This window comes from Enterobacter cloacae complex sp. ECL411 (assembly GCF_021869665.1).
Lineage (GTDB): Bacteria > Pseudomonadota > Gammaproteobacteria > Enterobacterales > Enterobacteriaceae > Enterobacter > Enterobacter intestinihominis.
In genome coordinates this window covers 1-113,902 of sequence record NZ_CP091486.1, presented here as the reverse complement: position 1 = coordinate 113,902, position 113,902 = coordinate 1, and the positions used below count along the sequence as shown (strand labels likewise).

The window sequence follows — 113,902 nt, the reverse complement described above, 5'->3', positions numbered from 1 at the left end:
TTGCGCAAGCACACCGACCAGTTTTGCGCATCTCCCGCGCAGGTAAAGGTCACGACGTCGCCCTGACGTGACGCCTTCAGCGTAAACACCACAGAACCGTCCGCCGCAGGCACTTCGCTCACCGCCGTTGCGCCATCGCTCAGGTTGAAGAGCTGGAAGGCCGTCCCCTCGTGCCACGCATAGTCTGGCTTCTGGTTATTGTTACCCAGCGCCAGCAGCGTGTTGTCGCGCACATAGACCGGCAGGCTCATGAAATCGTGCTGCTGCTTATGCCAGCGGCTACCCTCGATTTCATCGTTGTGCCACAGGTGCGTCCAGCGCCCTTCCGGCAGCCAGAACTGCACATCGCCCGCCTCGGAGAACACCGGCGCCACCATCATCGAATCCCCCAGCATGTACTGGCGGTCGAGGTAATCGCACGCCGGGTCGTCCGGGAACTCCAGCATCATCGCCCGCAGCATCGGCGTGCCGAACTCGCGGGCCAGCGCAGCCTGACGATACAGGTACGGCATCAGCTGGCATTTCAGCTGGGTGAAGTGGCGCACCACGTCGCAGGACTCGTCATCGTACGCCCACGGCACACGGTAGGATTTGCTGCCGTGCAGGCGGCTGTGGCTGGAGAACAGCCCGAAAGCGCACCAGCGCTTATAGACGTGCGCCGGAGCGGTGTTTTCAAACCCGCCGATATCGTGGCTCCAGAATCCGAAGCCGGACAGGCCAATCGACAGCCCGCCGCGCAGGCTTTCCGCCATCGATTCATAGTTGGCGTAGCAGTCGCCGCCCCAGTGCACCGGGAACTGTTGCGCTCCCACGGAGGCAGAACGGGCAAACAGCACCGCCTCTTCTTCTCCCACCGTCTCTTTCAGCACGTTCCACACCAGTTCGTTGTAGATGTAGGCGTAATGGTTGTGCATCTTTTGCGGATCGGAACCGTCAAACCACTGGACGTCCGTCGGGATACGCTCGCCGAAGTCGGTCTTGAAGCAGTCGACGCCGATCTCCACCAGGCCTTTCAGCTTGTCGGCGTACCACCGGCACGCGTCCGGGTTGGTGAAGTCGTAGATCGCCAGCCCCGGCTGCCATTTGTCCCACTGCCACAGGGAGCCGTCCGGGCGCTTGAGCAGGTAGCCCTTCTCTTTCAGCTCACGGAAGATCGGCGATTTCTGGCCGATGTACGGGTTGATCCACACGCAGACCTTCAGCCCTTTCTCTTTCAGGCGGCGGATCATCCCTTCCGGGTCGGGGAAGGTCACCGGGTCCCACTCAAAATCGCACCACTGGAAGGCTTTCATCCAGAAGCAGTCGAAGTGGAACACGTGCAGCGGCAGGTCGCGCTCGGCCATGCCGTCGATAAAGCTGTTGACCGTCGCTTCGTCGTAGTTAGTGGTGAAGGAGGTGGTCAGCCACAGGCCGAACGACCACGCAGGCGGCAGCGCCGGACGGCCGGTGAAGCGGGTATAGCGGTTCAGCACTTCTTTCGGCGTCGGGCCGTCGATCACGAAGTACTCCAGATACTCCCCTTCCACGCTGAACTGCACTTTGGAGACTTTTTCGGAGCCGACTTCAAACGAGACATTTTCCGGGTGATTCACCAGCACGCCATAACCACGGTTGGTCAGGTAGAACGGGATGTTTTTGTAGGACTGCTCGGTGCTGGTGCCGCCGTCGCGGTTCCAGGTTTCGACCGTCTGACCGTTGCGCACCAGGGCGGTGAAGCGCTCGCCCAGGCCATACACAGTTTCCCCCACGCCCAGATCCAGACGTTCAAACACATAGTTGCGATCGGTGTTGGTATCCTGCACGTAGCCGTTGTTTTTCAGCTGGCTGCCGGTAATGCGCTGGCCGTTGCGCAGGAAATCCAGCGCCCAGAACTCGCCTTTGGTGACGCGCACGCTGGCGCTGCCGCTTTTCAGCTCGGCAAATTCGGCGTTGTTTTCAATCTCAACTTTTACATCCTTCAGAACGTTCAGCGGATAGTGCGGGCCGTTGTTCAGCGCGCCCTGGAAATGCTCGATGCGCACCCCGATAATCCCTTCCTGCGGAGCAAACAGGCGCACCGTGAACATCAACGTGTCGAGCTGCCAGGTGCGTTCGCGCACGTCACGCGGCGCCACATACACCACCAGGTCATTGCCCTGCTGCTCCACGTCGAACACCTGTACCGGATACGTCACGTTAAGGCCCGGTTGGATAAGCCAGTTTCCATCACTGATTTTCATGCTTACGTCCTCTTAGTTCTGCAATTCTTTGCTGACCGGCAGGTTTTCAAACTCCTCCTGATTGCGGCGCGCGCCCTGCGCCAGCTCGCGCAGGATTTTGGTCAGGAAGGGGGTTTTCAGCGTGTAGTAGCGTCTGGCGATAATGGCGCTCAGCACGTAGCAGATCGCCGGAGCCAGCGTAAACAGACCGATAATGATGCTGATGGTCGCGCTGTTCTGGGTCTTGGCTGCCGCGTCGTAGCCGCCGCCTGCCAGCATCCAGCCGATCATCGCCCCGCCCAGCGCCAGGCCGAGTTTCAGCACGAACAGCGTGCCCGCAAAGCTGATGCCGGTCAGACGTTTGCCGTTAGTCCATTCGCCGTAGTCGACGGTATCGGACATCATGACCCACTGAATCGGCGTCACCAGTTGGTGCAGCACGCCGATAACGAAGATGAAGCCGAACATCAGCACGGTGGCATGCATCGGCACGAAGAACATCGCCACGCTGACCACCGCCAGCGCGGCGTTGGTCCACCAGAAGATGCTGACCTTGCACTTCCAGTCGGTGAGCGGTTTCGCCAGCGCCGAGCCAATCAGGTTGCCGACGCAGTAGGTGGTCAGGAACGCGACGAACACCTCCGGCGAGCCCATGATCCAGGTGCAGTAGTACATCATCGCGCCGCCGCGCACGCAGACGGCGAGAATGTTGAGGATGGTCAGCACGCCGACGATGCGCCACTGGTCGTTTTGCCAGATATCACGCAGATCTTCACGCATGGAGGTAGTACTCGGCGGCACCTGGATGCGCTCTTTGGTGGTGAAGAAGCAGAACGCCAGCATCAGGAACGCGACCACCGACAGCACGGCGATCCCGCCCTGGAAGCCGAAGGCTTTGTCATCCCCGCCAATCAGGTTCACCAGCGGCATCATCAGCACCGTGGAGAGCATGCCGCCCGCCGTCGCCAGCACGAAGCGCCAGGACTGGAGGGAGATACGCTGCGTCGGGTCGTTGGTGATCACGCCGCCCAGCGCGCAGTACGGGATATTGACCACGGTATAGAGCAGGGTCAGCAGCGTGTAGGTGATGGCGGCATAAACCATTTTGCCGTTAAGGCTGAGGTCCGGCGTGGTATACGCCAGCACGCAGACGATGCCGAACGGGATCGCGCCGAACAAAATCCACGGGCGGAACTTGCCCCAGCGGCTGCGGGTGCGGTCGGCAATCAGCCCCATGCACGGGTCGGAGATCGCATCCAGCGCGCGGGCCAGCAGGAACATGGTGCCGACAAACCCGGCGGGAATACCAAAAATATCGGTGTAGAAAAACATCATGTAAAGCATGACGTTATCAAAAATGATATGGCTGGCGGCGTCTCCCATGCCGTAGCCAATCTTCTCTTTTACTGACAATACTTCGCTCATATTTTTATCCTTCACGCTGTAGGGGGCGCTGAGACCGGTTGCATTGGTTTTAAACCATTGTTTCAGGAGCGGGTATTGCGTTTTCTGGTTAGCAGATTACGTTTCTTGTTTTTTGTGATCGGGATAAAGGTTGGTGAGCACAAAATGCTAACCTGAGGATTTTCTTAAGAATTAGCTGAAACAGGGGGATTCAGGTCAAAAGAGAGGTGAAAAAAGTGGTGTGGGGTATGTGGTAAATGCCTGAAAGTAGCTATAATGCGCCCCGCCTCCATGTAGCAATCGAGGCGCGGAAGATCGTCATCTCCGGTGAGGTGGCTGGACTTCAAATCCAGTTGGGGGCGCCAGCGTTCCCGGGCAGGTTCGACTCCTGTGATCTTCCGCCAATTAGCTTCTACTGATCTCCACTGTCTCAAGTAAATCCCCTATAATACCCGCAATTAAAGCTGATTATGTTCTCCCGAGGTCTACTGTCTCTACCAGAATCAAGTGCATTCTGGGGGCATAATGGGGGGCATGATTTATAGCCCTATTTTGAGATGCCCCCAATGAAGCTAACAGTCAGACAAATTGATACAGCCAAACCCAAAGAGAAGCCGTATAAGCTATCTGATGGTGGCGGCCTCTACCTTGAAGTAACTACCAACGGCTCACGTTACTGGCGTTTAAAGTATCGCTACGCAGGTAAAGAAAAGCGTCTTGCTTTCGGCGTTTATCCCGAGATTTCTCTCGCTCAAGCACGCGAAAAGCGTGATGCTGCGAAAAAGCTGCTGTCTGCCGGAAGCGATCCCGGTGAAGTAAAGAAAGCAGAGAAAATTGCCCAAAAGCTTAACTATGAAAATACCTTCGAAGCTATTGCCCGTGAATGGCATCAGTTGAGAGCGGATCGTTGGTCATTACGCTATCGCGATGAAATTATTGATACCTTTGAAAAGGATATTTTCCCCTACATCGGTAAGCGCCCTATAGCTGAAATTAAGCCCATGGAATTGCTGGAAACCCTTCGTCGTATGGAAAAGCGTGGTGCATTAGAAAAGATGCGCAAAGTCAGACAGCGCTGCGGTGAAGTATTCCGTCATGCGATTGTGACCGGACGCGCTGAATACAATCCAGCACCCGATCTCGCCACAGCCCTCGCAACACCAAAGAAAACACATTTTCCATTCCTGACAGCCGAAGAACTCCCTCACTTTCTTAGGGATCTTGCCGGTTACACCGGTAGCGTTATTACCAAGACTGCGACTCAAATCATCATGCTTACAGGGGTACGAACTCAGGAATTACGTTTTGCCCGCTGGGAGGATATCAATTTTGAAAAGCGGCTTTGGGAGATCCCTGCTGAAGTGATGAAGATGAAACGACCACACATCGTTCCAATGTCGGATCAGGTTGTCGAGCTCTTTGAGTCACTTAAACCTATTACCGGGCTATACCCACTGGTATTCGTCGGACGTAACGATCGAACGAAGCCGATCTCAAAGGAAAGCGTTAATCAGGTTATTGAGTTATTGGGATATAAAGGAAGGCTGACAGGACATGGTTTCCGCCACACGATGAGTACCATCCTCCATGAAGAAGGTTTTAACTCAGCGTGGATAGAAACGCAGCTAGCACATGTGGATAAGAACGCGATACGTGGGACTTACAACCATGCGCAGTATTTGGAGGGGCGGAGAGAAATGATGCAGAAGTATGCAGATTATGTAGAAAGTTTAGTCTCTCGAGGTGTGTGAAAATTCAGCAGTATAAAGATTCTCACCCCCTATTAGCATTCTTATAATAGAGATTGAGAATCTTTTTTTTCCCTCTCGCTTAAAAGCTAAATACTTTATATTTAACTTACCCGAGCCCTGGAGCGCTCCTGCTCACGAATTCGTGCCTCAATTTCGGCATAAAGATTAGCTTCAGCATTTTCTCTGTCCGTTGCAGTAACAACTAATGCATAAGGTTCATGTTGGCTATTAAGTGGGGTGCCCCACTCACGATCATTTCTAGTTACAACCACAAACCACTTTTCATCTGGAGACCTTTGCTTAAAAGTCCAACTAGAGGATTGTACTGTACCATGATCACGTTGTTGTGCAGTAATAGAACGATTGCTTACCGCATCGTCATTCCTAGAATCAGTACCATCTTGTATATCATGATTAAAGTATTGCTGAACATCTTGCAACGAAGAACCTTTAACAAGCCTGTAAGATATTTGTGTTGCTGTATAATCTAATCGCGTTGTCCTGACTGCTGGTGAATACGCTAAAGTAATGTGCAGTTCTCTTACTGCTCGCTGAGTTCTTAAAAAAGATGTAGGTAATGGAAGCTCAAAGAATTGATGAGTGTCATCAGAGATTTGCTCTTCACACATCATAACAACTACTTCCTCGGACGAGCGATATAAACCATCTTCCTCAACAACTCCATATCCAACGACATCTCGAATAACACTACGATTTCGGGTTGAAGGTTCAGATTTATAATGTTCTGTAACCTCTTCTGAGAATGTATTCTCCATCTGCGGTGTCAGCGCAGCGTGATTGACAAGCATAGCTCGCAACATATTGGCAGACATATCTGGATATTCATTGAGTAAACGTGCAGCGAGGTGCGTGATATAAGGTGCAGAAAAACTAGTTCCACTTTGTTCAGAGAAAAGTGTACTTCCTTGGAATTGATGGTGGCAGCTTAGCACACCAAGTCCTCTGGCATGTTGTCGCCATTGACCTCCAGCATTACGCATAGGTGCCGCAAAGTTTCCACCGTGCGCAACTATTTCTGGTTTAAATGCACCTTTCACAGAAGGTCCATGCCGCGTGAATGGTGAAGGTTGATATTCACCTGCAGGGCTTAAATGGCTAATTTCATCAGCACGACGTTGAGCGTCAAATGTTGCATTATGCCTTGCATAACTTCCTGCCGTTAGAACATTGAGTGCGGGCGCTGGATCAATAATAACTGAGCTATCGTGGATTAAATAGCTGGGATACTCTGCCCGCCAACTTTCTACTGGAACATCAGGGTCACTGCTACCATTAAAATTACCTGCGGAAACTACGAAAAGAATATTGTGACGCCTCGCCAGCACATCAAGCACATAAGCAATACCTCGGATGTGCTTTCCATCGTAAGGCGCATTTGCATTGCCAAGTGATAAGTTAAAAATACGACATCCTAGACCAACGAAATATTCTACTGCTTCGGTCAAAGTTGTTTCAATCGTAGCAGTATCAAATTCCCCTTGGGCATTAAGAATTTTGCCGTTATATAACCACATTGACGGTTGCCAGAAATTGCTAGCATCGCAAGCCTCAACATCACCATATAGGGCAATACCTGCAACAGCAGTACCATGTCCAAAATGGTCAGATTCATCTTCATTATCCACGAAGCAGGCACTCTCAGCTATTGCACTACGCAATAATGGATGTGCGGTATTAATTCCACTATCAAGGATGCAAACTTTTACGGCATTAGGTAATGGAGATGGGATATATTCGGGGATAAAATTGATATCTTTGTTCAGTTTCTCATACGAGATTCCACTGACAGGAAGACGGTCCACCATTCGAACATCACGGTGCTCAAGCAGTTTTTCAGCTTGCTCTAAATTTACTCTTACCCGGTACATCAGCAAACTATCAAGATTAATTCTATCCAAGCGATGAATCATATTTTCGCGGAGCCAGTTTTCAAATTCTCCGCAGATCCGAGCTCGAGAAGGATGTTGTGTCGTTTCTACCGGCCACAGCTCAACATCTAGACCGAAGGAATCTGAATCAGGAAACCCATACTGTTTCACTGACCAGCTTTTGCGATCCTCATTAGTCCAAACATCAACGCTATCCAATGCGGTTAAAATTTGCTGGTAGGTTATATGAGCGTGACCAAGCTGTGAAAGGTGTTCCTCAAAAAGAGCGATTCCTCGTTCATCAGCAAAGGCAATACATATTGTTTTATCTTCTTGACTGACGAACTCTATTCCATGCCTATCCATATGAGCAATATCTAACATCCCGGTATACTGTAACTTCAGCATATACCGACCATCATTATCCTTTCCTGGAATTTGTGGATTAGCTAATTGTGTAATACTTCGTAATTGCTCAGACAAAATGCGTCCATGTAAGCGCAAGTCAGCACGCTGTGTTCTCGGAATTTTGAACTGGCGTGTGCGTCTAGGGTTCTGAAGAGATTCTTTAGCAATACTAAGATGTTGATATTGTTCCGTCATTTATTATCCCTGACGAGTTTTGTTTATATTTTCCCGTAAAAGTGCATTCTTAAGATCTTTGAGAGTCAAAAACTCTTGGCTACGTAAAATCATTCTCTTGATTGCACGTCTTACAATCCGTTCTAAATCAGCACCACTTTTTCCAATGAATAGTGAGAGAACCTCATCGTCTTCAAGCTCAAACTGGCGGCGAATACCACGAAGTTTGAGTTTCATCAATTCTGACAACTGATGTTTATCGGGTAGTGGAAACTCAATAGCATCGTCAAAACGCCTCCAAATAGCACTATCCAGGATATGTTCATGGTTTGTTGCTGCAAGAATTAAGCTTTTTCCTTGGTATGCATCCATCATTTGTAAAACAGCATTTACAACTCGTCTTAACTCACCATGATCCCCACTATCCCCACGTTCTTTACCTATAGCATCAAACTCATCGAAGAGTACAACCATTGGGTATTGAGAGATAAAATCAAATATTTGGCGTAGGTTAGCAGCAGTTTCACCAAGATATGAAGAAACCAGAGTATCAAGCCTGACGATGGCCAACGGCATATCCAATTCACAAGCCACTACTTCTGCAGCAAGAGTTTTACCGCACCCAGGAGGACCAAAAAAAATAACTTTACTGATAGCTTTCATTCCGTAAGTGCGTAACACATCAGCCCTACGATTTTCTTCAAGTATCTCTTCGACAGCATCTGAACTTGATTCAGGTAGTACGATTTCATCTAAAGAACGACTTGGCTGTCTAATATCTAGCAAGGGCAAGCCTCGCTCTTTGTCCACTGGCACTGGAGGTGCAGCGGGCACTCGAGAGGTTTGTATCGCATGATCACCATAAAGAATATGTTCAAGGTCATTGGCAAGAAGATGATGTTGTTTTTGTCGTTCTTCTTCAATGATCACTTCCGAAACACGACGGAAGGCCGCGACATCACCTGTCGCTCCAGCTTTTATAAGCTGTCTTAGAACCTTACCGTTAGCCATCTTTTTCCCCTGAGCATACCCATACAAATAAAACCTTTAGTTCAGTTTAGCATCGGCGTAACGCCATAAGAAGTTCGTTCTATCAACATTTCTTGAATCCCTGAAGATTTTATTTGCATATCAGAATGGGGGTTACATCCTTTAGGGAATTTTATAAAAATATGAATATCAATAAGTTAAGCAACTTACTGATATCATGATAAAAAAATCCCACAACAAAAGTTATATATGATTTTTCGAATATATTGTTGCGATCTTAGACTTACAGAGTATCCTGTTATTAAACTAACCGGAGGACAGATGCTACTAACATCCTTACAACTCTTCAAAAATCTCTCCGATGAAACCCGCCTGGGCATCGTGCTGCTGCTCAGGGAGATGGGAGAGCTGTGCGTGTGCGATCTTTGCACGGCGTTGGAGCAGTCGCAGCCCAAGATCTCCCGTCATCTTGCAATGCTCCGGGAAAGTGGTCTATTGCTGGACCGTAAACAGGGCAAGTGGGTTCACTACCGCTTATCCCCGCATATTCCTTCCTGGGCCGCTCAGGTGATTGAGCAGGCCTGGTTAAGCCAACAGGACGACGTACAGGCCATCGCCCGTAAGCTGGCATCGGCAAACTGCTCTGGTAGCGGTAAGGCTGTTTGCATCTAAAAAATTTGCCTGAACATATATGATTTTACGAATGTGAGGTATTTAGAATGAAGACGTTAACGGTGTTTGACCCGGCAATGTGCTGCAGTACCGGCGTATGTGGCTCAGATGTCGATCAGGTTCTGGTTGATTTTTCTGCTGATGTGCAGTGGCTGAAAGGACGTGGCGTACAGGTTGAGCGTTACAACCTGGCGCAGCAGCCCATGAGCTTTGTTCAGAATGAGAAAGCGAAAGCATTCCTCGAAGTATCTGGAGCAGAAGGGCTTCCGCTACTGCTGTTGGACGGTGAAACTGTGATGGCAGGGCGATACCCAAAACGTGCTGAGCTGGCTCGCTGGTTCGGTATTACGCTGGAGAAGGTAGGGTTAGCTCCCACCAGCTGCTGTGGTGGTAATACTTCCTGTTGCTGAATATGTCAGGAGGACATATGAAATTCTTACAGAATATCCCGCCTTACCTGTTTTTTACTGGCAAGGGAGGCGTAGGAAAAACTTCCATTTCCTGCGCGACGGCTATCCGCCTTGCCGAACAGGGCAAGCAGGTTTTGCTGGTCAGTACCGATCCTGCCTCGAATGTCGGCCAGGTATTCGACCAAGCTATCGGTAACAACATTCGCCCTGTGACAGCAGTTCCTGGGCTTTCTGCTCTGGAGATTGACCCGCAGGAAGCCGCCCAGCAATACCGCGCCAGAATTGTTGATCCTATCAAAGGTCTTCTGCCAGATGACGTTGTTAACAGTATCAGCGAGCAGCTTTCAGGAGCCTGTACCACTGAGATTGCGGCGTTTGACGAGTTCACCGGCTTATTGACAGACGCTACCCTGCTGACCCGCTTCGATCACATCATTTTTGATACAGCGCCGACGGGCCACACGATTCGCCTTCTCCAGCTTCCCGGTGCCTGGAGTAGCTTCATTGAAAGTAATCCAGATGGTGCTTCCTGTCTTGGCCCAATGGCCGGGCTGGAAAAGCAGCGTGAGCAGTATGCTCATGCAGTAGAGGCGTTATCCGATCCTGAACGTACCCGCCTGGTTCTGGTTGCACGACTGCAAAAATCGACGCTGCAGGAAGTCGCCCGCACCCATGAAGAACTGGCTGCAATTGGCCTGAAAAACCAATACCTGGTGATTAATGGTGTGCTGCCTAAAGCCGAAGCTGAACATGACGCCCTGGCCGCTGCGATATGGCAACGTGAGCAGGAGGCACTGGCAAATCTTCCTGCCGGTTTATCTGAGCTACCGACAGATACCCTATTACTACAGCCAGTCAATATGGTTGGTGTGTCCGCATTGAAGGGACTGCTGGATATCCATTCTGAGGCGTTACCGCTCCCGGCAACGAACGCTCTGTACATGCCTGAAAACTTATCGCTCTCTGGCCTGGTCGAGGATATCGCTCGCAGTGAACACGGCCTGATTATGCTGATGGGCAAAGGTGGCGTAGGGAAAACCACGATGGCTGCGGCTATAGCCGTCAGGCTGGCAGACATGGGATTTGACGTGCATCTCACGACCTCTGATCCTGCTGCGCACCTGAGTACAACGCTGAACGGCAACCTCAAAAACCTGCAGGTCAGCCGCATCAACCCTCGCGATGAAACCGAACGCTATCGTCAGCATGTTCTTGAGACGAAGGGAAGAGATCTGGACGAAGCAGGGAAACGGCTACTGGAAGAGGATTTACGCTCTCCCTGTACAGAAGAAATTGCCGTGTTTCAGGCCTTTTCCAGGGTGATTCGTGAAGCGGGTAAACGGTTTGTTGTCATGGATACCGCCCCTACGGGACATACGCTATTGCTGCTGGATGCGACCGGGGCTTACCACCGAGAGATTGCCAAAAAAATGGGTAGTAAAGGTCATTTTACTACCCCAATGATGCAACTTCAGGATCCGGATAGAACCAAAGTTCTGCTTGTTACGCTTCCTGAAACCACACCAGTGCTGGAAGCGGCAAACCTGCAGGCTGACCTTGAAAGAGCGGAGATTCATCCGTGGGGCTGGATTATCAATAACAGCCTTTCCATTGCGGATACGCGTTCTCCGTTGCTTTGCCAGCGTGCTCATCAGGAACTGCCTCAGATTGAGGCTGTTAAGAATCAGCATGCTGACCGTATAGCGCTTGTTCCGGTGCTGGCGTCAGAGCCCACCGGTATTGAAAAGCTCAGAGAGTTGATGAGTTAATTTTTTGGCATATACAGGGCGACAAAGTCGCCCTGTCAGGAGGTTTTATGTTACTGGCAGGCGCTATTTTTGTCCTGACCATTGTTTTGGTTATCTGGCAACCAAAGGGATTAGGGATCGGCTGGAGTGCAATGCTGGGCGCGGGACTGGCTCTGATATCTGGCGTTGTGCATGTGGGCGATATTCCGGTGGTGTGGAATATCGTCTGGAACGCGACGGCGACCTTTATTGCCGTGATTATTATCAGCCTGCTGCTTGATGAATCAGGCTTTTTCGAATGGGCGGCATTGCATGTTTCTCGCTGGGGTAACGGTCGTGGCCGTTTGCTCTTTACGTATATCGTTCTGCTAGGTGCAGCGGTAGCGGCACTGTTTGCCAACGATGGTGCGGCACTTATTCTGACGCCGATAGTCATCGCCATGCTACTGGCATTAGGGTTCAGCAAAGGCACGACACTGGCATTCGTCATGGCTGCTGGGTTTATTGCCGATACAGCCAGCCTGCCGCTTATCGTATCCAACCTGGTAAACATCGTTTCTGCAGACTTCTTTGGACTGGGCTTCACCGAGTATGCGTCGGTAATGGTGCCGGTTGATATTGCAGCCATTGTTGCCACGCTGGTTATGCTACATCTGTTCTTCCGCAATGATATTCCACCGACTTACGACCTGGCTCTCCTGAAAGCACCGGCAAAGGCGATTAAAGATCTGGCAACCTTCAGAACTGGCTGGATAGTGTTGATCCTTCTTCTGGTTGGCTTTTTCGTCCTTGAGCCGTCGGGTATCCCGGTCAGCGCGATTGCTGCTGTAGGCGCTGTCATTCTATTTGCGGTGGCGAAACGAGGCCATGCCATTAACACCGGTAAAGTGCTGCGCGGTGCGCCATGGCAGATCGTCATCTTCTCATTGGGGATGTATCTGGTGGTCTACGGTCTGCGCAACGCCGGGCTGACCGAATACCTTTCAGGTGTGCTGAACGTACTGGCGGATAAAGGACTCTGGGCTGCGACGCTGGGTACTGGCTTCCTGACGGCTTTCCTGTCTTCCATCATGAACAACATGCCTACCGTGCTGGTTGGCGCTCTTTCTATCGATGGAAGCACCGCAACAGGCGTTATCAAAGAAGCGATGATCTACGCCAACGTGATTGGCTGCGATCTGGGCCCGAAAATTACACCTATTGGTAGCCTGGCAACGCTGCTCTGGCTGCATGTACTTTCACAGAAGAATATGACCATCACCTGGGGATACTATTTCCGCACAGGGATCGTCATGACTCTGCCTGTGCTGTTTGTAACGCTGGCCGCGCTGGCGCTACGTCTCTCTTTCACTTTGTAATGAGATACTGATATGAGCAACATCACCATCTATCACAACCCGGCCTGCGGCACGTCGCGTAATACGCTGGAGATGATCCGCAACAGCGGTAATGAACCGACCGTAATTCTTTACCTTGAGACTCCACCTTCACGCGATGAGTTGGTCAAACTTATCGCAGATATGGGGATTACAGTACGGGCGCTGCTGCGTAAAAATGTCGAGCCTTATGAAGAACTGGGGCTTGCCGAAGATAAGTTTACTGACGATCAGTTAATCGATTTTATGCTTCAGCATCCGATCCTGATTAACCGCCCGATTGTGGTGACACCGTTGGGAACGCGCCTTTGCCGCCCTTCCGAAGTGGTACTGGATATTCTTCCGGATGCGCAAAAAGGCGCATTTGCTAAGGAAGACGGCGAGAAAGTCGTTGATGAAACAGGTAAGCGATTGAAATAAACATAAAGGGGGCAGACGCCCCCTTATTCTTGCCTCAAGGCATAAGACCTGAACCTTCTGGCAGAGTACTATTCCCTTCACCAAGTTTCATTTGCAGCAAAACCGTGTCAAGCCAGCGGCCATGTTTGAAACCAATGTCCTTTAATGTGCCTATTTCAGTAAATCCTGCGCGGATATGCAGCGCAACAGAAGCAACGTTAGCGCTGTCACCCACAACAGCAATCATCTGACGATATCCCTGAGATTCGGCCCATTTTAATGCATGATCGAGCAGTGCTTTTCCGACGCCCTGGCGCTGATAAGCCGGATCAATATATATCGAATTTTCAACCGTGAACCGATAAGCATGGCGTTCGCGGTAACGGGAAATATAACAGTAGCCAATGATCGTATCGCCCTGCAGGGCGACATACCATGGGAATCCCCGAGACTGAATGCTCCTCAGTCGGTTAAGCATTTCCTGCATATCCGGAGGTTCGGTTTCGAAGCTACCTGTACCATGCAGAACATGGTGAGCATAGATATTGCGTATCGCGGTAATGTGCTGTTCTTCAGCTTTGATAATGTGCATCGAATTGCTCCAGTAATGGTGTTTTACAAACTACCGGAATTCGCGACAGCAGGTTAAGCACTTAAACTTATAATCTGTATAAGCAAAAGTTTGGCTACAGAAGATGGGGCCGCAGCCCCATCTATTAGCCTGCCATTTTTGCCAGCAGAGCTGCACCCACTGGTTCTTCGTTCTGCAGTGGTGTTAATGCAATACGCTTTGCAAACTGCTCTGTAACGTCATTTATCAGCGGCAGTTCGCGACTGGCTCGGGTTACCAGGAACGGTGAGGACGGTTTCGCAGCAGCCAGACTGCTATTGATTACCCATGCCCATGGTTCAATTTCAGCCCGACGCAAATCCTGTTGCAGGTTTGCTGCTTCCAGTACAGGTGTCGTTTCGGCAAGCGTCACGATAATCACCTTCGTCTTCTCCGGGTCCTGCAATTGCATCATTGGCGTCAACACATTGTCATGCGTTTGCCCCATCTGACGCACCATTTCCCGGTGATAGGCTCCTGTTGCATCCAGTAGCAGAAGCGTGTGACCTGTTGGCGCTGTGTCCATAATGACAAAATGTTCGTCTGTAGATTCAATCTGTCAATGCAACACCCCTTTCAATTATCTCTTTCGGTGTTTTGAACTTCAGTGTCTTTCTCGGTCTGTTGTTTAGCTGAGCAGCAACCAGATCTAGTTCATGTTGAGTATATTGGGCAAGACATGTCTGAATCGCCACGGATAATCTAGACACTTCCTAGCCGTTGATAATACTGGTTTTCATATTCTGTCGGTGACATCTGATCGCTGGAACCATGCCGACGCTTACTGTTATAAAACATTTCGATGTAATCAAAAATATCGCTGCGGGCTTCTTCCCGCGTTCCGTAGCTCTTTTTCTTTATCCGTTCGCGTTTCAACAACTGGAAAAAGCTTTCTGCAACCGCATTATCATGGCAGTTACCGCGACGGCTCATGCTGCCCTCCAGGCCGTGTGATTTCAGGAACGACTGCCACTCATGGCTTGTGTACTGACTGCCCTGATCCGAATGAACCAGCACCTGTTTTTGGGGATTACGGCGCCATACAGCCATCAGCAGTGCGTTCAGGACAATGTCCTTTGTCATCCGGGATTGCATGGACCAGCCGATAATTTTGCGTGAGAACAGATCAACAACCACGGCAAGATACAGCCAGCCTTCGTGGGTCCTGATGTAGGTTATGTCCGTTACCCAACGCTTATCCGGAGCATCCGGATTGAACTGTCGCTGGAGCCTGTTGGGCGACACGATACTGGCCTCGCCTTTACGTGCCCGCGGGCTCCGGTATCCGACCTGAGCCTTTATCCCGACACGTTTCATCAGTCGCCAGACTCTGTTCACTCCGCACTGTTGCCCGCTGTCCCGCAGATCCAGATGGATTTTGCGATAACCATAGACGCATCCCGATTCCAGCCAGAACTGTTTAATCTGTCCTGTCAGTCTCAGGTCTGCCTGATGGCGTTGTGAATGCGGCTGCTGAAGCCAGGCGTAAAAACCACTGGGATGAACATCCAGCACCCGACAGAGCAGGCGAACAGGCCAGCAACAGGTGTTGTCACGGATAAAGGCGTACCTCAGTCGGACAGCTTTGCGAAGTACGCCGCGGCTTTTTTTAATATGTCCCGTTCGTCGGTAACCCGCTTCAGCTCTTTCTGGAGACGGCGGATCTCGGCCTGAGCATCTGACTGTTCTTTATTAGCGGAAGAATCCGGACCGTACTTCTTTATCCAGGCGTAAAGGCTGTGGGTGGTGATATCGAGACGTGTTGCAACGCTGGCAACAGAATAACCGCGATCAACAACCTGTTTGACTGCTTCAGTTTTAAACTCTTCGGGATAACGCTTACCGCTCATGGGCACCTCTCTTTAAGCCATCTTAAATGACTCTGAGGTGTCTGTTAAACCCGTGGCGATTCAATAAGCGTAATGACAAAACCTTTTATGAAAAACTGATTCGCATTGCAGATGCCGAATTCACCCATCATCTGACAAGCCTGGAGGCAGCCAAGTGAAAACCTTAAATGAAGTGATTGCGTCACGCTCACCGGAAAGCCAACAGCGCATTCAGGAGATGGCAGAGGAAATGTTCCTCGAAACCGGTCTGCAACTTCTGCGTGAAGAGCTCCAGCTTTCGCAAAAACATGTCGCCGCTCTTATGGGCGTAAGTCAACCTGCGGTAACACAGCTGGAGCAGCGTGGAAACGATCTGAAGATTGCTACGCTTAAGCGTTACATCGAAGCGATGGGCGGAAAACTTAGCATTAACGTGGAACTACCCACTGGCAAGCAGGTTGCGTTTCATCTCTAGCGCGATTGTATCTGTAGTTGATGGCGCAACTATATAAGCCGCATTTTACATCCACCTCAGAAAATTAATTCTGCGACGTGCGCCACACCCCAGGCGTACAACCATACTCCGTCTGAAAATGACGAATAAAGTGCGCGCAGTCGCTGAACCCCATCCGCTGCGCAATATCCGTCACGCTTTGCTGCGAGTTCTTCAGCAGCCAGCAAGCATAGCGCAGTCTGGCGCTGCGGATAAATTCGCGGGCCGTTTTGCCGAATTCTGCGTGGAACAGACGGTTGAGCTGGCGTTCACTCAATGCCACTTCTCGCGCAAGCCCGGCGGTAGTGAGCGGCCGGGTCAGGAACTGTTCAATCAGCATGACGGCGCGGCGCAACCGCGAGTCAGGGATAAGCGCAAGATTCGCCGGACGTGGGGTGGCAATTTCATGCGGAACGAGCGACAAACGCTGACAGGTGGTGCTGGCGATATCATCCCCGGCATGGGCGCGGATAAGCTCAGTTGCCAGCGTCAGGGTGGAAATACCGCCCGGGCAGGTCAGCACATCGCCATCGTCGATGAAATCATACCCTTGCTCAGCATAAACCAGCGGGAAAGCCTGCCGAAATGCATCAAGGTGGAAAGGATGGATGGACGCTCGTCGTTCATTCAGCAATCCTTCCTGTGCGAGGACAAAACTGCCGGTGCCAATGCCAATGAGCGGAACCCCGGCATGGTGGGCATGTGCCAGATACGCTTTATCCCCCTGATACCCTAAGTCCAGATACTGCAATTCACCGCCGATAACAGCAAGGTAGTTAAAACTGTCCGGCGGCCCATGGGGAGAATCCGGCCTCATGATAATCCCCGCATTGCTGATAATCGGGATATCAGGAAATTCACTTATCAGGCTGATTTTAAATGCTAATTTATCCTGAGCTTTCGCTGCATAACGCAGCGCTTCCAGCAATCCAGATACCGCCAGAAGTGAATAACGGGGCCATAATATCAACCCAATATGCAGACACTTTTCCGGTACTGATTTCCCCCCATCGGAGGAGTAAAATACACTTTTCATTTACTTGCCAAATTTAAAATTAATTACATTATCGCAACATGATCTGTCGCACTTTATATTTCTAAGATAATCCTGATATTTTAAATCAAGCATAAATGAGACGGGAGGAAAATATAATGCTTTTCTCGTTTACATCATTCTTTTTTTGAACCACGACACACATATGTCGGTAATGTTCCTAAGGTAAAGATATAGTTACCATTATGTTGTTCATTGATACGCATATAAATACTCTTGCCCGGATAGACAAAAAATTGCGGTTCATATTTTTCCAGCCAGCTGTCTTCGACATTATCGTCCGGGAAAGTCATATTTTTTTCTGACGTCAGCAAATAGAGGCGATCTTTTCTCTCCACCCGAAAGGAAATTTTCCTGTCGATGGTTTTACCCGGATCGCTCTTTGCCCGGCCATTCATGCTCAGGGTGCCGAATTTCCCGTCGAAGGTGTAATTCAGCCAGACCGTCAGCGTCTCATCCGGATGGTGCTGTACCAGATTAGCCTGGCATGAAAAAGGCTGAACGTAAGATCGGTGCCACAGGTAATAGCCCGTCAGCACGCCTGCCGTGACGAGGCCCGTCACGATGACATACAGCATCTGCCGAAAACGAGTCATGCTAGCTATCCTTCAGGAAATAATCAGATATACAGCGGTTCGGTTCTTTCATTGGCCGGTCGCAGCGAATAACCGACGCACGAGGAAGCAGGGCGTACCAGCTGATGTAAACCCAGGGATATTGCGCGCATTCAGCCTTGAATTGTTCTACATAGGTCAGCGCGGAAGCGCGTTCAGCGTGAGTCTGAATGTCGTTCGCAAGATAAACGCGACAGGCCCCGACGGATGCCGCAAAACGGTAATCCTCAACAAAACGGTTTTCCCTGGCGCTCATATATCCCGTCACGCCTGCCCCGGCCAGGATGACCAATAGCCCCATGACGACAGCCAGCCAGCGCGTGGGCTTCCTGGCAACGGGCGCTGCTGGCTCGGAGGATGCAGAGACCTCCTCGATCGCTGGCGCCTCCACACATTGTCCCTCTGCGGGTTGAGGCGCGACAGGCGAAGACTCTCTGACGGTTATTTGCGTGTCGCTTGCCAGCGTCAGCCCAATACGGGGAATGGTAACGATAGGGTCAATTTCAAAACCAATCTTTTTGAGCCCTTTGCGCAGGATGGAGATGTTCTGGTAATAGGTATTGGAGGAGACAAGCATGCCGCGGCTTTGCCAGACAATATCAAGGAACTCTTGCTGAGTGACAATCGACCCCGCTCTGTCGATTAATAACAACAGGCATCGGCCTGCTGGCGAATTTAACACAACCACACGGTCAGGATTGTTGATATCACGTAACGTGCTGGCCGCAGGATGAAATTCGACGATATTATTTATAATGTAATGCTTATGCATAGGGGCAGTATGAATTCTCCGGTTAACAGATGTTGAACCTGAGTCACCGCATGTATGTGATGACATTCGCGTCGGGATTAATGTGACTGATTAACGGCATGCTGTATATCTTCGCCATTGGCGAAAAATCTTAATTTATATTTCATCCCTTAAGCTTCACTGAACCTGCATAAGAACTCAAGCCTTGTAGAATGGGGCTTGCAGAGCCGCTTCATCCGTGACCATCCTCATTATGATGTTTTGTGAAGTGAATTTCCGCTCCACAGAAGTATCTGACTATCGACAGCATCTCTTTTATCAGAGCCTCTCCTTTTGGCGCACTCCTCGCCTCTTGACATTGACAAATATCTACATAAAAAAACATTGTACGCCACGGACATGCGTGTCTGAAATATTCAGTACTCTTAAGCCTTAAGTTTTCTCAACCTGACAAATATCAATAAGTTACATGGTTTTTGTATGCTTTTCACCCACCTCTCTATCAGTTTTTATCGATGATAACATTCGTAAATTGTTATTCCCCGTCAGCAACTTCACACCCGCACTGACACCAGACGACAAACTCCTTACAAAACATTTATCAAAGCTAAATTTTCATTAAAAATAGCGGCTATCATAATTTACAGAAAGCGAAGCGGAATAAGACCAATCAGAGGGAAGCGTCGTAACCGGTCTCGATCTCAGTAATTAATACAATTTTAGATTAATTCAGATTACCTCTTTATTGGCCGACGTATAGTAGGCCTACACTATGCAATACGTCATTGCTTCGAGAATACTGGCGATACCCTTATAAATAATTCGCCTGATTACTATTATAATTCGAGGAATAACATGACGAACAATAACCAAATAACACAGCATATTACTGTTGCATTGATGGGCGGCGATCATTATGCAAGAAACGGCATTAAAACGTTATTACGCAGCATCCGCGACGACCTTCACATCATTATCATCGAAGGAGGTTATCAGGAACTGGATAAGGCGCTGTCGTCGATTCGTATCGATATCTTATTTATATCCGGCGCAGAGAAATACCATACAGGGTATGGCGCACTGAAACATTTAAAAAAAATCAAAGCCACGCATCCAGAGGTGATTATCTGCCTGTACTCAACCTCTGCCCATTCCCTGTTATGGGCCAGGGAAGATATTGATGCCTATATCTCGCTACAGAACACGGTTTATCAGTGGCGGATAAAGCTAGCAAAAATGGTCGATAGCCATTATCGGCCCCAAAAGCAGCCAGCGGCGTTATCGCTGACGCCTGGAGAAAGGAGGGTATTAAAGGAACTCAGGAACGGACTGGATATACGTTACATCGCAGAACTGGAGAAACTTTCTTATCGCCGCGTGAGCGCCTTAAAAAGCTCAGCGATAAGGAAACTCGGGCTCAGGAATAAGACAGATTTGCTGGTCTTTTTAACCAGTTAGACCTGCCGCTTTCAGAGCAAATCTCGTAATAAAAAAACCAAGGAACCATGAAATGAAAGCACGCCTTACTTGCCATTCTCTGCTGGCATTAAGCATTGCCGCCCTGCTGCCAGCGGGCTCAGCACTGGCCACCACCACCAGCGGCGGCACGGTTAACTTTAGCGGTAAAGTGGTGACCTCCGCCTGTGCCATCAGCGCCGGTAGCGCGAATATCGACGTCGACATGGGTGAAGTGCGTACCGCCACGCTGGCTGCCGCAGGCAGTGAAGCCAGTACCGCAAAAGCCTTCTCCATCACGCTGGAAGATTGCGAAATCGCCGATACCTCCGCGTCCACGGAAGATAACCCCATTGCCGCAACGACTGTGGCTATCACCTTCACCGGTACGCCGGACAGTGCCGATGTGAATAGCCTGGCTGCGGGAGTAAACGGCGGCGCGGGCTCGGCGCAGCATGTCGCTATCCGTCTTTATGATGAACAGGGCAACGTCGTCAGGCTGGGTGAGCCGGCAGCAGCGATCCCCCTGCGTGCGGGGGCGAACACCCTGAACTTCAGCGCGAAATATTACTCCCCGCTGGGCAACGCCACGGCGGGTGATGCCAGCGCGGTCGCAACCTACACCGTGACCTATTCGTAATCTTCAGGCCCGGTCTGCTGGCCGGGTCTGACTCAGCTTTCAGGAGACGCACAATGCGCGTAAACACATGGATTTGTCTGGCTGGCACGTTATGTTCATCCGCCGTGTATGCAGGCGGCGTGGGGTTGGGTGCAACGCGGCTGGTCTACGCAGGCGCGACGACGCAGACGATGATGCAGGTAAGAAATACCCACCCTGATGCCACGTTCCTGATCCAGTCATGGATGGAAGACGAGAAAGGGAGCCGTACCAACGACTTCGTCATCACGCCGCCGCTGTACGTCATGAAGCCCGCCAGCGAAAGCGCGGTGAAAATCATGTTCAGCGGCAACGCACTGCCAGCCGATCGCGAAACGCTGTACTGGATGACGGTCAAAGCTATCCCACAGCAGGTTAAAAACGGTTCCGGCAATTCGCTGCAATTCGCCTCTGCCAACCGCATCAAGGTCTTTTATCGCCCTGAGTCGCTTCGGGAAGGCGCAGGAGAGGCATGGAAAAACCTTGCAGGCGCCTACCGCGCGGGCAAGGTCACGCTGACCAACCCAACGCCGTATTACCTCACCACCATTAACCTGAAAATTGATGGCAGGCCGGTGTCGCCCGTCATGGTGCCGCCGAAAGCCAGCGTGACGCTGGCAGACACCTTCAGCCATGCGAGCAGCATGAGCTACCAGACGATTAACGATTATGGGGCCTGGACGCCCGTTACCCGCACGTCATTGTCCCAATAATAAAAACAGTAAGGCGTGACCACATGAAAATTAAAATCCTGTGCGCCACGGCGATCGCCCTGGTGATTCGGCAAGCCGTGGCTGCCGAAAGCGAGCTGCACTTTAATCCTGCGTTTCTTAACGGCGAACAGGCAAACAGCGCCGACCTCGCCTGGGTCAACGCCGGGAGCGCGTTGCCGCCGGGCGAGTACAATCTTAACGTGTATATCAACACCCAGTTCGCGTTCACAGGTAACGTCACGTTTCGCGTCGCTGAAAACACCGCCGGTGAAGCCCTGCCGTGCCTTACACCTGCGCAATTCGCCGCACTTGGCATCGACAGCCGTCAGGCGAAAGGGGGTGAGCTGTCGCCTGCGCAGCGCTGCATTTTTTTAACCCAGTCATTCGCCGATACCCGGTTTGATTTTGACCAGAGGACGCTTACCCTCAACTTCACCGTACCGCAAAGCGCGATGCGCGCTCTGCCGCGCGGGTACGTCAGCCCGGAGAGCTGGGAATCCGGCATCCCTGCCGCGTGGCTGAACTATGTGGTCAATGGCGCGAATAATGACTACCGGGGCGAGACGCGCACGCGGGAACAACAGCTGTTTGTGAGCCTGAACAGCGGCGCCAACCTGGGCGCATGGCGGCTGCGTGATTTCACCACGTGGACCAAAGAGAGTAACGAGCTCACCCACGTCCAGACCTGGCTACAGCGGGATATCCGCGCCCTGCGTGCCCAAGTTTATGCCGGTGAAACGTTCACCTCATCGCAGGTGTTTGACGCCGTTGGCCTGCGTGGGATTGCCCTGAAGACCGATGACAATATGTTGCCCGCCAGCCTGAGCGGTTACGCGCCTGAAGTGCGCGGCATTGCGCGCAGCAATGCCACGGTGACGGTTCGCCAGAACGGTAACGTTATCTATCAAACCTCGGTTCCGCCGGGGGCGTTTGTGCTGAAAGATCTCTATCCGACCTCTTCCGGCGGCGATCTCGCGGTCACCATTCAGGAGAGCGACGGCAGCCAGACGCAATACACCCTGCCCTTTGCCAGCGTGCCGAATCTGGTGCGTAACGGTCAGGTCAAATATGCTCTGGGGGCCGGGAAATACCGCCCTGCGGGCAATCAGATTTCGCCCTCCTTCGCGCAGGGCGAGCTGTTCCTGGGCTGGCGATACGGTCTCACGTTTTATGGCGGGGCGCAGTTTTCCGATCGCTACAACGGCCTGGCCTTAGGTATAGGGCAGAATCTCGGCCGCTTTGGCGCCTACTCCCTCGACCTCACCCATGCCCGCAGCCAGCTGGCTGATAATCAGCACTACACCGGGGATTCGGTGCGCCTGCGGTACAGCAAGCTGCTGAACGATATCGGTACGCGGGTCAATTTCTTCTCGCTGCGTTACTCAACGGCAGGGTTTTATACCCTCAGCGATACCACTTACAAAGGCATGGCGGGCGGAGCGCCAGAACAGACCGTAGAAGACGATGGCACCGTCACCACCCGCTACGACACGGTTTACAACCTGCATATGTCGCGTAAGGCAAAAAATCAGCTGCTGTTGTCGCAGCCGATGGGCGAATACGGCGCGCTGTCGCTGTCCTGGGATCAACAAACCTACTGGAATACGTCAAAAACCACACAAAGTTTGCAGTTCGCGTGGAACGCAACGTTTCGTAATCTGTCGCTTGGCATCAGCGCCCAGCGTAGCTCTAGCCTGTACGACAACAAGAAAGACAATATCCTTGCGTTGTCCCTGTCGGTGCCGCTGGGTAACCCGGCGCTGTCGACCCGCCTCCGTTTTACCGCTACCCATGCGGATCCCACTGGCACCACCGCCAGTACCGGTGTCAGTGGTTATCTGCCGGGACAGGAGAATCTTTTCTATAGCGTCAACCAGCGCTACAGCGCGCAGCAGCACTACGGCGGCGATGCCGCGCTGCAATACGAGGGCGCGTGGGGAGACTATAACCTGGGCTACAGCTACGCCAGTAACTCCCGCAACCTCAGCTACGGGATGAGCGGCGGTGCGGTGCTGCATGAGGATGGCCTGACGCTGAGCCAGCCGCTCGGGAACACCAATATCCTGGTGAAAGCCCCGGGCGCCAGCCATGTCGCCGTGCTCAACCACAAGGGCATCAAAACCGACAGCCGGGGCTATGCGGTGATCCCGTACGCCACGCCGTATCGCGTTAATCAGGTTGCGCTGGATGTCACCACCGTGGGCAATGACGTGGAGCTTGAGAACGCCATCGCCAATAAAGTCCCCACCGACGGGGCACTGGTTCGCGCCACCCTCACCACGCGTCAGGGGGCAAAAGCGATGTTTATCGTGCGTCACGCTAAAGACGTGCTCCCCTTCGGCACGCTGGTCTCGTCAGAGGATGACAACGCCAGCGGTATTGTCGGCGATGGCGGCAGCGTGTATCTGACCGGCCTGTCAGCGAAGGGAACATTGCATGCCGTATGGGGACGCGACAGCGCCCAGCGCTGCACGATCCGCTATGCGTTGAACCCGAAAAATTATCAGGCCCGCACCGGGCTGTATTCCCAGGAGGTCATATGTCAGTAACCGTCCGGTTTCTCCCCCTGATCCTGCTGATGTTCATCACCGTCCCCGTACGCGGCTATGACGTGCTGGTTTCCGTGACCGGCAACGTGATCGGCAATACCTGTATTGTCTCGGAAGATTCGAAGGAGCAAAACGTGCCGCTGGGCACCCTCGGCGTGAAGCAATTTAGCGAGGCGGGGGCAGTCAGCAATATCAAAACGCCCTTCACGCTCACCCTTGAAGCGTGCGGCCCTACCTTTGCTGGCGTGAAAATCCGCTTCAGCGGTACGCCGGATGACGAGAACCCGCAGCTTCTGAAAGTCGCTGACGGCGGCGCGACCGGCGTGGCGGTGCAGATTCTGGATAAAGACAGCGTACTTATCCCGCTGGACACCCAAACCACTGCTTACGGCGCGGCGGGGGATGACAGCGTAAAAATGACCTTCTATGCGCGACTGGCCGCCACGGGTGCGCCGGTCAATGCCGGAGACGTTTCGGCAGTGGCGACCTGGACGACGGAGTATCAATAATGCGTTTACTGTTTTTAGGCCTGTTTTTCATGACGTCTCAGGCACTTGCCCTCTCCTGGACATCGGATATCACACTTTCACCCACGCCCATGTCCTGGTCCGGCCCGGCAGATTCCATCGTGCCCGGAAAGACGATCGGCTCTGAATGGAGCGCCACTGCGAGCGTCTCGGAAGTGTTCTGGTGCGGCCTGGTATTTACCTGCTCCAAAGGGACGCTGGAGCCGAGCAGCAGCGTAACGGCCACCGGCATCACGGTTATTCTTGATGGCGCCAGTTACATGGTATTTGAAACGGGCGTGCCCGGCATCGGCTTCATTCTTGGGCTTAAAGATTATAACGGCACCACCTATGTCCCGATGCAGACGGGCATTACGCAGAGTTATCCGGCCGACGGGACTAACGGTTACGCCTCCACACTGGGCTGGTCGGCAAAAGTGACGTTTATCAAGACCGGCGTTCCGCTGAAATCCGGCGTATACCAGACCCCCACCATTAATGCGGCGATCCTGACGGCCTATAACAACGAAGTGAAAACCGCACAGGTGATCATCAACCCGACCACCATCACGGTGACGGCAAGCGGCTGCACGGTAGGCACGAAAAGCGCCAACGTCGACCTGGGCACCATTGATGTTCACACGCTACCCAGCGTAGGCAGTACCTCGCCATCGGAGGCGTTTAACGTCAGCCTGACCTGCGATGAGAACGTGGCGGTTAACGCAGTAATGACCGATCAGACCACGCCGTCAAATACCTCGTCGGTCGTGACGCTGACCGGGGACTCCACGGCCTCCGGCATTGGCGTGCAGTTTTTCTATAACGGTACCGGGCCGCTGATGATGGGGCCAGACAGCTCTGCCGCAGGCACGACGGGACAGTTTTTCATCCAGACCACCAGCGCAGCACAAACGCTGTCGCTGCCGTTCCAGGCGCAGTACATCCGAACCGGAGAGCTGGTCCCCGGCTCGGCTAACGCCCTGGCGAGCATTACGTTTTCGTATCAGTAGGTCAGTGTTTAACCCACACCAGCTGATCGACCCGGAAGCCCAGATCGCGTGCGGTGTTCAGGTAGTCCTGTTTTACCGCATCCGGAATGGTCGGGGTGCGCGATAAAATCCACAGGTAGTCGCGGTTCGGGCCGCTGACCAGCGCGTACTGGTACTTATCGTCCAGCTTGATCACGTTATAGCCGCCGTAGAACGGGCCGAAGAACGATACCTTCAGCGCAGCCGTAGTCGGTTCGCCGGTAAAGTACGCCTTTCCTTCGCTCTCATTCCACTTGTTCTTCACCGGATCATAGCCACGATTCAGTACGCTGATACCGCCATCGCTGCGCTTGCCGTACGTCGCGGTCACCTGTTCCAGACCGCGCTCGAAGCGATTTTCCAGTCGGGCGACTTCATACCATTTGCCGAGATAGCGGCTGGCATCAAAGCCGGTAATGGGCTGCACGCCTTTCGGCGGCGTGGGAGATTTACAGGCAACCAGCGTCAGCGCAATGGCGACACCGGTAACGACAGGCCATAGCCTCATGAGAACTCCTTTCAATTACGCGGTTGGACGTTAAGTGTAGCGCACCCGTGCGGCGCTTCATCCCGTCGGGGAATATTCGTAGTATATTGAGACTACTCCTTCTCTTCGGATGCAGACATGGCTTACTCCATCGGCGAATTCGCCAGACTCAGCGGCATCACCGCCACCACGCTGCGGGCGTGGCAGCGACGCTATGGATTACTCAAACCCGAGCGTACGGACGGCGGTCACCGCCTGTACAGCGATGAGGACGTTCAGCAGGCGCTGAAAATCCTCGACTGGGTTAAAAAAGGCGTACCCATCGGCCAGGTAAAATCACTGCTGGAACGCCCTGTGCCGCGCCGCGCCAATAACTGGCAAACCCTGCAACAGGCCATGCTGCAAAAGTTGCAGGAGGGGAAAATTGAATCCCTGCGTCAGATGATTTACGACGCCGGACGCGAATACCCAAGGCCAGAGCTGGTCACTAACGTGCTGCGTCCGTTGCGCAGCCAGATATCGGCTAACGTCGCCGCCGCTATGACGCTGCGTGAGATCCTCGACGGCATCCTCATCGCCTATACCTCGTTTTGCCTTGAGGGCGATAAAAAAGCGCCGGGCGATAACATCCTCATCAGCGGCTGGCATCTGAACGACCCGTGTGAGATCTGGCTTGAAGCCCTGACGCGCACCGGCCAGGGCCACCGCATCGACATACTGCCGGTTCCCCCTGCCGCGCTGGCCCCGGAAATTTTCCCGGATCGCAAATGGCTGCTGGTTACCAGCGGTAAACTTACCGCCGCGCGGAAAAAGCAGGTTGCGCAGTGGCAGCAGCAGGTTTCCCTTGAGGTAATTATCCTCTGATTATTTTCTGCTGTGGCAAACTTCACGAAAAGTTGAATATTTTTTCGCGCAGCGAGTGCTAACGTTTTCCTGTCACCGACAACTCAACAGGAAAACACGATGAAAAAGACACTCCCTCTGATGATGCTGGCTACAATGGCTTTCGCCCCTGCCGCATTCAGCGCCCCGGCAGGCACCCTGAGCGTCCACGTTCTGGACCAGCAAACCGGTATGCCGCCAGCGGATGTGGCCGTCACGCTGGAAAAGCAGGAGCAGGACAAGTGGACCCCGATTGCCAGCGGTAAAACCGACCACGACGGGCGCATCAAATCGCTCTATCCGCAGGATCAGGATATGGCGCCAGGCGTGTATAAAGTGACCTTCAAAACCGCAGATTACTTCCACGGCAAAAAGCTGGACTCCTTCTTCCCGGAAGTGCCGGTGCTGTTCACCGTCACCCGCACCAATGAAAAACTGCACATCCCGCTTCTGCTCAGCCAGTACGGTTACTCAACCTACAAGGGCAGCTGATTGCCCTTGATTTTAAAGACGATTAAAAAATAATCCCGTCAATACTTGGACAAATACGCATTGTTGTGTAACTTTTAGATATGAGATCGGGAGGTGCACATCATGACAACAAAACCTGTGCTGGGTATTAGCGGATGTTTGACCGGTTCCGCCGTTCGCTTTGACGGCGGACATAAGCGTATGGGCTTTGTGATGGATGAGCTGGCGCAGTGGGTCGCTTTCCGCCCGGTATGCCCTGAAATGGCTATCGGCCTGCCCACGCCTCGTCCGGCGCTGCGCCTGGTGATGACCACTGGCGGCGAGACAGAAATGCGGTTCAGCAAAGCGCCGCACGATGACGTCACGCAGAAGATGGCCGCATTTACGGCAGATTATCTGCCGAAAATCGGCGATCTGTCAGGGTTTATCGTCTGTGCAAAATCCCCTAGCTGCGGCATGGAGCGCGTGCGGCTGTACGACGAAAACGGCAACCGGGGCCGCAAGGAGGGTGTCGGGCTGTTCACCGCCGCCCTCCTTGAAACTTTCCCCTGGCTGCCCGTCGAAGAAGACGGCCGCCTGCACGATCCGGTACTGCGGGAAAACTTTGTTGAGCGCGTTTTTGCTCTCCACGAACTGAACGTAATGCGTAAAAATGGCCTGACGCGCCGTGCCCTGCTGGACTTTCACAGCCGCTATAAGCTTCAGCTTCTGGCGCACCATCAGGCAGGCTACCGTGAAATTGGTCCGTTTGTGGCATCACTGCATGAGTGGGACGATCTGGACGCGTTTTTCGTGGCTTATCGCGACAAACTGATGACCATCCTGAAAAAACCTGCTTCGCGGAAGAATCACACTAACGTGCTGATGCACATTCAGGGCTATTTCCGTAACCAGCTGAACAGCCGCCAGCGTGGAGAACTGCGTGATGTGATCCTGCATTACCGGGACGGGCTGCTGCCGATCCTCGCGCCGCTGACGCTGCTTAAGCATTATCTGGCTGAATACCCTGACCGGTATCTGATGACGCAAAACTACTTTGATCCCTATCCTGATGATTTGGGTCTGCGTCTGGCCGTTACCTGATAAGAAAGAAGCGAAGGCCCATTGACCCACAGAGGCCCAAAGCTGTACCCCGTTTAGACGACACCCTCACTGTCGTCTTTTTTTTGCGCTCAGCGTAAAATACTGTAATTCTGTACAGGTTAAGCATGCACAGCGGAGTACCCCGATGATCAAAAATCTGCATATTCAGAACTACCGCTCAATTCGCGATATGTCGCTTGAGCTGGAACAGCTCAACATCGTATTCGGCCCCAACGGCACCGGAAAATCCAATATTTATAAAGCGATTTACCTGATGCACAGCGCGGCGCAGGGGCAATTCTCCCAGGCGCTGGCAAACGAGGGGGGGATTTTGAAAGTGTTCTGGGCGGGCAAAACCCGCAGCGACCAGCTGCGGCGCATGAACCTGGCGGTGGAAACGGAAACCTATGAATATGAGCTTCAGGTCGGGTTCGTGGAAAAGCTGCCCTATCCCTCACAGTTTCAGCTCGATCCGGTGATCAAAGAGGAAGCTATCTGGCTGAGCGGCCAGCACCGTCGTCCGTCGTCACAGCTGATGAAGCGTAAGAATCAGGCGGTTTTCCTGAACAACGTGCATCACGAAAAAGTGACCCACAGCGGTACGCTGTATGAGAACGAGTCGGTGTTCGGGCAGCTCGGCGAACCGCACCTCTATCCCGAAGTGTCGCAGATGCGCGAGTCCCTGCGTAACTGGCGCTTTTATCATGAGTTTTCCGTCTCATCCGGCTCGGCGATCCGTGCGCCGCAGGTGGGTTTTCGTTCCCCGGTGCTGGCCAGCGACGGTGCGAACCTGGCCGCCGCGTTTCAGACCATTGTCGAAATTGGCGACGAGCTGCTGCTGATGCGCATTCTCGACCAGGCCTTCCCCGGCTGCGTGTTTTACAGCGACAACACCGGCGGGCGCTTCCGCATGATGATGCAGCGCGAGGGGCTGAGCAGGCCGCTGGAACCGGCAGAGTTCTCCGACGGCACGCTGCGTTTTTTGTGCCTGGCTGTGGCGCTGCTAAGCCCGCGCCCTCCCGCATTTATCGCCCTCAACGAACCGGAAAACAGCCTGCATCCGCAGATGCTGCCCGCTCTGGCAAGCCTCATTGCCGAGGCCAGCCGCTACTCGCAGATCTGGCTCACCAGCCACTCGCCGGAGCTGGCGCAGTTGATTGAGAAGCACCGATCGTTTTCGCTGTATCAGCTGTCGATGATGGAGGGGGAGACGCGGAGGGAGCGGCTGGGGTAATAGCCAGGTGGCGCTATGCTTACCTGGCCTACAGGCGAGAACGAAACGTCTTACGCCACTCCGCCGGACTGACGCCAAAGCGCGCCTTAAACTGCTGCCGATACGTCACCGCTGATAAAAACCCCACCTGCTCAGCGACGCTTTCGATTGGCAGACTGCCGGACTCCAGCAGGATCTGGCTGCGCCGCAGGCGCTCGGCGGTAAGCCAGTCGGCAACGCTCATGCCCGTCGCCTTGATAAAATGGCGGGTCAGCGTGCGTCGGCTCATCGACACCACGTCCGCCAGCGAATCCAGGTTATGCGGCTCGGAAATGTGCTGCTGAAGGTAGTCTATGAGACAGTTAATCCGCCCGTCGCGGGTATCTTTCGGCACAGGCTGCGCAATAAACTGCGCCTGCCCACCCTCGCGGTGCGGCGGGACGATCATCCGGCGGGCAATCTGATTGGCGACGACGCTGCCAAAGCGCTGGCGGATGATATACAAACAGCAGTCGAGCGCGGCGGCGGTACCTGCCGAGGTGATCACATTGCCGTCGTCCACGTAGAGCGCGTTGATGTCCAGTCGAACGTCCGGAAACAGCGTCTGAAACTGGTGTTCAAACTCCCAGTGGGTGGCGGCCCGTTTGCCGCTGAGTATGCCGGCATAGCCCAGCACAAACGATCCCAGACACAGCCCAACAATTTCCGCCCCGTTGTCTCTGGCCTTAACCAGGCCGTCGAGCAGCGTCTGAGGCGGGCGCTCCAGTACGTGCTGCCAGTAGGGTACAACCACAATTTCAGCCGATGCGATCGCGGAAAAATCCTGCGTCGCATGCAGGGCAAAACCGTCTTTCGAGGTCAGGAATCCCGGTTTTTCAGCGCAGATCGTGACGTTAAAGCGCTTTTCCCCGGATACCGTATCGCCAAACAGAATGCAGGGGACGGAGTAGTGGAACGGGCTAAACCCGTCCACCGCGACAATAGCAACGTTAACAAGCGGCATCTGTCTCTCCTTTCCCCTTTAACACTCAGAATATAACGGTTTCGCCGTCCTGAGGAATGCTCACCGCGTCACTTATCTCGTTGGCGTCAACATACTCGCGCAGCGCGCGGCGGGTCAGCAGGCAGTGGTTGATAGCTTCCATATGGGTCGCCACGATTTTCGCCTGCGGCAGCAGGAAATGCACGTTAAGCAGATCTTCTTCCCCCATGATAATTGGCCCAAACCCGATGACGTGGGCGTAACCAGCGTTGAGCACGACAACGTCCGGTTGATGCTTTTGTAGATCGGCCGCAACCGCGTCGCGCCAGATGGTATCCCCTGCGATATAAAGCGTCTTCTCATCGGGATGACGGAAGACCACGCCGCAGGCTTCACCCAGACGCTCTGCCAGCTCCGGCACGGCGTAAGCGCGGTCAGTGCCGTGCTGGCCGCCATAAGTTTTCGCAATCCGGATATCGCCGAACGTCGTTTCGTCGGTCATGACCGTCAGGTTTTGAAAGCCCTGTCCGCGTAGCAGCGCGGCATCGCTATCATTTTGCACGTAGATCGGCTTGTCTTTGGCGATCAGCTCAACGGCATACTGATCCCAGTGATCGTCATGGGTATGGGTGACGATCACCGCATCGGTGTCCAGCAGCGTTTGAACGTCAACGGGAAGCTCGACCATCGGGTTGCGAATATCGGCCCGCGCGGTGCCGGGAAAACCCGGATAAGCACCTTTTGGCGCCAGCATTGGGTCGATTAAAAAGCGTTTTCCCGCGTAAGTGATCAGCTGGGTGGCATTGCGAATTTGCGTAATGTTCATGGGCTATCCTCCGGTTGGTATGAGAAGGAGAATAGCCCCAGGGTGCCGTTAAGAATGTGGGCTAAAGGGCGATGATCGATGAAATCGGGTCAATCGATAAACCGCTTGCGCACCCTTTCCAGCGGCGCAATCAGCAGATTGATAAGCGGTTTACGATCGATAACGATATCGGCGTTCACCGTCATCCCGCCCATCAGCATGCGTTTTTTCTTGTCCGGGTCGGTAAACCAGGAGGGGACGCGCACTTTAGCCAGGTAGTAGTTCTGCCCTTCCTGGAGCGGGATCAGCGCCGAATGGGCATCAATGTTTACCTCATAGAAATCGGACAGCGTCGCCTCCACGGAACCGTATTTGTCCACGGGCCAGGAGTCGAAGCGCAGCTTAACCTTATCGCCTTTCGCCACGCGCCCCACCCCCGTTGCCGGAACATACAGGTACCCCTCCATCGTCGCCGCGGTATTTTTACGGATCACCACCACCACCTCGCTGTTTTGCGTAATGGCCCGGCCTGGCGGGAAGTTAATCGCCACCACGTAGCCATCTGAAGGGGCCAGCATCGCCATGGTGGAACTCCCCCGGCTGGACAGGTTGCGATCAATTTCGCTGATGCGGTTTTTCACGTACAGCTGCTCTTCGCTCAGCGAATCAATTTGCGACTGGGTGCTGTCGGTCAGGCTGGTTTTGCGCGCCTCAAGCTCAAGAATAGTGCTCTCCTCCAGCGTCAGGTTGAGCTGGGCGTTGAGCACATCGTTATGGCTTTTATCGAGATCCACTTTGGAGACATAGCCCTTCCCGGAGACGGATTTCCACGCCTCGTAGGTGTCGGTGCTGTTTTTTAACAGCGCGCGCAGCTTCTTCACCTTATCGCGGGAAACGGCGATCTGCTTGTCAGTGAGAGCCAGCTGCTGCGCCAGATTTTTGCGATACGACGCAATCGAGTCCTCAATGGCCTGGATGCGCTGCTCGCTGCGCTTTTTCTCCGCTTCCATCTGCTGGCGGTCAAACTGCACCACCGAGCCCTGCTTGCCGCCATAGTCCTGCGACACGGTGAACAGCGGATCGTTTTCCTTCACGTACTGGCCGGGCCGGACGGCAAAATCAACAAGGGTTCCGGACTCTCTGGCGCGCACCTCCACATCGCCCTGCGCCGGGATCAGCACCCCGCGTGCCAGCGTGGTTTCCGAAAAGTTGAAAGCAATCGCAAAGACCAGCAGGCAGAGAAAAAAGGCGATGAACAGCGTCAGCACGGTTTTCAGCCGCGGCGCGTTGATTTGATAGCTTTTTGAGAAGTGGTGCGGGATTAGCGCCCGACGCTGTCGGCTTCGGTTTTTTAATTTCACGATATGTCATCCATGATAAATCACTGAAAGATCGTCCCATCCACTCCAGAGCGTGGGGGTTTTGCGCAGCGCGTTCAGCGTGTCGGCGGCGGCCAGACGGTAATCCTCTGGCGCATACGCCTGGCTCTCCAGCCCAAACTCTGCCGCGTGCAGCGAACAGACCGGCAGCAGCGTTCGGACGCTGTAGCCATAACGGGATAAAAACCGCGTGGAGACGTCCGTTAACCACGCCTTGCGATCGCCTGCCTGAATTGGGAACAGCGGCGCATCCGGCAGGCGTTCATCCATCAGCAGCACCGTCACCAGGCGCTGAGGGGCGAAAAACGAGCCGGCGCGCCGTCCGTCGTGTGTGGCCATCAGCTTGTGCAGCGCAGGGTGACGGGTAATAAACTGAAAGCGCACATCATCTGGCGCGGTGGCGAGCAACGCATCCATAATCAGGCCAAAGCCCGCCCAGCGCATGCCCAGAAGCAGGGTGCGAGGCGAACTGTAAAACCCCTGATCCTGCGTCCACTGCGCCACGTACGCATGCAGATCGAAGCGAACGTTGCGCGCCCACAGCGCGGGCGGGAAAATCTGTTCCACGAAGTTAAACCCGCTCAGCTCATGGGCGTTCTGATGCAGAAAATCAGCCGGCACATCGGCCTCCGGGCAGGGCATAAACTGGCTGTAGTTTTGCGCAATCCGGTTTGCCATTAAGGTGCGTCCGGCCTGGCGCGCGCAGAGTCGGGCATAGAGACGCGGCAGAAACATCATTGCTCACTCTCCCGCAGGGTTCCGTTTTCCATGGTATAGAGACGCCCCTGACAGCCCACCACGTCCGGCGAGTGGGTGACAAACACCAGCCCAATCCCCAGGCTACGCAGGTTCGCCAGCACCTTTTGCGCGGTGGTCTTATCCAGGTTCGCCGTCACTTCGTCGCAGAGCAGTAGCTTAGGCTGGCTGTACAGGGCGCGCGCCAGGACCAGACGCTGCATCTCCCCGGCCGAAAAAAAGGTGTTCCCCGGCAGCATCTCCGTTTCGTAACCGTGCGGCAGACGGGCGACGACGTGGTCCACTTCCGCCAGCCGACACGCGGCGATGACCTGCTCTTTATCCGGCGCGCTGTCAAAGCAGGCGATGTTGTCCAGAATCGAGCCGGTGAAGAGAATATCGTCTGCATGGACAATGCGGATGTGCTGGCGCAGCGAGGAAAGATCGCACTCTTCAATGGGGATCTTATTGATCCGCAGCGTGCCAGACGATGACAGCAACATGCCGGAGATCAGACGCAGCAGCGTGGTTTTTCCCGACCCGCTCTGGCCCACAATCACCGCCTCTTCGCCCTGCTTCAGGGTCATGTTGATATGCTGTAGCGTGGCCTCCCGGCCTGGATAAGCAAATGAGACATCCTCAAATTGCAGACAGACCGGCGAGGTGACAATCCGCTTCCCAAACTGGCTGGTTTCAGAGGGGGCAAACAGCAGGTCGCCCACGCGATCCAGCGGCCCCTTAAGGGCATTTTTGTCCAGCAGCTTCTGCGCCACCTGCACCATGGCATCGGAAAAATAGCGCTTATAGCTGATATAGGCGTACAGCATCCCGATACTCATCTGCCCTTCCAGGATCAGCCACGCGCCAAAGCAGACCACCAGCAGCTGCTCGGCATTGATCACCAGCAGCGAAGCCACGTCAAAGCGGGCCAGCAGCCGCTCTTTACGCATCAGCCCGGCGATGTGTTCGCGCTGGGATTTGTCCATCACCGCATCCCGGGCCTGCTCCATATTGTTCGCCTTGAGCGTAATGATCCCTTTCTGTGTCTCTACCAGCAGAGATTCATACTGGGCGGTACGCTCGATGGAGTCATCCACCGCGCGTTGATAGGGGCCGATCAGCGAAAAGCGGATCAGGAAAAACACGCCCATCAGCAGCATCGTCAGCAGCGCAATTTTGACGTTATACAGCAGCATAAACAGCAGGCTGGTGACGGCGATCAGGCTGGAAAAGAGAATTTGCACGTAACCATTGCTGATGAACTCCGCGCAGGCGTGGAGCGATTTTTCAATAGCCAGCACGATGCCCGGCGGGCGCGAGCGGAACCAGCTGGTCTGGGTGCGCAGCATGTAGTGGCGCACGGACTGGCTTAAATCGTCATAGGCAATGTTACGCATCAGGATCTCAAGCAGCTGCTTGAGGAATTTACCGATGACTTCAAAGATAAAGACGATAGCGAAGATCGCGGTGAGCAGGATCACCAGATCGCTGTCGCTGCGGGAAATGGCCTCATCCATAATCAGCTGCACGTAGGTGGGGCTCGCCAGCATGGTGATGAGAGTAAAAATACAGAGCACAAACAGCAGCAGCTGGCGCTGGAACAGGCTCGGAGATTTATTGGCTAACCGGCCAAGCGTGAGCTTTTCATCCGGGGATTTCTTTTCGAAACACGGCGTGGGCTTAAGCTCAAGCACATAGCCGGAAAACAGTTTTTCCGCCTCTTTCAGGCGGTAACGACGCACGCCGCTGGCCGGGTCGTGAACGGTCACGCTGCGGCTGTCGATCTTCACGATGACCACGAAATGGTTGCCGCGCCAGAAGGCGATGAGCGGCAGCTCAGACGTTTCTATTTCAGTGATTTCGCCTTTAAGCACCCGGCCAGACATATTTTTATCGCTGGCAAGGGTCAACAATTCCGCCATTGAGGTTCCCGCATCGGCGGAAACGGAAATCTCCCGGCGCAGCTGGCTGACGGAGACATGGTGGTCATAGTGCCCCAACACCATCGCCAGGCAGGCCAGTCCACATTCGGTAAATTCATGCTGGCGAATAACAGGGGTCTTTCCCTGTTTTTTATACTGAAAGAGCGAAAACATAATGATCCGTGGCTGAAATAAAAAAATGGCCCGGCAATGCGGGCCATGCGTACAACGTGCTTCTCGCTTAGGCGCTGAAGAAACCGCCGATGAAGCCGCCCACCAGGCCGAATACGCCACCGATGGTGCCGCCCAGCGCGCCTAACATCTGGCTGCCCGCGTTATAGCCCGCGCTTGCGCCCTGAATAGCGGCAGCAAACGGATCCCAACCACCGATGATGGCCTGTGCTTTTTTGAAATCGATAACTTGCATGATACTTTTCCTGTAAACGTGAATTAGTTGTAGCTACCAACCAGCGCGCCCAGGAAGCCCATTGCGCCACCCAGAACTCCGCCAACCACACCGCCAACCATGCCCATGATGCTGGCGCCAGTGTCGTAACCCAGCTGTGCACCTTTAACCAGACCAGCGAACGGGTTTAACGCGCCGCCAATAATGTCTTTCGCTTCTACGAATGAAATCGCTTTCATTTTTATCTCCTGTAGTGATGGATCTTTAGCATGATGCTAAAGGCTAATTTCCTTTTATGAAGGAAAGCGGTTGCTACGGGCAGGTGGTCAGCGGAATGATTTTATTGCCATAAATAATCATTCGCCTTGCAGCCTGCCCGGCATTATCTATTTCCAGCCGTTGCCCCGGAGGAATATATTTTGAATTATTGTATTGCGTACTGCACCCGACCGAGGAAACATATTTAAAATAGGTATTCCCAGTATTACTCACTACCCCGTTGCTAAACGCATAATCAAAATGTCGTGTCCATGGACGGACAATCAAAATAGCCTCAAGCGAGACCACCACATCCGACTGGATGCGCTGGCCTTTGCGCGTGATGACCTTTGCCTGGAGCGGCGTCTCGGTGAATTTTACGCGATAGTATCGCTCTTTGTTGTCATGCGGGCCGGTATAGTAAAATTTAAAACCCGCGCGCTCACCGCTCCCCAGCGTTAATTGCTTAGGCGAATACATGACTTCGCCGTCTTTTATTTCGGTTTCTTTTCCCTTCTCTTTAGGAACGTCTACCTGAATAAGCGAAACGGTATAATTCTGACGTTCGCTGGTATCGTTTTTTATCGGCTGAAAAACAACTTCTCTTTCGGGAAGAAAATCAATATTCAGACTTTCGATAATTAAAGCATTTGCCCCTGTGGAAATGAAGCAATTTATTGCAAAAATAGCCAGGAATTTTCCAGTCATGATTGATTAATTCCAGGATGCGCTAACATCTATTCTTCCCTGCGCGGTCACTTCGCCAAACCAGCTATTTCCGTCATAGGTGGTCTTCGATACCGGATTATCCATAACGAACTGGAGGATCAGCGGTGTTTTCCAGAGCCACATATCGGTCACGCCGGAACTCATTTTGTCCCACTCTTCCGCATGGGTGGCTGGCGCCGGGATAGACAGTACCTCGCCTTTACAGTTATGCGCCATGCGCGTCTGGCTTTTCCCCACCAGCACGTTGCCCGGAATGGGAACCGTAAAGCCGTTGCCGCTGAAGGCGCAGTAGTCCACCCCATTCAGGCTTTGAGTAGGCCCGGTGACTTTTACCGTGACCGCAATCGCCGCATCTTTTTGCGCCCCGCTGTAGGTGATGGTGTAGGGGATCTCAATGGGCGTTTCGCCGATGGCGCCTTTCCCGGAGCCGCCCAGACCGTCAGGATCGAGGGCGTAATCCGGGTTGTCGGGCGTAATCTCCAGCCCCGGCTGAATAGGGTTAATCACCAGGCCGCCCCCCGGCTGGAAGCAGAAATCCGCCGCCAGCGAGCTGTTGCCGGGCGTCAGGCACAGGCTGACGATATTGCCAATGCTGCTGCCGTCCCCCGCCTGCGCCACGCTCAGAATTAACGCTTTCGGCAAAAATATTTTAAGGTACGCTTTGCCGCCGTTTTTCTGCGGCGCCGCGAGGAAGGTGTTTGCCAGGACACGCGTATCACTCAGGATACCGCCGGAGATACTGTACCAGGTGTTTTCATCGAAGGTCAGCTCGGCGGCAAGCCCGGTGCCGCCGTTCATGTGCGATTGCAGCACGCTGTTGACGCGGGAAGAGGTGAGCGCCAGCCCCCCGTTGTAACCGGAGATATCTTCCCCAACAAACGTGTATTCAAGCAGGTCGCACAGCACGCCAGAGACCGTGTTGCGGGTGTATTTGGTGCAGGTTGCCCCCGTTGATCCATCAACAATCGTCACCTCGCCGCTGATCGGGTCAATCCCCAGGTTGAGCGCCCTGGCGTTGGTCATGGTCAGCGTGCCCACCTTGTGAAGCGTATTGGTGGTGGTCACTTTGTTGATGGAGCTGATTTGCGGCGTGGAGGTGATGGTCACTTCATCCCCTGGCGCGGCGTTGAGCAGATAGTTAAAGAACGGATCGCCCAGGACCCAGCGCCCGTATGACGTGCCGGGCTCCATCACCGGCGGCTTGACCACCATCGACGTATCGGTATAGCGGGTCGTCGGGGTGTACCCCGTGTTGCCGCAGGACGAGGAACACGCCGTCCCTTTAAAGAACGGAGAGGCGCTGGAGCCGGTCACCGAAAAGTCGATGGTCAGCGCGCTGCCTGCCGGACCGCTGTAGCTGTTGTCCGGGATGTAAGTGGCGATACCGTTATTCGTTTTCGCGCTCAGCGTCGGCCACTCACGCGAACCGTGTAAAAACGCGGTCGAGGTGCTGTTCAGACTAAACAGCCCCGCGCTGTTTCCCGTACCGTTATTGTCCGGATTATTAATGGCGAAATAGGGCAGCTCCTGCGCATGGGCCACCGCGCTCATCAGCAGCAAATTAAGAGCGAATATCTTTTTCATCGTCACGTTCCTGCGTTCCTTTTGCTTCCTGCCAGACGAAATCGCCTTTGTCGCAGGAGATGTCCCCGAGCCACAGCGCACCGCGGTTAGACTCAATGTCCAGGCGCACTTCGCAGACGCTGTCGTCCGGCGTGGCGATACTCAGGACAGGGTTGTTCTTATCAACGTCGATTACGAAGCGTCCGTCGTTCTCCGTCCGGGTCAGCCCAACGTGGTTTTTGATCTGCGTGGCGCCAATCGGATTGCCGTTTGCATCCACAAGGCGGCCAAACAGGGTGACGATTTTCTTCACCTGCGGCTTCATCACCACGGTATTGCCCGGATAAACCGTGATATGGCGACGCGCATTCGCGCCAATCTCATAGCTTTCCGTACCGGTTTCACTGTTCATCACTTCCAGGTCATAAGCCTGGTATGCCGGCAGCGACAGCCAGGTTTTATCCCCTTTGATGCGTTCTGCCCGGCCGTTAAGCTTCAGGGTCAGCGCTTCATCAGATTTGAGACCGGTACTGACAATCACCCCTGCGCTTTCGGTGCCTTTCCCGGCGGCGATGGCCTCTTTGGACCAGCCCACGCTGCCGTCACTGGTCAGCGTGGAGTTCCATCCTTTACTCATGCCGCTCTGGACGCTGAGGATGTTGCTGTTCCACGGCGTGTCGAAGTTCACGCTGCCGCCGCCGCTTACGCTGCGATCCTGGCGGCTGTTAAAGGCTTTCGAGACGTTGGCGGTGGCCGATTTCAGGTAATCGCCTTCAAACTGGCGGCTGGCGCTGACGTTCAGCGCCGTGCCGGTATCGCGATTGTGGGAAACGCCAACCGACACGGTATTTCCGAGCGGTATGGCGAAATCGAGCATCACGTAGCGATCTTTCTCTTCGTAATACCCGTCGTATTTGTTGCGCGACATCCCCACCCGCAGGCGCGCTGTACCGTAGCGACCGGCGTATAACCCCTGGGAGTAGTCCAGCTGATAGCGTTTATAGCGATAGAGGTCGTCCTCCTGACGCATCAGACTCAGGTTGCCCGCTGAGGGCAGGCCGAACGACGGCAGGCTAAAGGAGGCGCCCCAGGTGTTGCCCTTGCTCTCATAGATATCGAGGAACTTGCCGCTGGAGAGCTGTTCATGGGAGTACCAGACCGAACCGATCTGCCACGGCAGGCTGAGATTCGCGCCGTAGTTGGCGCGGTACGTTCCGTCGGAGGCGGCCATGGTCTGGGTATTCACCGAGAAATAGCCCGTCAGGTTCAGGGAGGCCCACAGCTCGCTGACGATGTGTTCCCGCATCATGTAGGTGGAGGCGTTCCAGTCGACCATCCCGCTGCGCTTGCTGAACGAGGCCCCCACCAGCGACATGGTGTCTTTATGTTTGGTGTCGTAATCGTAGTAGTAGGTGTTGTCCTGCTCGTTTTTGTGTTTCGCGTATTTTTTATAATTGACGACGGATTTATCGCGGCTATACATCCCGCCCCACATCTGCCAGCGCAGTGTTTCCGACACGTTGCTGGAGAACGGCTTATTCACGGTGTACATGCTACGCGACACGGTGCGGCTTCCGCTCACCACCTCAACTTCGATGCTGTAGATCCCGTAGGGCAGGCTGCTGGTGTCAATTTCATGGTTGCCGACGTCAAAGCGCTGAATCCCGATAAGCTGCCCGTCACGACGAATACGGGCCTCGCCCGCCGTGGGGAAATAGACCACCACAGGCGTCAGAGAGAGCGTGTTATCGCGCTTACGGGAGTTGGCCTGGTTGCCCATGGAAACGCCGTAGACTTCACCGCCGGAAATCCCGCTGACGCTCGCCAGAGACTGCATCGCCCAGCCGTTCAGCATGCCCGCGGCGTAGCGCATCCCCTGATAGTCGCGCTCCCACATAACCGCGTTCATCTGGGTATCGCTGCTGCTCTCGTTGACGTAGCCAGAGCCGTCGATCAGCACATGATCAACGCCCATTGAGATCCAGTTTCTTGCGTTCAGATAGCCCGACGACCAGCTATCACCGTAGCCGCTCTCGGTGTGATACGCCCCGAGGTTGTAGGAGAACGTGCCGCTCAGGTCGTCAGACTCCGGCGCATCAATGTCCACCTCACGCGGGCGAATATTCACCCCGTAGTCGCTCTGCGACAGATTCAGCAACAGGCGCATTTTTTTCTGATCCAGCTCGAACGCGGACCCCGTACTTACCGGAATGCGCATCTGGTCATCAAACTGCTTGTCGTTAATGCTTTGCAATAACGTTCTCATCTCTTTTGACAGACGAATGCCGTTATCAGACTCCTGGACCTGAAGTGGTTTACTGAATTTGGCCACCTGAACAGAGGTGATATGCTCACCTCAGAACAACACAGGTGTCATAATGAAAAAAAGAAATTTCAGCGCAGAGTTTAAACGCGAATCCGCTCAACTGGTCGTTGACCAGAACTACACCGTGGCAGATGCAGCCAGCGCTATGGATGTCGGCCTTTCCACAATGACGCGATGGGTGAAACAATTACGTGATGAACGGCAGGGCAAAACACCAAAAGCCTCCCCCATTACCCCGGAACAAATTGAAATCCGTGAGCTCAGGAAAAAGCTACAACGTATTGAAATGGAAAATGAAATATTAAAAAAGGCTACCGCGCTCTTGATGTCAGACTCCCTGAACAGTTCTCGATAATCGGGAAACTCAGGGCGCGTTATCCTGTGGCCACTCTCTGCCATGTGTTCGGGGTTCATCGCAGCAGCTACAAATACTGGAAAAACCGTCCTGAAAAGCCAGACGGCAGACGGGCTGTATTACGCAGTCAGGTACTTGAACTGCATGGCATCAGCCACGGCTCTGCCGGAGCAAGAAGCATCGCCACAATGGCAACCCAGAGAGGCTACCAGATGGGGCGCTGGCTTGCTGGCAGACTCATGAAAGAGCTGGGGCTGGTCAGTTGCCAGCAGCCGACTCACCGGTATAAGCGTGGCGGTCATGAGCACGTTGCTATCCCGAATCATCTTGAGCGACAGTTCGCCGTAACGGAACCAAATCAGGTGTGGTGCGGTGATGTGACCTATATCTGGACGGGTAAGCGCTGGGCGTACCTCGCCGTTGTTCTCGACCTGTTCGCAAGAAAACCAGTGGGCTGGGCCATGTCGTTCTCGCCGGACAGCAGGCTCACCATGAAAGCACTGGAAATGGCATGGGAAACCCGTGGTAAGCCCGTCGGGGTGATGTTCCACAGCGATCAAGGCAGCCATTATACGAGCAGGCAGTTCCGGCAGTTACTGTGGCGATACCGGATCAGGCAGAGTATGAGTCGGCGTGGAAACTGCTGGGATAACAGCCCAATGGAGCGCTTCTTCAGGAGTCTGAAGAACGAATGGGTGCCGGCGACGGGCTATGTAAGCTTCAGCGATGCAGCTCACGCAATAACGGACTATATCGTTGGATATTACAGCGCACTAAGACCGCACGAATATAATGGTGGGTTACCGCCAAACGAATCAGAAAACCGATACTGGAAAAACTCTAACGCGGTGGCCAGTTTTTGTTGACCACTTCAACCTGAACGTCCCTCAGCCCCAGCTTCAGATCTTTTGCAAAGAGCGTCACGTCACCGATACGAACATATTCGCTCGCCGTGCCTTCGTGGTTCCCTTGTTGTGCTGAGTGTGGACGCGTATTCACCAGATAGACGGGAATTTTGATCCCCTGCTCCAGCAGTGCATAAAGCGAGTCGGGAAAACGGTAATTAGCGATAACCACGGAGCTTGAGGCTGCATGCGCAAGCGCGGGCAGCGTGCCGGATGCGCAAGCCATCATCACCGGCAACACTAATTTATTTTTCACCATGCATCCTTACTTAACAGGTATGAACTGTTTCAGGTCCCATATTCCGAGATGAAAATGGTTATCCGTAACGTTGATATCCTCGATAGCGCGCGAGGTATCCGGCATCAGGTAGAAGTTTTTGGTACACGGCGTAGTCGGTGATTCCGGATTCGGCTTCAGGCAGGTTCCGGTCGCATTGACGCGAAAAGCGGTGTTCCCTTTATTGGTTATTTTTCCCGCCACATAGACGAAGTCGATCTTCTTATCACGGGGCTGAACCACCAGAATGGTGCTCACCACCGCGCGCGTCATCCCGGTACCGTTTTTTGGTGAACCGCTGTCCACCTCTTCGCTCACCCCTTCATCAGTGAAGGTAATGCGGTAGTAACGCTCTTTGTTATCGGCGTTCCCGTGATAGTAAAATTTGACAATATTGCTGGTACCGGCGGGCATTACCATGCGCGTGGGCGTCAGCAACAGCTCGTCCACTTTCTCCGGATTAATGACGATCCCTTCATCCATTGGGCTACTGATCCGCTGTGCGCGAACAGAAACAATACGCACGCTGTCTGCTTCGTTTTTTATTTCCTTGGCGGTGGAGTCAGCATCCGCAGGAATAATGGTGGTGACTTTTCCCACATTAATGGCCAGCGCGGAGGAAGAGATAAATAATAAAAATAAGAAGGCGGATTTGAGGTTAAACATGCTATTTCCCTAAACAGGGGCTTGCGCCCCTGGATCGATCAGGCCTTAGCCCCAGGTTGCGCGGAACGCAACAGATACGGTCCCTTCCCACAGGCTGTTGGTCAGGTCTTTGAACTCTTTCGCAGTACCCGCGTTGTCCTGAGCGGAGTCAACGTAGAAGACGAATTTGTCCTGGCCGGTAATTTCGGTATCTGCCGCCGCGCCTGCGCTGGTGGTCAGGTTCCACAGGCCAGAAGAGACGCCGGTGTTAGAAGAAGAATCAACCAGCGTGGTCCATGCGGTTGATTTCGCCCCCACGGTGCCACCAATAGAGCCCAGGTCGTTACCGCCCCAACGCGCACCCACTTTCAGCTTGGTCGCTTCACCGCCCACGCTGAACAGCGTGTTGTTTGAATCGTCGAGGATAGCTTCGAGTTTGAAGCTGGTCGCCGTAGAGTGATCGCCACGGATAGCCACATCAAACAGACCGGTATCGGTGTTGAAAGATTTGGTATTGGCGCTGTAAACGAAGTTCAAAGCACGCGTTGGCGTAACAACCAGGTCGGATTCGCTGTCTTTGGTCGCGGTTGCCTGCCAGGTGGCAGAAGCCGTCGTTTCTGCTGCATTAACTGCGCTCAGGGCAGAAACAGACAACAGGGAGCCCAGAACGATAGCGTTCAGTTTGTTCATTTATTTAGTCCTTCAAAAAAGAATCCACGTGTATAAAAAGGGGAGCCCCTTTTTCGAGGCGGAGTATAGACAGCCGCAAAATAACGAGGCAATACAGAAAAATTCACTCGCCGGAGAATAACAATAAAAATATAAATAAATTTCTCGTATCTTATTGTTACGTATTGAGTAAATCACTCAATTTCCCGAGCAATAGATAAATATCGATTTTTCAGTAAAGAGAAATATCAGGACGTCGGAACAGCCACACACATCATTACAGGCAAAACCAGCCCCTTAATTAACCAGGCGTGCGGTTTAACGCGGGTAATATAGAAGAAGTTGATATTATCAAGTAACATTTCGTTTACAACGCCATCCGGTGCCGCATCATCTTCAGATTTATTCAGCTTTTTATCCTTAATATAAAAGATATTGCTTCCGTCGACTTTTTCCACGCTGAGCGTGTAATTTCTGTCAATCAGGTAGCTTTTGCCCTCTTTCTTGAGTACGCCTTTATGAATAACCGTCACAACATCTTTGTTGTTAAACAGGAAAAGCGTGGTTAGCGACATATCGGTTAACTCACCCGTGGAATAGGTTTTCCAGGAAATGGTATCTGACTGGCAGCCAAACCCCTCATCCTGCGTTCTGGTAAAATAGATCCACAACAACGCGATGGCAGACAGCGCCAGTACGATACTGAACAGTACACTCATTTTAGTCCTTGACATATTTTAACTCCCGGTCAGGCTTCTGTAAGAAATGCAGTTCTTATAATCGTCGATACTGTCCTGCTGATAACAGATGGCCAGGAAATAATTTTCTATCTGCGACTTTTTAAACCTGGAATAGTAAGCATCTGCAACCTGGTGTTGACAGTCGATATGTTGACTGGCAATGACCTCTTTTACGTGATTAAAGTAGTGCTGTCGCGGCTGATACATATTCTTATCGATCAGGTATACCGTACACCGGTCCACTTTACCGAGCAGATGCATATCAGAATCTTTCAGGCTCTCGGCATAGGAATCCCTTTGGTGCAACAGTAAAACAGCGGTGCCGATAACGGTAATCAGTAATAACGTGCAAAGAGAAATAAAGAGTCTGTGCAGCGATATTAATTGTTTAGGCGGATCGGCATCTTTCTTATGCGCTAGCGTATCGAATGCTTCAGAGGCAGATTGTTCACTAAGCGTTGAAACAACCGGCGGCCTGACCGTGTGATGTTCAATATGCGCGGCAAGGCTAAATCCCTTGCCACGTATCGTTTTTATCAGTAAAGGATCGCATCCTAAAGTACGAAATGCTTTTCTGATTTCACTTATGGCAACATTCAGACTCACCGAAGAACCAGAGAAACCATGATCCTCCCAGACCTTCTTTATCAGGTCGTCTCTGTCGAGAGTTTTACCATTATTGATGATAAGTTCATAAAGCAGACGACCCGCCTGGTTAGATAACTTAATGGATGACTCTTCCTCTCCATTAATCATGATCATACCGGTGTCGACTTCATAAAGCATTGTAAGATCAATGAGATACTTCATATTATTATTACGCCATTGTTAAAATTATGTGCATTTGCCAGGCAATAATAAGTCTAAAGTTTGTGTGGTCAAGTCGCGTGATATTAATTGAGAGATGAATTCATAAAGCTTCATTAATTAACAATTATTAAATCATTAATAAAAATATTCGAACTAACGCATTTAGGTTAAAACATTAAAAAAAACTAACTCGCAAGATTATAATCTTAAACTTTAGAAGTTGTTGGAATAATGTTTTGTTATGTACTTTTTTAGTGCAACATAATATCGTCAAAGCATTCTCCCGAGTCGCCATGCGTCTAGCCGGTACATCAGGGACATGTGTAGCCGATTAACATTCATTTTAAATAACACAAATCTTCATGGAGTTTATCATGTTCAAATCGATCATGACCGTATCACTGCTGGCCGCCGCTATTGCTTCTACCAGTGCAGTTGCCGCAGACAATTCAGCGGGTGGTATCATTAACTTTACCGGCGCTATTACCGATACAACCTGTACCATTAACGGCGGTAAAAGCGCGGACTTTACCGTTGCGCTTTCCCCTATTTCGGTAAAAGATGCAGGCACCACGGTTGGCCTGATCACTAAGAATAAAAAATCTATTGCGCTGACGTTCTCAGGTTGTTCACCAGCAGCCGGAACAACCGGTACCCCGCTGAAAGTGTATTTCTCCAGCGCGGATAATATTTCCACTGACGGTAAATACCTGCTGAATAACAGCGTGAACGAAAGCGATGCCAGTGTGGCACGTAATGTCGGTTTTGCGTTAGTGGAGCCAGGTTCGTCTACGCCAATTACCCTGAACCAGCCTTACACTACGGATATTATGGGTACAGCGACCGCGCCAGATTCCGAGACGCTGACGCTGGATGTTTATTACTATAAAACGAACGCCGCTGCCGCCACCGTGGGCGAGTTAAGCTCCAACGTAACGTATACCATTTCCTACCTGTAATAATGATTATTCAGGCTCTGTTTTCGCAGAGCCTGTATTTAAGGTTGCAATCATGCGCAAGGCAATTTTGCTGGCAGGCTTACTGCTAAGCACCGGTCACTCATGGGCCAATATTGTCATTAATGGCACCCGTGTCCTTTATCCTGAAAATAACAAAGAGGTGATCGTCCAGTTAATGAATACGGGCGATGCGCCCGCTCTGGTGCAATCCTGGATAGATGACGGTGATATTAATTCCACGCCGGAAACAGCCAATGTGCCGTTTCTGCTGTCGCCGCCGGTGATAAAAGTTAACGAACATAATGGCCAACAGCTTCGTATTAAAAAGCTGCCGTCCAGCTTGCCTGCGGATCGCGAATCCGTCTTTTTCCTGAATGTCCTCGACATTCCGCCCAGACCTGAAAATCTGCAAAATCAGAATACCGTTCAGCTGGCGATTAAATCCCGTATCAAACTTTTTTACCGGCCCGCTGCGCTGAAAGGCACGCTGGATGACGCGGTGGCGAAACTGACGCTCGCCGCCGAAGGCGATCGCTTTCGCATTACAAATAACAGTCCGTTCCATATTACGGTCGCCAATATTTCGCTGGGTAAAACGAAATTGCTCCAGGAGTCCCCGATGGTTTCCCCGTTTGGGCAGCTGACGGTCGCCGCAAAAAATACGGTTAAGCGCGGACAAACCTTCCAGCTGATGTATGTGGACGATCTTGGCGCGTATAAAACCCGGACTTTCACCAGTCAGTGATCGGAAAGACTCACCATGAAAATGAAACAAAACAGACTCTGTCTGCTGGCAGTCTGCACGCTTCTGCTTTCGCATAAATCAGGGGCCGTCTCGTTTGATCCCTCCCTGCTTGCTGGCGCATCCGGTGAGTCCGATCTGTCTCGCTTTTCCGAAAACAACGCCATGCCTGCCGGCAGTCAGGAGATGGATATCTACGTAAACGGCAGCTGGAAGGGACGTTATACCGTCATCTACGGCGAGCAGCGTGACGACATCCGCCTTGCCTGGAAAGATGCCCGGTCGCTTGGCATCAACACCACGTCCGTGCCTGCGCCCGCCATTGCGCACGGGCAGGTGCAGCTGCGCGATCTGGTTCAGGGCGGTGAAGTCAAAACCGATACCAGCACCCTGAGTCTGGCGCTTACCGTTCCGCAGGCGGCTGTGCTGCGTACTGAAGAAGGTTACATTGCCCCCCAGTTTTGGGACGAGGGGATCCCGGCGCTGATGCTCTCGTGGAACACGACCTGGTATAACACCCGTGCAAAAGGCGCTGCGAAAGACACAAATGATGATTTTTATGCCGGGCTGGATTCCGGCGCCAACCTGTTCGGCTGGCAGTTTCGCGACAGCAGCGCCTGGCGGAAAACGGCCAGCGGAGAGAGTAGCTGGCAGAATAATACCCGCTACCTGCGCCGTCCCCTGGCCTCGCTGAAATCCAACCTGACGCTGGGTGACTTTTATATTCCTGGCGATCTGTTTGATTCCCTGCGCGTGCGCGGCGTGTCGCTGGCGTCGGACATGAAGATGCGCCCAAATTCACAGCAGGGTTTTTCACCGGTGGTTCACGGCGTGGCACGGACGAACGCCCTGGTGAAAGTTATCCAGAATGGCAACGTGATCTATCAGGAGAACGTACCGCCGGGCCAGTTTACCCTCGACAGCATTCAGCCTACCGGCTCTGCGGGCGATTTGCTGGTGGTGGTGCGTGAAGCGGACGGTTCACAGCAGTCCTTCACGGTGCCGTTTTCCGCCGTGCCCGGGATGCTAAAAGAAGGGGTGAGTCAGTACAGCGTGGTGGCGGGTAAAGTGCACCAGAACACGCTCGATGCCGAACCCGCATTCATGCAGGCCACGCTGCGCTACGGGTTTAATAACCTCATCACCGGGTATACCGGGACGATTATTAGCGATAACTACCAGGCCGGGCTTGTCGGTACCGGGTGGAACCTTCCGTTTGGCGCGGTCTCGTTTGATGTCACCCACGCCAAAACCACCCTACAGGATCGCACCAGCAGCGGTCAGAGTTATCGCGTGTCGTACAGCAAATTTATCGATACCACCGCCACCAACTTCACCCTGGCGGCCTATCGCTATTCCACTAAAGGCTATTACAGCTTCAGCGACGCGCTCTATTCGCGCGAAGGGTATCAGCGCCTGAGAGCGCAGTACGACGACTATGAAGATCGGTTTGGCGTTGCGCCCGACATGTCGCTAAGCACCTGGGATGCCCTGCGCGCGGCGCAGCCCAAGAATACCTTTACGCTTAACCTTAATCAGCGCCTGCTCAATAACTGGGGCACGGTATTTGTCTCCGGCACACAGCGCGATTACTGGAACTCACAGCAAACCACGCGCGAATACCAGATGGGCTATTCCAACGCCATCGGCCGCGCCAGCTATACCCTGTCGGCCAGCCGGGTACGGAACAGGGACAGTGAAGAAGAGACGCGCCTTTACCTCTCCCTCAGCCTGCCGTTCTCGCTGTTTGATAATAATGCCTGGATCACCTCCAGCCTGACGGCCAGCGATTCGCATTACGAGCAGAGCAATATCAGCATGAGCGGGAACGCGCTGGCGTCGAACCGCCTGAGCTACACCCTCTCCGGCAGTAATGCGCGGGGGGGTAAAAATGCGGCAAGCGTTAACGCCGCGTACCGTTCGAACTTCGCGACACTCGGTGGCTCTTACAGCGAATCCTCCGACTACCGCCAGACCGGGCTCAGCGGACGGGGAAGCCTGGTGGCCTACCCGTGGCACGTTCTCGCCTCAAACGAAACCGGCACAACCATGACTATCGTCGATGCGCCAAAAGCGGAGGGACTGATGGTGAACGGCGATGAAAGCATTATGACGAACCGCGATGGCGTGGCGCTGGTGCCTTACGCCACCCCGTATCGCAAAAACGCCATTACGTTATCGCAAACGGAAAACAGCGCTGGCGCGGAGGTGATCGGCAACATGGCTAACGTGGCCCCTTACGACGGGGCGGTGAGCTACATCCGCTTCGAAACCGACAAACGCGAGTCATGGGTACTTCATGCGACGCGTGCCGACGGCAAACCGCTGCCCTTTGGTACCGAAGTGCTGGATGAACACGGTGAATCTGTCGGGTATGTCGGCCAGGCCAGCGTACTGTATATCCGCGCTGAACAGCCGCCACGCGCGCTCAACGTGCATCTCCGGGGCGGGAAGTGCGAAATCTCCGCCCCAGCCTGGGGGCTGAACAGCCCCTCATCGGTTTGCCATTAATTACGGATTATCAAAATGTTACGATCATTCATATTCCTGCTCCTCTCCAGTATTAGTGGGATGAGCTATGCCACCTGCTCCGGCAGCAGCATCGTTTATGGCACACCGATTACCATTGATTTATCGGATAAGCTGAGCCCGGCCACGCCCACATGGACCGGCAGCTTCAGCACCCAGTACAGCGGCTCATTCAACTGTACGACAGGTAACAGTGAATTTTCTTACACGCCGATCCTCTCGACCGACAGCAAATACGCGACCATCCTCGGGTTCAGCAATAACAAGTATATGGTGCGGGCGGAGATCACCAATCCCCCGGCCAATAAAACCCTGACTGCCAGCGGTAGCCATACGGCGTCTGAGCTGAACACACCGTTTACGGTTCGCTTCACCCTCGTTAACCAGAGCGGCACTACCCTGACGGGGGATACGGCGAACATGAGCGACGTTCTGTTCGTCAGCGACATGAGTGGGTTATCCTTCTGGGAAATCATCACCTGGCCAATCAATCAGGTCATCAAGATAGCGCAGTGGTTATTCAGCGGGTTCAAGTGGCCTTACGACAACCGCGATATGTTTGGTCAGCCGATGATCATCAAATACGCGCCAAAACTGACTACCTGTTCCTTTGATAATGCGGGGCTGACCGTAGCGCTGCCGACGCTCGGCATTCCCCAGCTCAGTGCATCCTCACAGCCGGGGCTGACGCCTTTTTCACTGAACATGAGCTGTCAGAACGTCGGGGTTAACGGCAATTCCGATCGGGCAATTGAGATGTTTCTGTCCAGCACGCAGTTGCTCTCAACAGACAGCTCGGTGCTGATCGACAGCAGCAGTAGCGCGGCGCAGGGCGTGGGGCTACGCCTGATAAAACGTGACGCCCCGCAAACGCCGGTGACCTTCTCTACCTCAACCACCAGCCGTGGCAACGCCACGATGATTTTCAGCGTGGCGGCTGGCGCGGCGCTGGACGAACATTTCACCCTTCCGATGGCGGCGTACTATTATGTGTGGGCGCCCGCCCAGGTGAGCCAGGGTAAGATCAATACATCGGCTACGCTGAATATTATCTATCCCTGATGTGAGCTATTTCTCCATCTTTCCAACCGCTTGCACATACTTAATCAGTTCGCTGTGGTTGGAAAGATTCAGCTTTTTCATCGCATTGTGCTTCTGCGTCGCAATGGTACTGACCGAACGGTTTCGATGACGGGCAATCTCCGTCGTTGAAAATCCTTCCACGATAAGATGGAGCACCTCCCACTCTCTGGCCGAGAGGATGGAGCGCGCCCGGGAACCGGACCGCATTACCCGCCTGAGCCACGAAGAGATCGACGGTGTTTGCCCGTCCGCCATGAGCAACGCGGGTAATTCCTTTTTCAGTTCAGTCAATTCATCCTGCTGACTGATGGTTAATTCAAATTTCATCTCCAGAACTTTTTTTAACAGCCCGTAAGGCAGCTCGGGCACCAACAGAACACGCCTGACGTGATGGGTTTTACATAAAGATGTAAAACGGCTGCTGACCTCCGCACTCCACTCTTTATGATTAAGCAGATAATTAAATTCAGTGAAGAAAACATCCACGTTATTATCCGCGACCGCCGCCAGCGCCTGTTCAGTGGAATCGACCTGAGTAATGTTCAATACGTAATCGGGTAAAAGATCATGGAGCGTCCGGAATATTATCTCTTTAAATATATTTATTTTGTAAAACACCATTACCCTTACGATACGTTCAGTATTATTCATGTCTTTTCTAAATTCTCGTGACCGGAGGAAAATGATAATAGTTTATGTACTCATCACTCACAACCTCTTCACGCCAGGATTTTATCCTTCTCAGGCTTAAAAATCTGAACAAGGACATTAAATTTATAGAAAAAATTCTATTTTATTCTGCACGCCGTTTCCTCTTGCAGATAAAGCCTTGTCGATAACCCTGCCGCGATCACAATTTCTCTTTCAGGAATAGCAGTAAGCCACTGAAAAAACGGTGGATAAACCCCATCAATCAACCTTCTGATGCTTATTAATCGCCCATTCACAGAATAAAAATCTGGCATGAATATTATTAGAAGATTAAAACAATTGCATATACCATTAAAACCATTTTTCAATTTTATCTTCCTCTAATAATTGGCATCAGCTTTACTCGACGGTTTGTATTGGCTTACATTGATGCCATCGCATCGCGTTATTTAAAAAGTGCTCGCCATTCTTTTAATAAGAGAGTGCGAACCGCCATTTTCTCTTATATGGACTGTTTACTCAGCGAAAGGAGAATGCCAATGCAAAATAAAAAAACAATTCACGTTGCCGTTGTTGACAGCTGCGAATTCACGATGATTGGCCTGCAATCGCTCGGAAAGCGTGAGCCTGATGAAAAACACGACGTTATTTTCCATGGGTTTACCCATATCGAAGAACTTGCTATGAGTGAACAACTCTTTGATATCATCATTTATGATCCGTTGAATACGCGTCATTTCCGGGTGACGACGAATGACGACATTCTCTGTATTAAACAGAAACAAGTGACGGCGAAGATCTATATCTATTCGTTATCCGCCGGCTATTTGAAATTCAAACATGTTGATGGAGTAATCAGCAAAAGAGTCTCCCTGGGGGATATCAAAGCGCTGTGGCAAATACTGATGAGCCAGACGCCGCAAGAGTCTGGTCGTTACAACGTAGGCATGACTACCCGCTTACGCACCCCGGCGAGGCTGTCCAGCGAGGAGGCCAGCGTATTGCGCGGCTATTCCTGTAATCTCAAAACCAAGCAAATCGCCCGTCAGCTGGGGTGTAACGTCAGGCTGGTTTACTTTTATAAAAACAACGCCATGAACAAGCTTAAGGCCGTGCGTGGCCCCTCGTTTTACCAGAGCATTCGCTGGATCCTGAATTAAGAATTTGACCGTGTGTCGTTTGCCTTTTGTTCCCGTGTCCGCGGGAACCTTTTTTCATTTCCTGAAGGCTGTTCCATGTATACCGTTCTTCCCTCTCCCCTGTTGCAACGTATCTCAGGGCTGCGATTCCAGCCGCTTGTCGATCTTCATTCGGGCCAGATGTTCGCGCATGAAGTTCTCGTGGAGATCCATAACGTCAATCTGGAGATATTATTTGCTTCTCTGCCTTCGCGCAGCGCGCTGCAAATCTTCTTCTGGCAGGCCAACACCCTGTTACAGATACCCGCCCGGGACGCTTACTGGCTAAACCTTCCGGCAGAGCACCTTCTCGACGAACGCGCTATCCGGTTGTTGCTGGCGTTACGCCATCAGCAGCGGTTAACGATTGAAATTCAGGATCCTCACACCATCACACGGCTGAGTAAGGCTGAGTAAGGCTGAGCAACATCGTCTTCATGCCACGCTTGTTCGGTTAAAAGAGGCGGGATGGCAAATCTGGCTGGACGATTTAACCCGGGAGTTGGCTGAGGCGTTCGCGCGGCTTGCGCTGCCGCTGGATGGGGTAAAAATTGACCGCTCAGCGCTGCGCGAGCGCGCGCCGCTTGCCCCGTTTGTGCAGGAGGTCAGGGCAGGTATCGCGCAATCAATTCTTATCGAAGGCATCGAGAATTCGCGGGATCTGGCGCGCGCCCGCACGTCTGGCGCACAGTCTGACCAGGGTTTTCTGTGGCCCGAAAGCCGCACCGATGCCAGCGTACGCTGTGAGGGCCAGCTTACCGTGGCCTACCAGCCCGGCACCGCACCGCCGTTAAAAATGGTCTCTGCCGCTTTCGCCACTTCCGGCGACTGATAGGACTGGATAAATTCCTTCACGTTTTCGGCGTCTTTGTTGTCTTCTCGCGTGACCACTATATTCACGTAAGGCGAGTTTTTGTCCTCAATAAAGACGCTGTCATGTACCGGAGACAGCCCCGTTTGCTGAAGATAGGTGGTACTGATGATGGCCACATCCACTTTCGGATCGTCCAGCACGCGCGGCAGCTGCGCCCCTTCCAGCTCCATAATCTGTACGTTTTTCGGGTTCGCGGTAATATCCAGCGCCGTTGGCAGCAGGCCAACATCTGGTTTAAGGGTAATCAGCTTCTCTTTTTGCAGCAGCAACAGCGCGCGGCCGAGGTTGGTGGGATCGTTTGGAATCGCAATGGTTGCGCCATCCTTCAGCTCAGACACCGATTTAATCTTTCGGGAGTAACCCGCCATCGGGAAGACGAAGGTATTGGCCACGGCGACCAGCGTGTAATTGTGCGCCTTGTTATCTTGTGCAAGGAACGGGCGATGCTGGAAGACGTTGGCGTCCAGTTCGCCCTGGTTGGTGGCATCGTTGGGTAGCAGCGAGCCGCTAAAGCCCACCAGCTCAACATCCAGACCGTATTTCTCCTTTGCCACCTTTTTGGCGACTTCCGCCACGTCCTGCTCAGCGCCATTAATCACGCCGACTTTAATGTGTTTGGCATCATTGCCGCCTTGATCACAGCCCGCGAGCAGCAGGCCAGTCAGGAGAAGCGCACCCAATCGAAGTTTCACGAGACAGTTCCTTTTGATAGACGTTTTGAAGACTATATCGACAACGAGACGGCAGGCTAAAAAACGAAAAGGAATCAGTAAGACGGTTAAGTTATATGCGGCCTGTTGCCGGGTGGCGCTGCGCTTACCCGGCCTACGTAACGGGCGAAGTGTAGGCCCGGTAAGCGTAGCGCCACCGGGCGATGGGCATCAGGCTACGGTAGTCCAGGCGCAAGCAGAACCGCTAACCTCACGCCTGCCGACGCAGCGGCGCTTCGCGCAAAAACCACGACAGCACAAACGCCAGCACCATAATCCCCGCCGCCAGCATGAACACCGCATGGATCGCCGAGCCGAACGCATCCAGATAGTCCAGACGCAGGGCATCAGGCAGATGGTGTATGGCAACGGGATTAAGTTCGCGCGGCAGTTCCGCCCCTTCCGGCAGCCTGTCGGTCAGCCCTGATTGCAGAATATGGGTGAACACCGCGCCAAACAGCGCAACGCCAATCGCCCCGCCAATGGAACGGAACAGCGTCACCCCAGAGGTCGCTACGCCGTATTGATCGGCTGACACGCTGTTCTGCACCGCCAGCACCAGCACCTGCATCACCAGTCCCAGCCCCATGCCCAGCACGCCGGTAAACAGGTACAGCTGCCAGGTTGGGGAGGTGATTGAAATGCGCGTCAGTAACACCATCCCCACCACGCCGAGCAGCGTGCCGAGGATCGGGAACAGACGATATTTCCCGGTACGGCTGATGATGCGCCCGCTGATAATGGAGGTGAGCAACAGTCCCCCCATCAGGGGGATCAGCTGCAAACCGGCCTGCGTCGGCGTGGCGTCTTTTACCACCTGTAAATAGAGCGGCAGGAAAGTGACGGAGCCAAACAGCGACATGCCGATAATAAAACCGATCAGGCTACAGAGCAGGAAGCTGCGGTCGCGGAAGAGCGACAGCGGGATAATCGGCTCCCACGCCAGCCGCTCTTCGTAGATAAACCCGGCGATCCCCGTCAGGCCGAAGGCCAGAATGCACCACAGCTGCGGGTCGCTCCATTGGCGGATCGTCCCGCCCTCGGTGGTAAACAGAATGATGCACAGCAGCGCCATGCTGAGGTAAATCGCTCCCAGGTAATCAATCTCATGCTTGCTGCGCCGCGCGCTACCGTGGAAAACCGCCCCAATCACCAGCAGCGCAAACAGCCCCAGCGGCAGGTTGATGTAGAAAATCCAGCGCCAGGATGCATGCTGAACGATAAACCCGCCGATCAGCGGGCCTATCACCGTCGCCAGGCCAAACACGCCGCCAAACAGCCCCTGATAGCGACCCCGATCGGCAGGCGGGATCACGTCCGCCACGGCGGCCATGCTGATCACCATCAGGCCGCCGCCCCCCAGCCCTTGCAGGGCGCGCATCAGCACCAGCTGGGTCATGTTCTGCGCCAGGCCACACAGCGCAGAGCCCACCAGGAAAAGCACTATTGCGATTTGCAGGACGATTTTACGGCCAAACAGATCGCCGAATTTGCCATACAGCGGCACCACGATGGTCGAACTGAGGATATAGGCTGTCACCACCCAGGAGAGCTTATCCAGCCCGCCCAGCTCGCCGACGATGGTCGGCAGCGCGGTGGAGACAATGGTCTGATCCAGCGCCGAGAGCAGCATCACCAGCAGGAGTGCGCTGAACAGCAGCTTAATCGACGGTGCGTTTTTCGCAGGTTGAGTCATTACGTCAGACTCCATAAAAGATCGCTTGAAATTAATTAATCGAATAATTAATATTCAGGTAAGTTATGGATAAGATCAAGAGACAGCGTGACCGTGCCAGCACTAAAAGACAATTCTGAACCCCGCCGTCCCGGACGTCCGCGCGGCGGCAAGCGCGTTACCGCCAGCCGCGAACAGCTGCTGGACATCGCCCTGAACCTCTTCTCCCGCCAGGGGATCGCCAATACGTCGTTGAACGCTATTGCCCGCGAAGCCGGCGTGACGCCCGCCATGCTGCACTACTACTTCGACTCCAGAGAACAGTTACTGGATGCGATGATTGAGGAGCGCTTCCTGCCGTTACGCGAGCGGATCGGGGCGATTTTCGCCGACAACCGGGATTCGCCGGTGGATGCCCTGACGGAAATGGTCAGGGTGCTGGCCGAACTGGCGGAAAAGTATCGCTGGTTTGCCCCGCTGTGGATGCAGGAGGTGATCGGCGAGATGCCGGTACTGCGTACGCATTTGCAGGAGCGCTTTGGCGATGAGAAATATCACACCACGCTGGCAACCATCAAAGGCTGGCAGCAGGAAGGAAAGCTGAATCCGGCGCTGGCCCCCGAACTGCTGTTCACGACGCTGCTGAGCCTGGTGCTGGTGCCGTTCTCTCGCATGCGCAATGACGAGAGGCTTAATGCCCTCTCGCCGGAGATCGTTGTGCGCCACGTGTTAGCCGTGATCGGCAACGGGATCGGTGGTTAAAGATCCCTGGTCAGATAGTGTCTCTGCATTCCCTGATAAGGGTAATCCTGCAAGGACATCTGCACCTGATAACCCTGTTTTTCATAGAACGGACGCGCCTGGAAGCTGACCGTATCCACCAGCGCGTGACGACACCCTTTACGACGGGCCTCCTCTTCAGCCGTTTTGATCAGCTGGCTGCCGACGCCCGTTCCCCTCACCCTGTCGCTGACCCACAGAAAGTCGATATTCAGCCAGTCGCCTTTACGTACACCGATTAACCCGCCCAGCATGACGCCGTTGTCGTCCCGCACATATACGCCAATATCGCCACTAAACGTCGCCAGATCTAAATACTGCGCGTTATAGGCTCTTAGCCCCGTTAATAATTCTTCTTTTTCTTCAGCCGTGACTTTATCTGTAATGCTCAGGTGCATAAATCTCTCCTTATTTTCAGCGCAATCTGAATATCTCACAGCTTAACCTTCATAAAAACTCCTTATTTCCTCCATTGTTTAAACAAGGAAATATTCATTCAATATGTAAATAAAAAAAACCTTTCCAATAGGCTCCGAAAACGTATAATGAGAACGATCATTCTCACTTTTTACGGTAGCCGACGATGAGCACAAAGCTGGAAGCACGACAAAAACTACGGCAGGACGAAATCATCACCGCCGCGCGCCGCTGCTTTCGCGCCAGTGGATTTCACGCTGCCAGCATGTCGCAGATCGCCAGCGAAGCCAGGCTCAGCGTCGGACAAATCTATCGCTATTTCAGTAACAAAGACGCGATCATTGAAGAGATGATCCGGCGCATTATCGACTCACGTATTGAGGAGATGCAGGGCAAAACCCTGGTTGAAGGGATGCCGCAGGCGCTTGCCTGGCGCCAGACGCTTAACGAAGATGATGATGCGCTAATGCTCGAAATGTCCGCAGAGGCCACGCGCAATCCGCTGGTGGCAAACATGCTGATCGAAGCCGAAGCCCGCATGTTCGCCAACGCCTGTGAGCACCTGAAAAAGCAGTTCCCCCACCTGAGCGATGAGCATATTCGCTGCTGCGTGGAGATTACCGCCGTGATGATCGAAGGCACGATTTACCGTCGACTCACGCCTTTAAAAGTACCGTCAGAACAATTAGAGCCCATATACCAGAATATTTTAAATATGCTTTTCTCTGCGAAGTAATCGCATGTGAATAATTAGCGGAAATAAGTAATTTCCCTTTTTTCATTTCTGGCTCTGCCAGAGATGCGGGATCGCTGTGCTTTTAATTAGCCCTCCTCCCTGTTAAGCGATTAACAGGGCAGGCTTCGTTCACCCTGGAAAAAGATTATGAAAACCATAACAACCTCCATCGCAGCATTACTCCTCCTGACAGGGTGCGATAATGCGCAAACATCTGCTCCCCAGCGTCCTCTTCCGGAAGTGGGGATTGTCACACTCATGAGCCAGCCGGTGTCCGTGGTCAGCGAGCTGACCGGCCGCACCGCCGCCGCGATGAGCGCCGAAGTGCGCCCTCAGGTGGGCGGCATTATTCAGAAACGGCTCTTCACCGAAGGCGATACGGTCAAGGCCGGGCAGGCGCTGTATCAGATCGATCCTTCCAGCTACCGCGCCGCTTATGATGAAGCTGCCACCGCACTGAAACAGGCGCAGGCGCTGGTGCAGGCCGACTGCCAGAAAGCCCGGCGCTATGCGCAGCTGGTTAAGGATGACGGCGTATCACGTCAGGATGCGGAAGACGCGAAGTCCACCTGCGCGCAGGACAAGGCCAGCGTCGAGTCAAAGAAAGCCGCGCTGGAAAGTGCCCGCATTAACCTCAACTGGACCACCGTCACCGCGCCGATTGCCGGACGTATCGGCATCTCCTCTGTGACCCCCGGCGCGCTGGTGACCGCCCAGCAGGATACCGCGCTGGCCACTATTCGCGGGCTGGACAGTATGTACGTCGATTTAACCCGTTCCAGCGCCGATCTGCTGCGATTACGCAAGCAAACCCTCGCCAGCAACAGCGATACGCTGAACGTGTCGTTGATCCTCGAAGACGGCAGCAGCTACAGCGAAAAAGGCCATCTGGCGTTAACCGAAGTGGCGGTGGATGAGTCTACCGGCTCAGTCACCCTGCGCGCCGTCTTCCCGAACCCGCAGCATCAGCTTCTGCCGGGCATGTTCGTCCGCGCCCGAGTGGATGAAGGCATCATGAATGACGCGATCCTCGCGCCGCAGCAGGGCATCACCCGCGACGCCAAAGGTACCGCCACCGCGCTGGTGGTGAACGCCAGCAACAAGGTCGAGCAGCGTCAGCTGGAGACGGGCGACACCTACGGCGATAAATGGCTGGTGCTGAATGGCCTGAAGGCGGGCGATAAGCTGATTGTGGAAGGCACCGACAAAGTCACCGCCGGGCAGGAAGTGAAAGCTGAAGAGATGAAAACCAACGGAGGAAACGCCTGATGTTTTCCCGTTTCTTCGTGCGTCGCCCGGTCTTTGCCTGGGTTATCGCCATTCTCATCATGCTCGCCGGGATACTGGCGATCCGCACGCTGCCCGTTGCGCAGTACCCGGACGTTGCCCCGCCGTCGATCAAAATATCCGCCACCTACACCGGCGCCTCCGCACAAACGCTGGAGAACAGCGTGACGCAGGTGATCGAGCAGCAGCTCACCGGGCTGGATAACCTGCTCTACTTCACCTCCACCAGCAGCTCGGACGGGTCGGTGAGCATTAACGTCACGTTTGAACAGGGAACCGATCCGGACACCGCTCAGGTACAGGTGCAGAACAAAGTCCAGCAGGCGGAATCGCGCCTGCCGACCGAGGTGCAGCAGTCCGGGATCACCGTCGAAAAATCCCAGAGCAACTTCCTGCTGATCATGGGCGTATATGATAAAACCGACACCGCCAGCAGCTCGGATATCGCCGACTGGCTGGTGAGTAATATGCAGGATCCGCTGGCGCGCGTGGATGGCGTCGGCAGCCTGCAGGTGTTCGGTGCAGAATACGCGATGCGCATCTGGCTCGACCCGGCTAAGCTGGCGTCGTACTCGCTGATGCCCTCCGACGTGCAGAGCGCGATTGAAGCGCAGAACGTGCAGGTCTCCGCCGGTAAAATCGGCGCGCTGCCCTCGTCGAACGCCCAACAGCTGACCGCCACCGTTCGCGCTCAGTCGCGTCTGCAAACGGTCGATGAGTTCAAAAAAATCATCGTCAAGAGCGAGTCCAACGGTGCGGTGGTGCGCATCAGCGACGTCGCGCGCGTGGAGATGGGCAGCGAAGATTACACCGCCACCGCGAAGCTGAACGGCCACCCGGCGGCGGGTATGGCGGTGATGCTCTCGCCGGGCGCCAACGCGCTTAACACCGCCACGGCGGTAAAAGACAAGATCGCCGAGTTCAAAAAGTCGATGCCGGAAGGCTACGACGTGGCCTACCCGAAAGACAGCACCGAGTTCATCAAGATCTCCGTTGAGGACGTGATTCAGACCCTGTTCGAAGCCATTATCCTCGTGGTGGTGGTGATGTACCTGTTTCTGCAAAACATCCGCGCGACGCTGATCCCGGCGCTGGCGGTGCCGGTGGTGCTGCTGGGCACCTTCGGCGTGCTGGCGCTGTTCGGTTACTCCATCAACACCCTGACGCTGTTTGCCATGGTGCTGGCGATAGGACTGTTGGTGGATGACGCCATCGTGGTGGTGGAAAACGTCGAGCGTATTATGCGAGACGAAGGGCTGCCCGCCCGGGAAGCGACCGAAAAATCGATGGGCGAAATTTCCGGCGCGCTGATCGCCATTGCGCTGGTGCTCTCTGCGGTATTCCTGCCGATGGCCTTCTTCGGCGGCTCTACCGGGGTCATTTACCGTCAGTTCTCGGTCACCATTATTTCGGCGATGTTCCTCTCCGTGGTGGTGGCGCTGACCCTGACGCCCGCGCTGTGCGGCTCGATCCTGAATCACACCGCTCCGCACAAAAAGGGCTTCTTCGGCGCGTTTAACCGCTTCTACAGTAAGACCGAGCACGGCTATCAGAATAAGGTTCTGCGCGCCCTGCGCCGTTCCGGCGGCATGCTGGTGATCTTCGCCCTGCTCTGCGGCGCGATGGGGTTCGCCATGCTGAAACTGCCGGGCAGCTTCCTGCCAACCGAAGACCAGGGTGAAATCATGGTGCAGTACACCCTCCCTGCCGGCGCAACCGCGGTGCGTACCGCAGAGGTAAGCCGCCAGGTACGCGAGTGGTTCCTCACCAAAGAGAAAGCCAATACCGACGTGATCTTTACCGTTGAAGGTTTCAGCTTCAGCGGCAGCGGCCAGAACGCCGGGATGGCGTTCGTCTCCCTGAAAAACTGGTCAGAGCGTAAAGGCGAGGAAAACACCGCGCAGGCCATTGCCCTGCGCGCCACGCAGGAGCTGAGCGCCATCCGCGATGCCACCATCTTTGCGATGACACCGCCGGCAGTGGACGGTCTGGGCCAGAGCAACGGCTTTACCTTTGAGCTGATGGCGAGCGGCGGCACCGACCGCGACGCGCTGCTGAAACTGCGTAACCAGCTGATTGGCGAAGCGAATCAGGACAGCTCGCTGCACGCCGTGCGCGCCAACGATCTGCCGCAGATGCCGCAGCTTCAGGTGGATATCGATAACAACAAAGCCGTGTCGCTGGGGCTCTCCCTGAGCGACGTCACCGACACCCTGTCCAGCGCCTGGGGCGGCACCTACGTGAACGACTTCATTGACCGTGGCCGCGTGAAAAAGGTCTACATCCAGGGCGACAGCGACTATCGTGCGGTGCCGTCGGATCTCAACAAATGGTATGTGCGCGGCAGCGACAGCACTATGACCCCATTCTCCGCCTTCGCCACCACCCGCTGGGAGTATGGCCCGGAAAGCCTGGTGCGCTACAACGGCTCGGCGGCGTATGAAATTCAGGGCGAGAACGCCAGCGGCGCCAGCTCCGGTACGGCGATGAGCAAAATGGAGCAGCTGGCGAATAACCTGCCGTCCGGCAGCACCTGGGCGTGGAGCGGTTTGTCGTTGCAGGAAAAACTGGCGAGCGGTCAGGCGATGAGCCTTTATGCCCTCTCCATCCTCGTGGTGTTCCTGTGCCTGGCGGCACTGTATGAGAGCTGGTCGGTGCCCATTTCGGTGATCCTCGTGATCCCGCTTGGGGTGCTGGGCGCGGCCATTGCCGCCTCCCTGCGCGGCCTGAGCAACGATGTCTATTTCCAGGTGGCGCTGCTGACCACCATCGGTCTGTCGTCGAAGAACGCCATTCTGATTGTCGAGTTTGCCGAAGCCAAAGTGGCCGAAGGCTACTCCCTGACGCGCGCCGCCCTGCGGGCCGCCCAGACGCGTCTGCGTCCGATCATCATGACCTCGCTGGCGTTTATCGCAGGCGTGACGCCGCTGGCGATTGCCACCGGCGCCGGGGCCAACAGCCGCGTGGCGATCGGCACCGGCATTATCGGCGGGACGCTGGCCGCGACGCTGCTGGCCATCTTCTTTGTTCCTTTATTCTTTGTACTGGTGAAACGTCTGTTCTCCGGTAAGCACGCAAACCGGAGGTCATAATGTTTCGTGTAACTGTTTTAGCGTTAGCACTGCTGAGCGCAGGCTGTGTGTCATTAGATCCCACGTATCAGCGCCCGGACGCGCCCGTTCCGGCCACACTGCCCGGCGCGCACGGCGAAGCCAGCGCCGTGGTGAACCAGTGGCAGCAGGTGATGAATGATGCGCGGCTGAAAAGCGTGGTGACGATGGCGCTCAACAGCAACCGCGACGTGCAAAAAGCGATTGCGGATATCGACGCCGCCCGTGCCCAGTATGGCGAAACGCGATCCTCCCTGTTCCCGACGGTGGACGCGGAACTGAGCCACACCCGCAGCCGCACGCTGGCGAGCGGCGTCGCGACGAGCGACGAAGCCAACGGCACGGTCTCCAGCTTCGAACTGGATCTGTTTGGCCGCAACCAGAGCCTGTCGCGCGCCGCGCGTGAAACCTGGCTTGCCAGCGAGTTCACCGCGCAGAACACGCGCCTGACGATGGTCAGCGAGCTGACCACGGCCTGGGTGACGCTGGCGGCGGATAACAGCAATCTGGCGCTGGCGAAATCCACCCTGGAGAGCGCCGCGAACTCGCTCAAAATCGTCAAACGTCAGCAGGAAGTAGGTGTGGCAGCGGCCACGGACGTCAGTGAAGCGATGGCGGTTTACCAGCAGGCGCGCGCCAGCGTGGCGAGCTACCAGACGCTGGTGATGCAGGACAAAAACGCCCTTAACCTGCTGGCGGGCGATACGGTGCCCGAGAACCTGCTGCCCGGCACGCTGGAGAGCCTGAGCGATAACGCCATCACGCTGATCCCGGCGGGCGTCAGCTCCAGCGCGCTGCTGCGTCGCCCGGACATTCAGGAGGCGGAACATAACCTGCTGAGCGCTAACGCCAACATCGGCGCGGCACGCGCCAACTTCTTCCCGACCATTTCACTGACCGCCAGCGCGGGCGTCGGCAGCGATTCGCTGTCATCCCTGTTCAGCCACGGCATGAAGGTCTGGTCGTTCGCGCCGTCCATCACCCTGCCGCTGTTTAGCGGGGGCAACAATATGGCGCAGCTGCGCTATGCGGAAGCGGAGAAGAAGGGGCTAATCGCCACCTATGAGAAGACCATCCAGAGCGCGTTTAAGGACGTGGCCGACGCGCTGGCGCGGCGCGAAACGTTGAGCGAACAGCTTGATGCCCAGCGTGAATACGTGGCGGCGGAGCAAAAAACACTGGATGTGGCGACGCGCAGTTACAAGGCTGGCGCGGGCGATTATCTGACGGTGCTCACCGCGCAGCGATCGCTGTGGTCGGCTCAGGAATCACTGATTGCCTTGCAGCAAACCGACCTGGAAAACCGCATCACGCTGTGGCAATCGCTGGGTGGAGGGGTTCAGTAACGGCCTGAGAGGGCGATTCTCATACCAGGTGAAAAGTAAATTCATACTTTCGGCTGGAATCGCCTGCCTGAATGTAACGATACATTTCAGGGAAAGCCTGTGACTTTACCGGAGGTCTCAATGAAATCTGCACACCTGGTTTGCCTGCTCGTTTGCCTGATTTTCGCTGCGTTTGTTCACGCGCTGGAGAAGAGCGCTCCGGAGAAAGAGGCCCAGATAAAACAGCAGGTCCTGAAAGATGTGAAGAAAACCTGTACCCCGCAGAAAAAGCAGAGCGATAAGGCCTGGCAGGCGATGATTTTGTCGTCTGAGGCCAATCAGCTGCTGATCAAAAATGCCATCACCGCCGTGAAGCGTGACAACCTGGACGCCTACTGGGATGCAGTAAGTCAGGTGGATTGTATGGAAGATTACTGAGGGTTGAGCGCCGGGTGGCGGCTGCGCCTTACCCGGCCTACATCACATGTTTAACGCTTCCGCACATCCGGAATAATCAAATCCCCACGCAGAACGTAGGACCCGAGCATCTGCGTTTTCGCCGTCAGCCAGCTCACGATGCGCGCCGCCATGGCGTCCATGGAATACTCAATGGCCGGGATCACCGGAATACCCGGGAGATGCAGCGAACCGCCGAGGCTGAAGACCATGATGTCTTCCGGTACCGATTTATTAAACGCCTGTAACTGCGGGATCACCCGCTGGGCTTCCTGCTCGTCTGCCACCAGCAGCGCGTTGAAATTCAGCGTGGACGCGTTGTTGAGTAATTCCTGAAGCGCAACGGACGATGAAGTCGCGTCCATAAACACGAGGTTGCGATTAAAGGGCAGGAAGTTTTTCTCCAGCGCATGTTTGTAACCCAGCAGCACCTGATCGGCAAAGCCGCTGCCGTGCGGGTGGATCAGTGCTATCTGGCGACGCCCCTGGCTGGTGAGATAGTTGCAGGCCGTTTCAGCCGCGAACGCGTGATCGAACTGAATGCTGTTGGCGTTATCGGCTTCCATACAGTCGACCAGAATGACGTTGTCCATGTCCACGTCCAGCGGGAAACGCGCGCCAATCACCAGAATGTCATCACATAAGCCGCAGGAGAGTTCTTCAAGAGCGTTCATCACTTCTGTTTTCGTGTGTGCGAAACGCAGCAGCAGATGTTTTTGATGCTGGCTGAGGTGTTTTTCCAGCGCGTACAGGTAACCGGTGGTCTGGTTAATGTTCTCCTGCGCGCAAATCACCCCAATGCAGCCCGTCGACTGGCTGAGCAGCGACTGGGCGATCACGTTCGGACGATAGTTCAGCTCATCCACCGCTCTCAGAACAGCCTGTCGGCTGGCTTCTTTAACGCCACGCGACCCGCTCAACACCCGTGATACCGTGGCTTTGGACACCCCGGCCAGACGCGATACATCGTTGATTGTAGACATCTCTCTCCCCTGTCAGACGCAACTGGCGTCTGTAATTTCCATCACCGCTACGGCTCACATTATAGCCAGAACGGAGTATATCCGTTTCCGTTTTCCATGGAAACCGATTTTCCGTTTCCACTCAATTTGATGTCAAAACAGCCAAATTATGTGACCCACATCCGGTTAATTAGCGTCATAAGTAGTGGATATTGATGGTTGTCACACTTCTGTCTTTTATGAATGGAAACCGGTTTCCGTATCATGTCCAATCATCATCGCAATAACTTTTTACATTTTGAGGATGGTCGTCGATGTTCAAGATTATGCTGTGCTGCTCTGCCGGGATGTCCACCAGCCTGCTGGTCAGCAAAATGATCGATGTAGCAAAAGAACGGGGCTTGCCCGTGAAGATAGATGCGTATGGCGTATCCGAATTTGATACGCAGTTTCCGCACTATCAGGTGGTGCTTCTCGGACCGCAAGTGAAATACATGTTAAAGACACTCTCAGACAAGGCAGCGACGCAAGGCATACCGGTGCAGCCCATCGACATGATGGATTACGGCATGCAGCGTGGCGATAAAGTACTGGACTATGCTCTGTCGCTCATCGAAGCGGCACACTAAAAGGTGTTCACATGAGTTCGTTATATCAATCCATGGTCGCGGTGATTGAACAGTCAATTACGCCGCTGGCCGCGAAGCTCGGTCAGCAAAAGTATGTGATTGCCATCCGCGACGGCTTTACCGCCGCGCTGCCGTTTATGATCATCGGCTCGTTTATGCTGGTGTTTATCTTCCCGCCGTTTTCGGCGGATACCACCAACAGCTTCGCCCGCGGCTGGCTGGATTTCTCCGAGACCTACCGCGAACAGCTGATGCTGCCCTTTAACCTCAGCATGGGCGTGATGACCTTCTTCATCTCGGTGGGGATTGGGGCGAGCCTGGGACGTCAGTTTAACCTCGATCCGGTGATGTCCGGTCTGCTGGCCTTTATGGCCTTCCTGCTGGTCGCCGCGCCGTATGCCGACGGCAAAATTTCGACGCAGTATCTGTCGGGTCAGGGCATCTTCACTGCGCTTATCACCGCGATCTACTCCACCCGTGTGTACGCGTGGCTGAAGCAGAACAACGTCACCATCCGCCTGCCGAAAGAGGTGCCGACCGGCGTGGCGCGTTCGTTTGAGATCCTGATCCCGGTGATGGTGGTGATTGGTACCCTACATCCGCTGAACCTGTTCATTGAAGCGCAGACCGGGATGATCATCCCGCAGGCGATTATGCACCTGCTGGAGCCGCTGGTGTCTGCGTCTGACTCGCTGCCCGCGATTCTGCTCTCCGTTCTGCTGTGCCAGATCTTCTGGTTTGCCGGTATCCACGGGTCGCTGATTGTCACCGGCATCATGAACCCGTTCTGGATGGCGAACCTCTCTGCAAACCAGGCGGCGCTGGCGGCGGGCGCGGCGCTGCCGCACGTTTATCTGCAAGGTTTCTGGGATCACTACCTGCTGATTGGCGGCGTAGGCTCGACCCTGCCGCTGGCGTTCCTGCTGCTGCGCAGCCGCGCCACTCACCTGCGCACCATCGGCAAAATGGGCGTTGTGCCAAGCTTCTTTAACATCAACGAACCGATTCTGTTCGGCGCGCCGATCATCATGAACCCGATGCTGTTTATCCCGTTCGTGTTTGTTCCGCTGGTCAATGCCTGCCTGGCGTACGGCGCAACCAAACTCGGCTGGCTGGCCCAGGTGGTTTCGTTAACCCCGTGGACCACGCCCGCGCCGATTGGCGCCTCGTGGGCGGCGAACTGGGCGCTGAGCCCGGTGGTGATGTGCCTGGTCTGCATGGTGATGTCCGCCCTGATGTACCTGCCATTCCTGCGCGCCTATGAGCGTACGCTCATCAAAAATAAAGAGCAGAAAGCCCAGGCAACCGTCGGCACCGCTGAAACAGTTAGCAATTAAGTCAAAGAGGAAGGGTCATGAAATACGCATTTCCCGATAACTTCTGGTGGGGCAGCGCAAGCTCCGCTCTCCAGACGGAAGGGACACGAGAGGGTGAAACCACGTGGGACTACTGGTTTTCCCGCGAGCCGAACCGTTTTCACAACGGCGTGGGACCGCAGCATACCTCCACGTTTTATCAGCACTGGAAAACGGACATTCAGCTGTTGAAGCAGCTGAACCACAACAGCTTTCGCACCTCGATTAGCTGGGCGCGCCTGATCCCCGACGGTATCGGTGAAGTGAACCCGGACGCGGTCGATTTTTATAATCAGGTCATTGATGAGCTGAATGAACAGGGCATCACGCCGTTTATCACCCTGTTCCATTTCGACATGCCGATGGCGATGCAGGAGATAGGCGGCTGGGAAAACCGTGACGTAGTGGACGCCTACGCCCGCTATGCGCAGATCTGCTTCGAGCTGTTTGGCGACCGCGTGCTGCACTGGTTTACCTTCAACGAGCCGATCGTGCCGGTGGAAGGCGGTTATCTGTACGATTTCCATTACCCGAACGTGGTGGATTTTCGTCGGGCGGCGACCGTGGCGTATCACACGGTGCTGGCCCATGCGAAGGCCGTTCAGGCTTACCGCGCCGGGCATTACGCGGGGGAGATCGGCATCGTGCTGAACCTGACGCCGTCATACCCGCGTTCGCAGAACCCGGCGGACGTGAAGGCGGCGCATATCGCGGATCTGATATTTAACCGCAGCTTCCTCGACCCGGTGCTGCGCGGGGAGTATCCGGCCGACCTGGTGGCATTGCTGAAATCTTACGATCAGCTACCCGCCTGCAAGCCGGAAGACGGTTTCCTGATTGCGGAAGGGAAAATCGACCTGCTCGGCGTTAACTACTATCAGCCGCGTCGCGTGAAGTGTCGCGACAGCGCGGTGAACCCGCAGGCGCCGTTTATGCCGGAGTGGTTCTTTGATAGCTACGAGATGCCGGGCCGCAAGATGAATCCGTACCGCGGCTGGGAAATTTACGAGCCGGGTATTTACGATATTCTGGTTAACCTGCGCGACAATTACGGCAACCCCCGCTGTTTTATTTCTGAAAACGGGATGGGTGTCGAAAACGAGCAGCGCTTTATTGAAAACGGCCAGATAAACGATCGGTACCGCATCGAATTTATTTCTGAGCATTTAGCGTGGCTGCATAAAGGTATTAGCGAAGGCTGCAATTGTCTGGGCTACCATATGTGGACGTTTATTGATAACTGGTCGTGGTGCAATGCCTACAAAAACCGCTACGGTTTTATTCAGCTCGATTTGGAGACGCAGCAGCGCACCATTAAAAAAAGCGGAGAGTGGTTTGCCGCTACCGCCTTAAATAATTGCTTTGATAAAGAGTAAAAATGATGATCGCATTAGAAGAAGCCGTAATGGAAATTATCGTCAACGCCGGTCAGTCCCGCAGCCTGTGCTTCGAAGCGCTGCATGCGGCGCGCCAGGGCAACCTTGACGAAGCCAAAAGCCTGCTGCGTGAAGCCGATGGCTACGCGCGCCAGGCACACAAGATGCAGACCAAACTGATCGAGCAGGACGCGGGCGAAGCCCGCCAGCCGATGACCTTAATTATGGTGCACGCGCAGGATCATTTAATGAATTCGCTATTAGCGCGTGAATTATCTGAAGAGATTATTCATTTATATCAGAGATAGTCTATGGCGAAATAATTTAATGTAATACCTCTGTACCTAAAACTAGAAATCCACTTGTTCTGATGATAGCGACATATTCTGTCAGATCGGAGCGGGATGGTTATTGTCTGAATAAAATTAAACTATATTGAGATAACCATGAATACGATTAAAAAACTTCCATTAACCATGGCGGTTATCGCCGCGCTTTGTCCAATTTCCGTGCTCGCGCAAGAATTTACGCAGGAGCAAATTGACGCCATTGTGGCGAAAGCGGTGGATAAAGCCCTGGCCGAGCGTCAGGCGAAAATGGATGCGGCGGTCGCGAAAAAAGCGGACGTCATCACCGAGCCGCAGAGCGCAGCGCAATCCCCGGACATGGCGATTCCGTTTGGCATCAAATTTACCGGCTACGCCCGCTACGGCGCGCACTTCCAGGCCGCTGACCAGAAGTATGTGGCGGTGGACGGCTCCTACAACGGCGCGTCCGCGATTGGTCGTCTGGGTAACGAAGGCAACGGCGGGGAATTCCAGCTCTCCAAGGCCTTCAAGGGTGATAACGGCGCCATCTGGGACATCAACGTGATGATCGACCACTGGGGCGACGAAGTTAACCTCAAAAAAGCTTACGCCGGGGTGACCAACATTATGGCCTCCAACCCGAACGCCTACTTCTGGGCCGGTCGTGACTTCCACCAGCGTCCGCAGCAGGGCATCAACGATTACTTCTGGATGAACCACGATGGCCAGGGCGCCGGGGTGAAGAACTTCGACATCGGCGGCGTGCAGTTCGACGTGGCTGCCGTGGCGGCGGTGGAATCCTGTAGCCCGGAAGTGATGGAAGATGAAGCCAACCCGTCGCGCATCACCTGTACCGGCGGCTCCGGCACGGGTGACAAGGGCAACTACGCTGCCACCTCAAAAATCCACGGCATGAAGCTCGGCCCGATCGACCTGGAGCTATACGCCAACTACGGTTTTGACTCCAAAGCCGTTGAGAGCGACGAGCGTCTGAACGCCTGGCAGGGCGGCGTGGTGCTGAGCCACACCAACGACAGCGGTGTGAACAAGGTGATCGCCCGCTACTCCGATAATTCGGACAACAGCGTGTTCAACAAAACCGAAGATCTGACCACGGTCTACGCCAGCTTCGAAGGGCTGTATAAATTCACCCAGGCCACGCAGGTGGAGTACATCCTCGCCTTCCACGACTATGACAACAGCCGTGATGACACCGACAACCGTAAGAACTACAACGCCATCGTGCGCCCGATGCACTGGTGGAACGACGTTCACTCCACCTGGCTGGAAGCGGGCTGGCAGCACGTAGATTACGACAACGGCGGCGACAACAAGGGCTGGAAGCTGACCCTGTCGCAGAACATGTCTATCGCCATGGGGCCGGAGTTCCGTCCGATGCTGCGCTTCTACGTGACCGGCGGCAAAGTGGACAACGAACGCACCGCGCGCGTGAACAACACCAAAGATGAGACGCTGGACGACTTCAACGTCGGCGCGATGTGGGAGGCGTGGTTCTAAGGTCAACAACATGCCGGGTGGCGCTACGCTTACCCGGCCTACGGTTTTCCCCCTCTCCCCGTGGGAGAGGGCCGGGGTGAGGGCATCAGGCCGCACACAACCATGCTATGCTGTTGGCCAATTAACGACAACATAACAGGGGAGAACATGGGTTCCACACGCAAAGGGATGCTCAACGTCCTGATCGCCGCCGTTTTATGGGGCAGTTCCGGGGTTTGCGCGCAGTACATCATGGAGAAAAGCCACATTTCTTCACCTTACCTGACCATGGTTCGCCTGCTGTTTACCGGCGTGATCCTGCTGACGCTCTCCTTCGTTCACGGCGACAAGATTTTCTCGGTCATCAAAAACCGCAAGGACGCCCTCAGCCTGCTGTTTTTCTCACTGGTTGGCGCGCTCACCGTGCAGCTCACCTTCCTGCTGACGATTGAAAAATCCAACGCCGCTACGGCCACCGTGCTTCAGTTCCTGTCGCCAACCATCATCGTGGCGTGGTTCGCCCTGGCGCGGAAAACGCGTCCCGGCATATTTGTCTTATCCGCGATTTTGACATCGCTTGTGGGTACCTTCCTGCTGGTGACCCACGGCGACCCGACGTCGCTCTCCATCTCGCCTGCCGCACTGTTCTTCGGTATCGCCTCGGCGTTTGCTGCGGCGTTTTACACCACCTATCCATCAACGCTTATCGCCCGCTACGGCACGCTGCCGATTGTCGGCTGGAGTATGTTGATTGCGGGACTAATGCTGACGCCGTTCTACGCCGGACGCGGCACCACCTTCGCCATTGACGGCGGCCTGCTGCTGGCGTTTTTCTACCTGGTGGTGATTGGCACCGCGCTGACGTTCAGCCTGTATCTGAAGGGCGCGCAGATGATCGGCGGGCCGAAGGCAAGCATTTTGAGCTGCGCCGAACCCCTGAGCAGCGCGCTGCTGTCGGTGGTTTTGCTGGGGGTGGCATTCACCCTGCCGGACTGGCTGGGAACGCTGCTGATTGTGTCGTCGGTGGTGTTGATTTCGATGGATTCACGCAGAAGGGTTAAGGCATCGGCGTAAGCGAATGTCCCCTCACCCCGACCCTCTCCCCAAAGGGGCGAGGGTGAAAAGACAGCACCGAGCAGTCCCCTCACCCCTATGGGGAGAGGGTTAGGGTGAGGGGGAAAATTGACTACTTCGCCTTCACCTTCCCCGCCACCAGCAGCGCGGTCAGCAGCATCAGCGTACCGGAGATCACCAGCGGTGACGTCAGCCCCAGATGGTCGAGCGCTACGCCGCCCACCGCCGCGCCGCAGGTGTTCGCCAGCTGGATCACCGCCACCTGAATCGACCCGGCTTTTTCCGCCTGATCGGCAAGCGAGCGGGTGATCCACGTCGACCAGCCCACCGGCACCAGCGCAAAGGCAAAGCCCCAGACAATCGCAATCGCCGATGCGACCCACTTGTCGCTGCCCCACAGCACCAGCACCGCGGCACTGATCGCCAGCACCAGCGGCGCACCCGCCAGCGCCACCTTCAGGGAGCGCTTCAGGAACTGAGACGACAGTGAGGTGCCGACGAAGCTGGCGATACCGAAGCTCAGCAGCACCAGCGTCAGGCCATCCACGTCAAAGCCCGCCATGGTCATATACACCGGGCGAATATAGGTAAAGAAGGCAAACTGCCCGGCAAAGGCCATGAAGATGGCGGTCATCCCCGCCAGCACGCCCGGACGCTTGAGCAGCGCGAACATGTTCTGTTTGTGGTGCGCCGCTTCACCCGGCAGAGACGGTAGCGCTTTCCACACCCAGATAATGCACAGCACGCCCATCACTGCCGCCGCGTTAAAGACGTTACGCCAGCCGATAATCCCACCAAGGAAGCTGCCCAGCGGCGCGGCAATCACCAGCGCAATAGAGACCGCGCCGAAGATAACGGACAGCGCTTTTGGCACGGTGCGCGCGGGCACCAGGCGCATGGTCAGCGAGGCCGACATCGCCCAGAAGCCGCCTAACCCCAGCCCCAAGCAGGCGCGACCCAGCAGCAGCAGGGTGAAGCTTTCAGCGAAAGAGACCAGCAGGCAGGAGAGCGTCAGCAGCACGCTGAACAGGATGACCACTTTACGACGGTCAATGGTGCCAATCGCCTGGGTGATAAACAGGCTGGCGAACATCGCCACAAAGGCGGTGACGGTAACGGACTGCCCCGCCACGCCTTCGGAAATGCCCAGATCCTGCGCCATCGGCGTCAGCAGGCTGACCGGCAGAAACTCAACGGTAATCAGGCAGGCGACGCAGAACGCCACGGAGAAAACCGCCGACCAGTTGGGGCGAGACACCTCTTTGGCCTGCGGCGGAGTCGTGGGCTGGATATGTTCTGTCATGGCATCACCTGAGATAAAAACGTGCGGAAAAGTCGCGCAGTTTATCATCAAAAGTGTGACGGATTTAACGATTTGACAACTTTTGTGGTTTTAGAGGGGATCAGTGCAGATAAAACACACCTTCTTCCGGCAGAAATAGCTGGTTATAGCGCAGCTGGAAGGCGTTCAGCTCCTGCGGATCGGGCTCCATTTCGCGCATAAAGCCAAGTGCCAGTCGAATTTGCGCATCGGTAATGGGTGCGGCAAGGCGGGCTTTACGCAGCATACGGTGCCAGGTATGCAGATTCTCTTCACTGCCGTCGACAATGCAGACCTGCCAGATGAGCAGCACCTGTGCCGCATTTTGCAGATGTGCCTCGTCGGGGCGCTCAAGGTAGCGGATAAACTCATTGCCCGGCGTTTTACCGAACTGATCGATCATCGACTCGACTGGCATCGGGGTGATGCCCAGCCGCTCGCTTAAACGTTTGATGGCGCGGCGGGAGTCTGAGGTCAGGACACGAAATCCAACCACAAATACCACGGCAAGCGTTGCCAGCATTATCCAGACCATGCGTTCTCCTTAGACTAGCCGCCCATCATAGCGGGAAACGCAGCGCGTCAACAGCGGGAACGGCCAGAATAGTGAACCGAAAAAAGCTGGATAATTGCGATGAAAGCAATCCCGCGCAGGCGTGGCTGCGCGGGCTGTTGCTGGAGACCCGTCAGCGCGCCTGAAGCCCTTTCAGCAGCGCGTCGTGGAAACGTTCAGGATCCTGCATCTGCGGCGCGTGGCCCATGTCGTTAAACTCGACCAGCGTCGCGTGCGGAATGCGCTTCGCCGTCTCTTTGCCCAGCACCGCGTAATTGCCGAGCGTCTTGCGGATCTCCGGTGGGGCGAGATCTTTCCCGATGGCGGTATTGTCCTTCGTGCCGATCATCAATAATACCGGCATCTTCAGCTCGCTAAATTCATAGACAACCGGCTGGGTATAAATCATGTCATAGAGCAGCGCCGAGTTCCACGCCACGCGCGCTTTACCCGGCCCGTTGTTCAGCCCGGCGAGCATGGTGACCCAGCGCTCGTACTCCGGCTTCCACTCCCCGGCGTAGTAGGTGTTTTTCTCGTACTGACGAATACCGTCGGCGCTAACTTTCAGCTCGCGCTGGTACCACTGATCGACCGTAATATGCGGCACGCCGCGCGCTTTCCAGTCTTCCAGACCAATCGGGTTTACCATCACCAGCTGCTCCACCTGCTGCGGCCACATCAACGCATAGCGGGTTGCCAGCATGCCGCCGGTCGAATGTCCTATAACCGTCACGCGCTCGACGCCCAGCGTTTTCAGCAGCGCGTGGGTGTTATCCGCCAGCTGCTGGAAGGTGTACTGGTAATGCTCCGGCTTGGTGGATTTACAAAAACCAATCTGGTCAGGGGCGATCACGCGATACCCACCGGCCGACAGCGCGCGGATAGTGCCGTCCCAGGTGCCAGCACAGAAGTTTTTGCCGTGCATCAGCACCACGGTGCGGCCGTTGGGTTTTTCCGGTTTCACGTCCAGGTAAGCCATATCCAGAGGCTGGTTCTGCGAGGTAAAGGTAAAGTGTTTTACCGGCCAGCCGTAGTCAAAACCTTCCAGCTTCTCGCCGTAGGTGGGGGCATCCGCGGCCATTGCGGGGGACGCCAGCGCCATCAGCAGCGCAAGGCAGGACAATCGTCGGGTTAACATGCAAGCTCTCCGTTAGCAAAAGGGCTAAGGCTGCACGAAAGGCGGCAGCAACAACACTGTAGAGCATAGAGAGGAGCGAGTGTGTAAAGCGGAGTAAAGGTAGGCCGTGCAAAATAAAAAAGCCCGGCATCACACACCGGGCAAAGAAGTTACCTGCACACTCAGGCTACTTTTAATTTCTGCGCACGATTCTCACGGCGGATCTTACGCTCTTCCAGCACCGCAACCATCGCCATCAGGACGATACAGCCAATCGCGGCGGCATCCAGCGCGGCGAAGGTGCCCGCCCAGCCGGTAAGGCCGAAAATCGGCGTGCCGTCGGCGATCATCCCCAGGCCCAGCTTGGCGAAGCTGTCGCCGATCAGGTAGGCGAAGGTGCCCTTAATCCCATCGGCGGCGCCGATCGCTTTTTTCGGGACGAAGCCCACTGCCGCCACACCGATCAGTAATTGCGGACCAAACACCAGGAAGCCGAGCGCGAACAGGGACGCCAGGTAAATGTACTGGTTGCTGGCGTGCTGGTAGACGCCAAGGGTGGCGATAATCAGCGCCAGCGCGACGCAGGCCACCAGCGCGCGGCGGCCATTGGCGAGGTCGGAGAGCCATCCCCACAGCAGGGTGCCGACCAGCGCGCCCACTTCAAACAGGGTGAAGCCCTGAATCGCCACTTCTTTAGAAAGCTTCAGCTCCTGGAAGGCATACACTGTGGACCACTGGTCGATACCAATGCGCACCACGTACAGGAAGATGTTCGAGAAACAGAGCAGCCAAATCACTTTGTTTTTCAGCACGTACTCAACAAAGATCTGCCATTTGGACATCTCGTTTTCTTCGGTCTCTTTGTCCTCTTCGCTGATCTCTTCCCCGAACAGCTCTTCGGCTTTGCCGAGGCCGTACGATTCCGGGGAATCGCTGCCGTAGCGCAGGCCGATAAAGCCAACAATCAGGGCAATAATCGACGGGAAGATAAACATGCCGATGACGTGACCGTCGAACAGGTAGTTCGCGCCGAACAGCGCCACGCCTGCCGCACCCGCTCCGCCGAGGTTGTGGGAGATGTTCCACATGCCGAGGTACGACCCCCGCTTGCGGCGCGGCGTCCATTTGGTGATGGTGGAGTAGCTGCACGACCCGCCGGTGCTCTGGAAGAAACCGCTCAGGGCGTAAAAGGCGATCATCAGGAACAGGCTGACGGAGCCCGCGCCCATGCTGGCGCTGAAGCCGAGCATACAGATGGCAGAGAGGATCAGCATAAACGGCAGGAACTGCTTGGTGTTTTTGCCGTCCGCATAGTAGGAAACGACAGTTTTCCCCACGCCATAGGTGATAGAGAAGCCCAGGCCAATCATCCCCAACTGCGTCATGCTCAGCCCGTAGGTGGTGATCATGTCGTTCTGCGCGATGTTAAAGTTTTTGCGGATCAGGTACATAGTCAGGTAGCCGATGAAGACCACCAGATAGGACTGCATGAACGGTTTGAACCACATTTTGCGCCGCACGTCGAGCGGCAGATCCAGGGTCGGCTTGCGCACCTGATTTAAGAAGGCCAGCATGACTGAGTTACTCCTGAGCTGATTTTTGCAGCATTGTAAAAACCAGCCAGGAGAGATGCCTGAGACAGCGTCCAGGTGAAACCGGGAAAATTTCTTAGTTTTGCGCGACTCGGCAGCAAAAGGTGAGGCGCGTCACGCTTCGCGCGGTGCCTGCGCGTGCAAAAACGGCAGCAACAGCAGGGCGGAGATGCCCGCCGCGATAGCGATCACCGCGAAGAACCCGCTCCAGTGCCAGATGTCGATCACCCGCGCCAGCGGCCAGCCGGAGAGCGATGCGCCAAGGTAGGCAAACAGCCCGACAAAGCCCGTCGCCGCGCCTGCCGCCTCTTTGTGGGAGCACTCTGCCGCCGCCATGCCGATCAGCATCTGCGGGCCAAAGACGAAAAAACCGATGGTGAAGAAGCACGCCGCCTGCATCACGTAGCTGGCGAACGGCATCAGCCACAGCGAGCCAACGGAGAGCAAAATTCCGGCGGCGAAGATCAGGTTCATAGGCCCGCGGTTGCCGTTGAAGAGCTTGTCCGAGCCCCAGCCCGCCACCAGCGCGCCGATAAACCCGCCCAGTTCAAACATGGTCACTGCCGAGTTGGCGGTCACCAGATCCACACCGAGCGTCTCGGACATGTACAGGTTGCCCCAGTCGTTGATGGCCGCGCGCACCACGTAGACCAGCACGTAGCAGAGCGACAGCAGCCAAATGTAGGGGTTTTTCAGTACGTATTTGGTGAGGATCTGCTGGCGGGACAGCCCGGCCCCCTCCTGCTGCTGGGCGATCTCCATCTCGTCGTGCCGCCAGTCGCCCACCGGTGGAAGGCCGACGGTTTGCGGCCTGTCGCGCAGGCGCCAGCAGAGGAACAGCCCGGCGATAATTGCCAGGCCACCGGCAATCATCATCCCCGCACGCCAGCCGTAGTGCAGCGCGGCAGCCCCCACCACCATCGGGATCAGCGCCCCGCCGACGTTATGCGCGGTATTCCATATCGCCCACCAGCCGCCGCGCTCGTTGCGTGAGTACCAGGCGGTGAGCAGGCGGGCGCAGACCGGCGCGCCCCAGCCCTGGAAGAAGGCGTTCAGCGCCCACAGCAGGGCGAAGGCCCAGAGCGAGGTGGAGAAGCCAAACAGGATGTTCACCACGCCGGTGGCGATCAGCCCAACGCCCATGAAATAGCGCGCATTGGAGCGGTCGCTGACGATGCCGGAGAAGAACTTCGACAGACCGTAGGTGATGTAAAACAGCGTCGCCAACAGGCCGATGTCGGTGCGCGCCATCACGCCGCTGGCGAGGATCTCCGGCGCGGCGGCGTTGAAGCTTTTGCGGGTGAAGTAGAACAGCGCGTAGCCGAGCCAGATAGTGACCAGGATATGACGTCGCCAGTAGCGGTAGCGGGCGTCGATTTCCGCTTTGTTGCCTAACGGGGCGGCGCTGGCGGGGGTTTTAAACATGGTGCGTCCTTAACGGCAAACTGACGCTGACGCGCGTCCCGTGGGTGCAGGAGATCGTCAGCGTGCCGCCGAGCGCCTTCACGCGCTCGCGCATGCCCGCCAGGCCAAAGCCCTGTTGGCCGGATCCCGGCGGCAGGCCGCAGCCGTCGTCTTCAATCACCAGCATCAGGCGCTCGTCCTGCTGCCAGCCCTGGATCGTGACCGCGCTGGCACTGGCGTGTTTGACGATGTTGTTCAGCCCCTCCTGACAGACGCGGAACAGCGTCACGCGCTGACCTTCGCTCAGGATAGCTTCATTGATGCGCCAGTCGAGATGGCTGACTATCCCGCGGCTTTCCAGCTCCATCTCGCGCATCAGGGAACGCACCGCCTGCTCCAGGGACAGATCGTCAAGCTGGCGCGGGCGCAGCCGCCCTAACAGGCGGCGAACGGAGTCATAGACACCCAGCGAAAGCTGTTCGATATGCGCCCCGCCCTGCTTCACACCCGCGTTTTCTGCCGCCAGGCGCTGGACAATGCCCGCCTGGGTGCGGATGGCAGTGATGGTCTGGCCGATGTCATCGTGCAGCTCGCGGGCAACCTCCTGGCGCACGCTCTCTTCCGTCTCCAGCAGACGCTCCGCCAGACGGCGATTGCGCGCCAGCTCGGCTTGCAGAGACTGGTTCAGCTCGCGCAGGCGCTGGATGCCCGCCCCCAGCAGCAGCCCGGTCAGGCTCTGGGCCAGCAGCGAGAGCAGCAGATCTACCGGATGATCGTGCCAGGTCTGGCTGGCGATCAGCGCGATGGCGTTCATTAGGGTCGCGATCAGCGCCCCCTGCCAGCCGTAGTGCCAGGCGAGGGCGATGATCGGCAGCGCCAGACAAAACGGCGTAAAGCGTGATAATTCAGCGGGGAGACCAAGCTGGAGCCACAGGCTCACCACAAACAGCAGCAGATACCAGATCAGGTGCCGGGCGCGCCAGTTCACCGGCTGGGAGACCAGCGCCGGGCCGAGCGGCTGCCAGACGGTGCTGGTAAGGTAATGCCAGAAAACCAGGCAGGTCGGTGCCAGCGTCAGGCCGCCGGTGAGGGTCAGCAGCAGGGCGTTGAGCACCTCCTTTTCGCCCACCCACGGCAGGGACTGCAACAGCGCGGCGGCAATCAGCGCCGCCCCCTGACGCAGCAGCGTGCGCCAGTCGCGCTGGTGACGGTAGCGGGAAATCAGGGCGACCGGGATAAGCGTGAGCAGGCTTCCGGTCATCAATAAAGGCAGATGCGCCAGCGCCACTTCCTGCGCCAGCCAGATCAGCATCAGCCACTCTGCACCGAGCAAAACGGGCCAGTATCCGCGCGGGCACTGAAGCATCAGTCCCAGACGCAGGCCAAAGGGGAAAAGCAGCACCGCCAGCTCCGGGCGTTCCACCAGATGCAGGCTGATGCTCCACAGGCAGAACCATGCGGCGGAGAAGATAAAAAAGCTGGCGACGACGGCGATCAGCCGTGAAAAAACGGGACTCATTGCCAGCTGTCAAACATACGGCGCGCCAGCTCGACATCGTTACTGACGTTGAGTTTTTCCATCAGGTTGGCGCGATGAACATGCACGGTTTTCGGGGACAGATCCAGCTCCGCGGCAATCTCTTTTACCGACATGCCCTGGGCAAGTTTCTCTGCCACCTGACGCTCGCGTCTGGTGAGCGGATCCTGCCGTCCCGCCGCCAGCTTGATGGCGATATCCGGCGTCAGGTAGCAGCCGCCGGTGGAGACGGTGCGCACGGCGGCAATCAGCTCGTCGGGGCTACAGCGTTTAGAGAGGAAGCCGCGCGCGCCCGCGTTGAGCGCCTGCTCGACCAGCGCCGGGCTGTCGTGGACGGAGAGCATAATGGTCGCCATCCCTTTCGGCAGCTGGCTTAACAGCTCCAGCCCGGAGAGATCCGGCATTGAGATGTCGCAGATACAGACCTGCACCCCGCGTCCCGGCAGGCCCGCCAGCGCCTCGCGACCGGAGCCAAACTCGGCCACGACCTGAAAATCCGGTTCGAGGTTTAAAAGCTGGGCAAAGCCGGAGCGGACGATAAGGTGGTCGTCGATAAGGGCGATGGTGGTCATGGTTTGATCCTGATGCGTGAACACGCCGGATGGCGGCGTAAACGCCTTATCCGGCCTACGTGTAACGTCCTTGCAGGCTGGATAAGCGCAGCGCCATCCGGCAAAAGCCTTTTACCTTAAGTGATTTACTCGAAAAACACCGCAATTTTGTTAAACATGGTGGGATCGGACTGGTTGCGTGCCACTTTGGTGACATCTTCCAGCTTGTCGATCTGCGCCATCATCTGCTCCAGACGCTGGTCGTCGTTCACCAGTAGCCAGATGCGGCTGTGCTCGCTGCCCTGAATCGGCAGACAGAGAATGCCTTCCACGTTAAACGCCCGTCGGGCAAACAGCCCGCAGACGTGGGTCATGACGCCAGGGTGGTTGCGGACGGTGAGTTCCAGAATGACGTTATCATATTGTTTCTGCATGGTTTATTCTCCCACCATCTCAGTATTTGCCGCACCCGGCGGCACCATCGGATACACTTTTTGTTCAGGGTCGATACGCACGTGGATCAGCGCCGGGCCCGGACGAGAAATCGCATCCTGCAACGCCGCGTGGGCATCTTCTTCGGCGTTCAGATCGCAGGTGTGCAGGCCAAAACCAGCGGCAATCTGCATGAAGTTGATCATCCCCGGATAGGTCGCCGCAAACACGCCCTGCTTATAGAACAGGCTCTGCTGCTGGTGTACCAGGCCCAGCGCCTCGTTGTTCATCAGAATGATTTTGACGTCTAACTGATTTTCGGCTGCGGTGGCCATCTCCTGAATGTTCATCATCAGGCTGCCGTCACCGGAGAAGCAGATCACCTTACGGTCCGGGTTGGCGAGCGCCGCGCCAACCGCTGCTGGCAGGCCGAAGCCCATGGTGCCAAGGCCGCCGGAGGTCAGACACTGGCGCGGGCGGTTAAGCGGATACGCCTGGGCGGTCCACATCTGATGCTGGCCGACGTCGGTGGTGATAATCGCGCTGTCATCCACGCAGGCGGCAACGGCGTTGATAAGACCATAGTGGCTCAGCGGGTCGCCCTCGGTTGGGACAGCGCCCGGGAACTCGCGTTGCAGATCGGCCACCAGCTGGCGCCAGTCGGCGCGGTCGTTTGCCTCCGTCTGTGGGATCAGCTGTGCCAGCACCTCGGCCACGTCGCCCTGAATCGCCACGTGCGGCTGCTTGATTTTACCCAGCTCGGCGCGGTCGATATCCACGTGAATGATTTTGGCGTTCGGGCAGAACTCCTCGGTTTTGCCGATCGCCCGGTCATCAAAACGCGCCCCCATAACAATCAGCAAATCCGCCTCTTGCAGGATGTAGTTGGTGCTGCGCGCGCCGTGCATGCCCAGCATCCCTAAAGACAATGGGTGCGCTTTTGGCAGCATGCCGAGCGCCATCAGGGTCATGGTGGTAGGCAGGCTGGCTTTTTCAGCGAACTGACGGATTTCATCCGCGGCGTTGATCGCCCCGCCGCCCAGATAGAGCACCGGGCGTTTGGCCGCGTTAATCATGGCGGCGGCATCGCGCACGCTCTCAACGCTGAATTCCGGCGCCGGGGCACGCTTGCCCGGCTCGGGCAGGACGTCGATCTCAATTTCTGCGGTCTGGACATCCTTAGGAATGTCTATCCACACCGGACCCGGGCGGCCAGACTGGGCAATGCGAAACGCATCGCTGATCACCTGAGGCAGCTCGCTGATATCGCGAACTAAATAGTTATGTTTGGTGATGGGGATAGAGATACCGTAGGTATCCACTTCCTGGAACGCATCGGTACCGATCATCGAGGACGGCACCTGGCCGGTAATGCAGATCAGCGGAATGGAGTCGAGGCGCGCATCGGCGATGGCGGTCACCAGGTTAGTGGCGCCCGGCCCGCTGCAGGCCATACAGACCGCCGGTTTACCCTGGGTACGCGCCATGCCCTGAGCGATAAAGCCTGCGCCCTGCTCGTGGCGCGCCAGCACGTGGCGGATCTGTGTGCTTTGGCTTAACGCATCATACAGCGGCAGCACGGTCCCACCCGGGATGCCCGCAACGGTGGTGATGCCTTGTCGTTCCAGTAAATGAACAATCAGCTGCGCGCCGGTGAAACGCGTTTTTGTGGATGTTGTGCCCGAACTTGCCATGCTCCAGTCCTTTTCTTCTGAGCCAGCTTTACGCGTCGTAGTTCAGGTTGCAGATGCGTTGGCTGCGTTCCCTCACCCCAGTCACGTACCTATGTACGCTCCTGGGGATTCGCTCACTTGCCGCCTTCCTGCAACCCGAACTACTTAGCGTATCCGGGAGGGGTCCTAAACGAAAAACCCCGCCCGGTTTGCGCCGGCGGGGTTTTGGATTCGTGTGTTGATCCAGTCCCTACGGCGCATTGCCGACGACCACCACCACACGCACGACGACCACTGCGGCAGGTTGCGCAGTTTTTAGTAGGGTCGAGGTGAAGATGGATGAAGTCATTGGGGACCTGTGTTTGGAATCATTGATAGAATTTATACAAACACAGGTTTTCGGATGTGACAATGGAAATATTTTCAACTGCGCAAAAATGCGTCAGGGATCACGTTTCAGTACGTTGCTCGCTCATTCCAGGCATCACTATAGATGACATTGCCGTCACAATGCTTCCAGGTGATTTTCTCGTAGCGTATAAGAACCGTTTCAAGGTGTGTTCCGGTGTTTGCGCCGGGATACAGGTCTGGTGTTATTGAGGTTATTTTCACATTCTCCAGAAGGATATTAAAATATTCCTGTTCTAAACCCGCCTCATTAATCTGATACATCTTAATAGTGGCTGACTTGAGCATTCTTCCCGTACTCAGCGCCCGAAATAAAATCGGGGTTACACGATCAAATTCCTTCTGAAACATGACGGGCATGTGTATGCGCGTGCCCGTTAATTTCCCGGTATTTCCGTCGACTGGAATGTTGACATTATGAGTGAACGATTTGAGTTCAATTGCACCTTCACGCCCTGACACAAGGCAAGGGCCAACCATGGGAGAACCATTTTCATCTGTTAAAAAAAAATAAGCTGGGTTTGACATAAAAAATCCTTTTTATATGATTTAATCGTACTTATCAAGGTGGCCGAAAATTATCGGATGAACAATAATAAATACAATGATAGAAATGAATGTTAGTAATACCCAGCGGTCAGGCACCAACCACAGGAACAAGGAGGCGCACGCAAAAATATAAACAGGAAATAAAATATCCGTAAATAGAATTGATAACAGACTCTTAAACATGCTCCTTGCCCTTTAAGTCTTTATAAATTGCATCGAAATCCTTATAGAATCCCAACTGCACCTTCTTAATGAGTTCAGACAGGAAAGGCTCAAAAAAGTAGTAAAGCATCTCCAGTTGTGCGGCATAGAGGGTGGCGTAATACTTAGGGTCCAATGTTTTCAGGCGACGAGCAGCAAGAGCGCACTTCTGTTCCGTTCCAATCAATTGAAGTGCCATGACAACGTTAGGTACGCGGCGTGCAAGCCGTTCGACGACGATTTCAGATAGCAGGCCTGATTCGGAAAGGGATTTGGCCAGACCCCATGCTATTGCTAAACGCGCGGCCTTGCTGGTCGGTATGTTATTAACAAGCCCTGTTACTTTTGAATCTATCTTACGAACGCGATTGTGTTCATTCCCATTTTCTGAATCGGAAATAACACGTTCAAAATAAAGATAGAGCATGTGTGCTATTACATCGCGATAACGGTAAAGCGAGAGAATTGAGAGGTACATTCTCTTTTCTTCTGAGAGAAGCTCGTCACATACATCGTGATAGCTGGGGATTAAGCATGATGAGTACCAACTTACACGCTCAATTCCTGAGTAAATATCAGAGCCGATCCCCTTTAATGCTCTCCATGTTCCTGCAACACCTTGCTGTCCATAAATAGCCAACTGCCTGTCACTCTGGAACTTCATCTTTAAATAATCAGATGCTTGCATAATGTATCCACACAATTATTGCGGCTATAGGAATATACATTGAAAAGTCCAGAAATTCAAACCAGTAAAATTGCTTTACATAAACATTCACATAAATAATAAGTCAGTACGATTTTATTTATTAAGGTTATATACGAAACAACTTAATTACTTGAAGGGCATTAGCGGTTTATATTAGTTCACACACTTTTAGTTTAATCATTGCAAAATGAGTCTAATACCTATTTCTATAAAAAGAGTTGCATAAGCGATGCTATCCCGTTCACAACGAAGCTAAATAGCTAAATAGCAGAAACCTCGCTTTTATAGCAGCCTTTTTATGGGCAGACCAGAAAACAAAAAACCCCGCCTAAGCGAGGTTTTTATCAGGGTTTTGCGGTTGGTTGCCGCAGAACACACTGTGTTACGTCAACGCGAAAAGTATACGCGATCGAAGACGAACGCGCAATTCCGGCACGGATTTTGACGTTTTTGAGTATGGATCGCCTTCCAAAATTTGTCCATAAAATACTGTTCATGTATACAGTATTTATCTATACTGAGGGTGTTCGCAGTGAGCGAGGGGGCCGCAGTTTACCGGCGCAACGAAGTCCTGGCTGAAACGGGTGGTGCCGTCAGTGCCTTAACCCCTGAAGTGAGCACACTGTGTTACGTCAATCCAGGTGCTGGCCACAGGCGGCGGAAAGGTACGCCAGCATCGTGCTCCTTTTAACCAAAAGGAGACGCGTATGAGCGTCGTGGATATGGTCATACTTGTCCTCAAACTCATTGTTGCTGTATTGCAACTGCTTGATGCTGTCCTGAAATACGTTAAGTGATTCAGGTTCAAGTCGCACCTGAGAGGGGCGGGCAACCGCCCCTCTTTAATAACGAGGGAATGCTATGTCGCGTCTGTTAATTGAGCCTGTTACGCCTGATGAACCGGGCTATATCGCCCTGAAGGCCGAGAGTATCGCGTTAAATTTCAATATGCTGCGCAGGCTGGAAGAGAACTGGCAGCGCGGTGAGAATCGCTTTAACGCGCCGGGTGAAAAGCTGCTGGGGGCGTTTCTTAACGGCAGGCTGGTGGGCGTGTGCGGTCTAAATCGCGACCCATTCAGCCAGCAGCCGCGCGCCGGACGTATTCGTCATCTCTACGTCAGCGAAAAGTGCCGTGGGCTGGGGATTGGAAAACAACTTTTGACCGTGGTGATGGCGGATGCCAGCATCTGGTTTGATTTTCTTAATACCCATGCGCCGGAAACCGCGTACGGATTTTATCATCGGGCGGGCTTCAGGCTGGTGTCAGACGAGCCCCGGGTGACGCACCGCCTTTTTTGCGCAGTGTAAGCGGCTGGCAGCCTCGACGGGGGAATGTTACAGTTGGATGACATTTCACCAACCGATCCGCCATGTCCATCACCGTTTTCTGCATTTTACTGTTCGCCGCACTGCTACATGCCAGCTGGAACGCCATCGTTAAAGCCGGAACGGACAAGCTCTACTCGGCGATCGGGGTCAGCGGTTCAGCCGCGCTTATTGCGCTGATTTTACTGCCTTTCTCTCCCCAGCCGACGGCTGCAAGCTGGCCTTATTTGTTCGTCTCCTGCGCGTTACAGGTGGTGTATACGGTACTGGTGGCAAAAACCTATCAGGTCTCCGACATGAGCCAGACCTATCCGCTGATGCGCGGTACCGCCCCGCTGCTGGTGGCGCTGATCAGTGTGCTGGCGCTTGGCGACCACCTCTCCTGGCTTGCCTGGTCCGGTATCGGCGTCATTTGCCTGTCAATTCTGGCCATGGCGATGAATGGCCGCATGCAGTCGCGCAAGGGGATCTGGCTGGCGCTGCTGAACGCCTGTTTTATCGCCGGGTATACGCTGGTGGACGGCACCGGCGTGCGGTTATCAGACTCGGCGCTGGGCTACACGCTCTGGACCTTCTTCATGAACGGCTTCTGCCTGCTGAGCTGGGCGATGGTAGCCCGCCGCCGCGAAGCGTCAGCCTATCTGCGCTTGCACTGGAAAAAAGGGCTGCTCGGCGGCGTCGGGACGATGGGATCTTACGGTCTGGCACTCTGGGCGATGACCCAGGCGCCGCTGGCGGTGGTCGCCGCACTACGTGAAACCTCTATTCTCTTCGGCGCATTCATCGCATTTGTGCTTTTAAAAGAGAAGGTTGTGGGCCTGCGCATCGCGGCGGCGCTGGGTATTGCAGCCGGTGCGGTCCTGCTGCGCCTGGCGTAATTCGCTGGCAACATTAGTTGCCGATCTTGTTTACAAATCCTGCCTTCACGCCTTCTGTCATTCATCACAGTAATGCTTAAATTGTCATCTCTCTGTGGTAGATTCCTCGCGCATTTATGGGAATGCGTAGTCACTTATTCTTTATTTATCTCTTTTGGCAAAAGTATTCAGCGACATGAAAAAGCAACGGAACGTGAACTTATTGTTGATGCTGGTGTTACTGGTGGCCGTCGGGCAGATGGCGCAAACCATCTACATTCCGGCGATTGCCGATATGGCAAAAGATCTGAGCGTCCGCGAAGGTGCAGTCCAGAGCGTGATGGCAGCCTATCTGCTGACCTATGGCGTTTCACAGCTGGTTTATGGTCCCCTGTCCGATCGCGTCGGGCGTCGTCCGGTCATTCTGGTGGGCATGAGCATTTTCATGGTGGCGACGGTGATTGCCATTACTACGCACAGCCTGACCATCCTGATTGCCGCCAGCGCCCTCCAGGGCGTGGGCACCGGCGTCGGCGGGGTCATGGCGCGTACCCTGCCGCGTGATATGTACCAGGGCACCCAACTTCGCCACGCCAACAGTCTGTTAAATATGGGCATTCTGGTCAGTCCGCTGCTCGCCCCGCTAATTGGGGGTCTGCTGGACACCGTCTGGTCCTGGCGCGCCTGTTACGCCTTCCTGCTGGTGCTGTGCATTATTGTCACCTTCAGCATGGCGCGCTGGATGCCGGAAACACGTCCGCAGGACGCGCCGCGCACGAAGCTCATCGCCAGCTACAAAACGCTGTTCGGTAATGGGTCGTTTACCTGTTATCTGTTGATGCTAATCGGCGGCCTGGCGGGCATTGCGGTGTTTGAAGCCTGTTCCGGCGTGCTGCTGGGCGCAGGCCTTGGCCTGAGCAGCATGGTGGTGAGCATTTTGTTTATTCTGCCGATCCCGGCGGCGTTCTTCGGCGCATGGTTCGCCGGACGTCCGAACAAACGCTTCTCTACGCTGATGTGGCAGTCGGTGATCAGCTGTCTACTGGCCGGGCTGATGATGTGGATCCCGGGGCTGTTTGACGTGATGTCGGTCTGGACGTTGCTCATCCCGGCGGCGCTGTTCTTCTTCGGCGCGGGCATGCTGTTCCCGCTCGCCACCAGCGGCGCAATGGAGCCGTTCCCGTTCCTCGCGGGCACGGCAGGCGCGCTGGTCGGCGGTTTACAGAATATCGGTTCCGGCGCGCTGGCCTGGCTTTCGGCTATGATGCCGCAGACCGGGCAGGCGAGTTTGGGCCTGCTGATGACCCTGATGGGGCTGCTGATTTTGCTGTGCTGGCTGCCGCTGGCGTCGCGCGTCCCGCATCACGAACAGCCGGTTTAACCGCATGATGGCCCGGCTTCTCGCCGGGCTTTTCACACACGGGCGCAATCATCGCCTGTAATAACGGCTCTGGCGCAGGCCGCCAGGCGCCCTCTTCCCCGTCGTAAAACTGGAAGTCCGCGTTAAGCGCATACGGGATTTTCGCCTTTTGCAGCTCGCAGGCCATAAAGTTGGCGAAGGCCATTTGCGAAGCGGTTGGCGTGAGGTGGTTTGACTCCCCCACGCCCCAGCCCCCGACCCAGCTAACGTGCCCGGTTTTTTGCTGCCAATGCAGCGCGGCATTGATTCGGTTACGGATAGCCGCTTTCTCAGCCGCGGTTCCGGACGTCCACGGGTATTTGCCGTTCGTTTTCAGCGGACCCCAGGGGAAAATATGCCATTCCGCCAGCAGGTAATTCTGGCTGTGTGCGGGCAGCTTCAGGCTGGATAAATCCTCCGGCGCGGCGCGCAGACGAGGGGCGATAAAAATCATGCGGCTGGCATCAATGGCGTGAATGTCTTTGATCGCTTTCTCATACACCCGGTTGAGCGAAGCAACGTTGTGGTTGAGCTTGTCCGCCGGTTCGTAGATCAGGTCAAACCCCAGCAACGGCGAGCGCTGACCAAAATAGTGCGCCACGGCAATCCACCAGTTGATCACCGCTTTTTCGGTATCCGCTTTCGGATCGTTTTTATATTCATCGGCCTGATAGGCGATGATGAGGATGACGCCGTATTGCTCGCAGGCCTCCACCAGCTTACGCAGGTGAATCAGCCGCGCTTCCGTCGGTTCGCCCGCCACCCGAATACGGACATGATGTATGCCTTTCGCCTGGAAATCACGGACCACCAACGGGTCGAATTCGCGTATACCGCGCTCGGTGCGGGCCCAGTCGACATCCATTCCGACGCCCAGCATCTGCGCGTAACGGGCAGCCGTCAGGGGTGGCTCAGCGGCACAGGCCCAGCCGGAAGCGAGCGCTAACACGGTGACAATTAACGGCTTTAACACGACGCCCCTTGCAAATAATCAAATGCTTTACTCTGTATTTAGCATGCTTTTTCACAATTGGTGTAGAGTCAAAACGAACTAAATTCTGAGACAGATTATGAAAACGACTGACCTGACCGGCCTCATTGACCGGTTTCCGCTGCTGGCGGATTTGATTGCCCTGAAAGAGATCACCTGGCTTAATCCGAACACCACGACGCTGGCGGAAGGGTTGCCATATGTCGGGCTGACCAAAGCCGACGTGGACGACGCGCATGCGCGCCTGAAACGCTTCGCGCCGTATCTGGCGAAAGCCTTCCCGGAAACGGCGGCAACGGGCGGGATTATCGAATCCGAACTGGTCGCGATCCCGGCGATGAAAACGCGTCTGGAACAGGAGTTTGGCACAACGATCCCCGGCACGCTGCTGCTGAAAAAAGACAGCCATCTGCCGATTTCCGGCTCCATTAAAGCGCGCGGCGGTATCTATGAGGTGCTGGCCCATGCGGAAAAACTGGCGCTGGCCTCTGGTTTACTCAAGCTGGATGACGATTACAGCATCCTGCTGGAGACACGCTTTAAAGCCTTCTTCAGCCAGTACAGCATCGCGGTGGGTTCAACCGGCAACCTGGGGATGTCCATCGGCATTATGAGCGCGCGCATCGGCTTTAAGGTCACGGTGCATATGTCCGCCGACGCCCGCGAGTGGAAGAAAGCCAAACTGCGCAGCCACGGCGTGATCGTCGTGGAATATGAGCAGGATTATGGCGTGGCGGTGGAGCAAGGGCGCAAAGCGGCGGAAAGCGATCCAAACTGTTTCTTTATTGACGATGAGAACTCACGCACGCTGTTCCTGGGCTACGCGGTTGCAGGTGAGCGCCTGAAAGCGCAGTTTGCCGCGCAGGGGCGCGCGGTGGACGCTGAACATCCGTTGAACGTTTATCTGCCGTGCGGCGTCGGCGGCGGCCCCGGCGGCGTGGCGTTTGGCCTGAAGCTGGCCTTTGGCGATAACGTCCACTGTTTCTTCGCCGAGCCCACGCACTCCCCGTGCATGCTGCTGGGCGTTTACACCGGGCTGCACGATGAAATCGCGGTGCAGGATCTGGGTATTGATAACGTGACGGCGGCGGACGGTCTGGCGGTAGGTCGCGCGTCTGGCTTCGTGGGCCGCGCGATGGAGCGTCTGCTTGACGGGTTCTATACCCTCTCCGATCAAAGCATGTACGACCTGCTCGGCTGGCTGGCGCAGGAAGAAGGCATTCGTCTGGAGCCGTCGGCGCTGGCGGGGATGGCCGGGCCGGTACGCATAATGGCGAATGCTAACACTACACACCTGGTCTGGGCGACCGGCGGCGGCATGGTGCCGGAAGACGAGATGGCGAAATATTTAGCGAAAGGGAAGTAAATATGCCGGGTGGCGGCTGCGCCTTACCCGGCCTACAGGTGCAAAATTTGCTGAATGTGGGTGACCGCAAACAGCAGTGACAGCGACAGCACGGCCAGGGCGATAAGGAACTTATCCCGCACCGCCTTCGGCTGTACAAAGTCGCTCTGCGCCACGTCCATCAGGTTACGGCTGCGGGTGTAGCGCCATAAAATGATGGCTACCAGCGCCAGCACAACAATGGAGATCCAGAATGGCGCCCCCGTGCGGTGCCAGTTGTGCTTAATGGCAAGCGCGATCAACGCACCATACCCAAGCAGCGTGCGCAGCCAGGCCAGCGAGGTTCGCTCCGGCTGAAGCCCGGGGTCCGCTTCCCGCCGCGCTTTGCGGCTATCCGGCATACAGCACCAGTAACATCACTACGCCCGCAACCATCAGCAAAATCGTACTGATGATGATCAAACCGCGCGTGTAGGGGAGATCCTGCTTCAGACGCATCGCCTTTTCATTTCTCAGCCAGCGCAGATAGCCATAAATCGCCAGCACGCCGGCAATCAGGCACAGCAGCAGGGCCAGCACTTCGCGAATCAACGGAGTGGCAAAATCGGGGGCGAGCTGATCAAGGCCGACGCCTGCGGCCAGAAAGCCCAGGGCGGTGCGGATCCACGCTAAGAACGTGCGTTCGTTAGCCAGTGAGAAGCGGTAGTCCGGCGCTTCACCGAGGCGGGAAATGTTCATGAAGGTTCCTTGTCGTGCAGCATGCAGGCTTCAGCATAGCGTAATTCAGCCAGGACAAGGAGACCGGCATCTGGCGATGCCGGTCAGAAAGATTAGTGCAGCTCTGGCCAGTAATCCTTATTAGCTTCAATCAGATCGTCCAGAATCGCCTTCGCCACCGATGCGCTCGGTACGGTTTTCGACAGGGTAATCGCCTGCCAGAGTTTCTGATACGAGCGCTGCTCCCAGGCGTCCACCACCAGTTTTTCCACCGCCACCTGCTGGCTCATGAGCCCTTTCTGGAAGTGAGGAATATCACCCACGGTCAGCGGCTCCGGTCCGTTGTGGCCGACCAGACACGGAATTTCTACCATCGCGTCGGCGTCAAAATTATGGATAGCCCCATTGTTAGGCACAATCAGCAACATGCGTTCCTGGGTGTTAAAGGCAATCGCGGTCGCCAGATCGACGATGTACGATGCATGTTCGTCGATTTCCAGTTCACCGGCAGAAGAATGACCGGCTTCGATAATCGCCCGGCATGAACTGAATACATGCTTCTCACGGTGATCCATCACTTCATTGGCGCGGGTACGCTCCGGGTTGGAATGGGCGACCACATAGTCCGGGAACAGGTAATACTTCAGGTAGGTGTTCGGCATGGTGTCCGGATCCAGCGCCTGTACGTCTTTGGCCTTGGCGAAGGTATCGTTCCAGCTCGCTTCAGTATGCGCATCTTCCGAAGGTGGAACATAACCGTTTTTCGCCACGTATTCGCGCAGTTTCGGCATCAGATCGTTTCCGTTCAGATCTTCAATCGACGTCCACCAGCCGAAGTGGTTCAGACCGTAGTAGCGCACGCGCATCTCTTTGCGGTCTTTCAGGCCGACGATTTGCGCCATACGGCCTTCAATGCCGATCGGCATGTCGCAGATGTTGAGGATTTTCGCGTTCGGACGCAGGCGGCGCGTGGCTTCCGCGACAATCGCCGCCGGGTTGGAGTAGTTCAGCATCCACGCGTTCGGGGAGTACTGTTCCATATAATCTACCAGCTCAAGCACGCCGCCGATGGAGCGCATGCCGTAGGAGATGCCGCCCGGCCCGCACGTTTCCTGGCCCAGCACGCCGTGGCGCAGCGGGATTTTTTCATCTTTTTCACGCATCGGGTATTTGCCCACGCGAATATGCGCCATCACGAAATCCACATCGGTAAAGGCTGCTTTCGGATCGGTGGTGTAACTAAATTCAATCTCAGGCGCCTGCTCCCTGAGGATGATTTTGCACGCCTCCGCGATAACCTCCTGACGTGCTCCGTCATTGTCATAGAACTTCAGCGCACGCAGCGGGAAACGGTCACGGTTGGCTAACAGCATCAGGACGATACCAGGCGTGAATGTACTGCCGCCGCCTGCAATAACAACTGAGAATTTTTTCATGATATAGCCTCTGTCAGAGTGGTTTGTTCGTTTGTTAAAGGGGTTTTCATCAGCGATTCCAGCTGGTCGCGCACCTGAGGAACGTGCAGACCGACAATCACCTGAATGCCGTTGCCGCGTCGCACCACACCGTGTGCGCCCAGGGCTTTGAAGACGTCGTCGCTTTGGGTTTTCGTCATATCCACTAGGGCGATACGCAGGCGGGTGGCGCAGTTATTGATACTTTCGATATTTGCTGCGCCGCCGAGCGCCTGTAAGAACCCAGCGGCCTGTCCGACCTGCTGGCTGGCTGCTGCCGGGGCGGTGGTTTGCCCACGCGCCGCCTTATAGTCGGCCTTGCTGTAGAGCTTGATTTCGCTCTCTTCCCGGCCCGGCGTTTTTAGATTCAGACGTTCGATAAGCGTCCTGAAGACCACGAAATAGAGAGCGGTGAAGCAGAGGCCGATGCCAATCTGGGTGAATACCGTCGAGGCGTGGTTATGGAACATCGGGATCCAGTTTTGCGGCAGGAACTGGTCCAGCAGACCGCCCCCCATGTTCCCCACCACCCCGAAGGTATACATCACCGTCGCCATCGTTGCGGCCAGCACGGCGTGGATAGCAAACAGCAACGGCGAGATAAACAGGAAGGTGAACTCCAGCGGTTCGGTAATACCCACCAGCACGGCGGTAAGCGTGGCCGGAACCAGCAGCCCCGCAACCTTGACGCGGTTTTCCGGCGACGCGGTGTACCAGATCGCCAGCGCAATCCCGACCGAGCCAAACACTTTCGAATTGCCGTGCAGGGCGAAGCCGCCTTCAGGGAACAGTGTTTTTAGCGGCACAGTGCTCTGGCTGAATTCCTGCAGGTGCTGCGCCCAGTAGACCTGAATGCCGCCCTCTACCGCCGCCGGGCCGAAGATAAACGGGCCGTAGACAAAGTGGTGCAATCCGGTTGGGATCAGAATGCGTTCCAGGAAGGTATAGACCCATACGCCGAGCGCACCGGCAGAGCGCAGGAACGCCTGCAGGGACTCAATGCCCATCTGCACTTTCGGCCAGCCCAGCAACGTCAGCCAGGCGCAGGGGATCATCACGAAGAACGCGAGGATAACGACAAACGAGGTGCCCTGGAAAATCCCCAGGAAGACTGGCAACGGCTTGTCGAAAAATCGGTTGTGGATAGCGGTGACGAGCCCGGAAATGATAATCGCCCCGATGATGCTGGTATCAAGCGTTTTGATTCCGGCAATCATCGCCAGCCCGCTGCCAGCAGTGGGTTCAGCAGAGAAGTCGACGCCAAAGAAGTGACCCCAGGTCATCCCCATCGCGTTGATAAAGTAGTTCCAGGTCAGAAAGCTAATCAGCACCGCCAGACAGGCGCGGCCCTGCGCCTGCTTTGCCAGGCCAATCGGTAAGCCGACAGCAAAAATCAGCGGCATATTGCGGAACACCGCCCAGCCGCCCTCTTCGATGATGTGAACAATCTGCGCGAACAGATGATCGGGGGCCGTTAAAGCTTCGCCGACAAACAGCGGGTTGCGAAGCATGATGGCGATCCCGACCACGATCCCGGCAAAGGGAAACAGTAAAACCGGGGTGAACATGGCGCCGCCAAAACGTTGTATTTGACTGAGCATTTTTAAATCCTCATGAAACAACCTGTAGGGGTAGAGGCCTTTATGATTTTTTACTGGCCTGAGGTGAGCATAAGAAGTTACTGATGCGGGAACATGGCGTGCCGCTGCGATTCGTGATCGCATTCATGGTTTTAATTTGACCAATCAGGTCTACTTTTTATAGCAAATATGGACAAGTTAAGACGTAATCCACGCCATAACGGGCGAGCAGAGGTCTACAGGTGATCTACAAATCTATTGCCGACAGATTGCGGCTACGGCTCAATTCGTCGGACTACAACATTGGCAGCCCGTTACCCGGCGAAAAAGCGCTGGCAAAGGAGTTTGGCGTAGCCCGGATGACCATCCGCAAGGCGCTGGATCTGCTGGTAAGCTGGGGGCAGGTTGAACGTCGACACGGCAGCGGGACGTTCGTGGCGCGCAAAGACGTTCATCATGAAACGACTAACCTGACCGGGCTGGTGGAGGTACTGCGCCAGCAGGGGAAAGAAGTGCAGAGCAAGGTGTTGCAGTTTGAAGTGATGCCCGCGCCGCCCGCCATCGCCAGCCAGTTGCGGATTCAGGTTGATGAGCGGATCTATTTTTCAAGGCGGGTGCGTTACGTGGACGGAAAACCGCTGATGCTGGAGGACAGCTTTATGCCGGTGAAGCTGTTCCGCAATCTTTCCCTGGCGCATCTCGAAGGGTCTAAGTTTGATTACATCGAGAAGGAGTGCGGGATCACCATCAGCGGCAACTACGAGAGCCTGACGCCAGTGCTGGCAGATAAACAGCTGGCCGGTTATATGAATCTGCCGGAACAGACGCCGCTGCTGCGCATCACCTCTCTTTCCTACAGCGACAGCGGCGAGTTCCTCAATTATTCCGTGATGTTCCGGAACACCAGCGATTACCAGGTGGACTACCATCTGCGGCGTATCCACCCGGAAGACTTATTAGCCCATCCCCCAGAACAGCACCGCCAGTAGTTGCGGGGTGATAATGCGCAAAAACATCACCAGCGGATAGACCGTGGCGTAGGACAACGCCGCCGCGCCGCTGGTGGCGTGCAGGTTATTGGCGAACGCCAGCGCGGGCGGATCGGTCATGGAACCGGCCAGCATGCCGCACAGCGTGAGATAGTTCATTTTAGCGAACATACGCGCCAGTAATCCGACCGTTATCAGCGGGATGGCGGTAATGAATATGCCGTAGCCTACCCAGCTCATCCCTTCGCCGTTAACCAGGGTATCGACAAAATCGCCGCCGGATTTCAGTCCCACCACCGCCAGAAACAGCACGATGCCCAACTCCCGCAGCGCCAGGTTAGCGCTCGGCGGCATAAACCAGTAGAGCTTACCGATGGAGCCGATACGCCCGAGGATCAGCGCCATAATGAGCGGCCCGCCTGCCAGCCCCAGCTTCAGTGCTACCGGGAAGCCGGGCACGTACAGGGGGATGGAGCCAAGCATGACGCCAAGCCCGACGCCGATAAAGACCGGCAGCATCTGCACCTGCTGGAGTTTTTGCTGGGCGTTGCCCACCATGTTCGCTACGGCATCAATAGATGAAGGACGCCCGACGAGGTTGAGAATATCACCGAATTGCAGGCTGGCATCCTGGCTGGCCACCAGCTCGACACCGGCGCGGTTAAGCCGGGAGATCACCACGTCATAACGCTCTTTAACCTGCAAATCGCGTATTTTCTTGCCCAGGACCTTCTCATTGGTCACTACCACGCGCTCCACGCGCATGTCCGTTCCACGGGTTGAGAGCGAGGTATCCACCTCCTGACCAATCACCAGCCGGGCATTGTTTAAATCCGCCGGTTGCCCTACCAGATGCAGGAGATCGCCGTGCTGAATGAGTGTGTCAGGTGAAGGCACCATCAGCGTGTCGTCACGTTTCAGGCGTGAACAGATAATGGTCGCGCTGTTCAGAATGGGGACATCCTGTATCGCCATATTATTCAGGTTGGGGTTTTCGACGCGAATGTTGATGGTTTTAATAAGCGCATGGCCGTTGGTCAGCGTGCTTTCATGCTCTTTCGCCTCCTGCTCGACGTTAATGCGGAACAGCACGCGCACCAGCCACATGGAGAGCAAAATACCGCAAATGCCAAACGGATAGGCCATGGCGTAGCTCATCCCCATCTGATCGACGACATCAGCAGGGATACCCAGATCGCGCAGAATTTGCTGGCCCGCCCCGAGCGCGGGCGTGTTGGTTACGGCGCCGGAGAAGATGCCCAGCACGACGGGCAGCGGAATAGCGAAGAGTTTGTGCAGAATGGCGGTGACCAGCCCACCCATCACGACGATGCCGAAGGCAAAGAGATTAAGGCGTAAACCGGAGACGCGCAGGGAAGCGAAGAAGCCCGGCCCCACCTGAATACCGATGGTATACACAAAGAGGATCAGGCCGAACTCCTGGATGAAATGCAGCATATCGGCGCTGAGCACCCACCCAAGCTGGTCGGCAAAATGGCCGACAAAAATCCCGCCGAAAAGCACTCCGCCAATCCCAAACCCGACGCCGCGGATTTTGATATTCCCCAGCCATAGCCCCACTACCGCGACAAGGGCCAACACGCTGACGGTTAACGCGATATCACTCATGTTCCACATCCTGTGCATAACCTTAGTTATATCAAGGATTCTCTCAGAGCTGGCGGCGGTTGTATGGGCGATGGCGCACAAAAAAGCCCTGCCGGGGCAGGGCCTTGTGCGGTCTGTGAGCGTTGTCGGGTGGCGGCTGCGCCTAACCCGACCTACAGTTTCGGCGGGTTTGTTAACTGTTTAACGCCGGCCTGTCGCTAATGGCGATGCGCTGCGGCGCGATAGCTTCCGGCACGTTACGGGTGAGGTCAATATTCAGCAGCCCGTTAGTGAACGTCGCGCCAGAAACTTCCATATGGTCTGCCAGGGTAAAGCTCAGGCTAAACGGCTGAGTGACAAGCCCCTGATGCAACCATTTGGTCTCGGTGTCAGGTTTTTCCGGTGACCCTTTAACGGTCAGGCGCGTACCCTCAAGCTGGATGTCGAGATCTTCCTGACGGAACCCGGCCAGCGCAAGCGTGATGCGGTAGTGGTTATCATCGCTTTTTTCGATGTTGTACGGCGGAAACGTCTGCTGTTCGGTTGCGCTTTGCAGCGCGTTAGCCAGTTTGTCAAAACCGATCCACTGACGCAGCAGGGGGGAAAAATCATAGTTACGCATACTAAATCTCCTTCTGAGAAGCGAGTTCGGCACAGTTTATTTTTGTGCGCAGTTGTACCTGCAAACCCTTACGGATTCGCATATGCTCCCTTTACGGCAAGCAATTTCAGGTGGGCCGCAGCCGCGACCCGCTTAATTAATTGATTTCGATACGACGCGGTTTTTTCTCTTCCGGAATCACACGTTCCAGCTCGATAAACAGCAGGCCGTTCACCAGGTTCGCGCCCTTGACGTGGATGTTTTCAGCCAGCTGGAACTTGCGTTCAAAGTTGCGCTCTGCGATGCCCTGGTAGAGGTAGGTTCGTTCTTTCTGCTCGCCCGCATGGGAGCCTTTCACCACCAGCAGATTGTCCTGCGCGGTGATCTCCAGTTCGCTCTCTGCGAAACCGGCGACAGCAATCGCAATGCGATAGTGGTTTTCGTCAACCAATTCAACGTTGTAAGGAGGATAGCCGTTGCTCTGGCTCTGGTTGTTTTCTAAGTGGTTGAACAGACGATCAAAACCAATGGCAGAACGGTATAGCGGAGAGAGATCGAAATTACGCATAGATAAAAACTCCTGGAATCAGCGAGAAAATGTAGCCTTCCACCATGGACAGGCTTCTGCTTCCCCGAACACCCATCAGGCGTGTCCGTTATCGGGTTACATTCTTAAAATGGGTCTGGATACGGCCTTTTCAAGCCTGTTGATGTGAGATTTTTTTGCACTTTGCTGGTTGTCGCATAGACTCAGGGGCACAGCACAAAGGGTTAAATTGCGATGGCGACCACAGTGCGGGAGTTTTGAGCTATCCATTTTGGACGCGCCTCGCTATAACCCTGAGTTGCAGGTCAATGCCGTGCTACTAATGATGACTGAGTGATGATGAGAAATGTTCTGATTAAGCTGGCGACGTTCAGCGGGGTTGTTTTACTTTGCGGGTGTTCGAGCGTGATGTCGCACACCGGCGGTAAAGAAGGAACATATCCGGGGACGCGCGCCAGTGCCGCCATGATCTCTGATGATGAGACAAACTGGGGTACCAAATCTCTGGCGATTCTTGATATGCCGTTTACGGCGGTTGCCGATACGCTTCTGCTGCCGTGGGATATGTTCCGCACCGACAGCTCAGTGCGTTCGCGCGTTGAGAAAAGCGAGCAGGAGACGCTGGCGACTAACTCCGTCATCCCACCCGCAGAGATGACCCCGCGCTAATTCTGTGCGGTTTCCGTTAGCCACAGCTGGCGGAAACCGTCCTTCTCTTCCATCCACGCAATAAAACGTCCGTCCGGGGAAAACACCACAGCGTCAGCAGACGGCGGGTTGCCATGATCGGACGTCAAAAACGTCACCTCTCCGGTCTGCGCATCGCAGCAGGCAATGCGGCCTGCAAGCACAAATCCCAGCCCGTTGCCGGAAGGATGCCAGTTAAAGGCCGACTGAATATCGCTCTCAGCGTGTGTCAACTGACGCGGCTCACCGCCTTCAGGGGAGATAAGCCACAGCTGCACAATGCCGTTATCGTCCCGCATTAAAAACGCAATCTGCGTCCCCTGTGGATTGCTGCGCACCCAGTGGCGCGGCACGTTCACCAGCCCCGGATACGCCTTCTGATGGGTGAAGGTAAGGCGGCGTTGCATGACGCCCGCAGGCGGCGCGGGCATTGTATCCGGCGTCCCCTGCAACGGCGCATCGCCCGCCCGTTTCCAGCCCTGCTCGTCCTTGGGAAGGTCCACAATAAACAGTTCGGGCACTTTCTCGCCTTTCGCAGACACCGTATCGCCGATAAACGCCAGCCTGTCGTTGTCCACCCAGCCCTCTTCATAGGCGCGGTTGATCTCATCGCTGCCCGGTTGCGGGTTCGGCGTTGTCCGGCTTACCAGCACGCTCCAGAAGGTGCCAGCATATTCCCGCGGATGGTTCCCCTGTGGATTTACCGGACCAAAAGGCGCCGCCACCCCGACGTTACGCAAATCCAGCTGCGGATCGCGCGCGTGCAGTACATGGTCGTTGTAGGTAAAGCTGACGAACTGCCCGTTCGGGCTAAAAACGTGAACGTGGCCGCCGCCACGCAGCGCCCCCGCCGTGTAAGGCGCGGTGATATCCATCGCATCAAGATTGCTCACCTGGCCGTTGTGCGCAATCACTCCCTGACGATGGTGAAAATCATACTGCCAGTCTGCATCCGGGTTTTTCGGGCCGTGGATAAAAACATATTTGTCCTGCGCCGGATGAACGGTCACCACGCCGACATGCGCGCCGTCAGTCGCACGGTAGATCACCTCAACCTCGCCCGTAATGACATTGACCCGCTCAATGGTTTTACCGGTAAACGACGCGCCGGACGGGCGGACATCATAGACAAGCCACTGGCTGTCTGGCGTCCAGATGTTGATGTTGGTGAGCTGGTGGTTGCGGGAAGCGAAGGTGATTTGTTTCATGAAAATACCCTGATGCGCGGTTATCGCATCAGGGTAAAACATCCGAAGGGATTAGCCTACTCGTTTCACGTCACCTACCAGCAGGATGTAGGAGAGCGCGCCGATCAGCGCCACGGCAGAGATATACACCAGAGCCGGACCAAAGCCGTAGTCCTGCGCCAGGTAACCGATGACCAGCGGCACGGTGATCCCGCCCAGGCCGCCAACGAAGTTGAATACGCCACCAGTCAGGCCAATCAGCCGCATCGGTGCCAGGGACGACACCAGCGACCAGGTGATGGAGGCAAAACCGTTCCCGAAGAACGCTACCGCCATCAGGGTCATGATCCACACTGGATCGTTGGTGTAGTTCGCTCCCATGATGCAGGTAGAGATCAGCAGTCCGCAGATAATCGGCGTTTTACGCGCAACGCCCAGTGAGAAGCCTTTTTTCACCAGCTTATCCGCCAGCCAGCCCGAGAGCAGGACGCCGAAAAACGCCGCAAGGAAGGGTACGGTGGTCATAAAGCCCGCCTTCAGCGCGGTTATCCCTTTTTCCTGGGTCAGATAGTTCGGGAACCAGGTGAGGAAGAACCACAGCGTGGAGGTCACCGCGAACTGGCCCAGATATACGCCCACCAGCTTACGGTGGAAGACCAGCTTCCAGTCCGCTCTGGTCAGCGGCTGGCGCGCCTCTTTTTTCACTGGCGCATCGCCATCCACCAGACCGCCGCCGTCGCGGATGTAGTCCAGTTCGGCTTTGGTGATGCTTTTGGTCAGACGCGGCGGCTGATAGACCTTAAACCAGATTAACGACCAGATAATGCCGATCCCGCCGGTGACGATGAACACCCAGTGCCAGCTCAGCAGCTCCTGGATCCAGATTAACAGCGGCGTCAGAAACGCCAGACCAACAAACTGCCCGGAGGTGTAAAAACCAACAGCGGAAGCGCGTTCGTGTTCAGGGAACCAGCTGGTCACCATGCGGTTGTTGGTCGGGAACGCGGGCGCTTCAAACACCCCGGTGATGGCGCGCAGGCCTATCAGCGACATCAGCCCGGTGGCGAAGCCCTGGAACAGGGTCGCCACGGACCAGCCCAAAATAGCGATAAAGTAGGTCAGACGTGACCCCACGCGGTCAAGGAACCAGCCGCCGGGGATCTGGCAGAGCGTATACAGCCAGGCAAACGCCGAGAAGACGTAGCCCATTTCCGCTTTGGTGATGCCAAACTCTTCCTGAATATGGGCCGATGCCACGGCGAGGTTGGCGCGGTCGACATAACAGATGACCACGGTAATAAAGATCATGATCAGCGTCAGGTAACGACGATGCCCGGTTTTTGTAGCAGTAACTGGAATATCCATCGCAATCTGTCTCCAGATTTTGGGCATAGCGAAGCCGCTCACCATGCCCTGTAATTTACAGAGGGTTATATTTTTTCTATGTACGTTTTTTTTGCCCGGTGGCGCTTCGCTTACCGGGCCTACGAGAGAGTAGGCCGGATAAGCGTAGCGCCATCCGGCGATTTACCACTCGGCTACGGAACCGTCTTCATGACGCCACAGTGGGTTACGCCAGTCCGGCGCACTTTTACTCAGCTCAATGACTTTGGCTTCGTCGATCTCCACGCCAAGGCCCGGCTTCGTTAACGGTTTAAAGAAACCGCCTTCCATGCTGAAGTCTTCCTTGTTTTTCACAAAGTCGAGCAGCTCCGCGCCCTTGTTATAGTGAATGCCCATGCTTTGTTCCTGGAACACCGCATTACGGGAGACGAAGTCGACGTGCAGGCAGGCCGCCAGCGCAATCGGCCCAAGCGGACAGTGCGGCGCCAGCGCCACATCGTAGGCTTCTGCCATTCCGGCAATTTTGTAGCATTCGGTGATGCCGCCCGCGTGGGAGAGGTCCGGTTGCAGGATCGCAATGCCTCCCGCTTCCAGCACGCGTTTAAACTCGAAGCGCGAGAACATGCGTTCCCCCGCCGCGATGGGAATGTGCGTCTGTTCAGCCAGTTTCGGATAGTATTCCGCCTGCTCGGCCAGCACCGGCTCTTCGATAAACAGCGGGCGATACGGCTCCAGCTCTTTAATCAGCACTTTGGCCATTGGCGCGCTGACGCGGCCGTGGAAATCCAGACCAAACTCAATCTCGTTGCCGAAGGCTTCACGGATTTGCGCCACGGTGTTCACCGCCCGGTCTACCGCGCGCGAGTTGTCGATAACGCCCATCTCTTCGCAGCCGTTGAGTTTGAAGGTGTCAAAACCGATGTTGCGCAGCTGCCGGATACCGTCGATCACTTCCGCAGGGCGGTCACCGCCCACCCAGCTGTAGGCTTTGATTTTGTCTCGCACCTGGCCGCCCATTAATTGCCAGACCGGGGCATTCAGCACTTTGCCTTTGATATCCCACAGCGCCTGATCGATACCGGCGATGGCGCTCATCAGGATCGGACCGCCACGGTAAAATCCCGCCCGGTACATGACCTGCCATAGGTCGTTGATGCGCGCCGGATCCTGGCCAATCAGGTATTCACCCAGCTCGTGAACCGCGGCTTCAACCGTACGCGCACGGCCTTCAATCACCGGCTCGCCCCAGCCAACCACGCCTTCGTCGGTTTCGATTTTCAGGAACATCCAACGCGGGGGTAAACGGTACGTGGTAAGTTTGGTTATTTTCATTGCACTGCCTCTCGATACGCTTTCACAAATGCTGCCGCCTGCTGTGCGGTACGCTCAACGGGCTGTCCGGCACGATAGAGATCGCTGCCCAGCCCCGCGCCCGCACAACCTGCTTTTATCCACTGCACCAGGTTTTCCGGCGTGACGCCGCCCACGGCAAAGACCGGCACGCTGGCGGGTAAGACCGCTTTCAGCGCTTTGATGTAATCCGGACCAAAGGCCGACGACGGGAAAATTTTGAGAGACTGTGCGCCCGCATCGAGGGCGGCAAAGGCTTCTGTGGCCGTGGCGCAACCCGGGCATACGGTCATGCCGTAATCCACCGCCCGGCGGATCACCTCGGGGTTGATATTCGGTGTGACGATAAGCTTGCAGCCCATCTTCGCCAGCTCATCCACCTGCTCCGGCTGTAATACGGTACCAGCGCCAATCAGCGCCTTATCACCGAACGCCTTAACAACTGCCGGAATGCTTTTTTCCCATTCCGGGGAGTTGAGCGGGATTTCCACCGCGTCGAACCCGGCGTCGATCACCGCGCCAACGTGCGCTAAGGCCTCACCGGGCGTGATACCGCGCAAAATCGCGATCAGGGGAAGTTCAGTTTGCCACTGCATGAGCGATGCTCCTTATGCCTGCCTGAAATGCCGTGTCGCCTTCCACCGCAGCAACATCCCGTCCGATAGCGTGGAACGCCTGGCGGTAACGAGACGTCAGCGATGAACCCGCGACGAGCGTGATGGCCTGCTGCCCGGCGAATGCGTCGCTCAGGGTGGCGACTTCGGCGCCAATCAGCAGGCCGGACAGAAATTCGCTGACCTGCTCGCGCGGAAGATTTCCCAGCACGTGCGAGGCGCGAACCTCAAAAAGTTGCGGCAAAACGGCAGGGGATGCGATCCCGCGCTCAAGCCCGGCGGCAAACGCTTCCGGCGAAGGGGTTTGCTCCGGCAAACCGGCCCCCACCAGCGAATGCTTAAGCAGCAAGTGGTGCAGTTCGCCGGTCATCACCGTGCGGAAATCATGAATTTGCTCAGCATCCGCCTGGACCCATTTGCAGTGCGTCCCAGGCATGACGTAGACAGAAGAAGGAGAAAGGGTGCGCGCCCCGAGCAGCTGCGTCTCTTCGCCACGCATCACGTTATGGTTATCGTCGCGAGAGACGCATAAACCGGGAATAATCCAGACATTGTCGCCAACAGACGTTAACTGCTCGCCAACGGCGGTGAAATGCACCGGAACCGACAGGTAAGGCGCAACCTTCCAGCCCACGTTACTGCCGACCATTCCGGCCATCACCACTGGCGTAGTACCGTCGCGCCAGTTTTGTGTCACCTCTGCTAACACCGCTTCGGGGGATTTACCGTTCAGGCGCGTCACACCTGCTTCTGAATGCCTGCTTTCCAGACACTGCTCACCCTGGTAGAGCCAGGCGCGCAGATTGGTCGATCCCCAGTCAATTGCGATGTAGCGTGATGTCATGTGATTTCCTTCAACCTTCGTGTCGAGCTGGCGATCATGGTCAGCGCCGCCTGCTCTGCCGCATCGCCGTCCTGATGCCGTATCGCATCGAACAGCGCTTTATGTTCCTGAAGCGTTTTCGGCATGTTGGCCTCATCGCCCATCCAGGTACGTTCAAATACTGCTCGCTGTAGCGAGCTGATCGCCACGCTAAGCTGCTGTAACACCGGGTTATGCACCGACTGCAGTACCGCCTCGTGGTAGCGAATGTCCGCCTCGTTGAACGCCTCCCGATTCTGGTTATTGGCGATCATGTCGTTTAACGCCGACTCAATCTGTGCCAGGTCACCTGACGTTGCGCGCTCTGCCGCCCAGCGGGCGATGGCCGGTTCCACCAGATTTCGGACTTCGCTCATCGCGCCGATAAGCCGTGGGTCGTAGTCGTTTTCCAGTACCCATTGCAGAACATCGGTATCGAGGTAGTTCCACTGGTTACGCGGCGCAACAAACGCGCCGCGATAGCGCTTCATTTCAATCAGCCGCTTCGCCATCAGCGAGCGGAACACTTCCCGGATGATATTGCGCGAGGTTTCAAACTCCTCGCACAGTTCCGCCTCTGCTGGCAGCGGCGAACCGGGAACGTATTTGCCACCCACAATCTGAGTGCCCAGCGTGATGACAATGCGATCGGTTTTATTGAGTGTCATGGAGAGTCCTTGTGCTCTGTAAGTCCATCACTACTTTACCGCGACCGCTGAATTTCGCCTCACTTTTGCAGTACAAACGTGAGTCCTTTCGCCTTTGCCGTGGTGACAATGTAGTACAATCAATTAATGTTGTACTACAATCCAGATCACAAAAAGAACAATTCGATAAATTCAGCGCAAAAAAAAGCCCCGGTTGATAACCGAGGCTGATGATTACAGACAGCTGTTAGGACAGGACAAATTTCTCAATCGCATAAGCCACGCCGTCTTCCAGGTTAGATTTGGTGACGAAGTTCGCCACTTCTTTCACCGACGGGATGGCGTTATCCATCGCCACGCCCATGCCTGCATATTCGATCATCGCAATATCGTTTTCCTGGTCGCCCAGCGCCATAATCTCCTCAGGCTTGATGCCCAGCGCATCGGCAAGCGATTTGACACCCGTGCCTTTATTGACGCGTTTATCGAGGATTTCGAGGAAGTACGGCGCACTTTTCAGCACGGTGTATTTCTCTTTTACCTCAGCCGGAATGCGTGAGATGGCTTTGTCGAGAACCGCAGGTTCATCAATCATCATCACTTTCAGGAACTGGGTTGCCGGGTCCATGTTTTCCGCTTCGCAGAACACTAGTGGAATGGTTGCAACGTAGGACTCGTGCACCGTGTAGTAGCTGATATCGCGGTTGGCGGTGTAAAGCGTATTGCGATCGAGCGCGTGGAAGTGAGAGCCCACTTCGCGGGAGAGTTTTTCAAGGAACAGGTAGTCATCATAGCTCAGTGCAGTTTGCGCCACCGTGCTGCCATCTGCTGCCTTTTGCACCAGTGCGCCGTTATAGGTGATGCAGTAATCGCCAGGCTGGTTCATGTGCAGCTCTTTCAGGTAGCTGTGCACCCCGGCATACGGGCGTCCGGTGGTGAGCACCACGTTCACGCCTTTTTCGCGTGCGGCGGCGATCGCATTTTTAACGGCAGGAGAGATAGTGTGGTCTGGCAGCAGCAGCGTGCCGTCCATATCGATTGCAATGAGTTTGATAGCCATGAGGTCCCCGGGATAAATGAGTGCTATTTCATGCTAACGCGATTAAGCACACAAAAATAGAGCTACCTTGCGTAACAAAAAGCCCCTTTTATATTTATCCCGGGAACAAGAACTCACTCGCGGGTGAGAACGATTTTGCCAAACGCACCGCGATCCAGATGCTCAAGCGCCTGTTCCAGTTCGTCAAAACGATAGCGATGTTCAATCACCGGTTTTAACTCCGTGACATCAACAGCACGGACGAAATCTTCCAGCGCCCGGCGGTGTCCAACCCCAATCCCCTGAATGACGGGGGATTTCAGCAGCAGCTCGCCAGCAGGCAGGGAAATGTCCGTTCCGGCCAGCACGCCAATAACGGAGATACGCCCGTGAACGGCTACCGCGCGAAGGGAATGTCTCAGGTTCTCCCCACCCACGGTTTCGATAATGTGGTCGATGCCGCGATCCTGCGTCAGTGCCAGCGTATTTTCAGCCCAGTCGCCTTTCAGTCGGTTGATGCCCTGGCTGGCTCCCAGCTTTTTGGCTAGTGCCAGTTTTTCATCACTCCCCGACGTAACAATAACTTCTGCGCCGTGCGCTTTTGCTATCTGCAAAGCGAATAGCGCCACACCGCCCGTGCCTTGTACCAGCACCGATTGCCCGGCGCGTAAATGACCGCGCTCCACCAGCGCGAACCATGCGGTAAGCCCCGCGCAAGGAAGCGTGCTGGCCTCAGCGTCATTCAGGCTTTCCGGGGACGCCACCAGCGCGTTTTCACTCACAATCACATATTCGGCCAGCATGCCCTGGAAGTATCCACCGGACGTTTTATAGGGCAAATCGCGCGCGTCTGCCTGCGGCTTGCCGTCGATCCATTCCGGGAAGAAGGTTGAGATGACGCGTGCGCCGGGTTTGAAACGCGTAACGCCGTCGCCAATGCTGTCCACCACGCCTGCCATGTCAGATGCTGGGGTAAACGGGAAGGAAAGCGGAATCGGCATCGTGCCTTCAATCACCATTTTATCCCGGTAGTTGAGCGCAACGGCATTAACCCTTACGCGAACCTCCCCCGGGCCTGGCTGTGGCACAGGCACCTGAACAAGCTGAAGGCTCTCGCGCCCAAGGGCGTTCATTGACCAGCGCTGCATTGTTTCTGTCATTTTTCTCTCCTGCCATCAAATAAGCTTTAGGACTGACAGTCTACCGTTGACGTTTGGTCGCCAGTGGCGATAAGTTTTCCCATAATTGATGACGCAGTGGATACAATTCATGACCGATACGCTGAAGGATATACCTGTATTTGTGGTCGCCGTTGAGGCGGGAAGTTTTGCGCAGGCCGCCGTCCGTCTGCATTTGTCGCGCTCGGCGGTAGGAAAAAGCATTGCTCGTCTTGAAGAGCGGCTGGGGGTTCGTCTTTTCCAGCGTACCACCCGCAGCCAGAGGCTGACCGACAACGGCGCGCTTTTTTATGAACGCTGCCTGCGCGCGCTGGAGGAGATTCGGGGCGCGGAGTCGCTGCTTGAAACAGGGAAGCAGCAGGTCAGCGGCCGCCTGCGCGTCGCCATGCCGGTTCTGTTTGGTCGCCAGTGCGTCGCGCCACTGCTGATAGAACTGACGCAGGAACATCCTGGGCTTGAGCTTGAAATGTCATTCAGCGACCGCGTGGTGGATCTGGTAGAGGAAGGCTTTGATATGGCGGTACGTAACGGCACGCTGCAGGACAGCAGCCTGCTGGTCGCCAGAAGGCTGGGCGAGCATCGCATGGTGCTGTGTGCCGCCCCGGATTACCTGATGAAGAACGGCCAGCCAGAAAACGTTGCTGATTTACCCCACCACACTGCCATTAACTATCTGCGATCAGGCAGAGTGCTGCCCTGGCAGCTAATGGATAGCGAAGGGAGATCGCACACCTTTACTCCCCGCTCATCGCTCAATATGGATGATTTACAGGCAATCTGCGACGCTGCGCTGGCCGGATACGGCCTTGCGTGGTTGCCCTGCTGGATGGCCCGCAGAGAAATACATCAGGGAAAACTCATCCCGCTTTTAAAGCAGGCACCGGACGTGCGCTTCGACGTTCATGCAGTCTGGCAGCAGACGCCGCATCTGCCGCTGAGGGTAAGAATAGCGATAGATACGCTGGCGAGCCGTTTACCGTCCGTGATGTCGCTGGATATGCCTGCGCCCATAAAAAAGCCGCGCTAAAAGCGCAGATTAACGATCTGATTCATACAGGCAAACCTGCTTACCAGGCGAAACTCTGCTTATAACAGTGAAGTACACATCCTGACTACGTTCTGACGTCCACAGCTCCCCGGCCGGGGCTTTTCTCGCAAAGGAATAGCCACGCAAAACAAGATATTGTTTAAGTGCAGCGGTATCAGATACCCCGCTAAAGCACACCCCAGCGGTGTCCGGCTGTCCATTTGCAGCAGAGTGACTGAAGGTATAATCCGTTGAAAGGCGTGGTGCCTGCTTAATCGATTCTGGGGTGTAAAGATGATAGCGAACCCTATCTGATTCACGGTATGTCATCTCAGGCTCATACGGCAAAAGGAGGTATATGACCGTGACAATCACAATGGCCAGCCCTGAGAATATGGCTAACTTTTTCATGCTCAACGTCGTCCTGAGTGGGTAAAGAAGGAATGATATGTGCCGTTATCGTTAAGAATACGAACAATGTCTGAACTGAAGTTATCAAACGGCGTTACCCACCTCATAAAGCGGGGAAGCGGGCCTTTATAGGGTTCATGCCGGATATTAAGGTCATCAGGGTCGGGAAAAATCAATGGAAGAAAACCCCGGTTCTTGAAATTACCGATCGGTCCGTAATGATCCCAGCGGCGTAGTGCGCTTTCACGACTGACAGGCCGCAACTGAGCCCGGTAATCCGAAGGAATCAGCGCCCTGTAAAAACCGAGCAGATCCGACACCAGGTCTTCTCCGCTGAACCCGCTATCGGTGTACCAACTGAAAAAAGCGCGGGACTGGTAATTTTCAAAATTTCTCGCGGTATCCATCATCATAGCCAGGGCAATGCTGTTAATTTCTGACATCGAGCGCCCACGTTTTATTTCCCAGCGAACAAACTTACCCGTTCCGGCCAGTCCTTTCCCGATATTCATTCTCTGATTGTATGCAATCGTGTAATAAGGTCTGCCACTGGCTTCGCCGCTGCTGAAATCAGCCAGAAGCAGGGAAATATCTTCGCCCCTGGCATGCCCCAGGTCGATCCAACCGAGGACCTCACTGTAGACGAGGCCGCTGCGGGTCGTTACCTGCCATTCATCGGCCCCGATAATATCGCTCCTGCTGCTCATACGGTTTAATCCTTTTTCCGTACCGATTTCAACTTTAACAGACCACCATACTCTTTATCGGGGTATATACTCCTGGGCGAGGATCACATCAATGAGATCGACTTCGTTTTATTGATATTCAAATATAAGTAAAAAAAAGAGAGTGACATCATGTCACTCTCTTTTTTGTTATTAGCCGACTGCATTCTTTATGAGACATCATTTGGAATGAGCCCCACAAAAACAACCGTTAAATATCGATATTCGCCGCTTTCAGGGCGTTCTCTTCGATGAAGGCGCGACGTGGTTCAACCGCGTCACCCATCAGGGTAGTGAACAGCTGATCCGCTGCGATTGCGTCTTTAACGGTGACGCGCAGCATGCGACGGCTTTCCGGATCCATGGTGGTTTCCCACAGCTGGTCCGGGTTCATTTCGCCCAGGCCTTTATAACGCTGAATAGAGAGGCCACGACGGGACTCTTTCACCAGCCACTCCAGCGCCTGTTCGAAGCTGGCTACCGGCTGACGACGCTCGCCACGTTCGATAAACGCGTCGTCTTCGATCAGACCACGCAGCTTCTCGCCGAGGGTGCAGATACGGCGGTATTCCGGACCGGTAACAAACTCGTGCTCCAGCGGGTAGTCGGTATCGACGCCGTGGGTACGCACGCGAACAATCGGCTCGAACTGCTGCTCAGCGTTCTGCTGAACGTCAAACTTCCACTGGCTGCCGTGCTGCTCTTTCTCGTTCAGCTCGCTCACCAGGGTGTTCACCCAGCGGGTGACGGTCTGCTCGTCGCTCAGATCGGCTTCGGTCAGGGTCGGCTGATAAATCAGCTCTTTCAGCAGCGCTTTCGGATAGCGACGCTCCATACGGCCAATCATTTTCTGCGTGGCGTTGAACTCGGAGACCAGACGCTCCAGCGGTTCACCGGCCAGCGCTGGCGCGCTGGAGTTTGCGTGCAGGGTCGCACCATCAAGGGCGATCGCGATTTGGTACTGATCCATCGCCTCGTCATCTTTAATGTACTGTTCCTGCTTGCCTTTCTTCACTTTATACAGCGGCGGCTGGGCAATGTAGACGTGGCCGCGCTCAACGATTTCCGGCATCTGACGATAGAAGAAGGTCAACAGCAGCGTACGAATGTGCGAGCCGTCGACGTCCGCATCGGTCATGATGATGATGCTGTGATAGCGCAGTTTGTCCGGGTTGTACTCGTCGCGACCGATGCCGCAGCCGAGCGCGGTGATGAGCGTCGCCACTTCCTGAGAAGAGAGCATCTTGTCGAAGCGCGCTTTCTCAACGTTGAGGATTTTACCCTTCAGCGGCAGAATCGCCTGGTTCTTGCGGTTACGGCCCTGCTTCGCAGAACCGCCCGCGGAGTCCCCTTCCACGAGGTACAGTTCGGACAGCGCCGGATCGCGTTCCTGGCAGTCAGCCAGTTTGCCCGGCAGGCCTGCCAGGTCCAGCGCGCCTTTACGGCGGGTCATTTCACGGGCTTTACGCGCCGCTTCACGGGCACGCGCCGCATCGATAATTTTACCCACCACGATTTTCGCGTCGGACGGGTTTTCCAGCAGGTATTCGCTCAGCAGTTCGTTCATCTGCTGTTCAACCGCCGATTTCACCTCAGAAGAGACCAGCTTGTCTTTGGTCTGTGAGGAGAATTTCGGATCCGGCACCTTCACGGAGACCACGGCAATCAGGCCTTCACGGGCATCGTCACCGGTGGCGCTGACTTTCGCTTTTTTGCTGTAGCCTTCTTTGTCCATGTAGGCGTTCAGGGTACGGGTCATCGCCGCGCGGAAGCCCGCAAGGTGAGTACCGCCATCGCGCTGTGGAATGTTGTTGGTAAAGCAGTAGATGTTTTCCTGGAAACCATCGTTCCACTGCAGTGCCACTTCCACGCCGATACCGTCTTTTTCAGTAGAGAAGTAGAAGATATTCGGGTGAATTGGCGTTTTGTTCTTGTTCAGATACTCAACGAACGCCTTGATACCGCCTTCGTAGTGGAAGTGGTCTTCTTTGTTGTCGCGTTTGTCGCGCAGTCGAATCGACACGCCGGAGTTCAGGAACGACAGTTCACGCAGGCGTTTCGCCAGGATCTCGTACTCGAATTCGGTGACGTTGGTGAAGGTTTCAAGGCTCGGCCAGAAACGCACCATGGTACCGGTTTTGTCGGTATCACCGGTAACGGCCAGCGGTGCCTGCGGCACACCATGGGTGTAAATCTGGCGGTGAATTTTGCCTTCGCGCTGGATAACCAGCTCCAGCTTCTGCGACAGGGCGTTTACTACGGATACGCCTACGCCGTGCAGACCGCCGGAAACTTTATAGGAGTTATCATCGAACTTACCGCCTGCGTGCAGAACGGTCATGATAACTTCCGCAGCAGATACGCCCTCTTCCGGGTGAATACCGGTTGGGATGCCACGACCATCATCGGTAACGGACACGGAGTTGTCCGCATGGATCGTGACCACGATGTCTTTACAGTGACCCGCGAGCGCTTCGTCGATAGCGTTATCTACCACCTCGAATACCATGTGGTGCAGACCGGTGCCGTCATCCGTGTCGCCGATATACATACCCGGGCGCTTACGCACCGCATCCAGTCCTTTCAGGACTTTGATACTGGAGGAGTCATAAGAATTCGACATCAACGTTTCTCGCTCATTTCAACTTGGGTTAATCCGTTATTTTACCCTTTTCCACGGTAAACATCTTCGAATTTTCGTCCGACATGTCCATAACGTGTTCAGCGCTAATGGCGCTGACGAAAACCTGCGACTGCGTGGCTTTTAAGCGGCTGGCAAGTAGCCCGCGCCGCGCGTCGTCAAGTTCCGAGGCAAAATCATCTATCAGGTACAGGCAGCGTCGCCCACTTTCGCGGGTGAGGAACTCCCCCTGCGCCAGGCGCAGCGCGCACATCAGGAGCTTCAGCTGCCCGCGCGACAGCGTGTCTTCCACCGGCGCACCGTCGGCACGAATGCGGAAATCCGCCTTGTGCGGGCCGTGCGCGGTGTAGGTCAACATGCGATCGCGCTCGAAGCTTCTCTCTAACACCTCGGCATAATCCGTCTCTTTTTCCCAGCCACGCTGGAAAGAGAAGGTGAGAGAGAACTCGGGTAAAAACTGTTTGCAGGTGTCGGCCATGTCTTCGGCGATACCTGCGCTGTATTCGGCACGCCAGCGGCTGATTTGTTCCGCAAGAGGAATTAATTCCATGTCCCACGGACGCAGCTGGGCGTAGCGCGTGACCTGGCGCAATGCGGCGTTACGCTGTTTAAGCAGACGCTTCAGATTGCTCCAGGCGTTAAAGAAACCGGCTTCATTGTGAAAGCATCCCCAGTCGAGGAACGCTCTTCTGTATTTGGGGCCGCCGTTGAGTAAAGTAAACCCCTCCGGCGTAATCAGCTGCATCGGCATCAGCAGTGCCAGCTCCGCCACCTTGTGGCCGTCGGTGCCGTCGATGCGCACCTTGCTGTCGCCCTGCTTGTCTTTGGTCAGGCCGATGGCGGTTTCCCGCTCGGCACCCTGCAAGCGCCCATGCAGCACAAACGCATCCTGCTCGTGGCGAATCACGCGACCAATCTGCAAACTGCGAAACGCCCGGCCATGACCGAGCGTATAGATGGCTTCCAGCACGCTGGTTTTGCCGCTGCCGTTCGCGCCAACCAGGAAATTAAAGCCAGGGGATAAAGCGAGATCCGCGCTCTCGATGTTGCGAAAGTCGCGGATCAACAGACGGGTGAGCGACATTACAGTCTCATTGGCATGACAACATAAGCAGCCGACTGTGATGCGGCATCTTCAATCTGTACGCTCGAAACGGAGTCAGTCAGCAGGATGCGAACGTTCTCGCATTTCAGTGCATTCAGCACATCCAGCACATAGCTGACGTTGAAGCCGATTTCCATCTCAGCCCCGGCGTAGGTGACGTCCAGAATCTCTTCTGCCTCTTCCTGCTCCGGGTTGTTGGCGGTGATTTTGATCTGGTTTTCACTCACGTACAGACGTACGCCGCGGAATTTCTCGTTGGAGAGAATAGCGGCGCGCGCGAACGCCTGCTTGAGGATGTCGCAACCTGCCTCCAGCGTTTTGTCCGGGTTCTTCGGCAATACGCGGCGATAATCCGGGAAACGTCCGTCTACCAGCTTCGATGTGAAGACAAAATCGCCCACGTGGGCACGAATATTGTTGCTACCAATCTGCACGCGCAGCGGGGTGTCGCCGCCGTCGAGCATACGCATCAGTTCAATTACGCCTTTACGCGGTACGATCACCGAATGGTTTGGCAGTGAATCGCCAATCGGCATAGAACAGACCGCCAGACGGTGACCGTCTGTAGCCACGGTACGCAGCTCTTCACCTTCGGTTTCGAACAGCATGCCGTTTAAGTAGTAACGAACGTCCTGATGCGCCATAGAGAACTGCGTGGCTTCAATCAGACGCTTCATCGTCGCCTGCGGCAGGGTAAATTCAACTTCGCTCTGCCAGTCATCCAGGTTCGGGAAGTCCGCAGCGGGCAGCGTGGAGAGGGAGAAACGGCTGCGGCCAGAGCGCACCAGCATGCGGTCGCCCTCCAGCTGCACGGCGATTTCAGCGCCTTCCGGCAGCCCACGGCAAATATCAAAGAATTTACGTGCCGGAACCGTGGTCGCGCCCGCGTCGTGCGGCTGAGTCAGCGTAACGCGCGCGATCATTTCCATTTCCAGATCTGTGCCGGTCAGCGACAGCGTACCGTCAGCGACCTGAAGCAGCAGGTTTCCAAGAATAGGCAGCGTAGGGCGGCCGCCTAATGGGCCACTCACCTGTTGCAGCGGTTTTAATAAATGTTCACGTTCAACGGTAAATTTCATAGCGTCACGATGATAATGTTCTGATTAAATTGGAAAAATCTTCTTTTATGTCGTGGCTTTCTTCGCGTAACTGCTCAATCTTGCGACAGGCGTGCAGCACGGTCGTATGGTCACGGCCACCAAACGCATCACCGATTTCCGGCAGGCTGTGGTTGGTGAGCTCTTTTGCCAGCGCCATCGCCATCTGACGCGGACGCGCCACCGAGCGGGAACGACGTTTAGACAGTAAATCTGCCACTTTGATCTTGTAGTACTCAGCCACCGTCTTCTGAATATTGTCGATGGTGACCAGTTTTTCCTGCAATGCCAACAAATCGCGCAGCGCTTCACGCACAAAATCGATGGTGATCGCACGACCGGTAAAATTGGCGTTGGCGATAACGCGGTTCAGTGCCCCTTCCAGCTCACGAACGTTGGAACGCAGGCGCTTGGCAATAAAGAACGCCACTTCACCCGGCAGGCGAATGTCGTTCTCGTCGGCTTTTTTCATCAGGATCGCGACGCGGGTTTCCAGCTCCGGCGGCTCGATCGCCACGGTCAGGCCCCAGCCGAAGCGGGATTTGAGACGATCTTCAACGCCGTTGATCTCTTTTGGATAACGATCCGAGGTCAAAATGATCTGCTGATTGCCTTCCAGCAGGGCGTTAAAGGTGTGGAAAAACTCTTCCTGCGATCGTTCTTTATTGGCAAAGAACTGGATGTCATCGATCAGCAGCGCATCAACGGAACGGTAGTAGCGTTTAAACTCTTCGATCGCATTGTTTTGCAGGGCTTTTACCATGTCCTGAACGAAGCGTTCGGAGTGCATATACACTACTTTGGCATTGGGCTTACGCGCCATAATGCCGTTGCCCACCGCATGCAGCAGGTGCGTTTTACCGAGACCCGTGCCGCCATAAAGGAACAGCGGGTTGTAAGCACCACCGGGATTATCGGCAACCTGGCGGGCCGCCGCGCGCGCCAACTGGTTCGACTTACCTTCAACGAAGTTATCGAACGTGTGTTTCACGTTAACATTAGAGCGGTAGGTAGGCTCAGCGGGGGCCGGAACGTTATCCCAGCCCTGACGAGCCGGTGCAACGCGAGGCGCTGGAGCGGGCGCCGCCTGTGCAGGGGCTGCCACATTGACAACTTCACGAACGGTTTGGGTGACCGGCTTTGTGCCCACTTCAAAACGCAGCTGTGGGGCATCTGACCCGCAGAAATCGTTCAGCAGTCCATTGATGTTATTAAGGTATTTATCCCTTACCCAATCGAGCACGAAACGGTTTGGCGCGTACAAAGCCAGCGTGTTATCGCTCAGTTCCGCCTGCAATGGGCGGATCCACATACTGAATTCTGTGGCTGGTAACTCATCCTGCAATCGGGCAAGACACTGCTGCCAAAGCGAAAGTGACACGGCGGACTCCACTCGAACAATAAAAGAAAACTATTGAATATTCATGATTGTTGGCGCACATCGACATGACCCCATCAGGGTGATGTGCGAACCGCTATCTGCGGTTATACAC

General features: G+C 55.1%; 108 protein-coding genes, 1 tRNA gene, 3 pseudogenes and 1 other annotated feature (1 of these 113 cut by a window edge). Of the genes and pseudogenes, 46 read left to right on the top strand and 66 right to left on the bottom strand.

Annotated elements, in window-relative coordinates:
• On the bottom strand, positions 1–2,219 hold the 5' portion of the coding sequence (gene yicI / locus L3069_RS00560) for an alpha-xylosidase (RefSeq protein WP_038415016.1). Its footprint begins 100 nt before the window's first position; only the first 2,219 of its 2,319 coding nucleotides appear in the window; the start codon lies at positions 2,217–2,219; its stop codon lies off the left edge, out of view.
• 12 nt (positions 2,220–2,231) lie between these two features.
• Complete coding sequence (locus tag L3069_RS00555) at positions 2,232–3,623, bottom strand: glycoside-pentoside-hexuronide family transporter (protein ID WP_023299010.1); 1,392 nt, start codon at positions 3,621–3,623, stop codon at positions 2,232–2,234.
• A gap of 288 nt (positions 3,624–3,911) precedes the next feature.
• Between L3069_RS00555 and L3069_RS00550 the strand changes: the two genes are divergently transcribed.
• Both L3069_RS00550 and L3069_RS00545 read left to right on the top strand, forming a co-directional pair.
• Positions 3,912–4,006, top strand: a tRNA-Sec gene (locus tag L3069_RS00550).
• A 162-nt stretch (positions 4,007–4,168) separates the two neighbouring features.
• Positions 4,169–5,353 carry an integrase arm-type DNA-binding domain-containing protein gene (locus L3069_RS00545; RefSeq protein ID WP_063162107.1) on the top strand — a complete coding sequence of 395 codons (1,185 nt, stop codon included), beginning with the start codon at positions 4,169–4,171 and terminating at the stop codon, positions 5,351–5,353.
• Between the two features lie 101 nt (positions 5,354–5,454).
• Here the strand turns inward: L3069_RS00545 and L3069_RS00540 are convergent, their stop codons facing one another.
• Complete coding sequence (locus L3069_RS00540; protein ID WP_074147574.1) at positions 5,455–7,845, bottom strand: S8 family peptidase; 2,391 nt, start codon at positions 7,843–7,845, stop codon at positions 5,455–5,457.
• 3 nt (positions 7,846–7,848) lie between these two features.
• Positions 7,849–8,835 carry an AAA family ATPase gene (locus L3069_RS00535; RefSeq protein WP_032294507.1) on the bottom strand — a complete coding sequence of 329 codons (987 nt, stop codon included), beginning with the start codon at positions 8,833–8,835 and terminating at the stop codon, positions 7,849–7,851.
• Positions 8,836–9,135: 300 nt separating this feature from the next.
• Here L3069_RS00535 and arsR point away from each other — a divergent pair, with 300 nt between their 5' ends.
• From arsR to arsC, 5 genes are read left to right on the top strand one after another with little or no spacing between them, the layout of a single operon-like run.
• Entirely contained in the window at positions 9,136–9,486 is a 351-nt protein-coding gene (gene arsR / locus L3069_RS00530; RefSeq protein ID WP_054627853.1) for an As(III)-sensing metalloregulatory transcriptional repressor ArsR, read from the top strand.
• Between the two features lie 47 nt (positions 9,487–9,533).
• Positions 9,534–9,896 carry an arsenite efflux transporter metallochaperone ArsD gene (arsD, locus tag L3069_RS00525; protein ID WP_054627854.1) on the top strand — a complete coding sequence of 121 codons (363 nt, stop codon included), beginning with the start codon at positions 9,534–9,536 and terminating at the stop codon, positions 9,894–9,896.
• Positions 9,897–9,913: 17 nt separating this feature from the next.
• Positions 9,914–11,665 carry an arsenite efflux transporter ATPase subunit ArsA gene (arsA, locus tag L3069_RS00520; protein ID WP_054627855.1) on the top strand — a complete coding sequence of 584 codons (1,752 nt, stop codon included), beginning with the start codon at positions 9,914–9,916 and terminating at the stop codon, positions 11,663–11,665.
• A 47-nt stretch (positions 11,666–11,712) separates the two neighbouring features.
• Complete coding sequence (gene arsB, locus L3069_RS00515; protein WP_054627856.1) at positions 11,713–13,002, top strand: arsenite efflux transporter membrane subunit ArsB; 1,290 nt, start codon at positions 11,713–11,715, stop codon at positions 13,000–13,002.
• Between the two features lie 12 nt (positions 13,003–13,014).
• Entirely contained in the window at positions 13,015–13,440 is a 426-nt protein-coding gene (arsC, locus tag L3069_RS00510) for a glutaredoxin-dependent arsenate reductase (protein WP_054627857.1), read from the top strand.
• A gap of 34 nt (positions 13,441–13,474) precedes the next feature.
• Here the strand turns inward: arsC and L3069_RS00505 are convergent, their stop codons facing one another.
• The 4 genes and pseudogenes from L3069_RS00505 to L3069_RS00490 all read right to left on the bottom strand — a co-directional run bounded on the left by L3069_RS00505 (position 13,475) and on the right by L3069_RS00490 (position 15,879).
• Positions 13,475–14,011: a GNAT family N-acetyltransferase gene (locus tag L3069_RS00505; RefSeq protein WP_054627858.1), complete on the bottom strand. Its 537-nt coding sequence runs from the start codon at positions 14,009–14,011 to the stop codon at positions 13,475–13,477.
• 124 nt (positions 14,012–14,135) lie between these two features.
• Positions 14,136–14,585: pseudogene (locus L3069_RS00500) on the bottom strand (ArsA-related P-loop ATPase); the annotation flags it as partial.
• Positions 14,581–14,715 (bottom strand): annotated as a pseudogene (locus L3069_RS00495) (IS30 family transposase); the annotation flags it as partial. The pseudogenes L3069_RS00495 and L3069_RS00500, both read right to left, overlap by 5 nt.
• A gap of 16 nt (positions 14,716–14,731) precedes the next feature.
• Positions 14,732–15,879, bottom strand: a protein-coding gene (locus L3069_RS00490; protein ID WP_088581786.1) for an IS3 family transposase whose coding sequence is annotated in 2 segments (ribosomal slippage) — positions 14,732–15,642 and positions 15,642–15,879 — 1,149 coding nt in all. Because the reading frame shifts where the segments join, the coding sequence is not laid out codon by codon here.
• 154 nt (positions 15,880–16,033) lie between these two features.
• On the opposite strand from L3069_RS00490, the gene L3069_RS00485 reads away from it, so the two are divergent.
• Positions 16,034–16,333 carry an XRE family transcriptional regulator gene (locus tag L3069_RS00485; protein ID WP_038415012.1) on the top strand — a complete coding sequence of 100 codons (300 nt, stop codon included), beginning with the start codon at positions 16,034–16,036 and terminating at the stop codon, positions 16,331–16,333.
• A gap of 64 nt (positions 16,334–16,397) precedes the next feature.
• On the opposite strand, the gene L3069_RS00480 is transcribed toward L3069_RS00485, so the two are convergent.
• The 3 genes from L3069_RS00480 to L3069_RS00470 all read right to left on the bottom strand — a co-directional run bounded on the left by L3069_RS00480 (position 16,398) and on the right by L3069_RS00470 (position 18,791).
• Positions 16,398–17,279 (bottom strand): GlxA family transcriptional regulator, encoded by an 882-nt coding sequence (locus tag L3069_RS00480; protein ID WP_038415011.1) that lies wholly within the window; start codon positions 17,277–17,279, stop codon positions 16,398–16,400.
• 242 nt (positions 17,280–17,521) lie between these two features.
• On the bottom strand, positions 17,522–18,001 hold the full coding sequence (locus tag L3069_RS00475) for a hypothetical protein (protein ID WP_022646606.1): 480 nt from the start codon (positions 17,999–18,001) through the stop codon (positions 17,522–17,524).
• A gap of 1 nt (position 18,002) precedes the next feature.
• Positions 18,003–18,791, bottom strand: a complete 789-nt coding sequence (locus tag L3069_RS00470) for a winged helix-turn-helix domain-containing protein (protein WP_038415010.1) — start codon at positions 18,789–18,791, stop codon at positions 18,003–18,005.
• An 834-nt stretch (positions 18,792–19,625) separates the two neighbouring features.
• Between L3069_RS00470 and L3069_RS00465 the strand changes: the two genes are divergently transcribed.
• Genes L3069_RS00465 through L3069_RS00440 form a run of 6 tightly spaced genes read left to right on the top strand, consistent with a single transcriptional unit; the run spans position 19,626 to position 25,661 of the window.
• Positions 19,626–20,228, top strand: coding sequence for a helix-turn-helix transcriptional regulator (locus tag L3069_RS00465; protein ID WP_038415009.1), 603 nt, complete (start codon positions 19,626–19,628; stop codon positions 20,226–20,228).
• Positions 20,229–20,280: 52 nt separating this feature from the next.
• Positions 20,281–20,865 carry a fimbrial protein gene (locus L3069_RS00460; RefSeq protein ID WP_038415008.1) on the top strand — a complete coding sequence of 195 codons (585 nt, stop codon included), beginning with the start codon at positions 20,281–20,283 and terminating at the stop codon, positions 20,863–20,865.
• A 53-nt stretch (positions 20,866–20,918) separates the two neighbouring features.
• Complete coding sequence (locus tag L3069_RS00455) at positions 20,919–21,596, top strand: molecular chaperone (protein WP_022646602.1); 678 nt, start codon at positions 20,919–20,921, stop codon at positions 21,594–21,596.
• A gap of 23 nt (positions 21,597–21,619) precedes the next feature.
• Complete coding sequence (locus tag L3069_RS00450; RefSeq protein ID WP_038415007.1) at positions 21,620–24,145, top strand: fimbria/pilus outer membrane usher protein; 2,526 nt, start codon at positions 21,620–21,622, stop codon at positions 24,143–24,145.
• The gene (locus L3069_RS00445) at positions 24,136–24,654 is read left to right on the top strand and encodes a fimbrial protein (RefSeq protein WP_038415006.1); all 519 of its coding nucleotides are present in this window, start codon (positions 24,136–24,138) and stop codon (positions 24,652–24,654) included. Before L3069_RS00450 ends, L3069_RS00445 begins: the two co-directional genes overlap by 10 nt.
• Entirely contained in the window at positions 24,654–25,661 is a 1,008-nt protein-coding gene (locus tag L3069_RS00440) for a fimbrial protein (protein ID WP_038415005.1), read from the top strand. The genes L3069_RS00445 and L3069_RS00440 overlap by 1 nt, the downstream gene beginning before the upstream one ends.
• A 1-nt stretch (position 25,662) precedes the next feature.
• On the opposite strand, the gene L3069_RS00435 is transcribed toward L3069_RS00440, so the two are convergent.
• A complete protein-coding gene (locus tag L3069_RS00435; protein WP_023305169.1) occupies positions 25,663–26,187 on the bottom strand; it encodes a lipocalin family protein in 525 nt (174 codons plus the stop codon).
• Positions 26,188–26,304: 117 nt separating this feature from the next.
• Between L3069_RS00435 and L3069_RS00430 the strand changes: the two genes are divergently transcribed.
• The 4 genes from L3069_RS00430 (at position 26,305) to L3069_RS00415 (ending at position 29,836) form a co-directional block, all read left to right on the top strand.
• Entirely contained in the window at positions 26,305–27,030 is a 726-nt protein-coding gene (locus tag L3069_RS00430) for a MerR family transcriptional regulator (protein ID WP_022646597.1), read from the top strand.
• Positions 27,031–27,129: 99 nt separating this feature from the next.
• Positions 27,130–27,540, top strand: a complete 411-nt coding sequence (gene uraH / locus L3069_RS00425) for a hydroxyisourate hydrolase (protein WP_017383647.1) — start codon at positions 27,130–27,132, stop codon at positions 27,538–27,540.
• A gap of 102 nt (positions 27,541–27,642) precedes the next feature.
• On the top strand, positions 27,643–28,602 hold the full coding sequence (locus tag L3069_RS00420; RefSeq protein ID WP_022650125.1) for a DUF523 and DUF1722 domain-containing protein: 960 nt from the start codon (positions 27,643–27,645) through the stop codon (positions 28,600–28,602).
• 145 nt (positions 28,603–28,747) lie between these two features.
• Positions 28,748–29,836, top strand: a complete 1,089-nt coding sequence (locus L3069_RS00415; protein WP_236901898.1) for an AAA family ATPase — start codon at positions 28,748–28,750, stop codon at positions 29,834–29,836.
• Between the two features lie 28 nt (positions 29,837–29,864).
• Here L3069_RS00415 and L3069_RS00410 read toward each other — a convergent pair whose 3' ends face one another.
• From L3069_RS00410 to L3069_RS00365, 10 genes are all read right to left on the bottom strand, one after another.
• Positions 29,865–30,818, bottom strand: a complete 954-nt coding sequence (locus L3069_RS00410) for a GlxA family transcriptional regulator (RefSeq protein ID WP_038415004.1) — start codon at positions 30,816–30,818, stop codon at positions 29,865–29,867.
• A gap of 25 nt (positions 30,819–30,843) precedes the next feature.
• Positions 30,844–31,623 carry an MBL fold metallo-hydrolase gene (locus L3069_RS00405; protein ID WP_038415003.1) on the bottom strand — a complete coding sequence of 260 codons (780 nt, stop codon included), beginning with the start codon at positions 31,621–31,623 and terminating at the stop codon, positions 30,844–30,846.
• An 89-nt stretch (positions 31,624–31,712) separates the two neighbouring features.
• Positions 31,713–32,963: an HlyD family secretion protein gene (locus tag L3069_RS00400; RefSeq protein WP_023298992.1), complete on the bottom strand. Its 1,251-nt coding sequence runs from the start codon at positions 32,961–32,963 to the stop codon at positions 31,713–31,715.
• 6 nt (positions 32,964–32,969) lie between these two features.
• Positions 32,970–33,719, bottom strand: a complete 750-nt coding sequence (locus L3069_RS00395; protein WP_038415002.1) for a hypothetical protein — start codon at positions 33,717–33,719, stop codon at positions 32,970–32,972.
• On the bottom strand, positions 33,716–35,812 hold the full coding sequence (locus tag L3069_RS00390) for a peptidase domain-containing ABC transporter (RefSeq protein WP_032626638.1): 2,097 nt from the start codon (positions 35,810–35,812) through the stop codon (positions 33,716–33,718). The genes L3069_RS00395 and L3069_RS00390 overlap by 4 nt, the downstream gene beginning before the upstream one ends.
• A 67-nt stretch (positions 35,813–35,879) precedes the next feature.
• The gene (locus L3069_RS00385) at positions 35,880–36,065 is read right to left on the bottom strand and encodes a hypothetical protein (RefSeq protein ID WP_001196016.1); all 186 of its coding nucleotides are present in this window, start codon (positions 36,063–36,065) and stop codon (positions 35,880–35,882) included.
• 23 nt (positions 36,066–36,088) lie between these two features.
• Positions 36,089–36,283 carry a hypothetical protein gene (locus tag L3069_RS00380; protein ID WP_022646586.1) on the bottom strand — a complete coding sequence of 65 codons (195 nt, stop codon included), beginning with the start codon at positions 36,281–36,283 and terminating at the stop codon, positions 36,089–36,091.
• A 73-nt stretch (positions 36,284–36,356) separates the two neighbouring features.
• Positions 36,357–37,010: a hypothetical protein gene (locus L3069_RS00375; RefSeq protein WP_006812468.1), complete on the bottom strand. Its 654-nt coding sequence runs from the start codon at positions 37,008–37,010 to the stop codon at positions 36,357–36,359.
• A 6-nt stretch (positions 37,011–37,016) separates the two neighbouring features.
• On the bottom strand, positions 37,017–38,615 hold the full coding sequence (locus L3069_RS00370) for a hypothetical protein (protein WP_023305163.1): 1,599 nt from the start codon (positions 38,613–38,615) through the stop codon (positions 37,017–37,019).
• Positions 38,593–40,860 (bottom strand): CS1-pili formation C-terminal domain-containing protein, encoded by a 2,268-nt coding sequence (locus L3069_RS00365; RefSeq protein WP_232926239.1) that lies wholly within the window; start codon positions 40,858–40,860, stop codon positions 38,593–38,595. The genes L3069_RS00370 and L3069_RS00365 overlap by 23 nt, the downstream gene beginning before the upstream one ends.
• Before the next feature lie 112 nt (positions 40,861–40,972).
• Here L3069_RS00365 and L3069_RS00360 point away from each other — a divergent pair.
• Positions 40,973–42,141 (top strand): IS3-like element ISEc52 family transposase gene (locus tag L3069_RS00360; RefSeq protein WP_085929673.1). Its coding sequence is split into 2 segments (ribosomal slippage): positions 40,973–41,222 and positions 41,222–42,141, totalling 1,170 coding nucleotides; the frame shifts between segments, so codons are not numbered across the junction.
• Here L3069_RS00360 and L3069_RS00355 read toward each other — a convergent pair.
• The 5 genes from L3069_RS00355 to L3069_RS00335 form a co-directional block, all read right to left on the bottom strand.
• Positions 42,116–42,439, bottom strand: coding sequence for a hypothetical protein (locus L3069_RS00355; protein WP_232926132.1), 324 nt, complete (start codon positions 42,437–42,439; stop codon positions 42,116–42,118). The two genes, L3069_RS00360 and L3069_RS00355, sit on opposite strands and share 26 nt — an antisense overlap.
• Before the next feature lie 6 nt (positions 42,440–42,445).
• Positions 42,446–43,123, bottom strand: a complete 678-nt coding sequence (locus L3069_RS00350; RefSeq protein ID WP_022646582.1) for a fimbria/pilus periplasmic chaperone — start codon at positions 43,121–43,123, stop codon at positions 42,446–42,448.
• Positions 43,124–43,168: 45 nt separating this feature from the next.
• A complete protein-coding gene (locus L3069_RS00345) occupies positions 43,169–43,792 on the bottom strand; it encodes a common pilus major fimbrillin subunit EcpA (RefSeq protein ID WP_003860995.1) in 624 nt (207 codons plus the stop codon).
• A 227-nt stretch (positions 43,793–44,019) separates the two neighbouring features.
• The gene (locus tag L3069_RS00340) at positions 44,020–44,490 is read right to left on the bottom strand and encodes a hypothetical protein (protein WP_022646581.1); all 471 of its coding nucleotides are present in this window, start codon (positions 44,488–44,490) and stop codon (positions 44,020–44,022) included.
• 18 nt (positions 44,491–44,508) lie between these two features.
• Positions 44,509–45,321, bottom strand: coding sequence for a winged helix-turn-helix domain-containing protein (locus L3069_RS00335; protein WP_022646580.1), 813 nt, complete (start codon positions 45,319–45,321; stop codon positions 44,509–44,511).
• Between the two features lie 374 nt (positions 45,322–45,695).
• Between L3069_RS00335 and L3069_RS00330 the strand changes: the two genes are divergently transcribed.
• The 4 genes from L3069_RS00330 to L3069_RS00315 are packed head-to-tail and all read left to right on the top strand — an operon-like array spanning position 45,696 to position 50,613.
• The gene (locus L3069_RS00330) at positions 45,696–46,280 is read left to right on the top strand and encodes a fimbrial protein (protein ID WP_022646579.1); all 585 of its coding nucleotides are present in this window, start codon (positions 45,696–45,698) and stop codon (positions 46,278–46,280) included.
• A gap of 52 nt (positions 46,281–46,332) precedes the next feature.
• Entirely contained in the window at positions 46,333–47,025 is a 693-nt protein-coding gene (locus tag L3069_RS00325; protein ID WP_001223973.1) for a molecular chaperone, read from the top strand.
• A gap of 15 nt (positions 47,026–47,040) precedes the next feature.
• Complete coding sequence (locus L3069_RS00320) at positions 47,041–49,533, top strand: fimbria/pilus outer membrane usher protein (protein ID WP_022646578.1); 2,493 nt, start codon at positions 47,041–47,043, stop codon at positions 49,531–49,533.
• Positions 49,534–49,548: 15 nt separating this feature from the next.
• Positions 49,549–50,613 (top strand): fimbrial protein, encoded by a 1,065-nt coding sequence (locus L3069_RS00315; protein ID WP_022646577.1) that lies wholly within the window; start codon positions 49,549–49,551, stop codon positions 50,611–50,613.
• 6 nt (positions 50,614–50,619) lie between these two features.
• Here the strand turns inward: L3069_RS00315 and L3069_RS00310 are convergent, their stop codons facing one another.
• Positions 50,620–51,255 carry a LuxR C-terminal-related transcriptional regulator gene (locus tag L3069_RS00310; protein WP_038416962.1) on the bottom strand — a complete coding sequence of 212 codons (636 nt, stop codon included), beginning with the start codon at positions 51,253–51,255 and terminating at the stop codon, positions 50,620–50,622.
• A gap of 569 nt (positions 51,256–51,824) precedes the next feature.
• On the opposite strand from L3069_RS00310, the gene L3069_RS00305 reads away from it, so the two are divergent.
• The 3 genes from L3069_RS00305 to L3069_RS00295 all read left to right on the top strand — a co-directional run bounded on the left by L3069_RS00305 (position 51,825) and on the right by L3069_RS00295 (position 53,295).
• Positions 51,825–52,445 carry a LuxR C-terminal-related transcriptional regulator gene (locus tag L3069_RS00305; RefSeq protein ID WP_015570093.1) on the top strand — a complete coding sequence of 207 codons (621 nt, stop codon included), beginning with the start codon at positions 51,825–51,827 and terminating at the stop codon, positions 52,443–52,445.
• Between the two features lie 75 nt (positions 52,446–52,520).
• On the top strand, positions 52,521–52,880 hold the full coding sequence (locus tag L3069_RS00300; protein ID WP_227022511.1) for a hypothetical protein: 360 nt from the start codon (positions 52,521–52,523) through the stop codon (positions 52,878–52,880).
• On the top strand, positions 52,873–53,295 hold the full coding sequence (locus L3069_RS00295) for an EAL domain-containing protein (RefSeq protein ID WP_333104698.1): 423 nt from the start codon (positions 52,873–52,875) through the stop codon (positions 53,293–53,295). The genes L3069_RS00300 and L3069_RS00295 overlap by 8 nt, the downstream gene beginning before the upstream one ends.
• On the opposite strand, the gene nlpA is transcribed toward L3069_RS00295, so the two are convergent.
• Positions 53,229–54,029, bottom strand: coding sequence for a lipoprotein NlpA (gene nlpA, locus L3069_RS00290; protein WP_038415000.1), 801 nt, complete (start codon positions 54,027–54,029; stop codon positions 53,229–53,231). The two genes, L3069_RS00295 and nlpA, sit on opposite strands and share 67 nt — an antisense overlap.
• Positions 54,030–54,258: 229 nt before the next feature.
• Entirely contained in the window at positions 54,259–55,758 is a 1,500-nt protein-coding gene (locus L3069_RS00285) for an MDR family MFS transporter (RefSeq protein WP_038414999.1), read from the bottom strand.
• Between the two features lie 78 nt (positions 55,759–55,836).
• On the opposite strand from L3069_RS00285, the gene L3069_RS00280 reads away from it, so the two are divergent.
• On the top strand, positions 55,837–56,484 hold the full coding sequence (locus tag L3069_RS00280) for a TetR/AcrR family transcriptional regulator (RefSeq protein WP_038416960.1): 648 nt from the start codon (positions 55,837–55,839) through the stop codon (positions 56,482–56,484).
• Here L3069_RS00280 and L3069_RS00275 read toward each other — a convergent pair.
• On the bottom strand, positions 56,481–56,900 hold the full coding sequence (locus L3069_RS00275; protein ID WP_022646571.1) for a GNAT family N-acetyltransferase: 420 nt from the start codon (positions 56,898–56,900) through the stop codon (positions 56,481–56,483). The genes L3069_RS00280 and L3069_RS00275 overlap by 4 nt on opposite strands.
• Before the next feature lie 185 nt (positions 56,901–57,085).
• On the opposite strand from L3069_RS00275, the gene L3069_RS00270 reads away from it, so the two are divergent.
• The 5 genes from L3069_RS00270 to L3069_RS00250 all read left to right on the top strand — a co-directional run bounded on the left by L3069_RS00270 (position 57,086) and on the right by L3069_RS00250 (position 63,815).
• Positions 57,086–57,655, top strand: coding sequence for a TetR/AcrR family transcriptional regulator (locus L3069_RS00270; protein ID WP_038414998.1), 570 nt, complete (start codon positions 57,086–57,088; stop codon positions 57,653–57,655).
• Between the two features lie 147 nt (positions 57,656–57,802).
• Positions 57,803–58,924 carry an efflux RND transporter periplasmic adaptor subunit gene (locus L3069_RS00265; RefSeq protein WP_100167745.1) on the top strand — a complete coding sequence of 374 codons (1,122 nt, stop codon included), beginning with the start codon at positions 57,803–57,805 and terminating at the stop codon, positions 58,922–58,924.
• Positions 58,924–62,034 (top strand): efflux RND transporter permease subunit, encoded by a 3,111-nt coding sequence (locus L3069_RS00260; RefSeq protein WP_038414996.1) that lies wholly within the window; start codon positions 58,924–58,926, stop codon positions 62,032–62,034. Before L3069_RS00265 ends, L3069_RS00260 begins: the two co-directional genes overlap by 1 nt.
• Positions 62,034–63,398: an efflux transporter outer membrane subunit gene (locus L3069_RS00255; RefSeq protein ID WP_023298975.1), complete on the top strand. Its 1,365-nt coding sequence runs from the start codon at positions 62,034–62,036 to the stop codon at positions 63,396–63,398. The genes L3069_RS00260 and L3069_RS00255 overlap by 1 nt, the downstream gene beginning before the upstream one ends.
• A 120-nt stretch (positions 63,399–63,518) precedes the next feature.
• Positions 63,519–63,815, top strand: a complete 297-nt coding sequence (locus L3069_RS00250) for a YicS family protein (protein ID WP_022646567.1) — start codon at positions 63,519–63,521, stop codon at positions 63,813–63,815.
• A gap of 50 nt (positions 63,816–63,865) precedes the next feature.
• On the opposite strand, the gene L3069_RS00245 is transcribed toward L3069_RS00250, so the two are convergent.
• Positions 63,866–64,816, bottom strand: coding sequence for a LacI family DNA-binding transcriptional regulator (locus L3069_RS00245; protein WP_022646566.1), 951 nt, complete (start codon positions 64,814–64,816; stop codon positions 63,866–63,868).
• A gap of 293 nt (positions 64,817–65,109) precedes the next feature.
• On the opposite strand from L3069_RS00245, the gene L3069_RS00240 reads away from it, so the two are divergent.
• The 6 genes from L3069_RS00240 to L3069_RS00215 all read left to right on the top strand — a co-directional run bounded on the left by L3069_RS00240 (position 65,110) and on the right by L3069_RS00215 (position 71,034).
• Positions 65,110–65,424, top strand: a complete 315-nt coding sequence (locus L3069_RS00240) for a PTS sugar transporter subunit IIB (protein WP_003861034.1) — start codon at positions 65,110–65,112, stop codon at positions 65,422–65,424.
• Positions 65,425–65,435: 11 nt separating this feature from the next.
• Complete coding sequence (locus tag L3069_RS00235; protein WP_038414995.1) at positions 65,436–66,761, top strand: PTS sugar transporter subunit IIC; 1,326 nt, start codon at positions 65,436–65,438, stop codon at positions 66,759–66,761.
• Positions 66,762–66,778: 17 nt separating this feature from the next.
• Positions 66,779–68,155, top strand: coding sequence for a glycoside hydrolase family 1 protein (locus L3069_RS00230; protein WP_038414994.1), 1,377 nt, complete (start codon positions 66,779–66,781; stop codon positions 68,153–68,155).
• 5 nt (positions 68,156–68,160) lie between these two features.
• Positions 68,161–68,463 carry a PTS lactose/cellobiose transporter subunit IIA gene (locus L3069_RS00225; protein ID WP_014168006.1) on the top strand — a complete coding sequence of 101 codons (303 nt, stop codon included), beginning with the start codon at positions 68,161–68,163 and terminating at the stop codon, positions 68,461–68,463.
• Between the two features lie 138 nt (positions 68,464–68,601).
• Complete coding sequence (locus L3069_RS00220; RefSeq protein ID WP_022646562.1) at positions 68,602–69,981, top strand: carbohydrate porin; 1,380 nt, start codon at positions 68,602–68,604, stop codon at positions 69,979–69,981.
• A gap of 147 nt (positions 69,982–70,128) precedes the next feature.
• Positions 70,129–71,034, top strand: a complete 906-nt coding sequence (locus L3069_RS00215; RefSeq protein WP_023305152.1) for an EamA family transporter — start codon at positions 70,129–70,131, stop codon at positions 71,032–71,034.
• A gap of 112 nt (positions 71,035–71,146) precedes the next feature.
• On the opposite strand, the gene nepI is transcribed toward L3069_RS00215, so the two are convergent.
• From nepI to L3069_RS00155, 12 genes are all read right to left on the bottom strand, one after another.
• A complete protein-coding gene (nepI, locus tag L3069_RS00210) occupies positions 71,147–72,337 on the bottom strand; it encodes a purine ribonucleoside efflux pump NepI (protein WP_023298972.1) in 1,191 nt (396 codons plus the stop codon).
• A 100-nt stretch (positions 72,338–72,437) separates the two neighbouring features.
• Positions 72,438–72,890, bottom strand: coding sequence for a DUF1198 domain-containing protein (locus tag L3069_RS00205; protein ID WP_014830062.1), 453 nt, complete (start codon positions 72,888–72,890; stop codon positions 72,438–72,440).
• Between the two features lie 151 nt (positions 72,891–73,041).
• On the bottom strand, positions 73,042–74,046 hold the full coding sequence (locus tag L3069_RS00200; RefSeq protein WP_023298971.1) for an alpha/beta fold hydrolase: 1,005 nt from the start codon (positions 74,044–74,046) through the stop codon (positions 73,042–73,044).
• Between the two features lie 161 nt (positions 74,047–74,207).
• Positions 74,208–75,599, bottom strand: a complete 1,392-nt coding sequence (gene uhpT / locus L3069_RS00195) for a hexose-6-phosphate:phosphate antiporter (protein WP_038414993.1) — start codon at positions 75,597–75,599, stop codon at positions 74,208–74,210.
• A gap of 132 nt (positions 75,600–75,731) precedes the next feature.
• A complete protein-coding gene (locus L3069_RS00190) occupies positions 75,732–77,042 on the bottom strand; it encodes an MFS transporter (protein ID WP_038414992.1) in 1,311 nt (436 codons plus the stop codon).
• Positions 77,035–78,540: a signal transduction histidine-protein kinase/phosphatase UhpB gene (gene uhpB, locus L3069_RS00185; protein ID WP_038414991.1), complete on the bottom strand. Its 1,506-nt coding sequence runs from the start codon at positions 78,538–78,540 to the stop codon at positions 77,035–77,037. Before uhpB ends, L3069_RS00190 begins: the two co-directional genes overlap by 8 nt.
• On the bottom strand, positions 78,537–79,130 hold the full coding sequence (gene uhpA / locus L3069_RS00180; protein ID WP_022646555.1) for a transcriptional regulator UhpA: 594 nt from the start codon (positions 79,128–79,130) through the stop codon (positions 78,537–78,539). Before uhpA ends, uhpB begins: the two co-directional genes overlap by 4 nt.
• Before the next feature lie 125 nt (positions 79,131–79,255).
• A complete protein-coding gene (ilvN, locus tag L3069_RS00175) occupies positions 79,256–79,543 on the bottom strand; it encodes an acetolactate synthase small subunit (protein ID WP_038414990.1) in 288 nt (95 codons plus the stop codon).
• Between the two features lie 3 nt (positions 79,544–79,546).
• On the bottom strand, positions 79,547–81,235 hold the full coding sequence (ilvB, locus tag L3069_RS00170; RefSeq protein ID WP_100167746.1) for an acetolactate synthase large subunit: 1,689 nt from the start codon (positions 81,233–81,235) through the stop codon (positions 79,547–79,549).
• Between the two features lie 229 nt (positions 81,236–81,464).
• Complete coding sequence (gene ivbL / locus L3069_RS00165) at positions 81,465–81,563, bottom strand: ilvB operon leader peptide IvbL (RefSeq protein WP_057979964.1); 99 nt, start codon at positions 81,561–81,563, stop codon at positions 81,465–81,467.
• Between the two features lie 107 nt (positions 81,564–81,670).
• Positions 81,671–82,150 carry a type VI secretion system tube protein TssD gene (locus L3069_RS00160; RefSeq protein WP_126509600.1) on the bottom strand — a complete coding sequence of 160 codons (480 nt, stop codon included), beginning with the start codon at positions 82,148–82,150 and terminating at the stop codon, positions 81,671–81,673.
• Positions 82,151–82,346: 196 nt separating this feature from the next.
• Complete coding sequence (locus tag L3069_RS00155) at positions 82,347–83,060, bottom strand: hypothetical protein (protein ID WP_038414986.1); 714 nt, start codon at positions 83,058–83,060, stop codon at positions 82,347–82,349.
• Positions 83,061–83,788: 728 nt separating this feature from the next.
• Between L3069_RS00155 and tisB the strand changes: the two genes are divergently transcribed.
• The 4 genes from tisB (at position 83,789) to emrD (ending at position 86,645) form a co-directional block, all read left to right on the top strand.
• Positions 83,789–83,878: a type I toxin-antitoxin system toxin TisB gene (tisB, locus tag L3069_RS00150; protein WP_022646551.1), complete on the top strand. Its 90-nt coding sequence runs from the start codon at positions 83,789–83,791 to the stop codon at positions 83,876–83,878.
• A 64-nt stretch (positions 83,879–83,942) separates the two neighbouring features.
• Positions 83,943–84,389: a GNAT family N-acetyltransferase gene (locus L3069_RS00145; RefSeq protein WP_023298965.1), complete on the top strand. Its 447-nt coding sequence runs from the start codon at positions 83,943–83,945 to the stop codon at positions 84,387–84,389.
• A gap of 62 nt (positions 84,390–84,451) precedes the next feature.
• Positions 84,452–85,285: a DMT family transporter gene (locus tag L3069_RS00140; protein ID WP_023305144.1), complete on the top strand. Its 834-nt coding sequence runs from the start codon at positions 84,452–84,454 to the stop codon at positions 85,283–85,285.
• A 175-nt stretch (positions 85,286–85,460) separates the two neighbouring features.
• Positions 85,461–86,645 carry a multidrug efflux MFS transporter EmrD gene (gene emrD / locus L3069_RS00135; protein ID WP_023298963.1) on the top strand — a complete coding sequence of 395 codons (1,185 nt, stop codon included), beginning with the start codon at positions 85,461–85,463 and terminating at the stop codon, positions 86,643–86,645.
• Here emrD and L3069_RS00130 read toward each other — a convergent pair.
• A pseudogene (locus L3069_RS00130) lies at positions 86,551–87,636 on the bottom strand (cellulase family glycosylhydrolase); the annotation flags it as partial. The gene emrD and the pseudogene L3069_RS00130 sit on opposite strands and share 95 nt — an antisense overlap.
• A gap of 97 nt (positions 87,637–87,733) precedes the next feature.
• On the opposite strand from L3069_RS00130, the gene dsdA reads away from it, so the two are divergent.
• Positions 87,734–89,020, top strand: coding sequence for a D-serine ammonia-lyase (gene dsdA / locus L3069_RS00125; RefSeq protein WP_038414985.1), 1,287 nt, complete (start codon positions 87,734–87,736; stop codon positions 89,018–89,020).
• A 32-nt stretch (positions 89,021–89,052) separates the two neighbouring features.
• Here dsdA and L3069_RS00120 read toward each other — a convergent pair whose 3' ends face one another.
• The 4 genes from L3069_RS00120 to L3069_RS00105 form a co-directional block, all read right to left on the bottom strand.
• Positions 89,053–89,400, bottom strand: a complete 348-nt coding sequence (locus L3069_RS00120) for a DUF202 domain-containing protein (RefSeq protein ID WP_022646545.1) — start codon at positions 89,398–89,400, stop codon at positions 89,053–89,055.
• The gene (locus L3069_RS00115; protein ID WP_022646544.1) at positions 89,390–89,737 is read right to left on the bottom strand and encodes a YidH family protein; all 348 of its coding nucleotides are present in this window, start codon (positions 89,735–89,737) and stop codon (positions 89,390–89,392) included. The genes L3069_RS00120 and L3069_RS00115 overlap by 11 nt, the downstream gene beginning before the upstream one ends.
• 92 nt (positions 89,738–89,829) lie before the next feature.
• Entirely contained in the window at positions 89,830–91,152 is a 1,323-nt protein-coding gene (locus L3069_RS00110; RefSeq protein WP_038414984.1) for a 6-phospho-alpha-glucosidase, read from the bottom strand.
• Complete coding sequence (locus tag L3069_RS00105) at positions 91,149–92,771, bottom strand: alpha-glucoside-specific PTS transporter subunit IIBC (protein WP_022646542.1); 1,623 nt, start codon at positions 92,769–92,771, stop codon at positions 91,149–91,151. The genes L3069_RS00110 and L3069_RS00105 overlap by 4 nt, the downstream gene beginning before the upstream one ends.
• A gap of 221 nt (positions 92,772–92,992) precedes the next feature.
• Between L3069_RS00105 and L3069_RS00100 the strand changes: the two genes are divergently transcribed.
• Entirely contained in the window at positions 92,993–93,739 is a 747-nt protein-coding gene (locus L3069_RS00100; protein ID WP_038414983.1) for a GntR family transcriptional regulator, read from the top strand.
• On the opposite strand, the gene L3069_RS00095 is transcribed toward L3069_RS00100, so the two are convergent.
• The 3 genes from L3069_RS00095 to ibpA form a co-directional block, all read right to left on the bottom strand.
• A complete protein-coding gene (locus tag L3069_RS00095; protein ID WP_022646540.1) occupies positions 93,707–95,368 on the bottom strand; it encodes a putative transporter in 1,662 nt (553 codons plus the stop codon). The genes L3069_RS00100 and L3069_RS00095 overlap by 33 nt on opposite strands.
• A 172-nt stretch (positions 95,369–95,540) precedes the next feature.
• Positions 95,541–95,969: a small heat shock chaperone IbpB gene (gene ibpB, locus L3069_RS00090; protein ID WP_022646539.1), complete on the bottom strand. Its 429-nt coding sequence runs from the start codon at positions 95,967–95,969 to the stop codon at positions 95,541–95,543.
• 136 nt (positions 95,970–96,105) lie between these two features.
• Positions 96,106–96,516, bottom strand: a complete 411-nt coding sequence (gene ibpA / locus L3069_RS00085) for a small heat shock chaperone IbpA (RefSeq protein WP_003861094.1) — start codon at positions 96,514–96,516, stop codon at positions 96,106–96,108.
• Positions 96,510–96,584 (bottom strand) — a sequence feature (ROSE (Repression Of Heat Shock gene Expression) occurs in the 5'-region of heat shock genes and acts as an RNA thermometer to modulate expression.). Its footprint overlaps the gene before it by 7 nt.
• A gap of 247 nt (positions 96,585–96,831) precedes the next feature.
• On the opposite strand from ibpA, the gene L3069_RS00080 reads away from it, so the two are divergent.
• Positions 96,832–97,164, top strand: coding sequence for a YceK/YidQ family lipoprotein (locus L3069_RS00080; RefSeq protein ID WP_032622035.1), 333 nt, complete (start codon positions 96,832–96,834; stop codon positions 97,162–97,164).
• On the opposite strand, the gene L3069_RS00075 is transcribed toward L3069_RS00080, so the two are convergent.
• The 8 genes from L3069_RS00075 to L3069_RS00040 form a co-directional block, all read right to left on the bottom strand.
• The gene (locus tag L3069_RS00075) at positions 97,161–98,390 is read right to left on the bottom strand and encodes a DUF3748 domain-containing protein (RefSeq protein WP_074133607.1); all 1,230 of its coding nucleotides are present in this window, start codon (positions 98,388–98,390) and stop codon (positions 97,161–97,163) included. The genes L3069_RS00080 and L3069_RS00075 overlap by 4 nt on opposite strands.
• Before the next feature lie 51 nt (positions 98,391–98,441).
• Positions 98,442–99,779 (bottom strand): MFS transporter, encoded by a 1,338-nt coding sequence (locus tag L3069_RS00070; RefSeq protein ID WP_162181318.1) that lies wholly within the window; start codon positions 99,777–99,779, stop codon positions 98,442–98,444.
• A 117-nt stretch (positions 99,780–99,896) separates the two neighbouring features.
• Positions 99,897–101,045 (bottom strand): galactonate dehydratase, encoded by a 1,149-nt coding sequence (gene dgoD / locus L3069_RS00065; RefSeq protein ID WP_063135744.1) that lies wholly within the window; start codon positions 101,043–101,045, stop codon positions 99,897–99,899.
• Positions 101,042–101,659 carry a 2-dehydro-3-deoxy-6-phosphogalactonate aldolase gene (locus L3069_RS00060; protein WP_038414979.1) on the bottom strand — a complete coding sequence of 206 codons (618 nt, stop codon included), beginning with the start codon at positions 101,657–101,659 and terminating at the stop codon, positions 101,042–101,044. The genes dgoD and L3069_RS00060 overlap by 4 nt, the downstream gene beginning before the upstream one ends.
• Entirely contained in the window at positions 101,643–102,521 is an 879-nt protein-coding gene (locus L3069_RS00055) for a 2-dehydro-3-deoxygalactonokinase (RefSeq protein ID WP_063135745.1), read from the bottom strand. Before L3069_RS00055 ends, L3069_RS00060 begins: the two co-directional genes overlap by 17 nt.
• Positions 102,518–103,207, bottom strand: a complete 690-nt coding sequence (gene dgoR, locus L3069_RS00050) for a D-galactonate utilization transcriptional regulator DgoR (protein WP_003861109.1) — start codon at positions 103,205–103,207, stop codon at positions 102,518–102,520. The genes L3069_RS00055 and dgoR overlap by 4 nt, the downstream gene beginning before the upstream one ends.
• 226 nt (positions 103,208–103,433) lie before the next feature.
• Positions 103,434–104,246 (bottom strand): sugar-phosphatase, encoded by an 813-nt coding sequence (gene yidA / locus L3069_RS00045; protein ID WP_023298954.1) that lies wholly within the window; start codon positions 104,244–104,246, stop codon positions 103,434–103,436.
• 113 nt (positions 104,247–104,359) lie between these two features.
• The gene (locus L3069_RS00040; RefSeq protein ID WP_038414977.1) at positions 104,360–105,385 is read right to left on the bottom strand and encodes an NAD(P)-dependent alcohol dehydrogenase; all 1,026 of its coding nucleotides are present in this window, start codon (positions 105,383–105,385) and stop codon (positions 104,360–104,362) included.
• Positions 105,386–105,494: 109 nt separating this feature from the next.
• Between L3069_RS00040 and L3069_RS00035 the strand changes: the two genes are divergently transcribed.
• Positions 105,495–106,430 carry a LysR family transcriptional regulator gene (locus tag L3069_RS00035; RefSeq protein ID WP_038414976.1) on the top strand — a complete coding sequence of 312 codons (936 nt, stop codon included), beginning with the start codon at positions 105,495–105,497 and terminating at the stop codon, positions 106,428–106,430.
• 9 nt (positions 106,431–106,439) lie between these two features.
• Here the strand turns inward: L3069_RS00035 and L3069_RS00030 are convergent, their stop codons facing one another.
• From L3069_RS00030 to dnaA, 6 genes are all read right to left on the bottom strand, one after another.
• The gene (locus L3069_RS00030; protein WP_038414975.1) at positions 106,440–106,841 is read right to left on the bottom strand and encodes a hypothetical protein; all 402 of its coding nucleotides are present in this window, start codon (positions 106,839–106,841) and stop codon (positions 106,440–106,442) included.
• A 2-nt stretch (positions 106,842–106,843) separates the two neighbouring features.
• Positions 106,844–107,548 carry a hypothetical protein gene (locus L3069_RS00025; protein ID WP_022646529.1) on the bottom strand — a complete coding sequence of 235 codons (705 nt, stop codon included), beginning with the start codon at positions 107,546–107,548 and terminating at the stop codon, positions 106,844–106,846.
• A 229-nt stretch (positions 107,549–107,777) separates the two neighbouring features.
• Entirely contained in the window at positions 107,778–110,189 is a 2,412-nt protein-coding gene (gyrB, locus tag L3069_RS00020; protein WP_023298951.1) for a DNA topoisomerase (ATP-hydrolyzing) subunit B, read from the bottom strand.
• Between the two features lie 28 nt (positions 110,190–110,217).
• On the bottom strand, positions 110,218–111,291 hold the full coding sequence (gene recF, locus L3069_RS00015) for a DNA replication/repair protein RecF (RefSeq protein ID WP_022646527.1): 1,074 nt from the start codon (positions 111,289–111,291) through the stop codon (positions 110,218–110,220).
• Positions 111,291–112,391 (bottom strand): DNA polymerase III subunit beta, encoded by a 1,101-nt coding sequence (gene dnaN / locus L3069_RS00010; protein ID WP_003861122.1) that lies wholly within the window; start codon positions 112,389–112,391, stop codon positions 111,291–111,293. The genes recF and dnaN overlap by 1 nt, the downstream gene beginning before the upstream one ends.
• A gap of 4 nt (positions 112,392–112,395) precedes the next feature.
• Positions 112,396–113,790, bottom strand: a complete 1,395-nt coding sequence (dnaA, locus tag L3069_RS00005; protein WP_003861124.1) for a chromosomal replication initiator protein DnaA — start codon at positions 113,788–113,790, stop codon at positions 112,396–112,398.
• Positions 113,791–113,902 lie beyond the last annotated feature (112 nt).

Bases quoted from the DNA above. Each gene is read 5' to 3' on its own strand.
- L3069_RS00450 (WP_038415007.1), top strand. From the start codon at position 21,620: ATGAAAATTAAAATCCTGTGCGCCACGGCGATCGCCCTGGTGATTCGG.
- L3069_RS00240 (WP_003861034.1), top strand. From the start codon at position 65,110: ATGTTCAAGATTATGCTGTGCTGCTCTGCCGGGATGTCCACCAGCCTG.
- L3069_RS00110 (WP_038414984.1), bottom strand. From the start codon at position 91,152: ATGAAAAAATTCTCAGTTGTTATTGCAGGCGGCGGCAGTACATTCACG.
- L3069_RS00245 (WP_022646566.1), bottom strand. From the start codon at position 64,816: ATGTCTACAATCAACGATGTATCGCGTCTGGCCGGGGTGTCCAAAGCC.
- dsdA (WP_038414985.1), top strand. From the start codon at position 87,734: ATGAAAACGACTGACCTGACCGGCCTCATTGACCGGTTTCCGCTGCTG.
- L3069_RS00380 (WP_022646586.1), bottom strand. From the start codon at position 36,283: ATGAAAGCGATTTCATTCGTAGAAGCGAAAGACATTATTGGCGGCGCG.
- arsA (WP_054627855.1), top strand. From the start codon at position 9,914: ATGAAATTCTTACAGAATATCCCGCCTTACCTGTTTTTTACTGGCAAG.
- L3069_RS00555 (WP_023299010.1), bottom strand. From the start codon at position 3,623: ATGAGCGAAGTATTGTCAGTAAAAGAGAAGATTGGCTACGGCATGGGA.
- dnaN (WP_003861122.1), bottom strand. From the start codon at position 112,391: ATGAAATTTACCGTTGAACGTGAACATTTATTAAAACCGCTGCAACAG.
- L3069_RS00440 (WP_038415005.1), top strand. From the start codon at position 24,654: ATGCGTTTACTGTTTTTAGGCCTGTTTTTCATGACGTCTCAGGCACTT.
- L3069_RS00365 (WP_232926239.1), bottom strand. From the start codon at position 40,860: ATGAGAACGTTATTGCAAAGCATTAACGACAAGCAGTTTGATGACCAG.
- L3069_RS00055 (WP_063135745.1), bottom strand. From the start codon at position 102,521: ATGACATCACGCTACATCGCAATTGACTGGGGATCGACCAATCTGCGC.
- L3069_RS00395 (WP_038415002.1), bottom strand. From the start codon at position 33,719: ATGATGTTTCTGCCGCGTCTCTATGCCCGACTCTGCGCGCGCCAGGCC.
- L3069_RS00190 (WP_038414992.1), bottom strand. From the start codon at position 77,042: ATGTTTAAAACCCCCGCCAGCGCCGCCCCGTTAGGCAACAAAGCGGAA.
- L3069_RS00095 (WP_022646540.1), bottom strand. From the start codon at position 95,368: ATGAGTGATATCGCGTTAACCGTCAGCGTGTTGGCCCTTGTCGCGGTA.
- L3069_RS00115 (WP_022646544.1), bottom strand. From the start codon at position 89,737: ATGAACATTTCCCGCCTCGGTGAAGCGCCGGACTACCGCTTCTCACTG.
- L3069_RS00255 (WP_023298975.1), top strand. From the start codon at position 62,034: ATGTTTCGTGTAACTGTTTTAGCGTTAGCACTGCTGAGCGCAGGCTGT.
- L3069_RS00030 (WP_038414975.1), bottom strand. From the start codon at position 106,841: ATGAAAAAGTTAGCCATATTCTCAGGGCTGGCCATTGTGATTGTCACG.
- L3069_RS00225 (WP_014168006.1), top strand. From the start codon at position 68,161: ATGATCGCATTAGAAGAAGCCGTAATGGAAATTATCGTCAACGCCGGT.
- L3069_RS00075 (WP_074133607.1), bottom strand. From the start codon at position 98,390: ATGAAACAAATCACCTTCGCTTCCCGCAACCACCAGCTCACCAACATC.
- L3069_RS00345 (WP_003860995.1), bottom strand. From the start codon at position 43,792: ATGAACAAACTGAACGCTATCGTTCTGGGCTCCCTGTTGTCTGTTTCT.
- arsB (WP_054627856.1), top strand. From the start codon at position 11,713: ATGTTACTGGCAGGCGCTATTTTTGTCCTGACCATTGTTTTGGTTATC.
- L3069_RS00355 (WP_232926132.1), bottom strand. From the start codon at position 42,439: ATGGTGAAAAATAAATTAGTGTTGCCGGTGATGATGGCTTGCGCATCC.
- L3069_RS00105 (WP_022646542.1), bottom strand. From the start codon at position 92,771: ATGCTCAGTCAAATACAACGTTTTGGCGGCGCCATGTTCACCCCGGTT.
- L3069_RS00230 (WP_038414994.1), top strand. From the start codon at position 66,779: ATGAAATACGCATTTCCCGATAACTTCTGGTGGGGCAGCGCAAGCTCC.
- uraH (WP_017383647.1), top strand. From the start codon at position 27,130: ATGAAAAAGACACTCCCTCTGATGATGCTGGCTACAATGGCTTTCGCC.
- L3069_RS00035 (WP_038414976.1), top strand. From the start codon at position 105,495: ATGACCGATACGCTGAAGGATATACCTGTATTTGTGGTCGCCGTTGAG.
- L3069_RS00375 (WP_006812468.1), bottom strand. From the start codon at position 37,010: ATGACTGGAAAATTCCTGGCTATTTTTGCAATAAATTGCTTCATTTCC.
- L3069_RS00060 (WP_038414979.1), bottom strand. From the start codon at position 101,659: ATGCAGTGGCAAACTGAACTTCCCCTGATCGCGATTTTGCGCGGTATC.
- L3069_RS00415 (WP_236901898.1), top strand. From the start codon at position 28,748: ATGATCAAAAATCTGCATATTCAGAACTACCGCTCAATTCGCGATATG.
- uhpT (WP_038414993.1), bottom strand. From the start codon at position 75,599: ATGCTGGCCTTCTTAAATCAGGTGCGCAAGCCGACCCTGGATCTGCCG.
- L3069_RS00025 (WP_022646529.1), bottom strand. From the start codon at position 107,548: ATGAGCAGCAGGAGCGATATTATCGGGGCCGATGAATGGCAGGTAACG.
- L3069_RS00200 (WP_023298971.1), bottom strand. From the start codon at position 74,046: ATGTTAACCCGACGATTGTCCTGCCTTGCGCTGCTGATGGCGCTGGCG.
- L3069_RS00250 (WP_022646567.1), top strand. From the start codon at position 63,519: ATGAAATCTGCACACCTGGTTTGCCTGCTCGTTTGCCTGATTTTCGCT.
- arsD (WP_054627854.1), top strand. From the start codon at position 9,534: ATGAAGACGTTAACGGTGTTTGACCCGGCAATGTGCTGCAGTACCGGC.
- nepI (WP_023298972.1), bottom strand. From the start codon at position 72,337: ATGACAGAACATATCCAGCCCACGACTCCGCCGCAGGCCAAAGAGGTG.
- L3069_RS00040 (WP_038414977.1), bottom strand. From the start codon at position 105,385: ATGACAGAAACAATGCAGCGCTGGTCAATGAACGCCCTTGGGCGCGAG.
- L3069_RS00260 (WP_038414996.1), top strand. From the start codon at position 58,924: ATGTTTTCCCGTTTCTTCGTGCGTCGCCCGGTCTTTGCCTGGGTTATC.
- L3069_RS00350 (WP_022646582.1), bottom strand. From the start codon at position 43,123: ATGTTTAACCTCAAATCCGCCTTCTTATTTTTATTATTTATCTCTTCC.
- L3069_RS00445 (WP_038415006.1), top strand. From the start codon at position 24,136: ATGTCAGTAACCGTCCGGTTTCTCCCCCTGATCCTGCTGATGTTCATC.
- L3069_RS00270 (WP_038414998.1), top strand. From the start codon at position 57,086: ATGAGCACAAAGCTGGAAGCACGACAAAAACTACGGCAGGACGAAATC.
- ilvB (WP_100167746.1), bottom strand. From the start codon at position 81,235: ATGGCAAGTTCGGGCACAACATCCACAAAAACGCGTTTCACCGGCGCG.
- L3069_RS00300 (WP_227022511.1), top strand. From the start codon at position 52,521: ATGTATACCGTTCTTCCCTCTCCCCTGTTGCAACGTATCTCAGGGCTG.
- L3069_RS00540 (WP_074147574.1), bottom strand. From the start codon at position 7,845: ATGACGGAACAATATCAACATCTTAGTATTGCTAAAGAATCTCTTCAG.
- dgoR (WP_003861109.1), bottom strand. From the start codon at position 103,207: ATGACACTCAATAAAACCGATCGCATTGTCATCACGCTGGGCACTCAG.
- L3069_RS00465 (WP_038415009.1), top strand. From the start codon at position 19,626: ATGACGAACAATAACCAAATAACACAGCATATTACTGTTGCATTGATG.
- emrD (WP_023298963.1), top strand. From the start codon at position 85,461: ATGAAAAAGCAACGGAACGTGAACTTATTGTTGATGCTGGTGTTACTG.
- L3069_RS00205 (WP_014830062.1), bottom strand. From the start codon at position 72,890: ATGGTCTGGATAATGCTGGCAACGCTTGCCGTGGTATTTGTGGTTGGA.
- L3069_RS00140 (WP_023305144.1), top strand. From the start codon at position 84,452: ATGTCCATCACCGTTTTCTGCATTTTACTGTTCGCCGCACTGCTACAT.
- tisB (WP_022646551.1), top strand. From the start codon at position 83,789: ATGAGCGTCGTGGATATGGTCATACTTGTCCTCAAACTCATTGTTGCT.
- L3069_RS00320 (WP_022646578.1), top strand. From the start codon at position 47,041: ATGAAAATGAAACAAAACAGACTCTGTCTGCTGGCAGTCTGCACGCTT.
- L3069_RS00410 (WP_038415004.1), bottom strand. From the start codon at position 30,818: ATGCCGCTTGTTAACGTTGCTATTGTCGCGGTGGACGGGTTTAGCCCG.
- uhpB (WP_038414991.1), bottom strand. From the start codon at position 78,540: ATGAGTCCCGTTTTTTCACGGCTGATCGCCGTCGTCGCCAGCTTTTTT.
- L3069_RS00545 (WP_063162107.1), top strand. From the start codon at position 4,169: ATGAAGCTAACAGTCAGACAAATTGATACAGCCAAACCCAAAGAGAAG.
- yidA (WP_023298954.1), bottom strand. From the start codon at position 104,246: ATGGCTATCAAACTCATTGCAATCGATATGGACGGCACGCTGCTGCTG.
- L3069_RS00305 (WP_015570093.1), top strand. From the start codon at position 51,825: ATGCAAAATAAAAAAACAATTCACGTTGCCGTTGTTGACAGCTGCGAA.
- L3069_RS00435 (WP_023305169.1), bottom strand. From the start codon at position 26,187: ATGAGGCTATGGCCTGTCGTTACCGGTGTCGCCATTGCGCTGACGCTG.
- L3069_RS00475 (WP_022646606.1), bottom strand. From the start codon at position 18,001: ATGACTCGTTTTCGGCAGATGCTGTATGTCATCGTGACGGGCCTCGTC.
- L3069_RS00385 (WP_001196016.1), bottom strand. From the start codon at position 36,065: ATGCAAGTTATCGATTTCAAAAAAGCACAGGCCATCATCGGTGGTTGG.
- L3069_RS00535 (WP_032294507.1), bottom strand. From the start codon at position 8,835: ATGGCTAACGGTAAGGTTCTAAGACAGCTTATAAAAGCTGGAGCGACA.
- L3069_RS00390 (WP_032626638.1), bottom strand. From the start codon at position 35,812: ATGTTTTCGCTCTTTCAGTATAAAAAACAGGGAAAGACCCCTGTTATT.
- L3069_RS00470 (WP_038415010.1), bottom strand. From the start codon at position 18,791: ATGCATAAGCATTACATTATAAATAATATCGTCGAATTTCATCCTGCG.
- L3069_RS00285 (WP_038414999.1), bottom strand. From the start codon at position 55,758: ATGGAGTCTGACGTAATGACTCAACCTGCGAAAAACGCACCGTCGATT.
- arsC (WP_054627857.1), top strand. From the start codon at position 13,015: ATGAGCAACATCACCATCTATCACAACCCGGCCTGCGGCACGTCGCGT.
- recF (WP_022646527.1), bottom strand. From the start codon at position 111,291: ATGTCGCTCACCCGTCTGTTGATCCGCGACTTTCGCAACATCGAGAGC.
- L3069_RS00330 (WP_022646579.1), top strand. From the start codon at position 45,696: ATGTTCAAATCGATCATGACCGTATCACTGCTGGCCGCCGCTATTGCT.
- L3069_RS00070 (WP_162181318.1), bottom strand. From the start codon at position 99,779: ATGGTGAGCGGCTTCGCTATGCCCAAAATCTGGAGACAGATTGCGATG.
- uhpA (WP_022646555.1), bottom strand. From the start codon at position 79,130: ATGACCACCATCGCCCTTATCGACGACCACCTTATCGTCCGCTCCGGC.
- L3069_RS00340 (WP_022646581.1), bottom strand. From the start codon at position 44,490: ATGAGTGTACTGTTCAGTATCGTACTGGCGCTGTCTGCCATCGCGTTG.
- L3069_RS00460 (WP_038415008.1), top strand. From the start codon at position 20,281: ATGAAAGCACGCCTTACTTGCCATTCTCTGCTGGCATTAAGCATTGCC.
- L3069_RS00155 (WP_038414986.1), bottom strand. From the start codon at position 83,060: ATGCAAGCATCTGATTATTTAAAGATGAAGTTCCAGAGTGACAGGCAG.
- L3069_RS00220 (WP_022646562.1), top strand. From the start codon at position 68,602: ATGAATACGATTAAAAAACTTCCATTAACCATGGCGGTTATCGCCGCG.
- ivbL (WP_057979964.1), bottom strand. From the start codon at position 81,563: ATGACTTCATCCATCTTCACCTCGACCCTACTAAAAACTGCGCAACCT.
- L3069_RS00325 (WP_001223973.1), top strand. From the start codon at position 46,333: ATGCGCAAGGCAATTTTGCTGGCAGGCTTACTGCTAAGCACCGGTCAC.
- gyrB (WP_023298951.1), bottom strand. From the start codon at position 110,189: ATGTCGAATTCTTATGACTCCTCCAGTATCAAAGTCCTGAAAGGACTG.
- L3069_RS00505 (WP_054627858.1), bottom strand. From the start codon at position 14,011: ATGCACATTATCAAAGCTGAAGAACAGCACATTACCGCGATACGCAAT.
- L3069_RS00145 (WP_023298965.1), top strand. From the start codon at position 83,943: ATGTCGCGTCTGTTAATTGAGCCTGTTACGCCTGATGAACCGGGCTAT.
- L3069_RS00120 (WP_022646545.1), bottom strand. From the start codon at position 89,400: ATGCCGGATAGCCGCAAAGCGCGGCGGGAAGCGGACCCCGGGCTTCAG.
- L3069_RS00430 (WP_022646597.1), top strand. From the start codon at position 26,305: ATGGCTTACTCCATCGGCGAATTCGCCAGACTCAGCGGCATCACCGCC.
- L3069_RS00310 (WP_038416962.1), bottom strand. From the start codon at position 51,255: ATGGTGTTTTACAAAATAAATATATTTAAAGAGATAATATTCCGGACG.
- L3069_RS00370 (WP_023305163.1), bottom strand. From the start codon at position 38,615: ATGAAAAAGATATTCGCTCTTAATTTGCTGCTGATGAGCGCGGTGGCC.
- L3069_RS00080 (WP_032622035.1), top strand. From the start codon at position 96,832: ATGATGAGAAATGTTCTGATTAAGCTGGCGACGTTCAGCGGGGTTGTT.
- ibpB (WP_022646539.1), bottom strand. From the start codon at position 95,969: ATGCGTAACTATGATTTTTCCCCCCTGCTGCGTCAGTGGATCGGTTTT.
- L3069_RS00335 (WP_022646580.1), bottom strand. From the start codon at position 45,321: ATGAAGTATCTCATTGATCTTACAATGCTTTATGAAGTCGACACCGGT.
- ibpA (WP_003861094.1), bottom strand. From the start codon at position 96,516: ATGCGTAATTTCGATCTCTCTCCGCTATACCGTTCTGCCATTGGTTTT.
- L3069_RS00455 (WP_022646602.1), top strand. From the start codon at position 20,919: ATGCGCGTAAACACATGGATTTGTCTGGCTGGCACGTTATGTTCATCC.
- L3069_RS00215 (WP_023305152.1), top strand. From the start codon at position 70,129: ATGGGTTCCACACGCAAAGGGATGCTCAACGTCCTGATCGCCGCCGTT.
- L3069_RS00235 (WP_038414995.1), top strand. From the start codon at position 65,436: ATGAGTTCGTTATATCAATCCATGGTCGCGGTGATTGAACAGTCAATT.
- L3069_RS00315 (WP_022646577.1), top strand. From the start codon at position 49,549: ATGTTACGATCATTCATATTCCTGCTCCTCTCCAGTATTAGTGGGATG.
- L3069_RS00420 (WP_022650125.1), top strand. From the start codon at position 27,643: ATGACAACAAAACCTGTGCTGGGTATTAGCGGATGTTTGACCGGTTCC.
- L3069_RS00160 (WP_126509600.1), bottom strand. From the start codon at position 82,150: ATGTCAAACCCAGCTTATTTTTTTTTAACAGATGAAAATGGTTCTCCC.
- L3069_RS00405 (WP_038415003.1), bottom strand. From the start codon at position 31,623: ATGAACATTACGCAAATTCGCAATGCCACCCAGCTGATCACTTACGCG.
- arsR (WP_054627853.1), top strand. From the start codon at position 9,136: ATGCTACTAACATCCTTACAACTCTTCAAAAATCTCTCCGATGAAACC.
- dgoD (WP_063135744.1), bottom strand. From the start codon at position 101,045: ATGAAAATAACCAAACTTACCACGTACCGTTTACCCCCGCGTTGGATG.
- L3069_RS00265 (WP_100167745.1), top strand. From the start codon at position 57,803: ATGAAAACCATAACAACCTCCATCGCAGCATTACTCCTCCTGACAGGG.
- ilvN (WP_038414990.1), bottom strand. From the start codon at position 79,543: ATGCAGAAACAATATGATAACGTCATTCTGGAACTCACCGTCCGCAAC.
- L3069_RS00275 (WP_022646571.1), bottom strand. From the start codon at position 56,900: ATGCACCTGAGCATTACAGATAAAGTCACGGCTGAAGAAAAAGAAGAA.